The organism is Geomicrobium halophilum, from assembly GCF_014207655.1.
GTDB classification, from domain to species: domain Bacteria; phylum Bacillota; class Bacilli; order Bacillales; family Marinococcaceae; genus Geomicrobium; species Geomicrobium halophilum.
The window spans coordinates 275856-391198 of sequence record NZ_JACHHJ010000002.1 but is presented as its reverse complement, the minus strand read 5'-3'; the positions used below and the strand labels follow the sequence as shown (position 1 = coordinate 391198).

The following is a 115343-nucleotide window of genomic DNA, read 5'->3' as shown; positions in this document are numbered from 1 at the left end:
CAGTGGGTGTCAATGGCTGTGATTTGTCCGGGAGCCGCTGCGGCCACGTGGGTGAACATTGCCATCGAAATATCGAAATGATTATTAGAGTGGGAACCCCAAGTCAACCCCCAGTTATGGCACAGCTGGGCAACTCTTACCGAGCCTTCCAAGGTCCAGAAATGTGGGTCGGCGAGCGGGATGTCCACGGCCTGCAGCTGAATGGCGTGCCCCAGCTGGCGCCAGTCAGTGGCGATCATATTGGTGGCAGTTGGCAGACCGGTTGCTTTTCGAAATTCGTTCATTACTTCACGGGAAGAGAAATCTTCTTCCGCACCACACGGGTCTTCCGCATATGCTAATACATCATGCTGACCCTTACAGAGACGAATGGCTTCATCAAGCGACCATGCGCCGTTTGGATCCAAGGTGATACAGGCTTCAGGGAAACGCATTGATAGGGCAGTTACCGCTTCGATCTCCTCCTCCCCACTTAGCACTCCGCCTTTTAATTTGAAACTATGAAAACCGTATCGCTCATAGGCAGCCTCAGCCAGGCGAACGATAGCTTCCGGAGTGAGAGCCTCTTCATGGCGCAACCGGAACCAATTATCGTCGTTCTCCGAATCACTCCAATAGGGAAGGTCCGTTTTAGTGCGGTTTCCAATATAGAACAAGTAACCGAGTACCTCCACTTCCGAGCGCTGCTGTCCGTCTCCAAGCAATGCTGAAACAGGTACGTTCAAGTACTTGCCTAAAAGATCTAGCATAGCAGCTTCCAATGCAGTTATCGCATGAACGGTGATTCTCAGATCAAATGTCTGCCGGCCGCGGCCTGATGCATCCCATTCGCCGAATGTTTCGTGCACTTTCCTCAGGAGATTTTTATAATTGCCTATCGATTCGCCGACCAGAAGCTCCCTTGCCTGCTCCAATATCTTGCGGATCGATTCTCCACCAGGGACTTCCCCGACACCGATCTGCCCGCTGTTGTCCTTTAAAATCACCACATTTCTTGTAAAATATGGACCATGTGCCCCACTTAAATTCAGAAGCATGCTGTCATTTCCGGCTACCGTATAGACGGAAAGGTCCGTAACTAAAGGTGTTTTCGTTTTCATCTCAGTTTGCATATAACCTCTCCCACTCTTTTACTAATAAATATAAAATCTACACATTTTGTTTATGACGCGTATGTCGCTTCCTCTTTTTTGCCTTTTCGGTAGTCGGCCACCGAAAAAATGATAGAGCCTAGAATTAAGATCCAGAGCACAATTGCAACCGGACCGTTGGTGAAAAAGACGCTCAAATCACCACCGCTCCCTTGAAGTGTATCAATGAAATTCTTTTCCGCTTCTGCTCCCAGGATGAAACCAATCAGAAAGGATGGGATCTGTATTCCAAGCTTCGGGAAAATATAACCTAAAAATCCAAATAACAGGAGGGTCCATACATCGAACATTATGCCATTGTTGATAGCATAGGAACCGATGACACATGCGACAATAATAATTGGAAAGATTAAATATTTCGGTATAAAGACGATTTTGGCGAAATATTTAACAGTTAAAAACATCATGAAAAACATAGCAATATTGGCCACAATCAGCGCGAATACCATTCCACTCCATAAATCCGGATTGCTCGAGATGAACAGTGGCCCAACCTGTATGCCCTGCAAGAGGAAAGCTGCGATCAAGATCGCCGTCGTACTGTCACCAGGAATTCCCAAAGATAGCATTGGAACTAATGCCCCACCAATCAATCCGTTATTTGCGGATTCACTCGCGACCACTCCCTCAGGTGAGCCTTTTCCCAATTCCTTTGGATTTTTAGAGAAATTCTTAGCCTGAGAATAAGCCGTAATCGAAGCTGCACTCCCACCGACACCAGGAAGCATACCTATAAAAGTACCAAGAAGTGAGGAACGGACGACATTTACTTTTTGATTCTTGAACAGCCTAAAACTGAATTTGCTCTTTGTATCCCCCTTCTGCAGTTTAATTTTTTGGTGAGCAGAGGCTTTCATTCCTTTCTCCGCTTCCTCCAGCAACTGCCCCACAGCGAACAAACCAATCAGAACCGGAAGAAGGGTAAAGCCGTATATCAATTCACTTTCAAACCCTGGAGGAATCAACCTTGTTTCATTATTAATCGTGAACGTACCAATCAGACTAATAAGTATTCCTAAAAGGCCACTAAAAATGCCACCAAGCAGACTTCCTTTAGAAATGGAGGCAATGATCGTCATTGCAAATAGGATAATTAGAAACATTTCTACGGAGGAGAAGTCAATCGCAAACGTCGAAAGCATTGGCGCAAAGAAATACAGGACGGCAAGACTGAAGAACCCACCGAACACTGAAGCAGTGACCCCCACCTTAAGCGCCTTTTCCCCTTCCCCTTTTTGTGTCATCGGATATCCATCAAAGGTGGTCGTGAGAGATGAAGGGGTTCCGGGGATATTAATTAGGACGGCCGGGACTAATCCACCACTGATCCCGCCAACATATAGTCCAATTAATAGACCGATGGATTCAATCATGTCCAGGGCATACGTAATAGGTAGGAAGATAGCAATAGCCATCGTCGCGGTCATCCCTGGGATGGCTCCCATGACGATACCGATAAATACACCTAAAGAACAAAGGAGGATAGTCATCGGAGTGAGTATTTCAAAAAACTGCATAATGTCCCTCCTTTACGGTAAAGTGATATCAAATAGCTGACCAAATACATACCAAAAAACGAAAGTAATGGACATAGAATTCACCAGTGAAATAAGAATAGATTTTCTTTTCAAATTCCCGATATACAAAAGGGTGAGTAGGGTCACAAAAATGACGCTAGATAGGAAAAATCCAATCTGTTCCAACGACACCGCATAGGTAATTAATAGAACGATACTTCCGTAAAACTTTGCTTTATCATAATTATCTGTAAATAATTTGAATTTAAATACTTTTGATTGATCCCTCAACCGCTTGAGGAAATTGGTAATCAGCAGGATCGCACCAAGCAAAATAAGCAAGCCTATAATGATTCTTGGGAAAATGAGATGACTCGTGCTGTATGAAAAATCGATTGTAAAGACTTCCGACATCCCCCTCACCTTCCTTCTTAGAATTAGGAATCTTCCGACTAGATCCCCTATTAACGTTTACCTTGCGATATCATCCAGGTTTGGAGCGTTCTCGATGATATACCGGAAGTTATCCCTTTTATCCAGCAGATACTCCTCTGCTTCTGCAGCGGACATGTGATTGACAGTATACCTATTGGTAACTAAATCCTCTTCGTATGAGGGATCTTCTACCACCTGTTCAACAGCATTATCGACGGCCTGTACATAACTTTCGTCAATATCTTCCGGCATTAGCAGAAAGAATTCTTTATCAAAGATGAATTCATCACCATTAACGGTAACCCCTTGTTCAGCAAATGTTGGGATTTCAATTTCTTCCATTCTTTCCCCAGCAGTGATACCTAAGAATTTCATCTTGATTCTGTCTTCTACCTCATCTTGAGTGTACTGTTCATTGGCACCGATGGAGCCGTGAATAATATCAGCATTACCGTCCCATAGTGCCTGATTTTTATCCTCTTGAGAACCGGTGACGTAAGCATGGATTCGATCCGATACGTCCGTTCCAAATTCCTCTTCCACCCACAGGTAGAAACCGTCAAATCCAATTTGCGATACCCCACCGGACTCCACAGCGACAGTAATGGTTTCATCTGGGTTCTCCGACAGCCACTCGGCAGACTCGACCATAGTGTCATATGGGGCATCTGCATTGGTCAGGAAGGCATTACCCGGATTCGTCGCGACTATCGGCCCGATGGTCCAGTTTTCCAGTTCTGCTTCTTCTCCAAAACTGCCGTACTCCACACCAAGATAGGACATGTCATGAAAAAACATGATTGTACTTCCATCATCCTCTGCCTTCCCTAACTCATCAAATGCCCGGAGCGAACCGACTGCATCCACCTGCATGTTGGTTTCCATAACATCTTCTGCATGCCTGGATAAGGCATCAGCAATCTGGTAAGTGTCGCCTCCTGTCGCAGTAGAACCGATCAACATCCGCACCCGGTCCACATCCACTGCCGCCTCTTCTTCCTGACCTATTGCTTCTGTCTCATCCCCTGTAGTCTCACCCGAGCCTGATTCGCAAGCTACCAACACCGCACTCAGAAAAGCAACCAGCATGATAAACATGAACTTCTTCATGAAAAACACCTCTTTTTTAAAATTGACTATATTATAGAATTTTAATTTTTATATGAATAAAGGCGAATATAAATAATGAAAGTATAGAAGACTCTAGACCACAATTAACCGCTTTCATAAGTTTTTATAACATTTACTGGAAGTTGGCAGGGGGAATCCCCCGCATCACTTCACAAATACGGTCTTGATTGCAGTGAAAAATTCCTTAGCCGCTTCGCCCTGTTCGCGCGAATGGGAACTGGATTGTTTCATTCCACCAAATGGCGCCTGCAGTTCCACCCCAGCACTTTCCGAATTGATTCTCACCAGACCAGCATCCATATCATTAATGAAAGAAAGCATCTTCTGGATATTGGTCGTGAATATGGATGCGCTGAGCCCGTATTCCACGTCATTGGCCAAATCAATCGCTTCTTCCATGTCCTCCACTTTCATGAGTGCAAGTACCGGACCGAATATCTCTTCCTGGGCGATGACTGCATCAGTCGTAATGTCATCAAATACTGTCGGTGCGACAAAATAGCCTTTGTCATATTCCCCACCGCAAAGCCTTTCTCCGCCGCAGAGAAGAGTACCCTCTTCTTTGCCTTTTTCAATATAGGACAGCACGGTATTCAGTTGAGATTCGCTGACGCTCGGCCCCATCCAGATACCGTCTTTCATTCCGTCACCGATACTAATTTCCTTTACCTTGGAAACCAGTTTATCTTTGAACTTCTCATACACTTCGCTATGGACGATCACCCGACTGGTGGCTGTGCATTTCTGTCCGGTGGAACGGAGTCCGCCGCTAATAGTCGCTTCCACAGCCAGATCAAGATCGGCATCATCCGCGACAATGACCGGGTTCTTACCGCCCATCTCCAACTGATATTTAGCACCACGCTCAAGTGCTGTCTGTCCGATGCTTTTTCCAACGATGTTAGATCCAGTAAAGGTAATACCGTTCACCTCCGGATGTTCTGCCAACCCCTGGCCGATAATTGACCCTGGACCAGTGACCATATTGACAACACCTGCAGGTAATCCCGCTTCTTCGAAGCATTCAAATACTTTTGCACAAGTGACTGCTGCTTCCGTTGCCGGTTTTAGGACAACGGTATTTCCATAGATCAGAGCCGGAGCGGTTTTCCAGACTGGAATAGCCACCGGGAAATTCCATGGCGTAATTACGCCGACAACCCCGAGCGGTGCCCTTGTAGTAAACATGAGTGCTTCACTGTCCGAGGACGGGATCACATCCCCCACTTTTCGCATGCCTTCTCCTGCATAATAACGCAAGATAGCTACGCCCCGAGCCGTTTCACCTTTTGCTTCCGGGAAAGTCTTCCCCATTTCTCTTGTCATACATTCGGCAATTTCCTCCAGCCGACTTTCAAGGATATCAGCTGCTTTAAAGAGATACTGGCCTCTTTGGGCACCGGCGAGGTTCCTCCAACTGTTTCTAGCGGTATTGGCTGCAGACACCGCTTTATTAAGGTCATCACGCGAAGACTTCTGAACCTGTCCAACTACATCCTCAGTGTTGGCAGGATTTTTATTGATGATAGTTTCATTCGTATCTGATCCGACCCACTCTCCGTTTACGTAATTCAGAAAATTATTCTCTGTTTGTGTTTGAACTGCCATGATGACTTCCCTCCAAATTAAGATTCATAGATTTTCTGCGCTTATTAAATAGTCACTTTCCAATTTGGTGGATATTTATCCAATGCTTTTTTCAGGACCTTTTTCAATTCTTCATAATGATCCTGCTCAACCGGCGTGACCGGCGGACGAACCGTGTTTGTTACCGGAAGACCAACAATCTCCATACCAGCTTTGATTAGCGCGACTGCATACCCTTTCCGTTTATTCCGGATCCTATTGATCGGCAAGATGACTGTGTCATAAATTTCATTGACGGTTTGCTGATCACCATCCTGAAGAGCTTGATAGAATTTTCTGGATATATGTGGAATATAATTGGAAATCGCGGACGAGTAGCAGTTGAAGCCAAGCGGCGCATAAGCCGGCATGGTTACTTCCGCCAGTGGCATCCCGTTCAACCAGCCAACCCGACTGCCGAAACGCTGTGTAAGTTCCACATTTAATTCCATGTTACCTATGCCATCTTTTACCCCGACAACTTGCGGGAAATTCAGCAGCCTTTCCAATGTGTCCGCTTTCAATACTGCGTTTGCCCGCTGGTATAATATGGAATTCAAATCGGTGCTAGTGATGACCGCTTTATAATATTCATAGATTCCCTCCTGCTCCCCATCAATCAGATATGGCGGAAGGATCAAATACCCGTCGGCACCGTGTTTCTCTGAGACTTGCGCCTTTTTAACAGCCTCGGTGATGTTGCCTCCGACACCAGTATAGAGCGGCACTTTTTCGTGAACCACCGATTTGGCTAACTTGACCATGGACTCAAATTCTTCTGTGCTCAGATTATGGAACTCCCCTGCCCCGCAGGCGATAAAAATAGATTCCAACCCCTCTGCAAGCAGAAATTCGATATTGGCGATCAACGCCTTTTCATCAATGGTACCGTTTTCATTTAACGGTGTAACAGGGAAGCCTGAAATCCCTGTCGGGGCATATCTGTTCATCATTCTAACGAACCCCCTTGTTCATATTGAGTTCTTCCTTTTCCAAAGGACGGATCACCCTATTTCTTGCGTGGTCCAGATGCCGGTACATGCTAGCATAAGCCTCAATCGGATCCCTCTTTTCCAGCGCATGATAGATAGCTTTATGCTGCTGGACGGTTTTCTCTTTATTCCGTTTCTTCAGCGGGATATTTTCCATTGTCTTATCGTACATATTTAAAATGGGATCGATCATTCCTTCGGTAATGGAGTTGCTCGCACTGAAAGCGATAATTCGGTGAAATTCCCGGTCTATATCCAGATAATCCCCATCAACTGCTTCCATTTGGTCGATGTTCTCCTTTAATTTCTTCAATTCCATCTCCGAAATTCTCTCCGCAGCCAGACCAACGAGTCCTAATTCATTACTAAGCCTCGTCTCAATAATGGTATCAATGTTACCAACTGACAGTGCCAACATCAGACGAAATGGCTCACTACCAACCTTCTCGGAAAAGAAAGTGCCTTCCTTCGTCTTCCGGTGAATGACCCCGAGCGTTTCCAACGAACCTAATGCTTCCCTTAGCACCGGCCTGCTGATACGTAGAATATCCATTAGCTCCATCTCTGATGGAAGCTTATCCCCAGCTTTCAGTTGTTCACTCATCAAAAGATCAATAATTTGATCAATCGCCTGATTCGCCAACGTATTACGCTTCACCGATTTCATCTTCACAGATTCCATCTTCCCTCCCACGGCGTTCACCCTCCTTCCCATTTCATTGTAAATTCTTTTTTGTCTGACAAATGAATTATAAGATACTCATTAAAGGAGGTCAATGATTTTTGCCATATTATTTTTTTGTAAGACAAATATACAATTCTCCAAGTGTTATTTAACAGGTGGCTGACACCTTTGATCGCACTCGCGAATGGAACGTTATACTCACCAATAAAAAACGCATAAACTGCTTAGGATAGCAATTCATGCGCCAGCTGCAATAATAATAACAGTAACTAGAATACCAACTATTTTATAACCCTCATCATAAAACTCCTCATATAGCAAAAGATTAAGCTTAAAGTTCCCTATACAAAGAATCTTTATGAGATAGATACTCACCAAACAAGAAAGAAACGAGCAAAAAGAATCAAGTTCCTTTTACTCGTTTCACGTATTACTCCTCTGCTTTTCGATCTAAAAAAAACTTCAATAAGAACAGCAGGACATAGATCCCAAAAATGATAATCGAAAACCAATTCATCGCGGTCATATTATTGAAATCCATAGTAATTAAGAGAAAGACGAATAGCACAAAAACAACAATATCGACCCACGAAAACCTTTTATTTTTATCCGCCATACCGTTCCCCTTCCAAATGCTCTACTCGCTTCATTATAAAACGTGCACGTGTATTTGCAAATAGAAAGGAAAGACGACGATGCGTACGAATCGAAACTTTTTCTATGAACAGCAAAAGTTAAGTGCATGGAGCTTCTCCGGGGTATACGTGATCGATTGAGTTATACAGAGGTGTATTTAATTACTCCATACTTTAATAAATATAACCTTATTTACAGGGTAAACTTTTAAAATGAAAATTCAAAAAAGGGGTTTACAAATAAATGTTGTCATGTTGTATACTTGTATAACAAATTTTGATATCGCTTACATATAGGGGGCTTTTGATTGTCTATATTCGACTTAACCATTGATCTAGGATTGATTTCTGCTTTATTACTCATTGGTGTTTTTCTTCGAGCCAGATTCAGATTCATTCAAAAGTTTTTTATTCCAGCAAGTATGATCGCTGGTTTCATTGGATTGGCTCTTGGTCCCAATGGTTTTGGGTGGCTACCCTTCTCGGAAGCGATTGCTGATTATCCTACCATATTGATCGCAGTGATCTTTGGAGCTATCCCCATCGGAGCTGCACAAGTTAATTGGAAAAAAACATTTCAACGCGTACGAAACATGTGGGTATACTCCATGCTTTTAACTCTCCTAATGTGGGGTGGCGGAGCGATGATCACCCTGTTGGTATTGATGCAAATTTGGGACATTCCTTCCGGATTTGGCCTTATCCTAGGAGCCGGTTTTCTAGGAGGGCATGGAACAGCTGCTGCAATTGGAGAAGCATTGGGAAATATGGGTTGGGAGCAAGCCACAGCCCTGGGCTATACTTCTGCTACAATTGGTTTACTTTGCGCAATTGTGGGCGGACTGTTCATCGTCAAACGGTATGCAAGGAAAAATCAAACAAATTTTATTTCTGACTTCAAAGATCTTCCCGATGATCTAAGAACCGGCCTGGTAAAAACTGAGGATCGAGAATCAACAGGAAGTGGTACCGTTTCTCCAAATACTGTGGATCCTCTTTTCTTTCATTTAGCGCTCATTGGCGTTGTCGTAGTCATTAGTTATTATCTCCAGGACACTTTACAGAATCTTTTCCCTCAGGTAAGCGTCCCATTGCTTTCTCTTGCATTTATTGTCGGGCTATTCATTCAAATATTTTTAAGAAAATCCAAAGCAAATAGATATGTCGATAAGACTACCATCAATCGCATTAGTGGTACAGCTACTGATTTAACTGTAGCTTTTGGGATAGCTTCTATCAACTTAGCTGTTGTAGCCAGTTATATTGGTCCTCTCATCGCTCTTTTTATTTTTGGTGTTCTATGGGCCTATGCAATTTTTCATTTTATCTCTCCACGGGTTTTTCACCAACATTGGTTTGAAAACGGAATCTTTGGGTGGGGATGGAGTACAGGTACCGTTGCAATGGGGATTGCTCTATTGAAAGTAGTGGATCCAAAAAATGAGGCTACTACCCTAGATGATTATGCTTTAGGCTATATAGCTATGGTTCCGATTGAAGTACTCATTATCACCTTCGGACCACTATTATTAATGACCGGGCTCGGCTTCATTTATGTCCTGGTGCTATTAGGTGTTGCAGTAATGTTACTAATCATTGCGGCCAAGGCAGGCTGGCTCGTTAACGAGGCCCAAGTAACAAAACGACGTAAAGCATCTTAGGCTGAGGAGAAGTGTTATGAAGATAGAGAGGAAGAAAGTCTCAATACAAGTGTTTGACCATATAAAGAAAATGATCAAAGATCATGAGTTTAAGCCAGGAGATAAACTCCCATCAGAAAACTATTTCACTGAATTATTTGGGGTAAGCAGAACCCCTATACGTGAAGCTCTTAGCATACTAGAGGCAAGTGGATTGATTACCTCAAAACAAGGCGGCGGGAGCGTTATTCAATCCATTTCTGTTTCTAATTTAATGGAAGAGACTAGTTTTGAATTTATACATCCTCAAGAGGTTGTACATTTACTGGAAACCCGAATGATCACTGAAGCTGGAGCAGCCTACTTTGCTGCTAAACGCAGAACTCAAACAGATGCCGATACCATGCATAAAGCACTTCTGCTTATTCGAGATTCACAACTTGAAGAAAAAATTGGTCATCAAGAAGATATTCATTTTCATAAAGTCATTGTCAAAGCTTCCCATAATCCTGTTTTAATTCAGACCATGAAAGGGCTCTCTACTTTATATGACAAAGCGGTAAAATATTCTTTATCGAAAAACTTTGGGTGGGAAGAAAAAAAAGATCAAGTTTTTCAGGAGCATGAAGAGATTTACCAAGCTATTGAAAGGCAAGATCCAGAGAGTGCTCAGAGGGCTATGATTAACCATTTGGGGAACGCGAAAATGAAGCTTGTTCAGGATTTACCTGATTAAAAAACTTCTAAGGGAGAGACAAATAAATGATCGAAAAACAGGTTCATTTTTATAGCGAAGGATTCAAATTAATGGGAACCCTTTATTATCCGAGTGACATTTCCCGTAAACAACCTAGGCCGGCGATCATCCCTAATTCCGGTTATCAAGGATTTAATGAGTTTTATCCTAAGATGTTTGCTAAAAAAATGACCGAAGCTGGATATATTTGTCTGGGGTTTGATTATCGCGGATTTGCAGACAGTGAAGGAGAACACGGGAAAATTGTCATTGATCAGCAGGTAGAAGATGTTCACAATGCGATTACTTTTTTGCAATTTCAAGAGGAAGTCGACCATGAGAGAATTGGATTAATCGGATGGGGGATGGGAGCAGCAAATGTTATTCTTACAACCGAGAAAAATGAAAACGTTTCTGCAGTGGCTGCTGTAAACGGCTTCTATAACGGAGAGCGTTGGCTAAAGTCTATCCACCCCTATAAAGAATGGATACAAATTCTTGAGTCCGTCAAGGCCGACCGTATACGCCGAGTTGTACAAGGGGAATCACAACTAGCGGATCCCTTTATCCACTACCCATTAGACCCGGACACCAAAGACTATGTAGAAAAAGAACTCACATCAGTTTACGGATTTGGGCGTCAAACAACATTACAGTTAACAGAATCGATTATAGATTTGGATGTAGAAAAAATTGTACAAGAAATTGCACCAACGCCATTATTTATCGGACATGGGGAAGGAAATTTATTGCATCCTTATGAAGAAGCTCTTTCATTATATAAAGTGGCCGATTCCCCAAAGACCCTTTACACGATCAATGGAAAACACAATGATTTCATGTACAGTGACCACCCAGAATTTGAAAGGCTTTGCAACCATTTATGTGAATTTTTTGGTGATGCTTTTGAAGGAAGTCGATCTCCGATTCGAAAGGAAAATCTATAATGGAACAAACATGGCACCCTCTACTAGAAGGAGCAATGGAACTACATGCCCACTCATCCCCAAGTATTTTTCCAAGAAAACAAACAGACTGGGAATTATTAGAAGATGTATATCAAGCGAACATGAGCGGAATTGTGTTAAAAGCCCATGAAGGCGCAACCTATGATCGAGCTTCTCTCCTCCAGGAGCAATATCCACAACTGACCATTGCTGGTGGGCTAGTTTGTAATTTATTTACAGGAGGCGTTTCAACACATGCCGTAGATATGGCGTTACGAATGGGAGCAAAAATCATTTGGATGCCTACTCTTTCTGCAGCACAGCACCAACGTTACTTTGCTCACCATAGTAAAGCAAATATTTTTAATAGCGAAGAAACTCTGGATGATTCTTACGCTGGGTTAACTGTAACCAAAAACGGGGTTGTAAAAGATGAAGTCAAAAGAGTATTAGCTCTGATTGCAAGCAAGGATGCCGTTTTAGCTACTGGTCATCTTGAGGCTGAAGAGGTAATGGTTCTTGTTGAAGAAGCTAGATATCAAGGAATAAATCGAATCTTAATCCAGCATGCAGATCTAGGTATCGCTCCTCTCTCCTTCGAGCAACAAAAGCAACTAGCCGGGAGGGGCTGTTTGATTGAAAAATGTTACCTCGCATGTGGCTATGATTTTCAAGATATATCGATTACGGATATGGCTAGCTCGATTCAAGCTATTGGGGCAAAACACTGTGCGTTAGTCACCGATTATGGGCAAGCCCATAATATTCCGGTGGTTGAGGCGTTAGGAGAATTTATTGGAGAACTTTTACAGAAAGGAATAACTGAAGCAGATGTTCGCCAAATGGTTGTTCGTAATCCCCAGTCACTTATAAAGAAAAAGAAAGGACCATTGTAATGTTGTCAGCAAAGTGGATGGAAGAGTTGGTAGAAAAAATCGGAGAGCCATATGTACAAACGGATGTAGACGATCGGCATATTTATAGATACAACTCTTACCCGGGAGAATACCTTCCGCAAACAATAGTGTTTGTAACGAATACAGAAGCAGTGTCACAAGTATTAAAAATCGCCAATAAATACAAAGTGCCGGTAACTCCGAGAGGGCAGGGAACAGGATTAAGTGGAGGAGATCTACCCGTTCATGGAGGGATTTTGCTCGATATGAGCCAGTGGCCTGCTTCAATAGAAGTCTTTCCAGACGATTTAGTCGCTCGTGTATCTCCAGGGACAATGACCTCAACGATTCATGCGGAAGTAGAAAAATATGGATTAATGTACCCACCAGACCCAAGCAGCTCTGGCATTTCTACAATCGGCGGTAACTTAGCTGAAAATGCAGGTGGTCCACGTGGATTAAAGTATGGGGTCACAAAAGATTATGTATTAGGTTTAGAAGTTGTAACCCCTGAAGGTGAAGTAATGCAGACAGGTGGACGTACGATTAAGAACGTCACAGGATTAAATGTAACAAATCTTATTGTGGGCTCTGAGGGAATTCTTGGCGTTATCACAAGGGCTACTTTAAAACTTATTCCAAAACCACTCTCCACCCAAACCGTAATGGCAGCTTTCAATGCCATGGAAACGGCAGGCCAAGCGATCTCAAAAACGCTGACGTCTGGTATTCTCCCAGGCAAAATGGAATTTATTGATCAGGCTTGTGCTCAAGCTGTAGAAGATTACGAGCCTAATGGACTACTTCCAACTGATAAAGAAGCAATTATTATCATCGAATTGGATGGACACCCGAAAGCTGTTAGAGAAGAAGCCAATGATGTAAGTCAAATTATGAGAGAACTGGGAGCAACAACGATCTCCATACCTGAGACAAAGGAAGAAGCCTCAAGAATATGGGAAGCCCGGAGAATGGTATCACCAGCGATTACAAAAATGAAACCCTCTAAAGCATCCGAAGATGCCACAGTTCCGAGGAGTCAAATCCCAGCTATGATGGCACGATTAGCAGATATCCGGGAAAAATACAATTTAACTCTTGTCGTTTTCGGTCATGCCGGGGATGGCAATCTGCATCCTAACATCTTATGTGATGATACGGATAAAGAAGAACGTGAAATGGTAGAACGGGCTATTGAGGAAATATTCCGTACCGCTATCGAACTGGGTGGGACTCTTTCCGGAGAGCATGGCATTGGTACAATGAAATCTCCATTTATTGAAGACGAATTGGGATCTTTAGCCGTATCTATGATGAAACGTTTAAAGAAAAGTTGGGATCCAAACAACATTATGAATCCCGGAAAAGTATTTCCCGACAAAGGGCAAAGACTGATATTAAGTCGTCAAATTGAGAAATAAATGAGAAGACCTATAAAACAGCAACATTACACACCCTGAGCTCTTATGATTGTATAGTTCAGGGTGCATTTACATAAAGGTATCCGTGTGCGATTGTATTCATTATCGATATAGATAAACATATCATTTAATGAATACCCTTACTACTTTTCTGTAACCCTACTATAAACAGGCAGCAAAAGATGCTGCCTGTCAGTTATACATGCTTCCCCCTTATCCTTTCGTTCCACCTTGCGCTAATCCTGAGATTAAATAACGCTGTAAGAACAAGTAAACCAGCGCAATCGGGATTGCAATTAAGATTGCTCCCGCTGCAAAGCGGGTAAAGTAATTATCAAATTGACCGCTTACCATGTTAAAAAGTCCAAGCGCTAATGTGAAATTGTCTGCACTCCTTAAAACAATCCGCGGTAATAAGAAATCCATGAAGGGAGCCATAAATTCAAATAGGGCAACAACGGCCAAAATTGGTTTTGCTAAAGGAAGCATAATTGTAAAAAACACCCGAAAATGCCCGGCACCATCGATCCTTGCTGCATCATCCATATCTTTTGATATCGTATCGAAGTACCCTTTTACAAGCCACACCTGAATCGGAATACTTCCACCAATGTAAATCAATGTCAGCCCCACGAGGGAATCGAGCATATCAACGAAATTCAAGAGCGTAAATAGAGCTACCATCCCCATAAGAACAGGGAACATTTGAAAGATAAGCAGAATGTAAAGTCCATTCTTCCTACCTACAAACTTGTAGCGTGAGAAAGCATAGGCTACTAAGGCAGCTGCAAGAACAGAGAAAAAGGAATTGGCTGTCGCGACCATAAGGCTGTTTTTATACCAAGTTAAATAATCGCTGTTGGGATCAAAAAACAACCATTCATAGTGTGTGAAACTCCAATCTTCCGGAATCATTGAAGCCCCGAATAAACTGGCCCCGGGATTTAATGACATGCCAAACGTCCAAAGGAGGGGATAGAATATAATCACGAACATAATGAGCACGATGAGATAGATGGTGGAAACTTCAATTCGACTTTTCCAATGTTTATTCAAAATACTTTCCCCTCCTCTTTATAGGATCTCGATTGGCGAAATTGCCAAAAAGCGACGGTGCAAATAATCAACCCGATGATCAACGAGATCGCAGCAGCCATATTATAATTTTGCGTTTCAAAGGTGAGGCTGTACACCCAAGAAATCAAAATATCAGACCCGCCTGCATTTTGACCTCGGACCGGAGGCCCTCCCTCGTTGAATAAATAAATAATATTAAAGTTATTAAAATTCATCGCATACTGCATAATCAAAAGTGGAGCTGTTGCAAACAAAACGTGCGGCAATGTAATCTTTCTAAATTTCGCAAACCTTGATGCACCATCAACGTCTGCGGCCTCGTACCAATCTTTCGAGACACTTTGTAATACTCCGGTAAAAAGGGCGAAGACAAAGGGAAAACCAAGCCACGTCTGAATCATAATCAGTGCTGTACGTGTCCAAAAAGGATCCGATTGCCAAGGAATTTCAACTCCCAGAAAAGGAATCAAAATATCGCGGTTGATCGCCCCAAAACCATCATTAAACATCGCCGCAAAGATGAGAATGGTAACGAATGCCGGCACTGCCCACGGCAAAATGAAAACTGTCCGAATTAAACGTTTAAAACGAATCCTAGGATCGTTAATGATCACCGCTAGGAATAAACCTAAAGCGATTTGCAGCGTTGTGGCCACAAAAGTCCAAACAATCGTCCAAGTAAGTACACTAAAGAGTGTTTCTTGCCAAATGTCTACCGTTACAAGATCTACGAAATTCTCAAACCCTACCCAGTTTAAAAGGTTAGCCGGTGGGGCATTGTACAAACTGTAATCAGTAAAAGCAAGCAACACCATGAACACAAGCGGCAGAATAACGATGAACGCCATCAACACCATGGGGATCGCTAACAAAAAATACGGGAAACCTTTATCGTATGTATTTTGAAATGACTCTTTGATCGTATATATACGGAAACCTTCTTGAATTTTCTCTGCTTCTCGATATGCATCTACAATATTAGCTATATAAAAAATCCCGAATACCACTATGATTCCTAACGACATCAACCCTTGGATCAACAGCATGATCGAGTGATCGGCACCTTCCAAAGTCCCTAATGTAAAAATCCCCCATAATCCAACACCAACGAAATTCCCCAATACACTTATAAAAGAAACCATTAAAATGATAAAAAGGATGCCTTTCCCCCATCTTCGGTTGTAAAGCTGGCCTAACCCGGCAAAGAGAATTGATAATGCCATCGCCAACCTGGGTTTATGAGTAGTATATGGTTGGTTTGTTTCAGGTTCTGGCATGTTTAGCACTCCGTTCACCCCCAACTTTGTAGAAATGCCCTTGAGCGGAGGTGATGCCCCGCCCAAGTTTTTCTCTTAATTTCCCATCATTTCAATATTTTCATAAATCTGATCTACAGCTTCATCGAACACTTCTTCTGGATCTTCACCTTCAGAGATAAACTGTAACGCATCTTCTGAAGCTTCCCAAACTTGGTCTATTTCAGGAATGTTAGGCATTGGCTCCCCATTCAATGTTTGTTCCGCAAAACCCTGCATCAATTCATCGTCTGCGATTTCCGGATCTTCAAGCAGTTCTTCCACAGCAGGCATTTCTCCAGCTTCCCGATAATAATGCATATTGTTCTCATCTTCTGTCATAAAGAGCATCAAATCTTGTGCCCAATATTGATGTTCCGAATATGGGGACATAACCCACGATTTAAAGCCAATCAGGGACGGAGCAACTTCTCCATTGGAAAGCTCAGGCAAAGCTGCGGAGCTCAAATTCTCTTCACCAATCCCTGCAGCATAGCTAGGAATGTTCCAAGGTCCTGTCAATGAAACGCCCACATTCCCCTCTGTAAAGAGCCCATCCTGGATTTCAGGATCAATCGTAGAGGGAATCCAGTCGTTATCATGCCAATTTTTAATTTTCTCTGCACCTTCAATCGCGCCCTCATTATTCAACCCAATATCGTCGGGATTATAGCCATCTTCTGTTTCACCAAAAATATAGCCTCCGTAACCCGCAATGAATGGATATGAAAAGTACATTTCACTCGTTTCTGCCAGAAAACCGTATTCATCATTGGCTGTATCCGTCAACTCTTCAGCAATTTTTTCTAACTCTTCCATTGTTTTAGGAGCTTCTGGCACGAGTTCTTCGTTGTAGAGCAAGCCATATGTTTCAGAAACAAAGGGTACCCCGTATAATTCACCTTCATATGTCATCCCTTGCAAGCTCTCATCTGTAAAACGGTCCTCATCTTCCGGATCAAGCTCAATAGGCTCTATCAAGTTTTGCACGGCCAAATTACCAGTATGATCATGGGGCACGAAGTAAATATCTGGTCCTGAGCCCGCCGGGCCATCCAACGCCATATTCTCTCCTTGTTCAAACATACTCATCGTCGTTAATTCGACCTCAATACCTGTTTCTTCCGTATATCTTTCCGCAATCGTTTCGATTGCAGCAATTTGATCATCGTCATCATTGATCCACATGTGTAAAGATTCAGGCTGTTCTGGCTCTCCTCCCCCGTTTTCGCCATCAATACTTTCAGAATCTACTTGTTCCTCATCACGATCCGGCGCACATGCGACAAGTAACATTGAAAATGTAAACACTGCAGCAGGCATCAAAAATCGTCTCTGTTTGAGCATATCAAATCCCCCTCGTTATTCAATTATTCTAAGCAACCGATTGCATAAAAAATTAAGAAATCGCTTTCAATATATTTAAGCATACAATAAAGCGTTTGCAAAGTGTTTTTTAAAAATTTTTCTAATTTGATTGCAGGATTTAGTAAGAACAAATATAATAATGTCAATAAGAAGACAGCATTAGAAATATGGTAAGTTCGATTCATGGAAGCGATTGCATTACATTGGAGGGGATCGTATGCAGTTAGAATCAATCAGCCACTTCCCCAAGTCCCATATGGCCTACGCACGGGACAGGGAAACCATACATATCCGCTTGCGTGCCAAGAAAGGAGACGTCACTCATGTTGATCTCGTATACGGTGATAAATATGATTGGAACCGTTCCTACAAGCGGGTAGAAATGAATCAATTTGCCAGTGACCAGTTGTACGATTATTATCAGGTTGAAGTTAAGCCGCCAAATCTTCGGCTCAGTTATGCCTTTTATTTAATGTCAGATTTCTTTTCGATCTACTATACAGAAAAGGGACTTACACACGAACTTGCTCCACATGCCACTGGTTGTTTTCATTACCCATTTCTCAATGCCGCTGATGTCAATCAACCGCCCCAATGGGTTAAAGACGCAGTATTTTATCAAATTTTCCCTGAGAGGTTCGCGAATGGCGACCCTTCACTCAACCCGGAAAATGTTGAGCACTGGGATGCAAAGCCAAAACAGGACAACTTTTTCGGTGGAGATATTCAAGGCGTGATGAATCACATTGATTATTTGCATTCACTGGGAATTACAGCTATCTATTTTACACCTTTGTTCCAAGCAACCACCAATCACAAATACGATACGATCGATTATATGCAAGTAGATCCGCAATTTGGAAACAACGACACATTAAAGAAGCTCGTAAGACGGTGTCATGAAAGGGGCATTCGCGTGATCCTCGATGCTGTTTTCAATCATTCCGGCTATTATTTTCAACCGTTTCAAGATGTATTAACTCATCAAGAAAATTCTGCGTATACGGATTGGTTTTATCTAAGTGAATTTCCTGTTAAAAAAGATCCTTCTCCTAATTACGGTACGTTTGCTTTTGAATATAAAATGCCGAAACTTAACACTGAGCAACCTGAGCTTAAAGCTTACTTACTCGACGTCGCCCGTTACTGGATTGAAGAGGTCGGCATTGACGGCTGGCGACTCGATGTGGCTAATGAAGTCGATCATCAATTTTGGAGGGAATTCCGTGCCACCGTAAAATCGATCAAACCGGACGCATATATATTAGGGGAAATCTGGCATAATGCTCACCCTTGGTTACAAGGAGATCAGTTTGATGCGGTGATGAATTATCCGGTGACTGATTCCATCCTCAACTTTTTCTGCTATCGTAAAACGAACGCTTCAACGTTTATGCAAGAAATTAATCATATTCAGGCGATATATTCTGAACCAGTTAATGAAGCAGCCTTTAATTTGCTAGATTCCCATGACACGGCCCGTTTGTTAACGACTTGCCAAGAAGATAAACGAAAAATGAAAGCCGCAGCCACTTTTCAGCTGACCTATCAAGGAACCCCATGTATCTTTTATGGCGATGAAGTGGGGTTAACCGGAGGAGATGACCCTGATTGCAGAAAAACGATGATTTGGGATGAGGAAAAACAAGATCAAGACTTGCTTTCATTTTATAAAAAGATGATTCATTTAAGGAATGAACATGCTGCACTTCGAGATGGATCTTTCCGTTTTTTAATGACACAATCCAATGATCCCGTCATTGCCTATGAACGAAAAAATGACTCGGAAACGTTCGTCGTTTTCATTAATGCCGGTGACGTCTCTTCGTATGTGTTAACTTCATTGGAACCTGGAAAATACGATGAAGTATTCTCTAACGAATCATACGACGCCTCAGGAGGATCCCTTCACATAAACGTCCCGGCCTTTAGCAGTTTAATCTTACAACGTATTCAGGAATCCTTTAGGAGCCCATGAATAATTCTTCATGAATCCAAATAAAACAACGGCATTCCTTTATAGGAAGCCGTTGTTTTTTAGTTCACCTGGTAAACCCTAAATTCATAAGGCTCTAACGCAATCGTTTTTGCATTCAAGTGTTCTTCAATTTTGTAATTATTTAAGAGTAAGCCATCGTAAGATAATATAATATTCTCTGTGTGACATGTTGCGGGTTTTCCCGTTAAATTTGCCATAACAACCATTTTTTCATAACCTGAAGTCCTTGTGTATGCATACACTTGTTTATTACTGGAATCAAGTAGATCATAGAGACCGTAGATAAAGATCGGATAATCTTTCTTTATTTGAATCATGCTTTTATAAAATGCAAGAATGGACTGTTGTTCTTGCAGCTGTTTTTCAACATTTATATGACTGTAGTTTGGATTCACTTTCATCCAGGGAGTCCCAGTGGTAAATCCTGCGTTCGGTTCTTCAGACCATTGCATGGGTGTTCTGCTGTTGTCGCGGGAAGGTGCCCAGATGTACTCCATAGCCTTTGCATGGGATAATCCTGCTTCACGTTTAGCAGAATATAGATTTTTGGTAGAAACATCGTCATAATCTTCAATTGAGGGGTACTGTACGTTCGTCATCCCAATTTCTTGCCCTTGATAGATAAAAGGCGTTCCTTGCATTAGAAAATACATACCTCCAAGTGCCGTCGCGCTTTCACGCCAAAACTCTTCGTCATTTCCCCAGGTAGAAACTACGCGTGGTTGGTCATGGTTCTCGAGAAATAAGGCATTCCATCCATTATTTTCTAAGCCCTTTTGCCAGCGGGTGAGGACATTTTTTAATTCAAGAACATCCAATTCTTGATTTGGTTCTGCATCCCATAGACCCAAATGTTCAAATTGAAAAATCATGTCCATTTTTCCTTGTTCTTCCCCCACCCACAAATGTGCTTCATCGATCGTTACACCGTTTGCTTCCCCGACTGTCATAACATCGTACTTCCCATAGGTTTCTTCTTTGAACTCCTCAAGAAAATCATGAATTCCTTCCTGATTCAAGTGCATATCAAAAGATGGGACATAAGCTTTGTCTTTTTGGTTTGGCATATTAGGTAAATGCGGTCGCTTTTTAATGTGGCTGATGGCATCAATGCGAAAACCATCGATTCCTTTTTCCAACCATCCATTGACTGTTTTATACAATGCATTTCTCACTTCTTCATTTTCCCAATTTAAATCAGGCTGTTTCGGTGAAAATAAATGTAAATAATACTCTTCTGTCACGGCATCATACTGCCAAGCCGATCCTCCAAAAATACTTTCCCAATTGTTGGGTTCCTGCCCTTGTTTCCCATCTCTCCAAATATACCAATCTCTTTTGGAGTTATTCTGAGAAGAGCGTGATTCAATAAACCAAGGATGTTCATCACTCGTATGATTTAATACCAAGTCCATGATTAATTTCATTCCTCTTTGATGAACCTCATTTAAGAGCTCATCAAAGTCTTCCATCGTGCCAAACTCTTCCATAATTGATTCATAATCGGATATATCATAACCGTTATCATCATTTGGGGATTGATATACCGGGCAGATCCAAATGACATCGATCCCTAATTCTTTCACGTAATCCAAACGTTGAATAATCCCCTTTAAGTCTCCAATTCCATCTCCATTTGAATCCTGAAAACTTCTCGGGTATATTTGGTATCCAACCGCTTCCTTCCACCAATGTCTTTTATACAATCGAACAACCTCCTGCATTTTTGATCGACCTGATCAACCCTTTACAGCACCTGTCGTTAACGCACCCTCAATATAACGTTGGAACAAAAGAAAGAGGATAATTACAGACACAATAGATAAAATGCTTGGTGACTCATCAGTTGTTGTAACCCGGTAATGGTCGTATCCTCATCCGCTGCAGCATCAGCACATCCGGTTAAAACAAGCAATGCTCCGACGGAAAAAGTTATAGTGTGGAATCGATTCCATATTAGCCCTCCTATTACAGTGAATCAAACACTCGCGATTGCGGGTGTTCTTCATCCCTTTATTCTTTTTCTAAAATGGTTTCTAGTGGCTCGACATTGCCGTATTGCTGCCAAGCGGTATGCACTGGCGCGGCCCAAGACACCCCATTTTCAATTACTTTTTGAATATCAGGATGATAGTAGCTTGGATACGTTTCGTGACCAGGTCGAAAATAAAAAATTTTCCCGCGGCCACGTTGATAGGTACAACCACTTCTGAATACCTCTCCACCTTCGAACCAACTAACAAACAGGAGACGATCAGGCTCTGGAATATCGAAGTGTTCCCCGTACATTTCTTCACGTTCCAATTCAATGTACTGACCAATACCTGAACAAATCGGATGGCTTGGATCAATGACCCACAATCGTTCCTTTTCATCGGCTTCCCGCCATTTTAAATTACAAGTTGTCCCCATCAATTTTCTGAATATCTTAGAATGGTGACCAGAATGAAGCACAATCAGTCCCATTCCTTTAAGTACTCGTTCGGCCACTCGATCAACAACCTCGTCATCAACCTCATCGTGAGCGATATGGCCCCACCATAGCAAAACGTCTGTTGAATCTAATACATCTTTACTTAATCCATGTTCAGGTTCATCCAAAGTCGCGGTTTTCACATCTGTATATCCTGACTCTATCAAAACCGCTGCTAACTGCCCGTGAATACCCTCGGGATAAATATTTGCCGCTTTAGGATTTTGTTGTTCGTGACAGTTCTCATTCCAAATAGTAATATTCATAGAAATCATCCTTACTGTAATATGTTTCAAAGAAAATGTAAGCCTGGAGAACTCGGAGCGTATGATATGGTGGTTTTTGGTTTTATCCAAGTCCCTTAAAATCAAAAGCTTATTTTTCCCGGACTTTTTGCACACTCTATTATAATTTGACGCTCTGTTTTGTTTCACTACTCTTATAAATCGCATCAATCAATTGATTGGTCATCAAAGCATTTTCCAATGTTACAAGTGGCTTGGTCTCTGGGAATGTACATAAATCGATAAAATGCTCCGCTTGGGACAATGATTCCTCTTCTTCACCCTCAATCCACGAGGCATAGCTATTGATTAACATGCCGTTACGGGCATGATTCATTTGCAGTGGAAATAACGAGAGGCCCCCTTCAGATCCGGAAATCTCAAGCACCTGTTTATCTTCTGAAATATTGGCTGCCCATGAGGTCTCGAATAAAAGAGAAATGTCCCATGAAAATCGTATGTAGGCGGTGACATGATCATCTACCTCAAATCGGGACGCATCAAAAGATCCCCACTCATTCACCTGCTCAGCCCCTGTAGACACACGGTTATATGCCGTTCCTATCACTTCTACAGGATTAGGATGATCAAGCAGCCACAACGCGATATCTAACAAATGGGAGCCATAATCAATCAGACTGCCACCACCTTGAAGCTCCTTATTTGTAAAAACCCCCCATCCTGGAACCTTCCTTCGACGCAAAGCCTGAACCCGAATTACTAAAGGATCACCAATTTCCTTTTGTTGCAGTAACCTTTTTGCCCCTTGGACATCTTTCATAAAACGATAATGATGGGCCACCATTAACGTCTTCCCATTTTCTTTTGCAGCTTCGATCATTTCTTTTCCGTCGTCATAAGAAATTGCCATCGGCTTTTCACACAATACATGAACACCTGCTTCTAATGCATCTACCGCAATTTCTTTGTGAAATTTATTAGGCGTACAAATAACGACGGCATCCACGAATGGAAGGAGTTCTTGATAATCCGTAAACGCATGTGGGATCTGAAAGCGCTCAGCAACAGCTTTCATGACGTTTTCCTGTGTATCGCAAACAGCGACAAATTCAACCCTATCTGCAAATATCTGAAACGTTGGTAAATGTCGATCTTGAGCAATACCTCCTACCCCAATAAACCCCATTTTCAACTTAACCATAAACGATACTCCTTTGTGTGAAATCGATCCCATGTTCATTTATGTCGATGACCTTTGTACCAACTCCATCTGCAAGTGTTCCATTGTTCGTTTCACTTCAACTTCCCCCTTAAGCATCGCGATCATTGTATTCATCGCTCTATCACCTATGAATCCAATCGGTTGCCGAATGGTCGTCAACTGAGGATCAATAATTGTCGCTACCGGATGATCATCGAACCCTACAACAGCCAGGTTATCCGGGATTTTCCAGTTATATGTTTTCGCTTCTATTACAAACCCTGCCGCCAATTCATCACCACCGCTAAGTTGGCTAAAAAAAGGATTTGTTATCCGGGAAATCAAAATAGCAATCGTCTTGGTTTGGTTATTCCTCAAACTACGGGCAGACGAATTCAGCGTATACCCTAACTCTTTTACAGCCTGCAAAACGGCTTCTCTTTTCTCATCACTGACATAAGGGTGATCATTTAACACCCTAGATATCGTCGTTCGCGATAATCCCGTCAATCTAGCAACATCTTTAATGGTTGGCATATTCTCCTTACACCTTATGCAATCGTTTTCATATATTCTAAGTAGAAACGTTCTGAATGTCAACGAAGAATGTAGAATAAACCAACCAGTATATTTGAGTAGTTCCGTTTAAGGCAACGACGATGGCTGGATGTGATTCGAACGTGACTATCGTTTCCAGCGCAAGAATTCATTTTTTCAGCTCACCACCATATAGCGCAACCAAGGTATTTCTTTTACAGCAGAGTCTGCGATCCATCAATATACATTTCCGTACCACTCACATGGCTTGAGGCATCCGATGCTAAGAATAGAACGGTTTCAGCTACCTGTTCAGGTGTTCCAGTATTATTGGGCGATACTTTTTTACCAGTAGGAATACGGATGTTCTTGAGCTGTTCTTCATCGGGATAAGTACGATCACCGATATTTGTGTCAATAGCCCCCGGGCAAATGACGTTTACCCGAATATTGTAATTGGAAAGCTCCAGGGCAGCCATTTTTCCGAAAGCCATCTGCCCAGCTTTGGATGCACTATAAGCTGTCATACCGAAATTGGAAAACACACGATTTCCATTGACGGAACTGGTAATGATGATGCTTCCGCCACCTTGTTTCATGTAAGGGATTGCGTGTTTCACAGTCAAAAAAGTCCCTTTCATGTTAACAGAAAGCGTCTTGTCCCATTCATCCGGATCAAAATCTTCAATCGGTGCGACCGCTCCATTTATACCAGCATTTGCAAACACAATATCTACCTTCCCGAAAGTCCTCGCTGCTTCCTTTAAAGCAGAATGCATCTGGATTGAGGAGCTGACATCTGCTTCAATGGCCATACCCTCCGTTTCAAGTTCTGATTGGAGGGTATCGACCTCTTCTTTATTGTTATCGATAAGTACTACTTTCGACCGATTTTCAGCAAAAAGATAAGCTGTACTTCTGCCAATCCCTGAACCAGCACCCGTTATCACTGCTACTTTATTTGCCAACATCACATTCACTCGCTTTCAACCCTTTATTTTTTAAAATTATAAATGATATTGACATTTCAAACAAAGGAGGTCAAAATTAAATAAATGCAACCGTTTTCATAAATTTGTAGAAAGGATGATTCAATTGACAACGATTCATATTGGTGTCATCGGTTGCGGGAGCATCGCTACCCACCGCCACTTACCCGAATACGCCCAGCACCCCAATGTTAATATCGCTGCGGTTACAGACCCAGTTTTTACAAGAGCTAAAGAAAGGGCTGAAAAATACAACGCAACCGCTTACAAAACGACCGAGGAGCTTCTAGCAGCCGATTTGGATGCTGTAAGTATTTGCACACCTAATGTTGCACATGCACCCCTGTCGATCCAAGCATTAAGTAGTGGCAAGCACGTGCTATGTGAAAAACCAATGGCTGCTACTACATCGGAAGCTCTAGAGATGATTGAAGCAGAAAAAGCATCTGGAAAAACGCTGATGATTGCCCATAACCAACGTTTCGTTCCTTCCCATCAAGAAGCGAAGAAGCTGATTGCCAACGGTACAATTGGCGAGGTGTATAGCGTTCGCACCACGTTCGGTCATGGAGGACCTGAAGGTTGGAGCATTGATGGGGCGGATAGCTGGTTTTTCGACCAAACACGCGCCATCGTGGGTGCTCTTGGGGACCTTGGGATTCATAAAGCTGACGTCATACGTTATATCCTTGATGAGGATATCGACGAAATCGCAGCATTTACAACCAACCTATCAAAGCCGCATGGAAACGTTGAAGACAATGCCCAATGCGTATTGAAAACAGAAAACGGAAAGCTCGTATCACTAATCGCTAGCTGGTCGTATCATGCATCTGAAGAAAATTCAACGATCATTTTCGGGGAAAAAGGCACGATCCGTTGTGAGGATGATCCTACATATTCATTAATCATCGAGTATGCGAACGGCAATCGCTCCTTGCATGAGCTAGGAGAAATTCAAACGAACGACGCGCAAACTAACTCCGGAGTCATCGATGCATTTATCGATACGATCCAATATGGAAGCATCCCGCCAGTCACCGGTTACGATGGGAAGAAATCCTTGGAAATCATTTTAGCCGCACAGACGGCAGCCGAGACGAAAAGAACCATTAAAATCTCTGATGTAAGTTCTAAAGCTATTCAAGGAGGTCACCAACGATGAAATTAGGCGTTTTTACCGTTTTATTTGGGGATTTATCCTTTGAAGAAATGCTCGATCGCGTCAAAGCAACAGGGTTAGAAACCGTCGAGGTCGGCACGGGTGGATATCCGGGTAATGCCCATTGTCCCCTCGATGAACTATTGGAAGATGAGGGTAAGCGAAAACGTTATTTAGAAGAAATTGTAAAAAGAGGGCTGGAAATTAGTGCTCTCAGCTGTCACGGCAACCCGCTAAGCCCGAACCAAGATGAAGCAGCCAATGCCCATGAGCAATTTACGAAAACATTGAGGCTCGCAAACTTACTCGATGTACCTGTCGTCAACGGTTTCTCCGGAACTCCGGGAAGTGGTGAAAATAGCCGTGAAACGAACTGGCCTGTCGTTCCATGGCCAAGTCAGTACAGTGATATTTATGAATGGCAATGGGAAAAGAAAATTATTCCTTATTGGAAAGAAACAGGAAAAATTGCTGAAGACTATGGCGTAAAGATTGGGCTCGAATTACATGGAGGTTTTTCTGTCCACACGCCGCACACAATGCTAAAATTATCTGAAGAAGCTGGTACTGTCGTTGGCGCCAATTTAGACCCAAGCCATATGTGGTGGCAAGGTATTGATCCTGTTGCCGCGATCCGTATTCTCGGTGAAGCTGGCGTCCTCCATCACTTCCATGCCAAAGACACCTATTTAAATCAAGAAAACATCAACCGTTACGGTCTCCTCGATATGCAGCCGTATGCAAAAGTAGGCGACAGAGCATGGACATTCCGTACCGTAGGCTATGGACATTCCGTGTACGAGTGGGCAGAAATGATCAGTGCCCTAAGAACCTATGGATATGATCACGCCATTAGTATTGAGCATGAAGATCCAATCATGTCAATTGAAGAAGGCTTTACTAATGCAGTAAAAAATCTGCAGTCCATTATTATTCGTGAGCCAGCTTCTGAAATGTGGTGGGCTTAACCAGAAGAAAGGGGGCACGTAGCATGGCCGTAACGATTAAAGACGTTGCGATCGCAGCAAATGTTGCCACATCCACTGTCTCTCGCGTGCTCGCCAATAGTTCGAAGATCAGTCCGGAAACAGCCAGGCGTGTTCGAAAAGCCATCGATGACCTCAATTATCACCCCAATCACCATGCCCGCAGCTTGGCTAACAATTCGACGAAGACCATTGGACTTATCATGCCAAGCTCAGCCCATGTCTCTTTTCAAAACCCTTTTTTTCCTGAAGTGATACGTGGGATTAGTACGGAAGCACACAAAAAAAATTATGGTCTTTATTTATCTACCGGACAAACTGATGAGGAAGTGTATGAAGAGGTCAAGCAGATGGTGGTTGAGAAACGGGTAGATGGCATCATCCTTCTTTTCTCACTACAAAACGATCAGTTGATTCCGTTTCTCATGGAGGAAGACTTTCCATTTGTACTGCTTGGAAGACCCGCGGTCGATCACCCTGAACAAGTTTGGTACGTGAACAACGATAACGTTCGAACCGGACGGCTGGTCACCGAATATTTAACACTGCTCAAACACGAACGTATCGGTCTAATTTTAAATCGCAGTGATGCGATCGTCACTCATGATCGTATGCAGGGATACAGGGAAGCTTTGGAACGGTCGAATCTTCCGATTAACGACGATTATATCGTTCATTATGCCGATCATGAGAACGGCGGTAAAGATGCTTTTATCGAAATCATGTCAGTTCCTGATCCACCCACCGCACTTATTGCTGAAGATTTGGTCGTCTTCGATGTCCTTCGAACCGTACAAGATTTAGGCATACGCGTACCTGAGGAGCTATCCATCGTTGGATTTAACAACTATATGATTTCTGAATTAGCTTCCCCTCCTATGACAAGCATTGACATCAATATTTTCGAACTCGGCGTACAATCCATGGCACTCCTCTTTGACCGCCTGGAGAACCCAAACCAGGATGCAAAACAGCGGATTGTCCCCCATGAGCTGATTCGCAGAAGTTCATGTTCGCGCTTGAAATAAGTGGCCCCCTTGCACCAACCCCTCTATTGAGAGAGTTAAAAGGTTGGATTTCGGGGGCTAATCTCCAGCCCAATACGATTAAGGAAAATTCTCCCATTTTATTTTACATAACAAAGGGATTGCATGTCCAACCCCCGAATGAGTTGTTCCCTGATATCCCTTTCCTTTATACTAACCTTAATGATTACATGAAGGAGTTGGCAGTATTCATCCCCAATTTCGCAACGGCATGATCCTCATCTTCATCGGTTTGCTTTTATTAATGTTTATCCTATTGGTCCACGTAAACCTGATCCTCTGGGCAATGATTCTGGCCGCAAGCATTGTAGCCAATATTACAGGGACGATAAAATTATTAAAATATGTAAGGGACGCTTAGCTATTTTAACAAAAAAAGCGCTAACTGGAGATGTATAAGGGTATTTCGGTTATAGGACGGAAAATAAAACCATATAGTTCTTTCAAAGGGCTTATCGCTCTTAATAAATGACCGCTGAGGGGGCAAAAGAATTTTTCGTTTTAATCTTTCGGAATACAAAAAAAGGGTTCATAAGACCAAACAAAGCATGCAAGACAACGGAATCGATGTATTGCTCATTACCGACCCAGCCAATATGTATTACCTCTCCGGGTATGACGCATGGACGTTTTACGTAGGTCAAATATTAGTGGTCATTATAGATGAAGAGGAACCGATGTGGATCGGAAGAGATCAGGATGCCAATGGTGCTCATTTGACCACCTGGTTAGATGAAAAAAATATTATCCCTTGCCCAGAGCATTATTATCATTCAGAAATGAAACATCCGATGGGTTTTATTGCCCGGCTTGTACATCTGCTTAGCAAATCGAATCGACCTATTGGTGTGGAAATGGATATGTATTATTTTACGGCTACAACGTATGCCTCGTTAAAAAAAGAATTGCCAAATGCAACCTTTAAAGATGCGAGTACGCTCGTCAATTGGGTTCGTCTCATCAAATCTGATCAAGAAATCGAATATATGAAGCGTGCAGCTCAACTGGTCGAAAATGCCATGACTACTGGCTTGGAAAAGATCAACCCCGGTGTTCGTGAGTGTGACGTCATTGCTGAAGTCTATCACGAGCTTATATCCGGAACAATAGATTATGGAGGCGATTATCCAGCAGTTGCGCCGTTGATCCCTTCAGGAAAAGAGACAACTGCACTACATTTGACGTGGACAGACCGCAAATTTAATTCAAATGATTTTGCTATTTTAAAGCTAGCGGGGTGCTATCATCGTTATCACGCTCCCCTCTCCCGGACCGTATCCATCGGAGAAACCTCCGCTCAAATCAAAGACCTAGCCAAACTTTGTGTGGAAGGCCTGCATGCTGCTCTCGAGACAGCTAAGCCGGGGGTAACCTGTGAGGAGGTTGAAGCTGCCTGGCGTAAAGCGATTGAACCTCGCGGGGTTGTGAAAGATTCATACCTTGGCTATTCCATAGGGGCGAACTACCCACCTGATTGGGGAGGGCACACCGCCAATCTTCGCAAAGGGGATCCGACCGTTTTGCAGCCCAACATGACCTTTCATATGATCCCACGGCTTTGGTATGGACAGCTAGGGATTGAAGTAAGCGAAACATTCAGGGTCACGGAAACGGGCTGCGAAACTTTTGCAGATTACGAACGAAAGTTGTTTTTAAAATAAAAATGCTGTCCTTTGACAGTAGTAAAAGATCCGTTGCGATGGCTTCTCATCGCAACGGATCTTTTGTCCAGTAAACACAACGCCTCAAAAAGTGGGGGTTAACCGCTCCCTTTTCGGCGGCCGGGGTAAATCTTTCAGCGCAATACTTCGTGGGGCGAAAGCAACAAGAAATTCGTCGCTACGGCCAAAAGAATTCGCCGAAGATACCTTCCTACGTGCAAACGACAAATCTCTACAAAGCTATTGGAACATCTCTTTTTTTGAGTATTACCGGATATTCATTTCATTCGGGAGTGGACCTTGACGTTCATTGCGATCCAGTTCATTAATGGCTTTCATATCTTCGGCGGTTAACTCAAAATCAAATGCATTAAAGTTTTCCTCAATGCGGGAGGGTGTTTCAGATTTTGGAATGATAATCGTATCATTTTGCAAATGCCAGCGAAGCATCACTTGTGCAGGTGTTTTCCCATGAGAATCAGCAATTCTTGTAATCACTTCATTTTGCAAAGCATCACCGCCTTGATTGAGCGGGCTCCAAGCTTCAACAAAAATGTCATTTCCCGCACAGAATTGCTTTAGTTCATTTTGCGGCAAATATGGATGGCATTCAACTTGATTTAAAACAGGGGTTACATCACACTCATCAAGCAAACGCTGCAAATGTTCAATATCAAAATTACAAACACCAATGGCCTTTACCCGGCCCTCATGGTAGAGCTTTTCCATCGCTTTGTATGTGTCTACATAATCATCGTAATCGGGCGTTGGCCAATGAATTAAGTATAAATCCACGTAATCAAGCCCAAGTTTGTTGAGACTTTCTTCATATGCCTGAATCGTATTTTCATATCCTTGATCAGCATTCCAAACCTTCGTGGTAATAAACAACTCGTCACGGGGGATTCCGGAATCTTTGATTGCTTTGCCGACCCCATGCTCATTTTGATAAATCATCGCCGTGTCCAGAGAGCGATAACCTGTTTCAAGTGCTTTTGCAACAGCAGGTGTCGCTTCTTCATCTTTTACTTTCCAAACGCCAAACCCAAGTTGAGGCATTTGTAAACCATTGTTTAATGTAACATAATCCATGGAAACTACCTCTCCTTCCTAATGACATTATAGCACGTTTTTAGCTACTACAGTCTAGAGGATGTATGACCCCTTCCCAAAGATCAGATTGTTCTAGTTGGGCGGCAAGTTGCAACAAAACATGTTCGTTTCCTTTCGACGCCATGGCTTGAACTCCTATGGGTAAGCCGTTTTTACACCTATGAACGGGTATTGACGCCGCCGGTTGGCCAGTGAGGTTCGCCAGTTGTGAAAATGGGGAATACGTCAAGCTCGGTAAAAACATATCATAGAGAACCGATAGAGGATCTTCATTTTCTATCCTTTTGATGAGTTGTTGACGTTCTTCCTCGTTAGGAGTGAGCTCTCCGACCTTTGGGGCAGGATAAGCGGTTGCTGGTGTCACATAGAGATCGTACGTATCGTGAAGTTTTGCCATCTTCGCCGCTGCTGTGTCCCAGGCAGCTAAGCTACGTAAACGTTGCCGCACTCACGGTTTGACCAGCTTCACTGAGTACCCACGTCTCTATTTCTACGTCTTCCGGTGTAAGGCCATGCCCAAGGGACTCCTCCAGCCCCATCCGCAACGCAGCCATCTCCCCACTATTCATCAGATAATATTGTTCCATCAAAGCGACACCATTCACGTCATTGTCGACTTCCTCGACCTCATGCCCTTCAGAAATCAAGTGATTCAACACCTTGTTCAGCGCTTCTTTCGCATCTTCTGAAACCGTTGTTCCTACAGGGGATTCACTGGCATATGCGATCCGTAGCGGCCGTTTGAAGTTCTCGTTCATGACCTTCGCATAAACCCCCTCATACAAAGGCCATTGAAACGCAGCTTCAGGTTGAATCACCTGTAATCCATCGAGCAAGGCCGCGCTATCCCGCACCGATCGCGATAACACAAAATCAATCGCCGCCCCCTGCCATTGACGCCCTGTTCCCGGACCAATGGGCATTCGTCCACGCGTGGGCTTCAATCCAAATAACCCTGTAAATGACGCCGGAATCCGGATCGATCCACCACCATCGCTCGCTCCTGCAACAGGCACAATCCCCGAAGCCACAGCAGCTGCTGCTCCCCCGCTGGACCCCCCAGGAGAATGATCAAGATTCCATGGGTTTCGCGAAGGACCATATAACCCAGGTTCCGTAATATTTTTCAGACCAAACTCCGGGGTATTCGTATTTCCAGTAAAAATAAATCCCTGCTGACGTAACTTCTTAACAAAAAAACTATCCTGTTGCGCCCTATGATTCTTCATTAACCGAGCGCCCGCCGTCATTGGTTCCCCTTTGAGCGATTGGGAGATATTTTTTAACACCATTGGCACACCGGAAAAAGGTCCTTCCGGTGACTTTTGCTTTGCTGCTGAATGTGCATCGGTGCTGAAATCATGAACGATTGCATTCAACCGTTTATTTACGTTATCTTTCCGCTCTATGCTTGCTTTAATGAGCTCAGCTGCAGTCACATCACCTTTAGCCACCATTTCCGCCATCGCTGTCGCATCCAGCGATAGGTAGTCGTTTAGCGTGAGCATGTTCGCTCTCATGATAAACTCCTTTCTTGAAGACGATTTTTTCTTCGAATCAGAAAAGTGGATCTTGAACGAACCGTTGTAAATAAAACCAGCCCGACCCAAATAAGGCAAAACGACAATAATTGAATACTGCCAAACGGCTCATGAAAAACAAAAACACCCAAAATCAGCATCATAGTCGGTGCGATATATTGCAGTATCCCAATCAATGAAAAAGTAATCCGCCTTGCCCCCGTTGCGAATAATAATAAAGGTACGGCCGTCGCGATGCCTCCACCGATCAAGATTAAAGAGATATCAAGATTTGTAAGCGCAAAGGAACCGCCTACCCCCGAAAATGAATGTATCCATATCAAGAACAGGAGCGCAAAAGGGGTCATCAATAACGTTTCGATCGTCAAACCCGCCCAAGCCCCAATCGGAACGATCTTCTTAATTAATCCATAGCTTGCAAAACTAATCGCCAATGTGAATGAGGCCCACGGGAAACTTCCATAATAAACCGTCATTATCATCACCCCGATAAACGCGAGCAGCACGGCAACTTTCTCAAGGGTTAATAATCGTTCTTTCAAAAATACCATGGCCAACAATACGTTCACTAATGGGTTAATATAATAGCCAAGGCTTGCCTCTATGACACGATCACTATTAACGGCGAAAATAAACACAAACCAGTTGATACTAATAAATACCGAAGCTGCAATAATGGCAAAAAAGGTTTTTTTATTAAAACAAGCCTGTTTTATTTCTGTTATAATTATTCGTATTTTTCCAAACAAAATTAAAATAAGTACCATGAAAATAAGGGACCAGATCACACGATGGGCAAGCACTTCAGCAGAGGGAACCTCACCGGCGAGTTTCCAATATAATGGTAACATCCCCCATACTAAATACGCCAAAACCGCCGCGACAACCCCTGCACCTGCTGTATTCTGTTCATTCATGCTGTTTCACTCCGCTTCTACACTTCGATTCCATCGTCAATGTTAATAGCCGAATAATGATCCTGGAGAAAAACCATTCGTTGTAACCCTACATTGTAGCAGAGACCTATCGTTTGGTTGCTTTCATTATAACAGATCAAAAACCGAGAGCCTGGAACTTTTTAACCTTCACTCACATCGTTGCTTGTCCCTAGATAGCGTCATGAAAAGTAAAACTATACCAAGTAAATCCTCTAGCATCAGCCTTTTTGACGGTGGTAAGATAGAATAAAAGAAAGAATGTAGGACAATGATCGGAGGCTATAGATTGAAGTTTAACTATTATATACAAGCATATATGAAATGGATGTTTGGGGTATTTTTCGGAGCCATACTTTTAATCGGCATCAATTGGTTATTAGACGTAAACGTAGAGGGAATTTTGCTAACGATCATCTTATTTGCGCTTGTTGGGCTTCTCTACCCTTTTATTCAGCAATATATTGATAAAAGAAAGAATCAAAACTAGAACAGAGCATCTGAAATAAAAGGTCACCATTGGAAGTGGGCCCCTTGTAGATTCAATGAATGGCTTAACGAGTAATGAAAATTTTCACAATAAAAATATTCATGACACCACAAATATCGAAAATGGGGCAATATGAGGTGTCATGGAGAGATATTTTACCAAATGATGACGTCCAGAATCGTCGATGTAACCATCATTGGCGTGAGTGTCTGACACCGTGCACTAGCGTAGGCTCTTCTTCAGGGGCGAGAGAAAGACTTGAAATCTTTGTTTCCCACTTTAAAAAGAAACCGTTCCCAAAACCATTGACATTTCTTTCATATGTTTTATCATATACGTAAACGGTTACGTAATCGTTTACGTTCCTCATGAAAGTGTGATCTTGGTGTCGACAAGCATCCGCGAAGTTGCGAGAAAGGCAGGGGTTTCAACAGCCACAGTCTCCCACGTGATTAATGAGACTAGGTTTGTCGCTGAGAAGACACGTCAGCGGGTCATTGATGTCATGACCGAGTTAGACTACACCCCTAATTTTGCTGCCAAAACACTTCGAAGTCAAAAAACCTTTACGATCGGGCTCGTGCTTCCAGACATCTCGAACCATTTTTTCACCTCTGTAGTCAAAGGGATCGAACAGCACCTGGATCAAAAAGGTTATCAACTATTAGTTGGGAATACAGATGAAAATGTTGATGTGGAGATTGAAAAAATCAAAACCTTTCAGGCCCAGCAGGTGAGCGGGATCATCCTTGCATCGAGCGCGGAAAACTATGAAGAGATCGAGCCCTATCTCAATCAGGAAACCCCAACTGTTTTTATAGATCGAATCCCTCATGGGGCAAATGTTGATTATATCGCTGTTGAGAATGAGAAAGCCGTTTATGGAGCAGTTCAACGCTTCATCGATCTAGGACACCAACAAATTGGAATGATTACTGGGATAAGTAAATTAAGTTCCACACAAGAGAGAATGAATGGCTATCGCCGAGCCATTGAACATTCCCAACTTCAACTTGATGAAAGCCTCATTTATACTGGAGATTCGAAATTCGAAGGCGGCTATAAAGCAGCTCAGCAATTATTAAAAAACACTGGCATCACAGCCATGTTTGTTGCCAATAATTTGATGACCATCGGGGCCATCACTTATTTAAAAGAACAAAAGGTTAAAATTCCTGAGGATATCGCAATCATTGGCTTCGATGATTATGAATGGGCGAAAATTACAGATCCTCCCCTTTCAGTCATTAAACAGCCAACGGAAGAAATTGGGGAAAAAGCAGCTGAAATTTTATTAAGCAGGAGCCATGTACCAGCTCTGGAAACCGAATCATTTCTTCTTCCAACCAAATTGATTCAACGAAGCTCATGTTAACAAGCAAGGAGTGGAATAATTGAACAGGATTATCTCTTTAGGCGAATTACTCATCGACATGTCGCCGCTGGCGTTTACTGAAAAACCAAGCTTTCAAGCAAACATTGGCGGTGCACCCTTAAATATGTTGTCTGCCCTTGCTAAATGGGGGAAGAACACTACATTTATAGGAAAAGTGGGCGACGATGTTTTTGGCAAGCAAATCAAACAAGAACTTCATACTTTAAACATTGATACACATGCCATTCAAGTAGCTGAACGTGAAAAAACGACACTTACTTTTGTCACTTTACAGGCTGACGGAGAACGCTCCTTTGATTTTTATCGATCACCTGGTGCAGATCAACTGTTACAACCGTCTGAATTAAATCCGGACATGTTCACACAGAACACCGTTTTTCATCACGGCTCTTTGTCGCTCTCCCATGAACCGTCCAGAGGAGCGACCTTTCAAGCTCTTGCGCTAGCGGAAAAAAATGAAATGCTGATCAGTTATGATCCCAATATTCGCCTGGGTTTATGGGAGAGCAGTGATGAAGCCCGGCAAATCATCCTGGAAGCGATGTCCTATACGGACATATTAAAAGTTTCAGAGGAAGAGCTTTTATTTTTAACAGAAGAAACAACGGTTTCCCAAGCCATTCAACACTTACGAGCGATCCATAACATTCCGCTCATTTTTGTCACCTTTGGTGCAAAGGGGTGTTATTACTACGGTACCCACGGAAACGGGTATGTTTCTGCCTTCAAGGTCAACGCGATTGATTCGACTGGAGCCGGTGATGCATTCATGGCAGGTATTCTTTATGGAATCTTGGAGAATTCTAAGAGCATCCATTATATTCAAGATGAGGAACTCCAAAAAATCGCCGCATTCGCCAACTACGTAGCTGGGCAAACGACTACACAGAGCGGAGGCTTTAATGTCGTTCCGTCTTTAGAAGAAATCCCAGCTGTTTACCAAACGAAATCAATAGAAAGTGAGTGATGATGAAATGTTTAAGAAACTATTTAAAAAGACGCCATCAGAAGAAGCTATAGTAGCACCTATTAGTGGAAAGGTCGTTAAGTTAGAAGAAGTTCCTGACCCAACATTCTCAGAAAAAATGATGGGAGAGGGACTAGCCATTGAACCCACAAGCGGAAAAGTTGTTTCGCCGGTAAAAGGGAAAATTGTACAAGTGTTTCCTACCAAACATGCAGTAGGCATTGAAACCGAACAGGGCACCGAGCTTTTAATCCATATAGGCCTTGAAACGGTGGGCATGGAAGGCGATGGATTCGAAGGTCATGTTGAGGTAAATGACAAAGTGGGCATCGGGGATCCACTGGTTTCTTTCGATTTGGAGAAGGTTCAAGAAAAGGCAGCGAGTACGGTTAGTCCTATTGTGGTCACAAACGGACAAGCGGACGATCGAATTGAACATACGGAAGAAACAGATGTGGAGGCAGGGGAAACGCCTGTTTTTACCTACTACCCCAGTTAAGGACAAAAAACTGTAGTATGCTAGTAACCATCCCTCGAAAAAATTTCGGGGGAGTTTTCCTGGTTTTAAACATCCTCTAAAAGCACAACTTAGAAAAAAGGGGCCTTCAAAATGGCTAAAAACCGCAAAATCGCAGAGCAATTGATTGAATCTGTCGGTGGAAAAGAAAATATAAACTCCGTTTCACACTGTGCTACACGATTGCGAATTATGGTCCATGACAAAGAAAAAATTAACCAGGAAAAAGCCGAGGAGATCGATAAAGTAAAAGGTGCTTACTATAATTCAGGTCAATACCAGGTCATCTTTGGAACCGGTACAGTGAATCAAATTTATGAGGAATTTAGTAACTTAGGAATCTCTGGTTCTTCGAAATCAAAGCAAGCAGGAGAAACTACGAAAAAAGGAAATTGGTTCCAACGTGCGATCCGAACATTTGGGGACGTGTTTGTTCCTATTATCCCAGTACTCGTAGCGACGGGATTGTTCATGGGTTTACAAGGACTCATCATGCAAGAAAGTGTCCTGGAATTGTTTGGATTAACTGAAGATTCCATACCAGACAACTTCCTTATTTTTTCTGAGGTGCTGACGGATACTGCGTTTGCGTTTTTACCGGTACTCATAGCTTGGTCTGCATTCAGAGTATTTGGAGGCAGCCCCGTCATCGGAATTGTCCTCGGTTTAATGCTCGTAAACCCGGCCTTGCCAAATGCCTGGGATGTTGCCGAAGGGGCCGCCGATCCATTAGTGTTTTTTGGATTTATTGAAGTTTCTGGTTATCAGGCATCGGTTTTACCGGCCTTCATCGCGGGTTTTATCGGGGCAAAACTGGAAAAGGGCCTTCGCAAACGAATTCCTGATGCGTTAGACCTTATTATAACACCATTTTTAACGTTACTTATTATGATTTTTTTAGCCTTGTTTTTGATCGGACCGCTCTTTAATACTGTTGAGGAAGCTGTTATGTCAGCAGTTATTTTCCTCTTGGATCTACCGTTTGGGATTAGCGGTTTAGTCATTGGCTTTTTCCATCAAATCATCGTTATTACTGGCGTTCATCACATTTTTAACTTTCTCGAAGTCCAATTGCTACAACAGTTTGGTGAGAATCCGTTTAACGCGATTATCACTGCTTCGACCGCCGCGCAAGGGGCTGCCGCACTTGCTGTTGGATTGAAAACAAAAGCTGCTAAGTTGAAGGCTTTAGCATTACCATCCTCATTTTCTGCTTTCTTGGGGGTGACAGAACCAGCCATCTTCGGCGTCAACTTACGATATGTTCGACCGTTCATCATGGGGCTGATCGGCGGGGCAGTCGGTGCAGCTTTTGCATCAATGGTTGGGCTTGCAGGAACAGGCATGGCCATTACTGTCATTCCAGGAACACTACTGTATCTTGATGGCCAGATCCTTCTCTATATAGCAACGAACCTTATATCAATTGGAGTAGCCTTTGCATTAACATGGATGTTTGGGTTTAGTGACAAAATGAAAGATGAGATCGATCAAAGATAAATGATTCCAAAAAGGATGATAAACATGGAATGGACAAGGGGACAACGCTATCGTCGGCTTTCTGAAATGACACTACAAGAACAAAGAAATTTACAACACACCGTGGAACATTCCCCCTGGCGCCAAACCTTTCATGTGCAGCCGCCGATGGGGCTTCTTAACGACCCCAATGGGTTTTGTTTTTACAATGGGAAATTTCATTTGTTTTATCAGTGGTTCCCATTTGGTGCTGTTCATGGAATGAAACATTGGTATCATACAACCTCAGACGATCTTGTACATTGGGAAAACCAAGGCCTCGCTATTGAACCACGAGAGTGGTTTGAAAGCCACGGCGCCTTTTCGGGAAGCGGCATTGTTCATGAAGAAAGCTTACACCTTTTATACACTGGAAATACGAGAAATAAACATTGGGAACGCCATGCCTATCAGTGTTTAGCCGTTATGAACAGTCATCACCAGATCCAAAAGCATGCCGATCCTATCATCGAGGGGCCTCCCAAAGGCTATACCCATCATTTTCGAGATCCTAAAGTTTGGCAAGATGAAGATTCCTATCACCTTGTGATTGGTGCCCAGCGGGAAAATCGAACCGGGTGTGTACTCCTCTATCATTCTCCCGACCTCTATCATTGGGAATTGATAGGGGAAGTGAAAACACGCTACAACGATTTTGGATTTATGTGGGAGTGCCCGGATTACTTTGAACTGGGAGGGAAAGGCCTTCTACTCTTCTCCCCGCAGGGATTAGAACCTGAAGGTTATCACTATCAGAATATCTACCAGTCCGGATACTTTATAGGAAACCCTTTGAACCTCACAGACGGCTCATTTGAACATGAGGATTTCGAGGAACTCGATGCAGGGTTTGAATTTTATGCTCAACAAACCACACTTACGCCCGACGGACGTCGAATTTTAATCGGCTGGATGGGGCTGCCCGAAATCCATTACCCAACAGACCGTTATCAGTGGGCCCATTGTTTAACGATTCCACGAGAGTTAGCCATAAAGAATGGGAAGCTTTATCAGCAACCCGTTCATGAAATGGAAAAGCTTAGGAAGACGAAAAAATCTGTTGCCGATACAATTGAAAGTACAACGAAAGCGTATGAAGAAATCAAGGGTGTTTGTTATGAACTGAAAATCGAAATGAACATCCAAACGGCTTCAACTTGCGGTGTTAAACTGCGCAGCGGAGACGAAGAAGAAACCGTCCTTTATTATGATCATAAAAATAAAGAAATCGTTCTAGACCGTGAAAAATCCGGCGAGCGATTTGCTGAAGAATATGGAACAAAACGAATAAAGCCTCTGAATTGCACATGCCTTACGCTGCATATATTCGTGGACGTTTCATCTATAGAGATATTTGTGAACCACGGTCTATATGTATTTACCACGCGAATCTTTCCATCTAAAGAGAGTCAAGGCATTGAGTTCTTTGCTGAAAATGGGGGCGTTGATCTAGAAGCTGTACAGTGGGATTATGAATGATAATGACCCGACTGCGAGGCGTGAGGTGAAATCCCCTTACTTAACGATGCACCGGCTTCGTTCGCTTACAATGATAGCGTCTGCGCAACTCGATTATTCGTTCTGGGAAATGTCTTATGAGCAGGAGAAGTGACCAGTGGTATAAAAACAAGATCGAACGAGCGCATACAGCGCTTCGTTCGATTCTTTACAAAGTATATGATTCGTTATACTTCAAATACATTACATGTGTTGAGAGAAAATCATTCACCCCATTTTTGCCATCTGTGCCACCAATTCCGGATTTGCGCATGCCTGCGTGATAGCCTTGTGTTGCTTCATCTGTAATGCGGTTAACATACGTTTCCCCGAACTGAAGGTCCCTTGATGCTTGCATGACTTCATTGTAGTCGTTTGTGTAGAGTGCTGAAGATAGTCCATAAATGGAATCATTCGCTCTTTCGATCGCTTCATTAAAGTCTTTGTACGTCGTAATCGGCAGGACGGGACCGAAGATTTCCTCTTTCATGATCTCTAGTTCATCAGAAATATTCGTCAGGACGGTCGGCTTATAATAATAGCCTTTGCCAAGGTTGAGACGTTCACCCCCTACTTTCACTTCTGCGCCTTGCTTTTTCGCGTTTTCCACGAGCTTCTCAATCTTGTCGAGATGATGGGCGCTGGACACTGGACCCATATCGACTTCATTATCTTCTAGTGAATAACCCACTTTTATCTCTTTCATTGCACGAATCATCTTATCAATGAATTGTTCCGCAACGTCTTCCTGGACATAAACACGTTCTGCGGAAATACAAGCTTGTCCAGCATTTTCAATTCGAGATGCTTTGATATTTTCAACGGCAAGATCTAAATCTGCATGCTTGGAAACGATCATAGGTGCTTTGCCGCCAAGCTCGAGATTTACTTTCGTAATGTTCTGTGCTGCAGCTTCCATCACTTTCGTTCCTGCTGGAACGCTTCCCGTCATGCTGATCATCGCTACTCTAGCGTCACTGGAGAGACGGTTACCTACGGTATCTCCTTTTCCTGTGACCAAATTATAGACACCTTTAGGAAGATCAGATTGATGAATGATTTCGCTCAGCGCTGCTGCTGTATTTGGTGTTTCTTCCGATGATTTAACCACAATAGAACAGCCTGTGATTAATGCTGTTGCTACTTTCCGTGCGAAAATAAAAACTGGGTAGTTCCACGGAATAATTCCTGCTATAACGCCGATCGGCTTTCTTTGAATAAGGATCTGTTCGTTCGAATCATCGCTAGGGACAATCTCTCCCCCAATCTTTCGATTCCATTCTGACATATAAAAGAAAAAGTCGATGGCACCATCTAGTTCTCCGGAGGCTTCATGGATTGGCTTGCCTTGCTCTTCACTGAGTAGTTGCGCAAGCCTTTCTTTGTCAGCATGAATGGCCTCAGCAATACGTCGAACAATTAGTCCTCGGTCAACTTGAGGTGTCTTTTCCCATTTTTTTTGAGCTACATAAGCAGCTTCAACCGCTTGATCTACTTCCTCATCTTTCGCATCAACAACCTTTGATATGACTTCTTCTGTTCCTGGATTTACAATATGAATTATTTCGGTTGACTTTGAGGTCACAAACTGACCATTAATGTAGAGTTCATGTGGTTTCATGTATGATCTTTCCTCCAATCCTGGACCGATGCTGTGATGTAGGTTCCCACAATGGGCTATGCTTAAACATGGCAACCTTGTTGATCTTGCTATTATGTAACTAACGAAAGAAGGAACAAATTCAGACTACATTGCTGATGGAACATGCCTAACGCAGGCAGCTTTGATCTAATGAATAATAGACATAGATAACTCTCCCATATACATCTCAGTGCTCCTCACGTACCAAAAACGTATCCTAGAAAAAGAAAACCGCTTTTTCATCGTGCGAAGGAACGCTTACGAAGCAGCCAGCTTCGCTCCTCGGAAAAGTAAAAATGCTTTCGTGGTGCAAGCATGATGGTCGAGATGGGCTTCCTTGTACTCCAATCATAAGAAAACCGCGCACTTCATTCATGTATCCATACTATAGAAGTATCAATTTTACCTTTGGCGTTATGATGGTCCATTCACTCTATGCAGGTTTGCATAAGATAAATGGAGTATTATGGAAAGCGAGGAGATTTGGATGAAAGTAGGGGTTATAGGTGCTGGTAATATGGGAGAAAACCATGTGCGTACGTATCTCTCTTTACCTAACCTCTGTGAATTGGTTGGGGTTTTTGATGTCGATCAAAACAAAAGCAAACAAATCGCAAGTAACTATCAAATAAAATCTTTTTCATCCATAGAAGATTTATTACAACAAGTTGAGGCTGTCAGTATTACAGTACCGACACCGTTTCACTATAACGTCGGCATCACGTGCATTCACCACAACGTACATCTTCTTATGGAGAAACCCATTACAACAACGGTTCAAGAAGCCAAGGCCTTGGTTCAAAAAGCTTCAGATCAAGGTATCATCCTTCAAGTTGGCCATATCGAGCTCTTTAATCCGCTCGTTCAAGAATTAAAGAAAGCATTAGAAAAAGAAAAAATTATAGCTATTGAAACGCATCGTATGTCTCCATTTGGAGGAAACCGAAAAGGGGCCGACGTCGTATACGAGTTAATGATTCACGACTTATATTTAATACACTATTTCATTCAAGAAGAGTTCCAAGAAGTGTATACCGCAGGAAAGCTTCAAGCACAACACCCCATGCACGCAAGGGTGCTTGCAACATCAGCAACAGGCATGATCGCCCAGCTCACCGCTAGCTATAAATCCAATAAAAAAGTAAGGTCTATCGAATTTTTAACAGAAGATGCATATATCTCTGCAGACTTTCTAGGCAATGAGTTAACGATAACTCAATCTGTATCACAAACTAAAGGAGAGTTCCCCAGATCAATGACCAAAAGCACTCATACTCCTACGTTTCTACAACCATTAACGCTTCAACTTACTGACTTTCTTACCAGTGTGCAAGATATAAGTACACCGACGGTGACAGGGGAACAAGGGATAAAAGCTCTAGAGCTATCAAGCAAGATTAGCGATTCCATTAAGATCCATTCTTAGTTCCGTTTGCGCTGAATTCTCAGTTGCTTTCGCTGAATAACGAAATATTGCACCGGATGAGCATTAGACTAAAGTCATCGTTGGGTTTAGCTTAGCGGCCAACGCCCCCTAACTTCTTGAAGCAGGTGGAGCTATTTCCCAGCTTACTTTGAATAAAAACTCCGTTTCGATGGTATCCCAACGGAGTTTTTTCGTATGAGATACCCCCTTAAGGGCGATGAAAGAATTTGGATACGGCATCTACGATCTTATCTTGGAGGGGTTCCGATAATTCGGGAAAAATCGGTAATGCCAAGATTTGCTTAGAAACCTTTTCAGAAATGGGAAAGTCTCCTTCTTGATAAGAAAGATATTGAAAAGCTTCTTGTAAATGCAGCGGTACCGGATAGTAAATCGCCGATGATATCCCTTTCTCGTCAAGTGCCTCGGCAAGATGATCTCTCTCCTGGAGTTCGATACAATATTGATGGTAAGTGTGAACTCTCCCCCTACCCTCCGCTGGAGTCTTCACATAGCTGGAGAGCATTTCAGTATATCTCTTCGCGATCTCCTTACGCTTATACAGAAATCGATCTAAATAATTGAGCTTAACGAGGAGAATGGCTGCTTGTAATTCGTCTAAACGACTATTAATGCCAATGGAACGATGATAGTATTTCGTTTTGCTTCCATGATTTCTTAATTCATACACTTTCTCATACAGTACATCATCATTGGTTACGATCATTCCAGCGTCACCGAAGGCTCCAAGACTTTTGGAAGGAAAAAAAGAAAAACAGCCAATATCCCCAATGGCTCCTGCCCTTCTTCCATCCACTTCTGTCCCGATAGCCTGGCAAGCATCCTCAATGACCCGAAGCTGATAGTTCTTGGCTAGTTTCATTATTTCTTTCATATCCGCCCCCTTTCCAAATAAGTGCACGACAATAATTGCTTTCGTCTTTGGTGTAATCGCTTCTTCGATTTTGTTTGGATCGATATTATACGAGTCTGCATTGATATCGACAAACACAGGCTTAGCACCAACTTCTGCAATTGTTTCACCGCTAGCGAAAAAAGTAAAAGGTGTTGTAATGACTTCATCTTCAGGTCCAATATCCAACGCTCTAAGTGCAAGATAAAGGGCATCTGTTCCGTTTGCGACCCCAACCGCATGTTTCGTACCGACGTATTCAGTTACTTTCTTCTCGAAAGCCAGACACTTAGGTCCTAGGATGTAGCGGCCACTTTCTAAAACCTCTTCCATTTCTTGCATCATCTGCGGTTTCAAGAAATTGAGCTCTTTTTGCAAATCAACCATCGGAATCCTGCTGTCATCGACCATTTTCATTCCCCCTCATGTTCTTCCAATTCCTTCGTAAGTGATACCGTTTTCCGTAATGAATGCTTGATTGAGCGCATTTCCTCCATCGAATACAAGTGTACAACGACGAAATGTTGCAAATTTTGCCAATTTGTTTATTCGTATGCTTGATGATAAGCCTGCACGATGACGACATCGACATTTTTAACTTCATCATGTTCAAGGAGGAGTGGTTGTAGCCCATACCGTTCCATTTCTTCTTTACTGTAAAGAGAATCATTTTGACATAGACGTTCACGTGTTTTTTCTTTAGTAGGTAAACAAGTAATCATGTCGTGGGTGTTTCTCATCAAACTTCATTCGTCATTATATGTATGCTTCCTCATTTTGCGTGGACATTTATGAACGAAGACTTTGGAAAAAGGGAATTTTGATTATCCCTTTTTCCAAAGTCTCCGATAAATTTTATATATTCGTTGTTCCATGTGCTCCCAACTATAGTAATCTTCCATAACCTTTCGACCAGCCATACTCCAGGATCGTAACGTTTGTCTCTGTTGATCAATCATACGTAAACTTTCAGCATAATCGCGAGCTGAAGCTTGCTCCTTATCTATGACTGTCCCGCATTGATGGGCATCTATGAAGCGCTTCATATCATCACATTGATTCACAATGACTGGAATACCATTATTCAAATAACTGAAGAACTTGTTCGGCATCGCATACCTTCGATTTAGCGATGTTTTTACATTTAGATCAATCCAACCGATATCTACTTCTTGCAAAGCTTTGGGAAGGGATGAATAGTCCATCCAACCTGTAATTTCGACTTTAGACTTTAAACGCTCTGGAATCGAAAGCGCTTCTGTTGTCGTTGTTGTCCCTCCAATAATTTTTAATCGTGTATCAAATGCTTCATTACACAGCTCTAAAATCTTTAATAATTTTTTCCAGTTTCCTTTATCACGAGTTACTGTTCCGACATAACCGAGGGTCAACCATGGATGCTTATAAGTTTTCGCAGTAAATGGATGAAGAAGGGGCGGAGAGTTATAAATCACTTCGACAGGCACTTTCGAAGCCATCACTTTGTATTTGCTTTGAATTGATTCAGAAACCGTTATAATTGCATCGGATTCTCTAAACATTTGCTCTAACATCCGTTGTTGTCGTTGAAAGACAGATCGACCGATGGGTTCTAATGGATCAGGAACGAGCTCATGACTATCATAGATAATTTTTGTCTGCTTCCCTTTCTTGGCAAGCTTTCGCTTCACTCCGATTGCAGCATAAAGCGAAAAGAATTCATGAGCATGATAGAAGTCACATTCTTGGTTTACTCCAAGTTGCGTAAGAGGATCCGTAAATCGCTCCGCTCCTTTTTGCTGAAGATTATAGGCCAATAATTTGACGTTATTTTCTACGTTGATAGGGGGATCATAGCTAATAACCTTTATGCCATCATATGTGAATGAAGGTGCTTGAAAGCGATAAGTGAATGGCGTTCCATCAATATCAAACAGCTGACCATTACGACGAGGGACGATCATCGTAACCTCATATCCATGTTTACGAAGACTTTTCGCTTCTTTATGAAAAATACGCGCATCCAGAAATGGATGCTCAGAAACTAACATGCAAACTGTTTTTCTCATACTTTTCCTCCACCTGATTTCATCAGTTATTTTTTATGGTCAAGTAAGAGTAGCAAAATCACAAATTCTTCATATGTTTGTATTGAATGATGGAAGAATCAAATTGCGCACTCCTAAGGAGGAAATTGGATGAAAATCCTAACCGTAATCGGGGCTAGACCACAGTTTATAAAAGCGTGCATGTTATCGCGATGGTTGAAAAAAGATCATGAAATGAAAGAGGTCATCGTTCATACCGGGCAACATTATGATTCGAATATGTCCGATGTTTTCTTCTCGCAATTACACTTGGCAAAACCGGATTATCAACTTTCCATTGGCTCCTCCCCTCATGGTGAACAAACGGGAAAAATGCTCATCGAGCTTGAGAAAGTAATGATGAGAGAGAAACCAGAGCTCGTTCTTGTATATGGAGATACGAATTCCACCATTGCTGGAGGCCTGGCCGCTTCGAAACTTGATATTCCCATCGCTCACGTGGAAGCCGGTTTACGAAGTTTCAATCGGACAATGCCTGAAGAAATTAATCGGATCGTCACCGATCACCTATCATCTCTTCTCTTCTGTCCGTCCCAAACAGCTGTTGAACACTTGTATGACGAAGGAATCAAAGAAAATGTTTATATTACAGGAGACATTATGTATGACGCTGTTTTAGATTTTAAAGAAAGCGCACTTGAACATTCGAATCTCCTCTCACAATTACCACTGACAGCGAATAACTATTATCTCGCTACAATTCATCGTGGTGAAAACACGGATGATCCGAAACGACTTTCGGTAATTATTGACGGATTAAAACAACTCGACCACCCTGTCCTCTTCCCTTTACATCCGCGTACGAAAAAACAATTAAATAAGTGGAACATTACCGATACAAATCAAGTGAACAATATTATGTTCATCGAACCGATCAGTTACTTTGATATGCTTACCGTAGCAAGCCAGGCAAAGTACATTTTGACTGATTCCGGAGGATTACAAAAAGAAGCTTATATGTTAAAAGTTCCGTGTTTAACATTGCGCACCGAAACAGAATGGACGGAAACCATTGATAGTGGGTGGAACCAATTAGTTGATTTATCAACATCGAAAACCATCGTAGATGCTGTTTTAAAAACAAAAAAACCAAAGGGTTATCCATCATTATTTGGAAACGGAGACGCATCAGACCTTATGTATCAGCAGATTAAGTCATGGTTGAAGTAAGGACTTTATTTGGTTAGTTTTACAGATGCTAAGCCTCCAATAAAGATAAAACAGATGGACGGAGAAAAAGAACCCCCATTAACTGATCTATATGGGGGAGTTACTTCCGGAATTGGCGGCATTTATGGAAACAATGGCGTAAACGATTTCCTCTCAACACCTGTGATAAATTTGACGTATAACGAATCATATACTCTGGAACGCATCGAACGAAGTCTGCTTGTACGGCTCGATGCTTATGAATTACGATCTATAAAGGGGAAGGCTTTCTTATTCGATATAAAAAATTTTTGGTTTATTCAGCAATGAATCATATACACGGAGCAGGCGATCCTCCATCTTCTCCCAGTTATAGAGTTCTTCCATCACTCTTCTAGCATTCGCACGCATTTTTTGTAATACATCACGGTTTTCGTGCAAATATAAAATCGCTTGGGCATAATCCTTTCCTGTAGCTTTCGTTTTATTGAGCACAATACCGCAATGGTGAGTGCGAATAAACTGCTCCATATCATGACATTTGTTCACAATGACCGGAATACCGTTATTCAGATAGCTGAAGAATTTATTCGGTAAGGCATATGAGCGATTTAAAGAATGATTTAAATCATCAAAATCAATCCAACCAATATCCACATCTACCATCTGTTTAGAGATATCATGAAAATCTACCCAGCCACTCAACGTAATATTCTGTCTCAGAGAATTAGGAATCGGTAGTGTATGACCGTGCAAAACCCCTCCAATAATTTTAAACTTGAAATTTTCAATGGTCCTCTTACTCTCCTTAGTTATATCGAAAATTTTATCGCTACTGCCTTTTTTTTGCTTAGAAACATGCCCCTCATAGCCAACAGTGAGTGCATTTGCTTTCGGAGGTTTTCGTTTATACGATCGATTTAACGGCGGGGAATTATATATAATTTCTATGGGTAACGTAGGTTTTTTCGTAATATACCAAGCTTTAATCGAAGGAGAAACCGTAATCATCTGATCAATTTCTTCTAACATATCATCTAACAGCTTGCCCATTTCCACAAACTTTGGATTCTGATCAAAGGGGTCTGGAATAAGGTCGTGACTATCAAAGATTAATTTCGTTTTCTTCCCTTGGTTCGCAAGCGCCCGTTTAATCCCAATCCCAAAGAACAATGACGTGATCTCATGGGCGTGATAAACATCTGCATCCTCAGCAAGTCCCAGTTTGGTAACCGGGTTATTAAAAATCATTTCTGATGATCGGACTTTCGACTGCATATAGCTAACAGTGGGCTTAAACTGCTCATAATGATACGTAACAATCTTAACTCCTTCATGGACAAAACGTCTTTGGAGAAATTGATGATTAAACGGTTTCTTGTTTACACTGAATAGTTTCCCCTTCATTCTCGGAACGATCATCGTGACATCATAGCCATTTTGCTGCAAAGACTTCGCTTCTTTTTGAAAGATCCTTGAGTCAAGAAAAGAATGTGTATGAACAAGCATACATACCTTTTTCTTCCTGGTCATTGTCCTCTCTCCTTCTTTAATACGGTTCATTTTCCAAGCCATTGTAAAGGGGTATTTGCGGCCATTGCTTCACATAGTTTTTCCATTTATTCATATAGGTTAGGAGGCGTTCATCTCCGGTAATCTCATAGAATTCTTGCAAACGGTTGATGTGGATAAAGTGATACACGTTGTGCCACTTAGAACCAAAACGTTTAAAAGTTGTAGCTTGACCGACATCTTCAAGTCCTTCCCAATCCATTTTAACGACGATATCGTTCAATCCTTTCTTAATCTTCACGGTCTTTAGCAGATGTTGTGTGTTCTTCCTCATCTTCGGCGTAGGTGAGTAGACGGGTGTAACAATAAAAAGCTCCATCGTTGTGTTTCTCGGACTCCTCAGTTTCAGATGCAATTCATTTTCTTTCGGCAACGAATATCGGCTAAGCAATGTTTTTAAAAGGAGATTGTGATTCTTCGTAAATATTTTGTCCCCGATGACAGCCGTGCTCTTGTCTACAATAATATGGTCATAATTCGTATATCCCGGAGCCATGGAGAATGTATACGACCCTTCATCAGGGACATGTAATTTCACTTGCTGCAATTCAATGTCTGTTTTTGCAAATCTCGCTTTAATGGTCGCCATTCCATTCAATGTATAGCGAGAGTTGGCCAAATGGGGGGAGTCATAAAGGGGCAATAACTCAATAATCGTGTTTAAATTAGCCCGCCAGAATTGGTTAGCATCAGGATCCTTAAACGTTTCTGCATATTTTTTTACTGATGAGAGTGCCGTAAACCAACCATTCAACACATACCCATTAGGTGCCATCGGATACTCCTGGATACTGGGTCCTTTCGAAGAATGATGGTAAACCCCTCCTTCAGCTACTGGTACCTTCAAACTTTGGTATACTTGCCTTGCCGCTTGTTTGTATTTAGGATCGTTCGTTACTTCGTACATTTCAGCGAATACTGCTGTATAATAAGCTTGCGTTAGTGCTGAATAATAGTCTTTACTATGAGAGTTAAAAGGGGAGTTTTCTTTATACCAAAATACTAATGTCTGTTTAAATGGCTTCATACGGTTAATCGCTGCATCCGCTACCATAACTGCAGCTTTATAAAACTTCTCCTCATTCGTTCGCTTATACTGAAATAAATAATCCCGTATAACATAAATTCCATAAATCGGATGGGGTACTACTTCCCCATTCAATTTTTTACCTGGATAACCATCTTCCAAAAATTTGATTCGATATCGATGTTTACTTACCTTAACCAAACGTGGCGTAAAATCTGGCATATCAATACTCACTCAGCCTCGTTCCCTTCCTTTAAAACTTTTGCCGGAACACCGGTTACAATGACGCCATTCTCTGTATCCTTCGTCACTACCGCCCCAGCTCCAACAATTGTTTTTTCCCCAATCGTGACGTCTGGAAGGAGCGACGCATTATTACCTATTTTCGCTTCGGTTCGAATATGAGGACCTTTCATTGAATAATTTTTCGCCCCCATATACTTATCATTAGACATCGAAACGCATGGACCGATAAAAACGCGGTCTTCAATGGTCGTATCACCAGTAACATAAACCAATGTTTGTATTGTACAGCGATCTCCGATCGTCGTGTTTAGCTCAACAAGCGCTGCCCGGCCAATGACAGTCTCTTTACCAATCCTAACGTTTTCACGGATGCTTGCATGATCACCAATAAAGTTATAGCTTTCTAGAGTCGTACCAGAATATATTGACACTAAGTGCCCAATTTTTGTCCCATTCCCGATACGGAGCGGAGCCCTATCCGTTCCCGTTTTACGCATGCGCTGATTGCCTCCAGGAATAATACCTAGTACACAATTTGCGCCAATTTCTACTTCATTGCCAATTTCAGTTCCCGAATATATGACGGTGTTATCTCCAATCGTGACATTGTCTCCCATCCTTACATCAGCATGGATCACAACATTTTTACCTACCTGTAAATTTTTCGGTTGATTCGACACCTTCTCATCTCCTTACTTCCGAAATCGTCTGTAAATCTCGTATGAGTTGTTTTGCCCTTACGGCAGTTGAATGATGCTTTCGAACAAAGTTGTACCCTTGCTCGCTAATGTGGCGTCGTACCTCCTCATTTTTCAAGTAATATTCTGCTTGTTCCTTGAAATTATCTTCGTTCACTGCGATAAAATGCACACCAGGAATGAAGCCAAGATCTTCTAACTCAGGAAAAGTTGGAGCAAGCAGCAGAGTTTTACATGCCAAAACTTCAAAATATTTCTTCACAGGATAGTGTAGGATCGAAGGTGAAGTGAAGAAGATCTTTGCCCGATTAATCTCTTGAACATATTTTCGTCCGATAAAAAAACGTTCTTGCTCACTTTCTTTGTAATTTCGATAACCCGGATGAGGATGATAAACAAAACGATGATCATCGGCAAAGGTTTCCAGTATTTTTCGCCTTAGTGGATAATAATCATTCACTGCACCCATCATGAGGAAATCAATGGTCTTTTCCATTTGCTCCTCTCGGAAAACACTCGTTTCCACATAATGTGGAAACCATCTCATATTCGCTACATATTCTGGATATATATCAGAAAAAGGGTCACGGACCACCGAGAACAGATGTTGGATCTGATTTTTTTCGATGTAGCTTTTTCTTAGTTTTGAAAAGCGATGTACATCGTTGACACCCATCGCTACTGGAATATTCGTATTCGCTAGGCCCTTTACAAGCGGCTCCATCCGACTGCCGATATCGTTCACAATGAATATCGCTGACGGCTCTGTATCTATTTTTCTTAGAATCGATGAAATGTGTTCAGGGCTGCGCCAAATCGTCAGCTCACAATGATTCGCTAATTCTTGTTCCAAATATGAATAATTTAGATCAATAAATGAGCGAGTATCCTTTGCAAGATAAAGAAGCTTCACATTAACCCCCCTTCTCCTCCCCTGTTTCATCCTATGTAAGTGGTAACCTGAAAGACTAGATTGAAATGGAAATTCTTAGCCTATTGTATGTAATTAGACCTCGCTGATAATTGATTTAATTCCGTTTCTCATGAAAAAGTGGAGAAAGCTAGGAAGCTTCCTCCACCCACCTATCCAATTATACAATTCCAAAAATCAGGTCGATGCTTTCCTTTCATGATCCTTCCTTTGTCATAAGATTAATTTAACGATGAATGGATCTATACCTCAATTTGTTTAATGATTTTTGCAGGATTTCCACCCACCACAACATGATCTGGGATATCTTTTGTTACGACGGCTCCAGAAGCGATTACGGCATTATTACCTATATTTACTCCAGGGATTATAAAGGCTCTACCTCCAACCCAGACATTGTGACCGATATTGACTGGAATTCAAAATTTGCGTAAAAATCCTCACCAACATGTATGTTATAACCATAATCACACTGAAATGTTGGTTCTATGTATAAATTCCCCCCCCCCCCCCCGTTGAACCGAACAGTCTTTTAAACGTTCAATTTCCTTGGCAGAAAAGAAAGTATAAATCAACTTTCTTTTCTGCATAAGTGCAACTAAGGCTTTCGCCAAAAAGCTTGGCGAAAAGCCAAGTTTTCTAATTATCATCTGTTTCAATTGTTTTGATAATCTAATCTCGTTCGTCTTCGAGCGTTTAATCTATCCTTAAGTAATTCTGCATCATCTGGCTAATACATTTCACCATTCAACATTTTCTCTTTTTCCGTTTTCATCTTTCGATTCTCCTTAACTCTATTGAAAATGAACATCCTAAAAAAACGAGCAAAGGGGCCTGCCCTCGCTCGTTTTAATCCCCTATCCTTAACAATGTCTCATATAAATCGGCCTTTGCCTCAAAGCCAATGCCCGGGACTTCCGGGAGTCTTACATATCCGTTTTCAACGGCATAATCATCGGCAAACCCACCAAATGGTTTGAATACACCCGGGTAAGATTCGTTGCCAGCTAGTCCTAAACCTGCAGCAATGTTAAGCGAAAGTTGGTGTCCACCATGTGGAATGCAGTTTCGAGGTGACCACCCGTTTTCTTGTAACATCTCGAGAATTTTCATATATTCCACGAGTCCATAGCTAAGAGCGCAGTCAAATTGCAGGTAGTCTCGTTTTGGATTCATGCCACCGTATCGAATCAGGTTTCTCGCATCCTGAAATGAAAAGAGATTCTCCCCTGTCGCCGTTGGGTGCGGGTATTGCCTGGACAATTCTGCTTGCAGCTCATAGTCAAGAGGATTGCCAGCTTCTTCATACCAAAACAAGCCATAATCTTTTATATTCTCACCGAAAGTAAGTGCTTCATCCAATGTAAAGCGGCCATTTGCGTCAACCATCAATCGATCCCCGGCTGGTAAGACCCCAAGCACAGCTTCGATTCGTTTTAAGTCTTCTGTGAGCGATGCTCCACCAACTTTCATTTTCACATGGGTATATCCTTGATCCAAATAGCCTTTCATCTCATCTTGCAATGCAGAAAGACCTTTGCCTGGATGGTAATAGCCGCCCGCTGCGTAAACAAAAACTTTATCATCCACTGTGCCATTCCCATATTGTTCTGCCAAAACACGATACAAAGGTTTTTCCTCAATTTTTGCTAACGCGTCCCAAACAGCCATATCAAGGGTACCAACGGCAACCGTTCGTTCTCCATGACCGCCTGGCTTTTCATTTTTCATAAGTACATCGAAAATTTTCTCAGGATCCAAATTGGTTGCCTTATCGTTCATGATTTCCTCCGGCCGGGCTTCCAATAACCTTGGAATAAAACGCTCCCTCAAGAGTCCCGTCGGTGCGTAACGTCCATTTGAATTAAATCCATAACCCACTACCGGCTTTCCATCTTTTATTACATCCGTCGTTATCGCCACAATCGAGGCAGTCATCTTGCTGAAATCAATGTAAGAATTACGGATATTACTACTAATCGGCACAGGTTTTTCTTCTATTTTTGTAATCCTCATGCTGTTCACCTCTTTACAATCATCGTAACACATAAAGATGATGTTGCGAATTGTACAAATACTTCTATACGGTGCTGTGAAAAAGTGTTACGATGAAAACATTCTTAATCACATCAAGAGGTGAATAAAATGTTAGAAAAAGAAAAATTACCACTCGAAGACGTTCGCGTCCTGGAGCTAGGTACATTGTTAGCAGGACCGTTTTCCGGACGGTTATTTGCCGATTTTGGCGCTGAAGTAATTAAAATTGAACCTCCGGATAAACCAGATCCCATGCGCAAATGGGGGAAAAGCAAAGACGGCATCGGTCTTTGGTGGCCAGTTCAATCCCGCAATAAAAAATCCATTACTTTGAATTTACGCACAGAAAAAGGTCAGGAACTTTTCAAAGACCTCGTACGTGAAGCTGATATCGTTATCGAAAATTTCCGTCCTGGAACGATGGAAAAGTGGGGACTTTCCTATGCAGAACTATCCGCAGAAAACCCTCGTCTCATCATGATGCGAACATCAGGCTTTGGACAAACCGGTCCTTACAAAGAACGTGCCGGCTTTGGAAGCATCGGTGAGGCAATGGGCGGGTTACGTCACGTCACCGGCTTTCCCGATCGCGAGCCAACAAGAGCGGGGATTTCTATTGGCGATACCTTGGCTGCTCTTTTTGCTACGATTGGCTGTTTAACGGCCTTGCACGAACGTAAATCATCCGGTCGCGGACAAGTCATTGATACAGCCATCTACGAATCAGTTTTTTCTGTCATGGAAAGTCTGGTACCCGATTACCTGCTCGCTGATTACATCCGTGAACGAACGGGCAATATTTTACCCGGGGTCGCACCTTCTAATATATACCGAACGGCTGATGACACATATATTGTGATTGGTGCTAATGCTGATGCGGTATTTCGCCGCCTTTGCGAAGCAATGGGAGAACCAGAACTCGCCGAGCACCCAGATTACGCTACCCACGAAGCCCGCGGCAAAAACCAAAAAGTCCTTGATGTACGGATTGAAGAATGGACAAGCTCCCTCAACGCCAATGTTGCGCTCCAACGATTAGAAAAACACGGCGTCCCGTCAGGAATGATTTATACAGTGAAAGATATTGTTGAGGACCGCCATTATCAAGAAAGAGACATGATCATCCCTATTGAACACCCTGAGCTGGGAGAATTTCCAATGCCTGGGGTGGTACCCAAATTAAGCCGAACCCCTGGTCAAATCAAACAACCTGGCGCTAGCATCCTCGGTGAACATAACAAAGATGTATACGAAAAATTGCTCGGTCTCAGCGAGAATTATTTGACTGAATTGAATGAAGACAATGTTATTTAGGAGGTGAGGTTTTAATGAAAGAACCGATCAAAAAACCATGGATCTGGATCATATTAGTCCTACTCGGCCTCTTTAATGCCCCATGGTATTTACCGGAGGGAAGCATCGAGCCCTTTATTTTCGGCATTCCTTATTGGGCGTTGATCACTATTATTTTAACACTTTTCCTTTCGGCCTATTTAAGCTGGCTCTGCCTAACGCAATGGAACATTGTTGAGGATGAGGAGGAAGCGGAAAAAGACCAGAAAGGAGATTAAGCATGGAAGATCTACGTTTTGCAGGGCTCGATGCCATCATTATTTTATCCACATATGCTGTACTCATGATTGTCATTGGCTGGCTTGCCGGCCGGGGTAAGAAAATAGGGAAAAGTGTCAGCGATTACTATCTTGCAGGGCGCAACCTTGGACTCATCACTCTATTCTTTACCCTCTATGCTACCCAGTATAGCGGGAATACTATCGTCGGTTATGCACCACAAGCCTATCGAGAAGGTTTTTCATGGATGCAATCTGTTCCTTTTTTCACTTTAATCATTGGCGTCTATTTATTATTCGCTCCAAGATTGTATGTAATCGCAAAAAAAGCGAATTTTGTTACACCTACCGATTGGATCAGCTACCGTTTTCAGTCCAAACGTGTAACGATACTCGCCATTATCCTTATGCTTTGGGGACTTGCCAACTACTTATTAGAGCAATTGGTTGCCGTCGGTCACGCCGTTTCCGGTTTAACCGGAGGTACAATTCCTTACGGTGTAGCCGTTATTGCTTTTATTATCGTTATGCTGACATATGAATGGCTCGGAGGAATGAAAGCTGTTGCGGTCACCGACGCCTTACAAGGGATTATCTTATTACTAGGAATTATCATCATGCTGATTGGAGCCCTAACTCTTTCCGGAGGCGGCATTGCTAACATAACGGAAAATATTGCAGCCACCGCACCCGAGCGAATTGGGGTTCCCGACATGATTACGAACGTTAACTGGATCAGTATGCTGGTTTTGACCGCGTTCGGGGCTGCTGTTTATCCCCACGCTGTACAAAGGATCTATTCAGCGAAAAGTGAACGAACGCTCAAGCATTCATTGGCACGCATGGCCTGGATGCCACCGATTACATCAGGACTCGTCTTTATTGTCGGAATCATTTGCATTCAGTTATACCCGGGACTGGATGTTCCCGCCTCTGAAGAACTCGTAGGGATATTGGCCAATGACATCGCCGGTCTTAACACCTTCTTCTATTGGGCCATGGTGATCTTCTTTGGAGGCATCGTCGGCGCAATCATCTCCACAGCTGACTCTGTTTTGCTTAGTTTCTCTTCGATGATTTCCAATGATGTTTACGGAAAATACATCAATCCATCGGCATCTGAAGAACGAAAAATCAAAATAGGAAAATTCGCTGGCATTCTACTTATCGGGCTTTTACTTTGGGTTGCCTGGAATCCACCAGGCACATTAGTACAAATTTTTGTCTTGAAATTTGAAATACTTGTTCAGGTAGCACCAGCCTTTGTCCTAGGTCTTTATTGGAAGCGTCTTTCGTCAAGAGCATTATTTTGGGGTATGTTATCTGGAGCAACACTCGCTGGAGGAATGACCCTCACAGGATATGCAACCGTATTCGGCATCCACGGCGGGATCTATGGACTTGCCCTTAACTTTATCATTTGTGTTGTCGGTTCATACTTCATGCCTATGGGCACCGATCAAAAAAATCAAGTGGAAGAAATGACAGCGATGAAAAATCAAAATGTTTCTACGGCTACAGATTAGAAGACAAGGGGGTTACGGAGGAGGATCTCTCTGTTTCATCGAATTCCCGGCTAAGGAACCGAATTAAATCCTACTGCCCACCGAACCCCCGTAGATTTGGTTTAAGGATGTTGTGCTTTAACCTTATGGATCTACGCCGCGTCTCCAATCACGTGCATTTCGCCGAATTCCTTAGCCGTAGTGCCGAATAATCGTGCCGTGTACTGAATCCTCAGGTGATTGCGCCGAAATGCGGATCCTCCCGCTGAAAAGGAGTAAAGATGCACCGATTGAAGGAGCTGCCCTTTTGGGACAGCCCCTCATTCCCTGCTATTCAAGGTTCGTATGTCGCTTGCCCATATCTTCATAAGATCCCTCACCTATATGAACGATCACGGCATCGAGCAAGATGTGCACACTTTGGTCAAATTGATTGCCCAGAGGCTGAATCGTTTCGGGCTCATGGGGTTTACGGTATTTCGTAGCAGCGGGGAGGACAAACAAATGGTTGCTGATTTCCCCTACAGGTGCGTCTCTATTCGTTGTAACAATTGCCACACTAGCGTCTTTTTCACGAGTTTTTTCCACAAAATCATATGCCGACGCCGATGAACCAGAGCCAGAAATCAACACAAGTAAGTCGCCACTATCAATGCTTGGCGTGATCGTTTCCCCTGTAACGTAAACGTTATAGCCCGCGTGCATTAACCGCATTGCGAATGCTTTTCCCATTAAGCCTGAACGTCCGTCGCCACTAACGAATATCCGATTCGCCTCCGTTAATGCTATAGCGAATGCTTTCATTTCTTCTTCTGAAACACCATCTAATACCGCCTGCACTTCATCCATGCACATCTGAGCTGTCTCTTTGAATGAACTCACGTTTCCTTCACCATCCTTTGAAATCGAGCAGCCATTTTTCCAGGCGCCTTGGAACCTGTAATCGCACTCCCAATGATCACGGTTTCCGGTTGGTGCTTTACCACACCTGGTAATGTTTTTTCATTTATGCCCCCGGCCACCGCTACGTGTAATTGCGGTGTTTCCCGTAATAAATCGAAGGCGCTTCTCTCCATCTGCCCTTTCTTTTGCATATCTTTTCCAAAATGAAGCGAAACAAGTTCCGCGCCAAGAGCCTCTACATGCTTAACATCCGCTTTCTTGATTACTCCTAATAAATCGATCATCACCCGTTTCCCGTACTTCTCGGCAACCGCCAATGCATCAGTAATCGTCTGATCCGCCGCAAAAGCCATTACCGTCGTGATATCCGCTCCTCCTTTAAGCGCTTGTTCCGTCTCATGCTTTCCAGCATCACACGTTTTCATATCGGCAACAATCACTTTATGCGGATAACGGGCTTTCATTTCTGAGACGATCTGCACGCCATATTCCTTAATCACTCCCGTGCCGATCTCGATCCAGTCGATATAATCGACTGCTTCAGCTGTGACTTCAAAAGCTTTTTCCTCTGTCAAACGATCCAATGCGAGCTGAATTTTCATTTCTTTTCACTTCCCTTAACGTTCAACTTCTGATCTTTCACCCAATTGTACGAGCACATCTTCCAAATGGGGTAACCCTTCGTTATCCCCACGTACGCTCACCACCATTGAGCCGACAAGCGTGGCAAAATGAGCAATTCTTTCCAACGGCCATTCACGAAGCAGACCGTATATAAACGCTGCATCAAAGCCATCGCCGGCACCGACGGTGTCAACGACTTCCTTAGCCGGAACAGCTTCGGCTTCAATAATTTCACTGTCTTGGGCCACGACGGCACCTTTGCCGCCTTTCTTGATCGCAATCGATGATATACCATACGATTCAGCCACTTTCACGATCTCTTTTTCGTCACCCACACCGAACAACAACTCCGCTTCATCCTCGCCAGTGAGTAAAATATCGATATCCGGTAAAAAAGAAAGAAGGACTTCTCGTGCCCGCTCGCTACTCCACATCTTTAGACGAATATTCGGATCAAGGCTGATCCTTAAGCCTTCTTTCTTGGCCAAGGCAATGGCCCGACGGACAATCGCAATATTTTTTTCTTCAATTGAAGGGAAAACACCGGTGACATGCAATATACGTGCCCCAGCGAACATCTCCGGATTTAGGTCTTCCGGCCGTAACGTAGACATGGGAGAATTCGCCCGGTAGTAAAAAGTCCGGCCTTGGCCGCCGTCCATCACTTCTTTAAAATTTACCGAAGTGGAATAGCCTTCAACCATTTCCACATTAGAAACATCAACGCCTTCACCGCGCATAAAATGCAAGATATGCCGACCAAACTCATCTTTTCCGAGCCGGCTAATCCAACCCGTCCGTAACCCAAGCCGGGCTGAACCAACTGCAAAATTCAACTCCGCTCCACCAACCTTTCGCTCAAATTCATGCACAAAACGAAGGGGACCGCTCGATTTCGGATCCATTGTAACCATCCCATCGCCTATCGTAATGACATCCAACATTTAAACCCCACCTCTCTTCTTATTCTAAAAATCCTGGCAACCATAGCGTGATCTCAGGAACATAAGCAACAATCAAAATTGCGATAACGATCACAATCACAAATGGCAGCAAAGCAACTATGGAACGCATCACCGACAATTCCGCAATCTTACTCGCTAAAAGCATACTAAGGCCGTAAGGCGGCGTGATTAATCCAACAGCCAAGCACATGACAACGACAATTCCAAAGTGGATAGGGTCTATCCCGAATGCTTCCGCTGCTGGTAAAACAATCGGCACAAACAATATAATAGCTGGAATTGTATCCAAGATCATGCCAACAAAAAGAAACAGCACAATTACCGCTAATATAAACATCCACTCATATGGAAAAGACGCTTCGAAAAAGACCGAGACCTGCTCTGGTAAACGAAAATAACTAAATAAACGTCCAAGAGCGCTTGCAGTTGCCAACGCAAATAACGTCAAGGAACTTAATTTAATCGTGTCATAGATCACTTCCGGCAAGTCTCTGAATCTGAGCGTTTTATACGCAAACACTGCTAAAATAGTAGCATAGATACAGGCAAGAATTGCCGCTTCCGTCGGGGTAACATATCCGCCGATAATTCCTACTAATATAATCACCGGGGTCAAAAGTGGCGGAATGGACTTCAAAAACTGACGACCCACCTCTTTCGCTTGCACACGCTCGTGACGAGGATAAGCGTGGCGATGGGAGATGTAGCCAACAAACGCCATCATTGAGGCACCCATCAATAACCCAGGAAGAATTCCTCCTACGAACATTTGTCCAACCGAAACATTCGTGACGCTTCCATAAACGATCATCGGGATACTCGGTGGAATCAACATCCCCATCGTGGATGATGCCGCTGTAACCCCCACAGACGTTTCTTTACTATAACTTTCCTTAATCATACTTGGGATCAGGACTTTCCCAACTCCAGCGGTATCCGCTGTTGCCGCACCAGATATTCCTCCAAAAAACATCGAAACGACAATATTGGCTTGCGCCAAACCACCGCGAATATGTCCAACCATAGCTACTGCAAGGGAAATAAGGCGATCCGAGATCTGACCCGAGTTCATAATATTAGCAGCTAAAATAAATAGAGGAACAGCAAGCAAAACGAACGACTCTAATCCTGAAAACATACCTTCCACGATGACTTGTAATGGAACGTCCCCAAGCATGAAGAAACCGGCATAGGCAACAATCCCAATGACAAAGGCAATTGGTACACCTAGGAGGAGTAGTCCGAGAAAGAGCAATACTAAAATAAGACCTGTCATTGACGACTCCCTCCTTTATACATTTGAACATCTTCCATGATGTTCCCAGCAGCAAATACAATAATCGCTACTCCTGAAACGGGAAGTGCCATCCAAACAAATCCTTGTTGCAATTGAGGAAGCGTATTCACGGTCCATGTCCAAAACTGTGCGGTGAGTGCTGTCCCATGGAAAACCATGACCAACCCAAAACCGAGAACCAACACATGGGAAACGATTTGAACCATTAACAACCGAAACCCTTGCAGACGCTCGAATAAAAAATCAATGCTAAAGTGTTCCCGCAAGCGAACCATTACAGCCCCTCCAAGGAAAATCGTCCAAATAAATGCATACGTCGCAACTTCAGCTGCCCATAGAAACGAAATGCCAGGAACGTACCGCGATACCACTTGTAAAATAATACAAAATACAAATACAAGGAAAAAAAGAGCAGCCACTCGTAAAAACACATATTCAACACCATTCATAAACACTTTCATCAACGTCAGGCCACCTTCCTTCATTCTTCATCGCGGATATCCGCTATTTTTTCATACAATTCTTCAACACCTAGTTCTTCTGCAGCCCGTTCACGTACTTCTTCTGTTTCTTCAATAAATGGTACGATATCAACATCATGGATCTCTGCTCCCTCTTCGATCAAAAGCTCTTTGGATTCTTCCGCCATTTCCATATCCGTCTCTCTAGCCATTTCCGTCGCTTCTTCTACCGCCTCCCAAAAAATCGCTTCTTGTTCATCATCGAGCTGTTCGAATACCCGATCACTCGTTAAAAACATCCGGGTTGTAAAATCATGCTCCGTTAACGTAATATGCGGGGCAATTTCGTGGTGACTCGCCTGATAAATATTAGTAAGATCATTTTCCGAAGCATCTACCACACGATTTTGCAAGCCTTGATACATCTCATCCCAAGCCACACTCGTTGGCAATGCCCCTAACGATTCCCAAGCATCCTGAACCGCTGGAGAGTCCTGAGCACGAATCGATACATTCCGTAAATCTTCAGGTTCTTCAATCGGCTCAAAACCGTAATAGTGACGAACCCCGGCACTCCAGTAATCCAGAACTCTTAAATTGGAATCATCCTCTACCCGCTCACGCGTCTCTTCACCAACTTCCCCATCCATCGCTTGCTCCCAATGCTCTTCACTCGTAAAAAGATAAGGAAGAGAAAAGAGGTCTACCTCTTCAACGGCCTGCGTCATGAAGCCCGGAGATACCACGGTCATATCAACCGCACCTGTTTCCAAACTTCGAACGAGTTCATCCTCATTGCCCCCAAGCGCGCCATCTGTATGAATTTCCGCTGTCATTTCTCCATTGCTCTTCTCTTCCAATACGTCTTGAAACTTTTCAAATCCAGCAGCAAAGGGACTATTCGCATCCAACTGCGTTGCCATAATCAAATGTATGGAGTTGTCTCCATCAGCTTCTTCAGCAGCGTTACAAGCGGTTAACAATCCTACCACCGAAAGCAATACCAAGAACCGAAAGTCTTTTTTAATCATTGCTCTTCCTCCTCATCTTTGGCTCCCGCAAGATTCCCGAACTTTAAGCTCTGTATGAAAATAAACATCCTTGTCACATGTATCCCCCTGAGCGGTCGCAATACTAATTAAGCATTCTGCTGCTTTTTTCCCCATCGCAAACCCTGGCTGGGCAATGGTTGTAAGCGCAGGCTCATACACATCGGCAAACGAAACATCATCAAATGTGATCAGTGCGAGATCATCAGGTAAGCGCATACCTTCGTTTTTAAAATAAGAAAGCGCCTCCATTAAAATCAGATCATTTCCTACCAATAGCGCTGTCGGCGGGAACTCCGAAGCAAATACGTACTGGAGCGTCGTTTTAACATCTGTAACCGGGACATGATAGAGATGAATAGGTTCCTTGGAAAGGCCAAAGTCACGCAACCCATCCTGAAATCCATACACCCTTTCTTGCCGTGTACTAATACTTAGCGGAGGCGTAATCATCCCTATGGCTTGGTGTCCAAGATTTGCAAAATGAGCCACTGCTTTATAAGCTCCTTGATAGTTGTTTAATACAATGGTGGGAATGGAAACCCTTTCAATCTTTCGATCTAAAAAGACAACCGGAATCTTTCGGTCGACAAGGTCCTGATATAATTCAAGATTTTCACCCGTAGGAATCATAATTAACCCGTCCGTTTGTTTGGCAATAAGCATATGAATATATGTTTGCTCTTTAAACAGATCATCATCCGAATTACACACAACGACATGATAACCGTTCTCATGACAATAATCTTCAATCGCTCGAATCACCATCGTTGAGTACCGATGCATAATATTTGAGACGATCACGCCAATCGTAAATGTCCGTTTTTGTTTTAAACTTCGTGCCACAACATTCGGCTCATAATTTAAAGCCGTTATGGCCTGCTCAATCTTTTCTTTCGTCTTTGAACCCATATATTCATAACGGTGATTCAAATATTGAGAGACCGTACTCTTAGAAACTCCCGCTAATGCTGCTACGTCTTTCATCGTTACTTTTTTAATTGTCATCACCCATTAGCCATAAATCGTTTTAGTAAATCGGTTTATACCTTCATTTTATTGAAAGCGGATACATAATTCAATAGGAAAATTCCTCTTGAATTATAGAAAATTGCGCTGGGCTACAAAAAACAAAATATCGTATATTTTTGAACATTGTTTTTTTTAATCATTCATTTTAAGATAGAAACACAAGATATAGATTTACAAATTAGGGGGATTGTATGAAACAAAAAAAATGGATTTCCTCGCTCAGTGCAATTGGGTTAATGTCAGTACTAACCGTCGGATGCAATGATGGTGAGAGTCCCGATAACGATGAAAGCGAGGAGTCAGACGAGGATATAAATGAAAATATAGATGAAACCAATGGTGAAGGCGGCGAATCGTTTAGTATGAACATCTACCATACGAACGACCTTCACAGCCAGACAGCGATGTTTCCACAAATGATCACCACATTAAATGAAGCAAAGGATGAACATGGGGAAGGTCTCCTGCTTGATGCTGGTGATGTGTTCTCCGGCACGCTTTACTTTAATGAATTCCATGGCCAAGATGCCATAGAGTTTATGAACATGATGGAATACGATGGATTTGTGCCGGGTAACCACGAATTTGACCTCGGAGATGAGGAAGAGGGACACCCAGAATTGGTCGAATTCTTCGAAGCTGCTGAATTTCCCATTCTCGCAGCAAATATGGATTTTTCTGCAGATGACGGTTTAGACGAGTTGACTGAGGAAGGGATTAGTGATGAAGCTGAAGAAGGCATGATCTACGATGGAAAAGTCCTAGAACATGACGGCGAACAAATAGGTATCTTCGGACTCAACACTGAAGATACGGCAAATATCTCCAGCCCTGCCGATGTAGAATTTAACGACTACGTTGACACCGCACAGAACATGGTTGACCAATTTGAAGCCGAAGGCATCAACAAAGTTATCGCCTTAACACACCTTGGCTATGACAGTGATCCGAGCGTTGGCAATGACCTTCTACTCGCCGAACAAGTAGAAGGAATTGATGTGATTATTGGCGGTCACAGTCACACCGAAATCGATCCGCCAACCGTTGTTACAGAGAATGAAGATGGTGAAGAAATGAATCCTACCGTTGTGGGTCAAGCCGGGGAGTATGGACAAAATATTGGGTGGATGAATGTAACCTTTGATGCAAACGGCGTTGTCGTTGATTCCGACGGTGAACTTCTTGCAACGGAAGACCGGGAACCAGACCCTGATGCCCAAGAAATGCTTGAGCCTTATACGGAAGAGATTGAGGAGCTACAAAACGAAGAAGTCGGTGCGAATGTTATCAATGAGCTACCTAACCCACGTCACGGTGACGGCGATGAGGAGAGCGTTCGTGCCAATGAAACAGCACTTGGAAATTTAATCACTGACGCCCAACTAGAGGCCGCGCAGGAAACTGATGAAGACACAATTATGGCATTGCAAAACGGCGGAGGGATTCGTGAATCGATTGAACCGGGTGAAGCGACGGTTGGAGAACTCATCGAAGTGCAGCCATTCGGGAACCGCCTCACGCTTCTTGAATTATCTGGTGAAGAATTGATCGAAGCCTTTGAAACAAGTGTGTACAACAGCCCAGAAGAAAACGGCGGCTTTCTTCATATCTCCTCCGGGACCCGTCTAACATACGACAGCAGTGAAGATCCCGGGGAACGTGTTGTATCTCTTGAAGTCGAAGATAACGGGGAATATGAGAGCATTCAAGAAGATGAAATGTACACAGTAGCCACAAACCACTTTACGGCTACCGGCGGCGATGATCTCCAAGTGTTTGCCAATGCTTACGATGACGGCCGCGGAACAATCGTCGGCTCTACAGATTGGGAAATGCTTCGCGACTATATGGTGGACCTTGAGGAAGTTGATTACGAAGTCGAAGGCCGCATTGAGGACTTAGACTCTGACAATGAAGAATAAAACGATGATAACCCCGGTACCGCTTGGCGAGACCGGGGTTATTTTAATTACTTTAAAGTTTAGAACATATGAGTGCTGTGACCGGGTTGCAGGCGAGCATTTGGATCTATATGAGCTTTCGCATTACTTACAGCTATAGGGGCTTCCCCAAAACCCGTCGCAATCAGTTTTATTTTGCCATCATAAGAATTAATATCTCCTACCGCATAGATGCCTTTGATATTTGTTTCCATACGGGAATTCACGAGAATAGAATTCCTTGTCGTATCGAGCCCCCAAGTCTTAATAGGGCCCAAAGAGGATATAAAACCATAATTGACAATAACGTTGTCTACGTTCACAATTTTTTGGTCAGTGCCTTTCACTTCTTGGAGTACGGCTTGTTCAATTTTTTCACCGTTCCCGCGTAGTTCGCTCACTTCAAATGGAGTGTGCATCTTGACCGGTGATGACTGCAATTCTGAAATGCTGTGTTCATGGGCACGAAATTTATCGCGGCGATGCGTAAGCGTAACATTCGCGTCGTTAGCGAGCATCAGCGTCCAATCAACCGCTGAGTCTCCACCTCCGCAAATAAGCACGTTTTTATTTTTGAAAGCCCCAAGATCATCGACAAAGTAATGAAGGTTTTTACCTTCATATTGAGCCGCTTCTTCAATTTTTAGCTTTCGCGGCTGAAAAGCCCCCACACCGGCAGCGATGATAATCGTTCGAGAGTAATGAGTTTCTTTATCGGTCTCGATCCGAAATGTTTCATCGTTTCGTTTATGAACCTTTTCGACAGACTGATCGAGTACAACGGTTTGTTCAAACATCTGCATTTGCTCTACAAGATTGTCTACAAGTTCTTGTGCCCGAACTTTTGGGTACCCGGCAACATCGTAAATATGTTTCTCGGGATAGAGGGCAGAAAGTTGGCCACCCAGCTGCGGCATGCTCTCTATTATTTTCACTTTCGCCTGGCGCATTCCACCGTAAAAAGCGGTGAACAACCCAGCCGGCCCTCCGCCGATAATGGTTATATCATAAAGATCAATGGAACTATCCTCCACTAACCTTCACCTCCAATCCTAGATTCTTAATTACAATAAAATGGCTAAGTACAAACAGTATTCTATAGATCTGATTAGCAGGTTAAGCCATCGGTTATCCCATTAGTTTAAACGTTCAAGCTTGTACCGAGATCTCATTCGTTTGATTTCATATTTATGCTATTGATCCCAGTGATAGCTAATACTTTATCCGGAGATCCGGGTAGCCTCCTGTAACAGGTGTAGCGTGGAGATGTGCCCAGAGTATTCAGGTATTAACTATTAGAAGTAAGTAGCCTAAACTTTATGATTCGTCTTCTTCGTGCAGATCCTCAATGGAATCAATATCCATATATTCCGGAACGACAATACCGGTTTGTGTTTCTGTTGAATTCGGACCGAGGTCTTCAAACTCCCCATCGTATTCATCGTAAATCGGTTGTTGATTCGGCAGCCATGAAGCAAACATGGCGTCTGCGCTATCGGAAGCCAAGCCGGCATACATAGCGTTAATGGTCACCTCGTTTAAGGTTGGCTCATATCCGAGATCTTGGAGCATAACACGAACCATATTGGTGGCTGCTTCGGCATCTGCCCAATTTTCAAGAATAAGTTCAACCTCTTCTCCATTTCCTTCGTCAACACCTTCTGTCCATTCTTCTACCCGTTCGGGATGTTCTCCAAGCCACTCACGCGCTGCATCTTCAGCTTCCATCCCTTCCAGTTCCATTAATTCCATCACTTGCTGTTGTTCTTCTAATTCAAATTGAAACTGGTCGAACAACTGATAAGGTCCGGGGAGATCCTCGGAAAGGCCATTACGTACTAACGTATGAACATCGTTCTCTGCTGTACTGATTTCATCAGGATCTTCAAGAAATTTGAGGTTATATGAAGTGAATTTCCAATGCGGTTCCCAGCCGGCCACAATAACTGGCTCTTCATTCTCAACGGCTTGATCTAATTCCTGGACCATTGCCCCCTCCGAACTGCTGACTAAATCCCATTCATCCAAGTCATAATGGTTCAATGCATCTTCTATATCTGTCATCATGACTGAACCAGGATCGATGCCGATGATCTCATAATCTACTTGTTCTCCGATACTTTCTTCGCTGTTAGCATCCGCGCTTTCATCTCCTGAGCTCTCACTGCAAGCCGTGAGTCCAGACATTAATCCGATCGATACAAAACCAATCATTACATTATTTTTAGTCATGAAAAAAACCTCCATTAGATAGCATGATCTGGGTGTGGGTTAGGTGCATGCATAGAAAATTTCAGGAAAAAGATCAAGATTATTTATACAGCGTAATGTTTCCATCTTCAATGAATAATTTATATTCTCGGAGTTTTTGCTTATCATTTGCCAGCATACGTCCGTGATTCTTAATATCGAATTCTCTTCCATGCCAGGGGCAGCGTAAGATGTTTCCTTCGTTTTTGTAGTTGTATTCCCCAACATAATCCGTCGGCTCAGGAGCACCGCATAACTTGCCTTTGCTTAAGGGAGCCCCTTGATGAGGACAGAGATTGGTAAATGCATGAAACTCCCCATCTGCAGCGCGGCAGATGACGATAGGACGGCCATCAAACTCTGCTTCCATCATCTCACCCGGCGGGATATCTTCTGTTTGTGCGATTACTTTCTGCATTGTAGGACTCTCTCTCCTTGTCTATCGAAGTTTTGGGTAAAACTGACGAGCATTTTCGGAAAAGATTTTCGTTTTGAGATCCTCATCGAGTCGTGGCGGCAATGCTCGTTCAGGAGAATCGTAATCCCAATGAGGGTAGTCGGTTGAAAAAGAGATGAGCTCATCGCTGCCCATTTGATCAATCATTTGCATAAGTTCCCATTTTTTAAGCTCTTCCAGGGGTTGTGTTGTAAAACATAGATGGTCCCGGATAATATCGCTTGGCATTCGTTTAACCCATGGCACTTCGTGACGCAAATCTTTGTATTGTTGATCCATCTTTTTCATGAGAAACGGGGCGTACGTAAACCCTCCTTCGATCATCATGAGCTTCAACCCAGGAAACTTGTCAAAAACTCCTGAAAAAACCATATTCGTCACTTGATTCATATGGGCCGTTGGAATTAATGTGTGCCACTCGATAAAATATTTCGGCCATTTCCCAAAATGAACGGGAGGTTCGTTATGATGCATACCGATCATAAGTTGATGTTTTTCGGCTGCTTCAAAAATAGGATGGTAATAGGGGTCTCCCCAAAGAATATCATCGATGGGTAAAAGAACCTGAACCATCTTTGGATGGCTTCCCACTCGTTCAATCTCACGAGCAGCAGCGGCTGGTTCCTGTGCGGCGATGTGTACAGACCCGTAAAGACGAGAATCTTTTTCCAGCCAGTGATCCAGTTGCCAATCGTTATATGCACTCGCGAGTGCTGTTGCCATCTCATACCACCCATGCATGGATGATGGGGAAGGATCAAGGGCTCCAGTTAGAATGCCGTACTCGTGGCCATGACTGTCAAGAAGCTGTTCTTGCATGAACCCTAAATCTGAACCGGCCGGTCTACCATCTGGGACACGGGCATCAGCACGGTCCACACCGGCAACTGCCGGCTGGGTATACGGCATATGCTTCTCTTGGATCCAATGACAATCGGTGATATACCTTTTCCAAGGTTGCTCGAGGTAGGGTAATAGCTCCTGATAACTTACTCGTTCATGTATATCGGTGTCTATGAGACTCATATGATTATGACACTCCCCTTTCAATTGCTAACCTCCATAACCTATCATAGGTTGTTATATATGAACAAATGGACTGAGAGATAAAAGAATGAGATCAGCTCCGTCAGTGACGTTCAGTGAGCTTCAGTGAACTTCAGTGATAGAATTTCATATTATATATATAAAATAATTTAAACATATAAAATTCATTATATAAAATTGCATTTGTGCGTGTTCAAAAAGAAGGACAAAAAGAGCCGAAAAGATCGAGAAGACGTAGCTTCGATCACCGGAGCATATGTTTTAATAGGTGAGGAGCGTAGAAGCAAGACGACAAAGAGATACGAAAGCTATTTTTCCCGGACTTTTTGAACAAGGGTGTTTTTACCCAACTCCTCGAAAAGGGGTATTTCAGAATTTTCCGATTATAGACATCGGCCATTATACCTCATAGAACGGGTGCTACTTATTTTATTTAAGCACCCCTTACTCACCTTTCCAATAACTTTTCTATGCTTTAAAGGTTCGCTTCATATTCTTTGACCCTTCGGAAACAAGGCCCGTCATGCGGTCACGGTTTCGAGTAAACCAATATTTATCTTTCGTGAAATCATGAATTATTTATCCGAACATCGCATCGTGGTCCCGGGATACAGTTTTATACAGGATGATGCGCTAAAACCTATGGATATTGGCAGTGTGTTGCATTATGTAAATCATCATTGTTCATTTATTGAAGCATTTGATCACATTTTAGGGCGTTATGCGAAACAAACGAGGGAAGATCGGGTTCTTGTTGCCTGCCTTATTGCTTGGGGACCAACATGGGACTGGGAAGAATGGGCGAATTTCTGATGTTGGTTACTCTTTGCTGGCGGCTACGTCCGATAACTTTATTCGTTTAGAAACCCTTAAAGAAGCAGAAGCAAATGACCGCATCAGTAATGCGAGCACCAATTTGCCGATCTTTCACCATTATGATATCTTCGACGAATTCATTCATTCCAGTAGCGATGGGCAGAAATGTGAAACACAAATTAATACGATTAATGCACGTTACTCACCCAAATATTAAGGAATTGACTCAGGTTATTCCGGTTGAATAATTCGCAACTCTTCTTATCATTAGATATACTTTAATACTTGGCGGAATATTTTTTAACCGAGGTTTTATATTAAGAAAAAATTTAGCACCACAACGGGTTTTGATGGAGCTATTGCTGCACTTTTAGTTGTATTTATTTATGCAATTATTAGCTTAATTTAAACAGTAATGTTCCCTATATTATATACAAAGATATAGAGACAATCGTTAAATTTTACCAATTAAACAAAGGAAGGTTTTGCATGAAATGGACTGAGTGCTAAATTGCATATTATACCTTTTAGATATTAGTCCCTTTTATATAGAATCAATGTATGTACTGCTTATCGCAGGGATAGGGGGGGTGTGAAAAAAATAACCAACTTTTCACTGTCCAGTAATTATGAGATTATACATTTAAGAGCAATAATAAAGGGAGGGGTTTCATGAAATGGTTTGTGTTGGGTTTTTTTATATTTTTTGGTGTAGTAATTTTAGATAGTATATTATACTTCTTAGGTATTGGACCTCAATATTTCGAAACAAATTATGTCTTTTTGATTATTGGGGTAGGTCATATAGTACATGGTATAATATTGTTCCGAGTCGATAGAGAATATAAAAGTGCCATAATTATGTCTTTTAGCTTGGGTCTTTTGATCCTTGGTTTGATGATATTGACTTTCATATCATAATCAAAGACATGTACCCCCAAAGGAGTTGGGAGAACATATCTCCTTCGGGGATAAGATCAATGATATTTTCACCTTTATTCCTTTATTGAGAGGATACCCAATAAGACCACGAACGGTTAACGTCGCCGGCTATCGTCTCGACAAACATGCTCATGATAATACCCGTATCGCCAACATTAGCATTGTTAACGGCTGCTGCTCCGAGAGCCATCGCTCCTTCTGCTACACCAGTAGCAATTGTTGCTGGCCATCCTGCACGAGCTACTATGGTTGCTAGAAAGCCACTTCCACCAATATATGCCCCGGTTGAAAGCAAATTCCCAAATCTTTCAGCATCACAGCTGTCGAGGTAAACATGAATCCTGGAATAGCCAGTTCCTGTGAATTCGTTTGTATTGAGCCACCACTATCGCTCAGTTTTAATAAACCACTGGTAGATGTTGAAAAAGATTCAATAGACGTTTTTGGACACTTATCTAAGGGACCGTATCATATACAAGCGACAGTATTTTTCTCGTAAAACTTTTGTATATCTCAATAGATGGTACTTCTCTACTGCCACAACCAGTTTCTTACACAGGGTATCCCCTAGGATCCACCAAAGTATTTTAGATCTGGTCGTATTGTTATTAGAGGTATTCCCGGAAATGAATAAGGGGTATACGCTCCATTAGGCTAGGAACCCATTTTCATGATAGATGGTGGCGGCATGGTCTTGGCCGCCGTGGGTGTTTCTTATCTTTTAACAATAACTCCACCGATAATATAGATTACCGGTGGAGTTTTACAATGAACATGTATTTTGTGACGTGTTGACGTCCTCCAATGACTCACTATACTTAATTCAAAGTATACGCTCTTGCGTATTTGAGTTGTTAAGGATATGTCCAATTCGATTTCAGCTGCTCATCAGCTCTACATTCGCCCATATCACGACTAGGCGGTTTCTAAAATTCCAAGTACAAAAAATACAATTACACCAATTAGATACCACTTTAGATTCTTTTTTTCTTGATGTTCAGTAGTATTTCGTTGGATAAACCAATGCAAAAATAAAATTATTCCCCCGATAAAATAACCAGTCCCTAATGATATTAAAGGTTTTTGTGTTAAGTTCGAAAAAGCTATTATAGCGGAATGTAAGCAGATAATGATATACAGTACTAGGGATATATTTCTAATTAATTTTAAAGTTTTCAATCTCAGAACCCTTTCTACCCGAAATGTTATTTTAAAAGCGTTTATCATATTTATGTATATACTACCTCAAAAGAGGTAGCATAAAACCCATCAAAATTCCTTAGCATTGAGAAGAAACGGCATAGGGATAGTACCGTACTGGATTGGTTGGTGTGGGAAGGTTTTCAAAAAGGCTAATTACTACCCCACAATCATGACGACCAACGTGATCTAAATACCACCTTCCTAATGAAGCAAGTGCGAAAACAGGAATTGAAACATAAGCTGGTATAAGACGTGCAAGAACTCTAGAAAGCATAGCCGTAAGACCACTGCCTTGAGCAATCCTACCGGCACCATCTAGCCAACTTTGAATGTCGGTCCAGGTACAACTATTTAGATATACTTGATTGTTATCTTCATCAAAATATTCTGAGCCAGTACATGATTGTTGTACGTTAATAGATGCATTAGCAATAAGACTATTTCCTTCATCAATTATTTCTTGGTATTTATTAATTAGATCTTCTGAAACACCATCTGCTCTAGCTGCATCACTATCAAAAGTAAAATCAGCTTCAACTGGTGATTCATCCAATCCAGAAATATATTGAGCCATCTCATCTGCTTCATCCAATTGTTGATTCCAGTCTTTTGTTTCACTATCAGTCATTAATGACAATGAGCTTTGGAGGTAAATGAGTAGAAGTGTTGCCTCCCCAGCGATCCCATCAACCTGAATATTGTTGTTAGATTGGAACTCACGAACCCCATCTTCTGTTCCATCACCAAAAATACCATCGATGGAGACATCAATATCATTCTCAACTAATCCTTGTTGGACTGCACGAACAACGCTAGCAAAGATTGTTCCACTGTCACCGTTTTGAACTTGGGATATATTTAGCGCTTTATCTAATGTGTCAAAAGTGACAGGACCTGCTATACCATCGACTTGAATACTATTGTGTGTTTGAAATGTCTCAATAGCATTTTGACTCTCCGCCCCAAATTCTCCATCTGCCCCATATTCTGGAAGAGAAATGGTAAATTGCATAAGAGCTCGTTGCAACATTTCAACACCACGACCGGATTCTCCTATTCGATAATCATTTACACTAATTAGCCGAGCATTTGTATTAGGGCCTGCGATTCCATCCACCACTAGATCACTATGCTTACTTTGGAAGTCAATTACTGCTTCTTCGGTCTCTTCTCCAAACATTCCGTCTGCGCCATAACCATCAAGCTGACTTCCATCATCTCTAATTAGTTGGCGTTGAAGCGTTTGAACGTCATTTCCAGTATCACCTAAACGTAATGTTGGCATTTTACATCCATCCTTTTCATTTATTTATAGATGCAAGACTAGAAAAGTATTTTTTCTCTGCATCTACCTCTTAAAGAAAAATAAACGGACTTTTTACAACCACTTTGATTAGATTTTTTTATTTTTGATATCTTCTTCTAACCGTTTCTTAAATGTCCAAAAGGATATGGGCTCCATTTCATTTGTGATTTTGATCAAACGAGTACTGATATCCTGCCTAAGATCTTCGCGTTCCTGTGGAGGTGTAGCCTTTAACCCAAGACGAATGCGTGGCTCCATATCTTTTAGTACCTCCAGAATTAAAGCGTTTTTATCCATATTGCTTTCGCCTTCTCGAAGTAGCCCTTCTTTTTGTCTTGGAAACATTTTGAGGTGCACAGCTAAACTTTTCGGAAATTTGATGATCATTGAATTGAAAAAAGGTATATAAGTGCATCACATTTTTTCGTATATCACTAAAAGATTGATACGTCTGGTTCATACTTTTGGTTGGTAAAAGGTCAGGGACCTCTTGAACAATGGCATCATCCAATGAAATCTCTGCTGAAGGAATGAGATCCCCCCGCATGGATGATTCGTCGTCTTCGGCATTTATCGATTGATCCAAGGTAAGCATCCATCGATGATTTCGTTTGGATTGGTCATAAGTGTTGGCGTAAAAACAGGTCAACGTATTGATATAGTGCATCATGTGAACTTTTAAATAGTAAACCTCGAATTTTTCGATCTAATACCTCCGATGCCCATAAATCGTTCTGTTCAATGGCGAGTCTTAATCCGATATGCGATTTCGTTATACGATATAACAATTACGCTTATAACCCCCGTTTAACGGAGATTTATGTAATGATCAAAGAAAACTCCGAGAAATGTGGGGAAGTATAGTGTTTATTTTATTGTTTTTGTTGGGCTTTTTAGCCAGTGTTTACGGAATAATTGTTGGGGCCGGAGGCGGCTTTATCTTTGTACCGATGCTGTTATTTTTCTTTGATATTTCTCCACAAGTAGCTGCTGGAACCGGTTTAGCCATTGTTTTTCTAAATAGTGTTTCCGCGCTATATGTATATTTTAAGCAACAAAGAGTCCTCGTTCACAAAGGTACACAGTTTGCCATAGCAGCGATTCCAGGAACCTTCGTGGGCAGCTGGCTTGTCAATCATGTGTCCGAGGAGGTTTTTCATTACGGTTTGGCCACTCTGCTTGTAGGGCTTGGATTATTTTTAGCAATGAAAAAGCCTTCAGTGGGTACAGAAAAAGAAGCGGCGGCAATAATAGAAGGAAATAGAGTATTCGTTACGTTCATCATTGGATTGCTGCTCGGAATTGTTTCCTCCTTCTTCGGGATCGGTGGCGGCTGGCTGCTTGTACCAATCATGATTTACCTTTTTCGTATCGACCCTTACAAAGCGACTGCAACGTCTATCTTTGCTTTATCGATTTACTCTTTTGCAGGTGTAATCCCCCCGATGTTAAATGGCGACATTGCTTGGAATATCTTGGTTTGGAGTGGGATCGGAGTGTGCGTCGGGGCACAGGTAGGTGCCTTGATTTCAAAAAAATTAAAGGCATCATCTATCACAAGGATGTTAGCGTTACTTGTCATCGTCATTGCTGTATTATTAGTAGTATGAGAAAGTGGACTCCACTGGAGGAACAGACATGAACATTAAACTCTTAGAATTGTTTTGTTTAATTGTAGAAGAGGGAAGTATCAGCGGCGCAGCCAGACGTGCATATCAATCACAACCATCAGTGACAAAAAGCATCCGTTACTTAGAGGATGAATATGGCGCGCTCCTTTTTCATCGTGAAAAAGGGCAGATTTCTTTGACCGAAGTAGGGCATACACTCTACCCACACGCGAAAGCGATTTTATCGGAATATAAGAATTCAGTAGAAGCCGTTCGGTATCAAAACGAGAAAATACAATCGCAATTAAAAATTGGAGCTTCATTTACAATCGGAGAATATTTGCTTCCATCCGTGATTAGTAAATATAAGAAGCAAAAAGATGATCAATTACAATTATTCATTAATAATACTCCCCGTATTTTAGAGATGTTGGAAGAGAATGTGATTGACCTCGCCTTCGTTGAAGGCGAAGTAACGGGTGAGGCGTTCAATCAGCGTGCAATTGCCAATGACGAGATTGTTTTGTTTGTAAGCCCTTCGGATCCTTGGGCCGATCGAACCCATATACTTACAAGTGATCTTAAAAATCATAAACTTATTTCCAGAGAAAAAGATTCTGGAACGAGAAAGATTATTCAAGAGCACCTCGCTAACCATCGAATCAGCCCTATCTCACCTTACCTTGAGTTAAGCACGACACAAGCGGTAAAAAGTGCTGTACAATCTGGATTAGGATACGGATTTGCTTCTCGATTCGCAGTTGAGCAAGAAATCAAGAATCATCTTTTAGTGCATGTACCAGTTGCTGATCTAAAAATAAGCAGACCCCTTTGGAGTGTCACGAAACCTTTACGTTTTGAAAAACCAGCGATCGAGACGTTTTTACGCATGACGAAGGATATGCTCGGAAGGGACGAAAGATCATAAAAAACAATGGGGAGGTTACACACCCATCTGGTTGTTCCAACTATTTATGCCTAAAAGCCAAACTACCGTGAAAAAACAAGCTCCAGTTGTCCAACGTCAACTGGAGTATCTTTCAACAATTCCTAAGAACAACTTCCCGATATTCAACAATGCCTCTTCATCAAAGTTAAACCGCGGATGATGGTGTGGGAAATGTGTATTTTTATCATCCGTTCGACCACCGACATGGAAGAAAACGCCTGGACGTTCTTCCAAATAAAAGGCAAAGTCTTCTCCACCAAGAGTTGCCGGCATCGAAACTGGGGCCTTCTCTCCTAACGCATCGACTGCAATTTCTCCTAGCACATTCGTTTCCTCTACATGATTCACAAGCGGAGGATAACCATTCAAATAATCAACGGTGCAGCTTACGTGGGTGGATTCCTCTACGCCTTTTACAATCGCACGGATTTCATCCTCGATTTGTTGGCGGGTTCCCTTGTTAAATGTACGAACGGTCCCTTCGATTTTCGCAGAGTCCGCTATTACATTAAACGCTGTCCCTGCCTGGAAAACACCCACGGTAACTACCGCAGTATCCATCGGATCAACCCGCCTTGACACAATCTGTTGCAGTTCTGTAACCAATTGTGTACCAGCCACGACCGCATCCTTCGTATTGTGCGGCCGTGCCCCGTGGCCGCCCTTGCCTTGAACGTGAATCGTAAACGCATCCACGGCTGCCATGATAGGACCATCCGTCACATTAACTTGCCCGAGCGGAATATCGGAAGCCACATGAGCACCGAAAATATGATCTACCCCTTCCAGACAGCCATCTTTAATCATTTCTTGTGCACCGCCGGGCGGCAGCTCTTCAGCATGTTGGAAAAGAAAAACAATCGTCCCGTGAATTTCGCTTTCCTTTTCTGCCAAGGTCGTCGCTACGCCGAGCAATGCCGCGGCATGTCCATCATGGCCGCAAGCATGCATAACACCAGGGTTTTGAGATTTATAGGAGATATCATTTTCTTCTTCAATCGGAAGTGCATCAAAATCGGCACGTAAAGCGATCTTTTTGCCGGGCTTTTCCCCGTGCAAGTATGCTGCAACGCCTCGGCCTCCGACATTTCGCTTCACTTCCAGCCCTAACCTTTCCAGCTTCTCCGCGATAAAAACCGGTGTATCCACTTCTTGAAAAGAAAGCTCCGGATACGTATGCAAATGACGTCTCCACTGCACGATGTCTGAATATACAGCTTCAAGCTTACTCGTATCAGCAACTGTCATGTAAATTCTCTCCCTTTATGATTCCTGGTTTCAGCTACATAAAATATATTCATAAAATGTTTCTCTATCTTCGTTATGTTAAACCCTGCTTGCTGCACTCGTTGTAGCGTATGTCGATTCAAATGGCAGCCATCAAACAAGCGCTTCCATACAGGAGTAGCCAAATCCTGTATTCGGCCGAGCAGTGATCGATCCACTCGAACATGCTCAAAAAATAACACTCTTCCGTTCCGCTTACAAACTCGTCGAACCTCTTGTAAGGCCCGATCAGGATCAGCAATGGTACAAAAAACGAGCGTTGCCACAACCGTATCGAATTGGTCATCGGCAAAAGGCAACCGTTCTCCATCAGCTATAATGACTTCAATAGGAACATTCACTTTTTTTGCTTTTTCCATCGATTTTTCCCTCATCATCGGATCAGCTTCGATAGCCATCACTTGATCGGCCTGGTCATAATAGGAAAAGTTAACGCCCGTTCCTGAACCAATTTCAAGCACATGTCCCTCTGCCTTCTCCAATAAATTTCGGCGAATATTCCCAAACTTTAATTTTTCCATTGGTTTCATCAATGAATCGTAGACTTTAGGAAATCGGTTCAACGCCACCTTTCACCACCCTATTTTCTTTCTTACCCGTTCCAGATCAAAACGAATCGCATCTTTTTCTACGCATCATTTGGTGATAGAATTCTCTTTATAATAATTGGAGGTCTTTTTTGTGCAAATTTATCGTCGGGATCATGTTATATTTTTAGCTTCTGTCTTTTGTTTCTGGCTTGCCACATATATTTACGTTCCCATTTTTAGCTTATATCTAGAACACATTCAGTTCCCTTACGGAACCATTGGAGTGATCCTTGGCAGCTACGGCGTGATGCAGATCCTTCTTCGTTTTCCGTTGGGGATTTTATCCGATCGCCTCAAACACTTACGGAAAAGCTTCTACGTTAGCGGATTTGTGATTGCCGCCATTAGCGGCCTTATTCTTGTCTTTTTTGAATCCTTTACAATGGTCTTGATTGGGCGCCTGCTTTCGGGTATAACTGCGGCCATGTGGGTAATGGCAACCATTATGTACACGCAATACTTTAATTCCGAAAATTCCGGAAGAGCCATGGGCGGTATGCAGTTCCTCACTGTCATGCCTCAATTTGCCAGTATGATCACCGCAGGATTCCTTGTAGAATCCTTGGGTTGGTTGTTTCCATTCTGGGTTGGTATAATGGTATCAATCATTGGCCTGTTATTATCCCTCTGCATAAAAGTCGTTCCAAGTAATGACAGTGAAGATGAAAGGCTGTCGTTCAAACAGTATATTATTGAAACGCTGAAAATCAAAGGCTTAATTCCGGTCAGTATGATCTCCTTACTTACTCATTCGCTCCTATTTATGTCCATCTTTGGCTTTACTCCTAACCTGGCAGCATCCTTAGGGATTGGTGAACAAGAAATGATATGGCTCATGACAGCGTTTTTCATCCCTCATGCTGCAGCGTCCTTATTCGTTGCTTTTTATAAATTGGCACACAAGAGCCAACTTCGCATCATGTTTTTAAGTCTATTGATCGCCGGGACCGGTCTTATTAGCTTAAGCCTATTACATGCAATCATCGGATTGGCACTAGGTTTTGTATTGCCGATCTGTCTTTCTCAAGCGGCCACACTTTCGCCAACATCTCTTAAAACTTCAGTCATGGGATTTTTTCAATCATTTTATGCACTTGGAATCTTCATCAGCCCTCTCATCGCAGGAAGGATCGCTGACTGGTTCTACTTAACAACTGTGTTCATCCTGGCTGGCGTTACTTCTTTGTTCGCATTATTGATTGTTTTCTTTACACTTGTTGCAAAGCAAGGAAAATATCACGAACATTCGACTCATCATGTTTCACAGTAAAGTTACAAGGATAAACCATTTTTAATTAAACGTTTGATTAATCGTTAATGACAGAATCTCGAAAATTTGTTACCGTTTTTGAAACATTAACATGAAAGAAGGGATCATCATGACAGAACTTCAACGGCCTCCTTTTCGTGCTGACCACGTGGGCAGTTTATTGCGTTCCGAACGGATCAAAGAGGCGCGTTCACAATATGAAAATGACGAGATAACCGCAGACAAACTGCGTAGCATTGAAGACGAAGAAATCACCCGTATTGTGGAAAAGCAAAAAGAAGTCGGGCTTGAAGCCGTTACAGATGGGGAGTTTCGCCGAGGCTGGTGGCATTTTGATTTTCTGGAAAACCTTAATGGTGTCGAAGGTTACGATACAGACAGCGGAATTCAATTTCAGGAAAAACAAACGAAATCCCGTGCGATAAAAGTGACAGACAAACTTAGCTTTTCCGACCATCCCATGTTGAAGGATTTTGCGTTCCTTAAAAAAGTAGCAGGAAATCACACGGCGAAAATGACGATTCCAAGCCCAAGTATGCTGCATTTCCGAGGTGAAATTGAACCAAGCGTATATAGCGAGAACGAAACTTTTTTTCATGACTTGGCTGCTACGTACAAAAAAGCGATCCAAGCTTTTTATGATGCTGGATGCCGTTACCTGCAGCTCGATGACACTTCCTGGGCTTATTTTTGTTCAGATGAACAGCTGGAACAAATTCGGGGACGTGGACAGGATCCAGAAGAACTGAAATCATGGTACGCGAAAACCATTAATGAAGCCATTGCTGATTGCCCGGCGGATATGAACATTACAATGCACATTTGCCGCGGTAACTTTCGCTCGACCTGGATTTCTTCTGGCGGCTATGAGCCTGTAGCGGAAATATTGTTTAATGGATTGAACGTGGATGGATTTTTCCTCGAATATGATAGCGATCGTGCTGGCGGCTTTGAACCACTTCGATTCGTAAAACGGAAAGATCTACAAATTGTGCTCGGCTTGATTACCTCAAAATTTGGGGAATTAGAAGATCCAGACGATGTAAAAAATCGTATTGAAGAAGCCTCTCAATTTGTTAACCTCAACCAGTTAAATATAAGTCCGCAGTGTGGATTTGCTTCTACAGAAGAAGGAAACTTACTGACCGAAGAACAGCAATGGGCAAAGCTGCAACATGTAACGACCATTGCTGGAGACATTTGGTAATCATAGTGAAAAAAGGAGCACTTCAAAAATATTTGCCCCGGTGAAAGTATTTTCGCCAAATTCCTAGCCGTAGCACCGAATCGTCGTGCCGTGCGCTGAATTCTCGGGTGATGGCGCCGAAATACTAGGTCCTCCCACCGAAAAGAAGGAAAGACGCATCGAATGCAGAAGCTGCCCTTTTGAGGCAGCCCCTTTTTTCCTTACAATATATGCTCTTAAGTTGTTCTGATCGTTTCTTTATTAGCGGGGAAGGTACCAACGCCTTGGCGGCAACAATAGCTGCCTTCACCAACCTACATTAAATGATACGCTAACATCTTTTTGTTTTTCTTTCGGAATCACCATCATAACGCTTTTATGGATGATCTGTAGGACTTTTTGCATCGCTTCTGCCTGAGAGTATGCCCTTCGGTGATTCAAAATGTCTGTCATCATGCCCTTCCAAATCAAAAGAGTCACTTCTGAAAGATATAGCACATCATCTTCGTGTAACATCCCTTCATCAACCGCTTGCTGCACATATATCGAACTTCGTTTTGAAGGGATTTAGAAGGATACCTATATAAAAAAACCGTTACCAAAAACAAATCAGTTTTCGGCAACGGTTTTTTCAATCGATTAATCTTCCGGTCGTGGGCCTGGATCCACATCAGAGTTCGTTACTGTCATCACTGGTTTTACTGTAAGATCAGAATACACTCGGTTCTGACATGAAAGTCGAGCACCTGAATCTTTTAATCCTTTTTTATCAAGTATAGCGGCCTCTGGTTCTTCCATAGTGCCTAAATCTCCCTCGATAACCTCACAGCGGCAAGTCGTGCACTTCGCGTTACCGCCACAGCGGTGGAGAATATCCACATCGTTATCTTCTAAGGCGAGAACTAGTTTTTTTCCTTCATCAACTTCGAACGAACCTTTTCCTTCAACAGTAACTGTTGGCATTTTCATAACTCCCTTTTTATATGAGATTTGTTTTGAAAGATTATGTAAATCTTAACATTTTTAATGCAAAATCACTAGTAATGCAGGATTTTTGAATGATACGTAGAATATAATTCTCTGATAAACCCTAACAATAGTGGAAGGATGAAATCGTTGATCATTACTAAAAAACGTACGGCTCCTTTGCAATTGACGGTGCTTGAAGCCCTTTTACCTAGAATTCCTGATAATCACCCTCTCCATGAGCAGATCCGGAATGATAAGGGAAAGTGGTAGGCTGGATATGCCGGAGAACGAAATCTGGATTATTTTTTAACTTACTTGCCTGACAATAGGCAATACTGGATTCTTCATAACCTTCGCCTTCTTGGAAGGAATCGTCTCTGTTTCCAAATCGATACAGTTATTTTGACTTCCTATTACGTGCTCATTCTTGAAATAAAAAATTACGCCGGCAAGGTTCATTTTGATGATATGGGACAAGTCACCCGCACGTATGAGGGTTATACAGAGGGGTTCCCCAATCCACTTGAACAAGCAAGGCGTCAAAACCTTCAGTTAAAACGCTTCCTCTTCGATTATAATCTCCCCGCCGTTCCCATCCTTGACCTTGTCATTTTTAGCAAACCGACAACAATCATTTCTACTTCTGACAAAATAAAAAAACATAAAATATTACGGGCCGAAAACCTTCCTCAACATATCAGGCATTTAAATGAACATTTTACCACGAATCATCTTACCCATGTAGAAATGTCCAGGCTCGCAGATACCCTTAAGCGCAACCACACTCCCTTTTATCGTCCCCTTCTCGAAACATACGATCTCAAATTAAGCGAACTAAAAACAGGTGTCCATTGCCCCAAATGCAAAGCGCTTCCTATGAGACGGCCTCTCCACTCGCAATCTTGGATATGTCCACGTTGCTATCATAAAGACAGACACGCTCACCTTAAAAGTTTACGGGACTATGCTCTTATAGCCAGACCTTCCCAACTTGGGCCGAGAACTCCCCAACTCCGCACGGGGATCCCTCTGCGGCCAGAAATTCCCAGCTTCGCACTCACTCCCCTCCTTGGGCCGCAAAAACAAATTCGAACTCCTCAACATTTTTTGAAAAGGCCCCTCATAATCCTTCTTCCTCTCCAGCACAGAAAACCCCTCACCTGCCAAGTAAGGGGCATCATTCATTCTATTCTTCTGCAACAAATTCACGTTTTGCAAGCTCCTGCTCATAGACATACAGCGCATTTGCATCATCTTTTATGCGGTTCAGATAATCAATATGAGTATCGAACATCGCTTCTTCTTCCACTTGCTCATCGAGGAACCAGTTCAAGAACGACAGGGTTTGGTGCTCCCTTTCATCCCAAGCTAAATCAGACAAGTGATAGAAGTTTTTCGTCACCTGTCTTTCTTGAGCCAGCCCGGCTTCGAAAGTATCTAATAATGATTCAAAATCTTTTCTAGGTTCTTTAATGGCAGCAAAAACAGCTCTCTGTCCACGGTCATTTAAGAAGTTATAGATTTTCATTCCATGATAACGTTCTTCTTTTGCCTGTTGAAAATAAAAGTTTGCAAATCCATCGTAGCTTTTGTAATTGCAATAGGCAGCCATCGCCATGTATTCATGGGCAGCCTGAAACTCATTATTCATTTGGTCGTTCAATGCTTTACTGATTTTATCTGATAGCATCTGCAACATCCTTTCACTATGTTTAATAACCCATACCCTGATTTAATTAGAAATACTCTGCTTTTTTTGCTAAAATAACTTTGAAGGGAGCTGGCTATAAAAAATGTACTTAGACGCAATTCTTGACCACAACCAAAATTTTGTCACTTCTAATCACTATGAACCTTATAAAACATCGAAGCTGCCCAATCAAAAATCTGTCATATTGACTTGCATGGATACCCGGTTGGTTGAGTTATTACCAGCTGCTATGAACATCAAAAACGGCGATGTCAAGATGGTAAAAAATGCCGGCGGCGTCATTACAAGCCCCTATGACAGTGTTGTCCGCAGTTTATTAGTAGCCATATACGTCCTACAGGCGGATGAAGTGATAATCATCGGTCATGAAGATTGTGGGATGAGGACACTTTACGACTCTTCCATCATTATTGAGCAAATGAAAGCGCACGGGGTTACCGAAGATCAATTTCAAGCAGCCAAAGAAGATGGAGTCGATGTAAGCCAATGGCTGAAAGGTTTTGAAACCGTCGAAGGTGCTGTCGAAAACAGTGTTAACATTCTCAACAACCACCCTCTTTTACCGACTAACACCCCTGTTCATGGACTTGTCATACATCCGGAAACAGGAGAACTAACAGTCGTTCAACGAGGATATGACAATTGAAAAACCCATCTACACGACGTACCTAAGTCCGGAAAATGGCTTAGGTACATACCTCTTGCTGCTGTTTTGTTATTCATCCTCCACAAGCCGCGCCACATCTTCACCGCATGTTTTGCATTTTCCTTTGAGTAAAACCCCCTGTGTATCATCATGCAATGTATATCCCTTGATGGTGGTCACACCGCATGATGAACAGAACACATTGCGGAGGAGTCTCTCCCGTATATCTTTCGGAAGCTGCTTCCATTTTTGAGCAGCTTTAAAATCTGTTACTGACATTTTTACGAACCTCTTTTCAATAAACGTTTATTTAAAGACCCTGTGTCTACTATTTCCCGCTGACGCATAGCAACGAAACCTCCAACATAGGCCGAGAACGACCGCGGCTTCCTCCATCCCATCACGCCTTCGTTTCTTCCCTATAGAAGTGGCGTACCGGGAATTTCTCCGGGTCGTAATTTCATAACATTCCTCACTCGTCACTTTAAACTCAACAGATATTTTATATAAACCATCCACTTGATCTTCTTCGTAATGCTGTTTCATTTAAAGTGATTTTAGTAACCAAAAAATTCCCTTCCTTTCTTTTTGTGCATAAGTAAACAAATTCAGGAAACTATAAACAAAGAAGGGGGTGGGAAAATGGCTAGAATTGGTGTGGAACAATCACTTTCGAATGTAGAGTCAGCCCTGCAAGAAAGAGGACATGAAGTGGTTTCTCTCCATCAGGAACAAGATGCCCAGGGGTGTGACTGCTGTGTCACAACTGGGTTAGATAATAATGTGATGGGGATGAGTGATACCGCCACCCAAGGTCTTGTCGTAGAAGCTGAAGGATTAAGCGCTGAAGAAGTTTGTAATGAAGTAGAAGATCGCTTACATCGCAAAGAGTAAGGAACCTAAGCAAGGTTCCTTTTTTATAATCCCTCTACCTTATACTTGATCAATGGATTCTACATACGATTTTAACACGTGAACCCCTTGTACGCAGTCATTTAATGACGACCATTCGGCTGGATTGTGGCTGATTCCGTCCTTACTTTTTACAAAAAGCATGGCTACTGGCAGGTGGTGACCTACGATCATGGCATCATGACCGGCACCGCTCGGAAGTTCATGAGCTGTAATGTTATGCTTTTCCATGGCCTGGCGAAGTTGATTTTTGGCCTCCTCAGGAATCGGTACGGGCGCTACCTTCAACGTCTGTTGATAGGAGCATGTAACCCCTAGATTTGTGGCAATGTTTTGAGCTTCATCGATTACGAGACGGACGACCTCGTCTCTAGTATTTTCGTAAATATCTCGGATATCAACGATTAGCTTAACTTTACCCGGGATGACATTGGAACCATTGGGGTAAACTTGCAGCTTTCCGACCGTTGCTACTGCCGAATTACTTACACCGCCAGGGATATCGTGAACCTGTCTCACGAACTCCCCTGCTGCAACTAAAGCATCTTGTCTTTCTGTCATCGGTGTATTTCCAGCATGTCCGGCAGTCCCGTGAAACTCTATTTCAAGCCAACTGGGACCTGCGATACCTGAGACGATGCCAACCGGCAAGTTCTGTTTTTCCAATGTTTTTCCTTGTTCAATATGGACCTCTACGAATGAAGCAATTTCTTCTAAACGTCGACCCTCGTTGGCGAACCCGTCCTTTGTTAACCCCACAGCTTCAAGAGCCTGTCCGAATGGAAGCCCATTGTCATCCACTAGTTCTTCCTCTACATCCATGTCGATATCATCGACCATCGCTCTGCTTCCCGTTAGCCCATTATTAAACCTGGCGCCTTCCTCATCGGAAAAGATAACCACTTCGAACGGCCGTTGGGGTCGGTAGCCCTTGGCTTTCCATGCTTCGACAACTTCCAGGGCCGAAAGCACACCAAGGAGTCCATCAAAATGCCCCCCATTTGGCACGCTGTCCACGTGGGACCCACTTAAAATACAGGGCAAAGAAGAATCCTGCCCTTCTAATCGGCCAAAAACATTTCCCGCGCCATCCTCGGTAATGGCCAAACCAGCTTCTTTCATCCAGCCTATGACGAGATCTTTCGTTTGTCGTTCTTCATGAGAAAAGCCTAAACGGTAACTGCCCCCTTCTTCGGTGAGTCCGATCTCAGAAATCGCATGCAAACGTTTGGCTAAACGATCCCCATCTATCCCATCGTAAGACAAATCCGCTTCATACTCATGGATTAATCTTGTATACAAATCCCAATTATCCATACTCAGATACTCCTCTACTTTATATCATCTTTGTATATCTCTCCATTTTTCATCACGAACACGATATGATCCCTATTTTCTAAGGCACGAATCTCCTCTAGTGGATCTGTATCAGCTATGATGAGATCTGCAAATTTTCCAGCCTCCACTGTTCCAAGTTCTTCGTCCCAACCGAGGCATTCAGCAGCTGTTTTTGTCGTAGCTACAAGTGACTCCATTGCCGACATACCAAGATCACACATTAAGCCAAGCTCCCGTAAGTTTGTACCGTGGGGCATAACTCCGGCATCCGTCCCCATCGCAATTTTTACCCCTGATTTGTATGCTCTTGCTATACTTTCTTTATGGGCCTCAATTACTTCCTTTGATTTTTCAATCGCGTATGGTGCCATTGTATTTGAATGTTCAGCTGCCTCCAAAACTGATAAAGGCGCCAATAACGTAGGTACGAGGAACGTATTATGTTCAAGCATGAGCTCAATGGCTTCATCATCGATATAAATCCCATGCTCAATTGAATAAATGCCGGCTCGGATAGCGTTTTTGATCCCTTCTGCACCTTGTGCGTGAGCCATTACCTTGATTCCCTTACGAAAATTTGCCTCCTCTACCATCACTTCTAGTTCTTCCCTTGAAAACTGGGTGAACTCCGGATGGTCTGTTGGACTTGAAACCCCGCCAGTCGCATGTACTTTAATGACTTCTGCTCCGGCTCGAAGCATTTTGCGAACCGTTTTACGAACTTCTTCTTTCCCATCACAATTTCCATCCGGCATCCCAGGGTATGACTGGAGAGAGGTGTCGACCCCTGAGTGATTCCAGTGATCGCCATGCCCTCCAGTGGTTGTTAAAGGGTTAATGCTCACTTGCATACGCGGCCCTTCTACGAGACCGTTTTCTACTGCTTTTTTCATTCCAATATCCGAAAAACCAGCATCGCGAACAGAAGTAATTCCGGTTTGCAGTGTACGTTTCAGGAAGGAGACACTTTCATAAAAACGATAAGAAAATGGTGTTAATATCGCATCCTGAACGTTTCTCAACTCCATGGCCATATGGACATGCGTATCAATAAGTCCTGGTAAGATATATTTTCCCGTGGCGTCAACAACAGTGGTGCCCTCTGGGATCGTGATATTATCGGTGCTTCCTACTTGTTCTATTTTTTCATCTTTTATCAAGACTGCGGCTTCTTTCATCGGGTTGTTTCCTGTTCCATCGATAAGTGTCCCGTTTTTTATAAACGTATATGTCATGTTCAAAACTCCCCTTTATCAAATGGTTCCAATCAATATACTTGCAATTACGACAGACCCGACCGTTACTGATGTAAAACCGCCGATTAACATCGGAGCCACTAATTCATTCATAATTCGCTTTTGCTCTGCTTCATTGCGTCCAATACTTCTGCTGACTTCTTCTACGATTAAATAATCCCCAGGAAATCCGTAAAGAGCTGTTAAGGCCACTGGAATAGCCTTCGTCGCTTTCCATTTAAAAATCTTCCCGCCAACCATTGCTCCAATAATAATACCTGCCGTTCCAATGATAATAATACCAAAAACAGGCAGCAGTGAGGCGACCACCTGATCCCATGTAATACCCACAAGCGAGTGCACGACGACAATAATCAGCGTAACCATCGTAATGCCTGAACTATTGGCCCTCTCCATCGTTCGTTCTGGATAAATACGAAATACAGCACCTGTTATTCCAATCGCAAGTGCCCAGATGCTTTCATTGATCCCTGTAAGACCATCCAGCCAAACAGCGAGCGCACCACCGATAAATAGAAGAAATAAGAGGACAAAATTACTTTCCATGAAACGAGCAGGCAGTAAATACCTCTTTCCTCTCTTCTTTCCATTCTCTTCCAACGTTGATCCATCATTTGAAACATATTCTTCGTTATTCACATCCTCCCGTATCGTGAGGGCATATTTACTTAGCAGCATGGAGGATAGTGGCATCCCTACGAGATTTTGCAATGTAAATACAACAACCGGAATGGCTGCGAGCGTGGTGAGACCTGCTTCTGTTAACCCTTCTGATGTAATGATGTAGGAGATAATGCCTCCTGTTAATGGCCCTGCCCCAGCGACAGCTGTCCCATAGTCGAAAATAAGGGGAATAATGGTAAGCATCATGCCTAAAGATAGGACTAACCCAGTTAAAGTAATAATAACAGCCTTATACTGCTTCATAATAACTGGTAGTGGGATCATCGTACCTAAATGTACGATTAACACCGGTACGAGCATTCCTCCAAACGCAACAAGCGGTGACTCTTCTATATACGATTCAGGCAAAAGGCCTGTCTGAAACAACACAAACGCAATCATGACTACGACGAGTAATGTTGGAATCTTTGCCCTTGTAGATATTGATAAAACTTCCCCGAGAGCGATAATAGCAATAAGTATAAGTGCGATAAAAATAGGTTCCATCCGATACTTCCTTTGTGTGAATTCTTAAAATCTATGATTAAAACGATACGACAAGTCTAACAGGTAAAATACATCGGATCACCAACAAATATAATCATTTTTATTTGATACTGCAGTCGAACCGTCAAACACGTTTAACGTCTCTTCAATTAATTGATGCAAAACATCAGACAAGTCACGTATCGATTTTAAGGCTTTCAAATGGATTATACTCATTAAACGCTTGTTCGCAAGGGCTGCTATAAGATTTCCTTATCCATGACCATCTTACGAAACGAAAAAGCCACGCCTTCTACTTAGTTTAACCCTAATGAAATATAAAAATCCTTTTATACAATAGGCCGAAAAATTGATATAATATTTTTATAGTTTTTAATCAATGGAAATCTTAAATGGAAGGGTGAGGAAATGTTTAGAAGAAGCCTGAAGCCATCGTTGTACGGTGTGTGTATGGTTGCGCTATTATTAAGTGTCTTGTCAATCACGGGGATTCAGGCTAACGCCAGTGACACGAATGATGATGTCCGGACGATTGATGAAGCAATTGCTGACAACGAGGGATCGGCAACCATCGAGGGCTATATTGTCGGACATACGGTCGCTCCAAGCAGCTATAATTTCGAGCCGCCGTTTGGAAATGATTATAACGTTGCCCTCGCCGATTCGAGTTCAGAAACAGACCCAAAACGTATATTGCCAGTGCAAATTACCTCTGATTTTCGAAGCGACTATGGATTACAAACCAACCCTGATTTGATTGGAGAAAAAATCCAGATCACTGGCAGTCTGGAGCCCTACTTTGGAGTCCCCGGATTACAGAATCCACAGGATATCCACCGTGAAAATGGGGATGGCAAAGACCCAGAACCCATTGATGATCTGCGGATTCATGATATTCAAGGCGCTGATCACCGCTCCCCTTATGAGGGAGAACACGTGGCAAATGTCGAGGGGATTGTGACTAATATTGATGCAAATGGCTTCTACATGCAGGACCCAGAGCCGGATGAGGACATCCGGACCTCGGAAGGCATCTATGTGTATGAGCCGGACGCTCATGTAGAGGTTGGGGATCTTGTTTATATCGATGGGGTCATTGACGAATATGGCTACGATGATGATTTAACAACAACGGAAATCGAGGCCTCTAACATTGACATTGAATCTTCCGGAAATGAATTACCGGAGCCAGTTTTAATCGGTAAAGACGGTTATGTACAGCCAACAGAACAGATCGCTTCTGAAGGATTGACCGATTTTGATCCGGAAACGTATGGGATTGATTTTTACGAGAGTTTGGAAGGGATGCGGATTCAACTTGACGATCCTGAAGTTGTTGGTCCGCCCGCATACGGTGAAATCCCAGTCGTCGTGGACAATGGGGTCGATCAACGACGTACACCAGCAGGCGGGCTCTTGATCAATGAGGATAATTATAATCCGGAACGAATATTCATCGATGCCGAAGATGTGAATGCAAAAGTTGGGGATCAATTTGATGGTACGATCATCGGTGTTGTTGATTATGACTATAGCAATTTCAAGTTAAGACCTACGGAAACACTTCCTGAGGTCCAAGATGGCGGCACAGAGCAAGAAGTTACGTCGATTAATCCAAATGAAGAAGATCTTACCATCGCTTCGTATAATGTTGAGAATTTTTCCGCTGAAACCGATCCTGAACGCACGAGCGATCTGGCTCAATCCATCAACGAAAATTTACAAAGCCCAGATATTATCGGACTCGTCGAAGTTCAAGACAATAATGGGCCTGTCGATGACGGAACGACAGACGCCAGTGAAAGCTATCAAACGCTTATTGATGCCATTAAGACAGATGGCGGACCAACCTATGACTTTACGGATATTGCTCCAGAAAATAATCAGGACGGCGGGCAGCCAGGCGGTAACATTCGTGTCGGCTTCTTATACAATCCTGAACGTGTCTCGTTAACAGATAAGCCGGACGGGGACGCAACAACTGCGGTTGGCGTTGATGATGATGGATTAACGCTGAATCCGGGACGTGTAGATCCTTCAAACGAGGCATTTGAGAATTCTCGTAAACCGCTGGCAGCCGAATTTGAATTTAACGACGAGGAAATCGTGTTGATCAATAACCATTTCAACGCAAAAAGCCCTGATGATCCACTTTTTGGAGAGAACCAACCTCCGGAACTAGTTAGCGAACCACAAAGAATCGAACAAGCAGAAGCAGTAAATGACTTCGTCGGAGACATCATGTCTATGGACGATGAATCTAATGTCGTGGTCATGGGGGATCTGAATGATTTCGAATTTTCACCGCCTCTAGATATTCTTACAAATGATCACTTAACGAACATGGTGACTGAACTCCCTGAAAACGAACGTTATACCTATATTTTTGAGGGTAACTCACAAGTGCTTGATCACATTCTCGTCAGCAATCACCTTACAGAAAACGCTGAGGCCGATATTGTTAATATGAACGCTGATTTTTCAGAGGAAGATGGAAGAGTGAGTGACCATGATCCCGTACTCACCCAGATCAGTTTTGGGGAAACCAAGATATCCTTACCAGAAGCTGGTCTCTCCGATGGCAGTTATTTGCATGAGGTCACTTTTGAACTTTCAGGAAGTGATAAAATTGAATACAGCCTAGATCAGGGTGAATCCTGGAAAACTTACAAAGAACCTGTCACGATTACGCAAGACGGGGAGACTGACATCTGGTACCGACCGGTTGATGGCACAGAAGAAGTCACCAAAACTTCTGTTACAGTCACGAAAGCCAGTATCGAAAATGCAAGGGAATTAACAGAAGGAATGGATGCACATATAGGTGTGAAGGTCTCAACAGATGCGCAGCTTCGCGTCGCTGATCACCTGCTTAATCAAGGACTCGATCGTCAAGGATATCAAAGACTTGATCAACTCAGCCAAAAAATAAGTGAATACACTCATGAAGAAATTAATGAGGTTGATCAAGAAGATTTGGTCACAATGTTGGATGATATTGTTGAGCACCAAAGGTAATGATTATAGATAGGAGGCTGCCCCAAAAGGGCAGCTTCCTTTTCGGCGGGAGGATCCAATACTTCGGCCCTTTGTTTTTCGGCGCAATCACCCGATAATTGAGCGCGCGGAATGATTATCAGCGCTACGGCTAAGGCATTCCACGATAATGCTTTCATCGGCTTAAAATTTTTTAAGACAACCCCTTTTTAGTGAGTCAAGGTCTGGTCTATTGAAACATCTATCCTATTACAATATACTCTATATGCGAAAAACTTTCCGTTGTTTTCCCGCATATTTCCTTCATCCTTCTTTAATCCAACCATCTGTAGCTTCTGAGAGGAGAAACGATGAAATATAAACAGATTCGCTCTAAAAAAATCTATGAAGAGGTAGCCGAAGCATTAAAATCGTTGATAGAAAGCGGAGAATTACAGCCAGGTGATCGCTTAGATTCAGTTGAACGATTGGCTCAGCAATTTGATGTTGGCCGTTCAGCGATCCGCGAAGCATTGAGTGCGTTGCGTGCGATGGGACTTGTTGATATTCGGCATGGAGAAGGAACCTTTGTTAAAACGTTTAACCGCGTTTCACTTACCATACCTGTATCTTCCCCTCTCCTTAAAAATCCAAAAGATATTCAGGAATTACTAGAAGTGAGGAAAATACTTGAGGTCGGTTCTGCGAGATCAGCAGCCACCGGCTGGGAAGTTAAAGACCTAAAGGAAATGGAAAAAGCTTTAAAACAGATGAACATTAACATGGACGACGAAAAACTTGGAGAAGAAGCCGATTGGCAATTCCATTTAGCAATCGCGCGCGCTACCCATAACGAGATGCTACAAAACTTGCTCAATGGCGCCAAAGACCTTACCATACAAACGATGCTAGAAACACGGAGAATCTGGCTTTATTCAGAGAAAGTCCGGGCAGAGCGTCTATACGAAGAACACTATCGTATTTTTGAAGCCATTCAAGAGAGAGACGCATCGCTCGCTAGCCAGTTAATGTTTGAACACTTAGAGAGTGTTGAGCGAATAATAACGGACTTTTACCAGAATCAACAAAAATAAGAGTCCTCCACGCTGTCTATGACAGTGTTTTTTTATATAAATCAAAAATAAGGTATTGCATTTTGAAAGCGATTACGACTATAATAAAACTCATCATCCGGTCATCTGATGACTAGATCTTCTAAAGAATGGATGTGGTGGTTTGCTTAGCTCAACTCTACTCGCTTTTGTTGCAATGATCCCAATTATTACTGTTTTCATTCTGCTCGTTGTCTTGCGTTGGTCTGCTAAACAAGCCATGCCAGTGGCTTTTGTTATTACTGTCATCATTTCAATGACCCTTTGGCAAGTCCCTTTTCAACAAATTGCTGCTGCATCCATCGACGGACTTGTAACCGCTCTCGAGGTAGCCGTTATTGTCTTTGGTGCCATATTGTTATTAAACACGCTCAAAGAAAGCGGTGCGCTTCATACTATCCGGCAAGGCTTTTCTGGCATAACACCCGATCGTCGGATTCAAGTCATCCTCATTTGTTGGCTATTCGGAACGTTTCTGGAAGGCGCAGCAGGATGGGGAGCCCCTGCCACGATTATTGGCCCCTTACTGATTGCCGTCGGTTTCCCAGCATTGGCTGCGGTCATGGTTGCGCTTATGTTACAATCAGCCCCTGTCTCATTCGGTGCTGTTGGCACGCCGATTATTACTGGAGTTGGATCGGGGCTGGAAGGCTCAACCATTGTTGAACAATTTGTAAATGCACAAGGAATCCCCTTCTCTTCATTTATTGCTGAAATTGGTGCCCAAGTAGCCATTTTTCATGGGATCATTGGGACATTTATTCCATTATTTATGGTCGCGATGCTCACTTATTTTTTTGGAGAGAATCGGTCTTTCTCAGAAGGCCTTTCCGTGTGGAGATTTGCCCTTTTTGGAGGGTTGGCCTATACAATACCCTCTGCCGTGGTTGCCATTATTTTAGGTCCAGAATTCCCGGCTTTACTAGGTGGATTAATAGGACTTGCCATTGTCATCCCTGCTGCCAAAAAAGGCTTGTTTATGCCGAAACATGAATGGGATTTTCCAGATGAAAAGAACTGGAATCCTGAATGGCTCAGTCATATCTCGTTTCATATGGATGATCCATCTAAAAATTCAGTATCCAATATAAAAGCATGGATTCCTTATACGCTCGTTGCCTTTCTTCTGATTGCCATTAAGGTTGATTTTTTACCATTTGCGAATTGGATCCAAGCATCTGAAGTCACCTTAGAACATATCTTTAACACTGACATCTCTGCCAGTTCAGTCGTTCTTGATATTCCAGGCGTTATTTTTATCGCTGTTTCACTTTTTGCAATACTACTGTATCGCATGAAATTAAGCAGCTACACGCGTGCTGTGAAACAATCATTCAAAACCGTATCAGGAGCAATGGTTGCCCTCTTATTTTCAGTCCCTATGGTCCAAGTATTCATTAATACGAATGATAATTTTTCCGGATTAGAAAGCATGCCTCTCCTTCTTGCTGAGGAACTTGCAAACGGCGTTGGAGCGCAGTGGCCATTCGTATCCCCGGCTATCGGTGCCATTGGAGCTTTTGTTGCTGGGAGTAATACGGTAAGTAACATGATGTTTTCCTTATTCCAATTCGGTGTAGCTGATCAGCTTCTCATGAGTCCGTTGATTATTGTGGCCTTACAAGCTATAGGCGGAGCAGCAGGGAATCTCATCTGCGTACATAATGTAGTCGCTGCTTCTGCTTCATCCGGGGTTTTTGGTAAAGAAGGGATTCTCATGCGCAGAATGCTTATCCCGCTTACCTTCTATCTTACTTTTGCAGGAGCTATGGGCATCATAACTATACATGGTTTTCATCTGAACACTGGGACCATCTCACTCTCGATTCTAACTATAATCATAATTTCTGCCATTATTATTGGTGAAAGAAAACGGCGTGAACTCGAAGGAGAGCACAAAACAACGCTAGCTCCTCCTTCTTATTAACCAAAGGGGGCTCTGATAATGAAAGTCTCGTTTTTTATTACTTGTTTAGGAGATATGTTCTACCCTAATGCTGGGAAAGCTTCCGTGCAATTACTTGAAAAATTCGGCTGTACCGTGGATTTCCCTACTTCACAAACGTGTTGTGGCCAACCGGCTTTTAATAGCGGATATCACCAAGACGCCAAAAAAGCAGCAAAACAAACGATCACGGCATTTGCAGATTCCCAATATGTTGTTACACCTTCAGGATCTTGCGCAGCCATGCTGCATGAATATCCACAGCTTTTACAAGACGAACCCGAATGGTCGTCAGATGCAGAGCTCTTAACTCAAAAATCTTATGAACTTACCCAATTTCTCGTCGAAGTACTTGGTGTGGAAAATACCGGTGCTTCCTTTAAGGCAAAAGCAACCTATCACACATCTTGTCATATGATCCGATTACTAGGAGTCACCTCCGCCCCACAAACATTATTGGACAATGTTGAAGGTTTGGAAATGATTGACTTACCCAACAAACATGATTGCTGTGGATTTGGAGGCACATTTGCGGTCAAGATGCCTAAGATTTCTAAAGAAATGGTGGATGAAAAAGTTTCATGCATTCAAGAAACCGAAGCCGATATTTTAATCGGAGCAGACGCCGGTTGTCTCATGAATATCGGAGGACGGCTTACACGTAAGAATGATGCGATAAAAGTGATGCACATTGCTGAAGTCCTTAATCATTCAGAATAGGAGTGATCCCATGCCTTTGAGAGTTGGAGAAAAGAATTTTGAAAATCGCATTCATACAGGTTTGGAAGATGCGTTCATGCGTGGGGCCGTTCGTTCTGCGCAAGAAAGGTTAAGAACAAGAAAGCAGGAGTCTTCGGAAGAATTGGGGGATTGGGAAGCGTGGCGTGACTTAGGTGAAGAAATTCGCACGCATACGCTGAATCATCTTGACTACTATCTTGAGCAACTAAGTGATAAAGTCGCCGAACTTGGTGGCCATGTTTTTTTCGCTCAAACAGCGGAGGAAGCCAATGACTATGTTCGCAAGGTCGCGGAGGAAAAAGAGGCCCAAAAGATTGTCAAATCAAAATCGATGGTAACCGAAGAAATCGGTCTTAACGATGTCCTAGAGGATGACGGTCGTGAAGTCGTGGAAACGGATTTAGGGGAATACATCTTACAAATTGATGATCACGACCCCCCCTCTCATATTGTAGCCCCTGCTCTCCATAAAAATCGCGAACAAATCAGGGACGTTTTTCGAGATAAAAAAGGCTACGAAAATAGTGAATCCACTGAAGAGCTCACGCGTTTTGCCCGTGAACAACTGCGACAAGAGTTCCTAGAGGCCGATTTAGGGATTACCGGCTGTAACTTTGCCGTTGCTGAGTCTGGTTCCATTTCACTGGTCACGAACGAAGGAAATGCCCGACTTGTTACTGCTTTACCGAAAACTCAAGTCACAGTGATGAGCATGGAAAGAATCGTCCCCACTTGGGAAGAGCTTGATGTCCTTGTCAGTCTACTCTGCCGCTCGGCTGTTGGTCAGAAATTAACGTCGTATATCACCGGACTCACAGGCCCAAAAGGTGAAGAAGATGTAGATGGACCGGAAGAATTTCATCTTGTCATCGTTGATAACGGTCGCTCTGAAATTCTTGGTACTCAATTTCAATCCGCCCTGCACTGTATTCGTTGTGCAGCTTGCGTGAATGTATGCCCCGTTTATCGTCATGTTGGCGGTCACGCGTATGGCTCGATTTACAACGGCCCCATCGGGGCAGTACTGACACCGCTCCTTGATGGTTACGAAGATAACAAAGACTTACCCTATGCTTCTTCTCTATGTGCGGCTTGTACAGAGGCTTGCCCTGTGAAGATTCCACTTCATGAGCACTTGATTGCCCATCGGCAAATCATCACCGAGAAGGAAAACCTTGGTCCTCTTCCGGAAAAATGGGCGATGAAAATGTTTGGATCGGGTACTTCATCTCCACGTCTGTATCGCCTGGCTTCGAAGCAAGCACATCGTGCAATGCGACCTTGGACAAAAGGCTCGAACATCCCCAATGGGCCGGGACCACTAAAAGCATGGACAAATATAAGAGATTTACCAGCACCGGCAAGCCAACGATTCCGTGATTGGTTTGCCAATCGAGACCGGGAGGATAAATCGTGATGCCAAGAGGAAACATTCAACATAGAGAAAATTTCTTAAACCATATCGCCGAACAATCTGGGCGTCCCCGTAGTCAACACGTGGAGCGCCCTGCTTGGAAACAACAGCCTCAATGGCAAGTATTTAAACATGAAAGCTCAGACAAATGGGTAGAGAGATTTAAAAAGCAGTGTGAGCATATTCACACCGATGTCATTGAAACAGAGACAGCTGGCGTCGGTGAAACAGTGGCAGAAACCATCGGACGCTATCAAGCAGCATCACTCATGATGTGGGAAGATCCACGGTTAGAAGAAGCCGGACTGAATAAACACTTCCGTGAACAAATGGCTAACCTTGGTGTAGAAACCCATATCTGGGATAAATCCAAAGGTCGCGAAAACATCAACATCGCTGAACAGACCCACGTGGGAATTACGTATAGCGATATCACATTAGCAGAATCAGGTACGGTGGTCTTGTTCAGTTCGGCTGATAAGGGGCGAGCCGTCAGCCTCTTACCTGAAACCTATATTGCCATCATTCCGCAAAGCTCAATCGTCCCGCGCATGTCTCAGGCCACTCAGCAAATCCATCAAAGAGTACAAAATGGCGAAACAATCCCCTCCTGCATCAATTTCATATCAGGTCCCTCCAACAGCGCCGATATCGAAATGAGCCTCGTTGTGGGCGTCCACGGCCCCGTAAAAGCGACCTATATTTTAATTAATGATCAGTAGCCCTAAAGGGTAGCGCCCGTCTTAAACAAACGTTTGATAAGCCACACTTATGGATTGATGGGGCGTTTGAATCTTTTACCAACCGATAATGAAAGTATGCTAGCTTTCCGCCCATGGAAAGCTAGCATCTCATTTACAGACAAAGCCGAATACCTAATAATTGCGCCGAAACCCACGCAACACGAGTCATTCACCTCATCACTCCCTCTTTCCCAATACCCGGCCGACCGACCGAATAATATTCCACGCCAGCTTCGCGCATATCATCCAAATCAAAGCAGTTTCGCCCGTCAAACACCACTGGCTTCGTCAACCGCTCCTTAAACGTCCCCGTATCTAATTCCTTAATCTCATCCCAATCCGTCACCACAAATGTCGCATCTGCACCATCTAAAGCTGCCTCCGTACTGCCCGCGTAATCCACCGCTTCCGGTAGCACCTGCTTCGCATTCTCTATCGCAATCGGATCATAAGCTACCACGTGCGCTCCGGCAAGCACTAACTCCTCTGCCAGTACCACCGACGCCGCTTCCCGCATATCATCCGTATTCGCTTTAAACGACAGCCCAAGTATAGCAATCGTCATCCCGCGCAACGAGCCAAAGCGCTCCTTCGCCTTCTCGACCAACAACCGCTGTTGCCGTTCATTCACTTCCATCACGGCTTTAAGCAGCGTAAAATCATGGCCCGCTTCGCCAGAAATCTGGACCAACGCGCTCGTATCCTTCGGAAAGCAGGAACCTCCGTAACCAATCCCCGCATTCAAGAACTTTTTCCCGATCCGCTTATCCTGCCCCATACCTTTGGCCACATCTTCCACATTAGCTCCCAATTTTTCACAGAGCGTTGCAACCTCATTCACAAAACTGATCTTCGTAGCTAGAAATGCATTGGACGCATACTTAATCATTTCCGCACTGCGGATATCTGTCTTAAAAACCGGTAATCCAAAAGGCCGATTGATCTTTTCAACAACCGACGCGGCCTCTGCACGATCCGACCCGATCACCACCCGATCTCCGTTAAACGTATCATAAACCGCTGAACCTTCCCGAAGAAACTCCGGATTAGAAACCACATCAAAAGAAACATCCGTATACTTCGCAATATACGACTGAATATAATCATTCGTCCCTACCGGCACCGTACTCTTCGTAACAACCACCGCATAACCCGTTAAATGCTCAGCAATATTACCCGCTACCGACTCAATAAAACGCAAATCAGCCGTACCATCTTCCTTTTGCGGCGTCCCTACCGCAATATAAATCGCATCGGCATCCACAAACGCATCCCTATGCTCAGTCGTAAAGGACAAACGCCCCGCTTCAATATTACTCTCCATCATCTCAGACAAGCCCGGCTCATAAATCGGTGAAACCCCCGCCTGCATACGAGCCACCTTCGACTCATCAACATCCACACACATCACCGTATGACCAATCTCTGACAACGAAACCCCTGTCACAAGTCCTACATAACCTGTCCCCACAACTGCTATCTTCATCTCAATCATCCTTACAATCTCTTTTAGAAAATAAACCGGTATTCACAGCCCATAGACCTTCTTTAATCAAACGTTTGATGAAACCATCACACACGTTCAAACACTTCTTCTTTCAAATAAGCTTCCACCTGCTCCTTCAAATCATCTCTCTCCAAAGCAAATTCAATGGTCGCCTTAATAAAACCGAACTTGTCACCAACATCATAACGGTCCCCTTTGAAATCATACGCATACACCGATTGCTCGACGTTCAATTGCTTAATCGCGTCCGTAAGCTGGATTTCGTTCCCTGCCCCTGGCGGCAGCGTTTCCAGAATCGGGAAAATTTCCGGGGTTAAAATATAGCGGCCCATAATCGCGAAATTCGATGGTGCATCTTCTAAGGATGGTTTCTCAATCAGATCCCCCACCTCAATTGCATTCGCTGACGTCTGTTTAGGGGCTACAACCCCGTATTTGGAAATCTCGCTGTCGGGTACGGTCTGCACACCGACGACCGATCCTTTATGTTCTTCATGGACTTCCATCAGTTGCTGCAGGCATGGTTTTCCATTGGAGCGCACAATATCATCGCCAAGCATTACCGCAAATGGTTCGTTGCCAACGAATTGGCTGGCGCATGATACAGCGTGCCCAAGACCTTTTGCTTCTTTTTGACGTATGTAATGGATATTCGGAAATTCAGAAATCGTTCTCGTCTCAGCGAGCAATTCCCATTTTTCTTTTTTGCGTAACGTTTCTTCTAATTCATAGGATACATCAAAATGGTCCTCGATCGCACGCTTTCCGCGCCCGGAAACAATGAGAATGTCCTCAATGCCGGAGGCAACCGCTTCCTCAACAATATATTGAATCGTTGGCTTATCGACAATCGGCAACATTTCTTTCGGCTGTGCCTTCGTCGCCGGTAAAAATCTTGTTCCCAACCCCGCAGCTGGGATAATCGCTTTTTTTACTTGCATCATTCTTCCTCCTATTTCCTGTGACTATCCTTCTATCATACGAATAATTTCCATAAGTTTCACTAGTCATTAGTGCCTAATATTATAGACGGAAACCAATATGTAAATATATTTATAGTATGTATTTGTTTATAAAAATATAGGATTATTTTCATATTACCACCTCCTTTTTTTACATTTCTTGCTATATTTAAAATAACCGGTAAATAAACAGATGGACGGCGCCGCTTCAAGAAAGGACCCTGCGTGAATCATCACCCATTGGCCCGTCAGCCATTTACATTCAACGAGATTTATCAACAGTACACACCGTTAGTACTAGGTATGCTCAAGAAACTCAACATCCATAGTAATCATCAAGAATTTATACAAGCAGGGTATTTAGGCCTATGGATTGCCTATAAACACCACGATGATGAAAAAGACCGTTTCCATCCTATGCTGTCATTCGTGTCAGAGGTGAAATGTTGACGATGCTAAAAAAAGAAGCCCATTACCAAGAGCACCATTTTCTAAGCTCCGATTACTCGAAATTGATGAAAGACCCTCAAATAGATGATGCATGGCAATCAGACATCGACAGCCTATCTCCATATTTAGAAAGATTAACCATGCGTGAACAACGTTGGCTCATTGGACACGCCATTCACGACCAACCTCCACACAACATCGCAGCCAAATATGGCGTATCCACCGAGACCGTCAAAGGTTGGCGGAAAAACGCGATCAAGAAACTGCGAAATATGTAACATAAAGTTCGAGAACTTCTCATTCATACACCCTTTTATACTCATATAGCTGTAAAAACCCTCATTCTGCAATGGTAATAAATTCCTTTTTTAATAAAAGCCTGACACTCTACTACCCGAAAGTAGCTAGTAAAAAGTCACATTGGCATTTATAAATTGTAAATTCCAGTAATTAATTCTTATTGTTGGAAAATAAGAGCAATGATATATTACTACTTGAAAGCGATAAAGCTTTAAACCGTTTTACGCTTTCACCCTAGGAATCCTCTACTGGTAAGAGAGGTAAAGAGTAGCATTCCGCTACTCTTTTTTTCATATAAAGCAGTTTAAGAGAGAACGAATATGTAAATGATTTCATTTCTATTACTGATTTTATGGAAGTAAATTAATTGTAAAATATTTATTAAATTCATATTAAATATATTGACCAAATTATGGTAACTATAGTGTGATTATATATAGCACCAATAACTTTTGGAAGGTGACTCTCAATGTTGTACATCATTTCTATCTGCATCATACTATTATTCACTTTTGGCGTGTTGGAACGTCGGAAACACAGCCAGAACATCGAGGCGATCCCGATTCGTATTAACATTAACGGAATTCGCGGAAAATCGACGGTCACAAGGTTAGTCACTGGAATTTTAACAGAGGGTGATTATCGAACCGTCGGAAAGACCACGGGCACGCAGGCCCGGATGCTTTATTGGTTTGATGCTAAAGAAGAACCCATCGAACGTCGAGCGGAAGGCCCTAATATTGGGGAACAAAAAGATGTTGTTAAGAAAGCCTCTTCCCTCAAGGCCGAGGCCTTAGTCAGTGAATGTATGGCCGTCACTCCCGACTACCAGGAGGTCTTTCAGGAGAAAATGCTGCAAGCCAATATCGGAGTCATTGTCAATGTTTTAGAAGATCATATGGACGTCATGGGGCCCACCCTTGATGAAGTGGCCCAAGCTTTTACATCCACCATTCCCTATAACGGGCATCTGATTGTCAACGAAAGTCCCTATGTCCCCATGTTTCAGGAAATCGCCGAGAAAAGAAAGACCGAGGTGATCGTATGTGATACCTCTCGTATTCCCGAAGACTTTTTGCTGAAGTTTAACTATATGGTGTTTCCCGAAAATGCAGCCCTGGCATTAGCCGTAGCAGAAGCTGTAGGGATTGATCAAGAAACCGCCTTTAAAGGGATGTTAAACGCGTGGCCCGATCCAGGCTCTCTACAGATCACCCCCATAAGCACCGATAGCGGTTCTCCCTCTTATCTCGTTAATGGGTTTGCTGCCAATGATGCGACATCAACACTTAGCATTTGGAATCGGGTACAAAAGCTAGGATACCCGACAACTCAAGCCCTCGTTGTCATGAACTGCCGAGATGACCGTGTAGATCGAACCGAACAATTCGCCCATGATGTCCTGCCGTATATTCCTTGTGAGACGCTCGTCCTGATTGGCGAAACGACAAGCCCTATTATCGATCGATATAACGCCGGAAACATACCAGCTAGCCATCTATTAAATTTAGAACATTATACAGCCGAAGAAATTTTACAAGAAATTCACCCGCACGTAACGAACACCGTCATCTATGGGGTAGGCAATATCCATGGGGCAGCGGAACCGTTCGTAGATGAAATGCAGAAAATCAAGGTGAAAGAAGAACCATTGGGACGCGAATTACATTCAATCACTTAAAAAGGAGCCATCAACAGTGGGACTAACAGAAATTACTATTGCACTCGTAGCAGGCGTTACACTTAGTCTATTTTTTGCTGAGAAAACCGGGATTTTACCCGCAGGGCTTGTTGTTCCAGGATACATTGCTCTTGTCATTGATACCCCTTTATATGCGATTTCGATTCTGTTTGTGAGCTTTGCAACCTATCTCGTTGTCATGCATATTATTAATCATTTTACAATTTTATATGGAAGAAGGAAATTTACAGCCATGCTTCTCACAGGTATTCTCTTAAAGCTTGGTTTTGACACTGCATACGGCTTTATCCCTATGGATGTGGCCGATTTACAAGCCATCGGTTTGATCGTTCCCGGTTTAATTGCGAATACGATTCAAAGACAAGGGTTCATACCTACAGTCTCAAGTACGATCGCCTTGAGTTTCGTGACTTTTGGTATTCTTTCCGTTTACCATCTATTTGTGGTATAGAATTGGAGGATAAACATGGAAACGTCCACAAACAAACTCACTTTTAAAGAGAAATATTTAAAAGCCGTGAAGCAGCAAAAACCGAAAACAACCTCACATACGGTGATCGGGTTTATCATCACTTTAGGGATTCTTATTGTATTTCTATAATAAAGGTCGTGAATAGTATTGCGTCTCAATAAAGACAGCATGCTTGTACTTAATTTATTGGCGATCGCTGTTGTCTTACTTTCCCTTCAGAACCTTCTTCATACCCCTACAAATCATGATCCCAACTATGAACCTAGAGAGGCAAATGAAATCAAAAGTCCTGGCATTGGGGTGGCAACGGATCACCCTGCTGCCACTGAGGTAGGGATGGAAGTATTAAGACGCGGAGGGAACGCTGTAGATGCAGCTATAGCCATCTCTTATTCTTTAGGAGTCGTGGAACCTTTTGCTTCTGGAATCGGAGGCGGAGGAATAATGCTTGTTCACCCCGCAGAAGATGTGGACCCTATTATTTATGATTACAGGGAAAAAGCTCCAGACCAAAAATCAAAGCCAGAATCAGGGATTGGCGTCCCTGGTTTTGTTATGGGGATGGATGAAATCCATGAGGATTTTGGCAGTCGATCCATGGAACGCTTATTAGCGCCGGCGATCCATCAAGCTGAAAATGGCCTCCAAGTATCAAGCACCCTTCACTCCCAATTGCTTGATGCTAATCACCGCATCCCGCCAAACGAAGCCTCGTTGTTTTACCCCGATAACAGAGCTATTGAAGAAGGAAAGACTCTTAAACAAGAAGAATTAGCCAAAACGATGACGGCTATTCGTGAAGAAGGTCCGGATATCTTTTATGAAGGGGAAATCGCAAGTCAGCTCGTAAGGAAAGTGGACGGAATCGAACAGAAAGACCTCGAAAACTATGAAGTCGAAAAAACAGAACCTATAAAAGGAGAATTTGCAGGTTTCGATGTGTATACCCCTCCACCACCTGCTGGTGGTACCATGCTCATTCAATCTTTGCAGATGGCCGAGCAATTACATGTAGATCAATTAGAGGATCGACCCACTAATTTTATTCAAATGATTGGAGAAATTAATCGTGAAACCTATGAAGACCGACTGGAAACCATCGGTGACCCAGAATTTGTCGATATGCCTTTAGATGAAATATCAAGTCAAGAGTATACAGAAAATCTGGCTTCTAATATCTCCTCCGTGGGTTCTGTAAATGAGGAACCATTAGAAGATTACGAGGGAGATAAAGACGGAAACACAACTCACTTCGTCGTTGTCGATCAAGACGGAATGATCGTCTCGGTGACGAATACCCTCAGCAGTTTTTTTGGTTCTGGTATTTTCACCAATGGGTTTTTCTTAAATAATCAGTTGGATAATTTTTCGTCAGACTCCTCTTCTCCCAATGCGTACGAACCAGGCAAACGTCCCTTTAGCTATATAAGCCCTACGGTGCTTTCCAAAAATGGGACCCCGCTTATCGGGATTGGAAGTGCTGGCGGTAGACGAATAACATCCACATTAACTCAAGTATTGAGTAGACATCTTCTCTTTGAGGAGCCCATTAACGAAGCCATCGACGAAAACCGATCATATCGCGATTTGCATGAAGAAAAAATCTATTTAGAAGGAAGAATCCCTCCTCCCCTCCAACAACAATTAGAAGAAAACGGGTATTCGGTCGATAACTCTAGATCACCTTTCTACTTTGGAAGCATTCAAAGTCTTACGATCGACTATAATGAAGAAAATGTATATGGCGGAACGGACCCCCGAAGAAACGGTAAGTGGATGAGTCGATAGGTAAGGATGGTTATCCCTTTCAAGAAGAGAGAGCGGAGCATCCCGCTCTCCTTTTGCTCTTATTGAAGCAACTGAAGGACGTTTTGCGGCAATTGATTAGCTTGGGCAAGCATGGACTGAGAAGCTTGAGAAAGGATGTTACTCTGTGTAAATTCCATCATTTCTTGAGCCATATCAACGTCCCGGATACGTGATTCAGCTGCTTGAAGATTTTCGGAGGCGTTATCTAGGTTAGCAATGGTATGCTCTAGCCTATTTTGAACGGCTCCTAAATTTGAGCGTTCCGTTGATACTTCATTGATTGCAGTGTTGATGGTATCAATCGCAGCACTCGCCGTTTCTTGGCTGGAAACGTCAATGCCTGCATGGTCAGAAGCTAAGGTCATTACATAGCCGCTGTCTGTATCACCGCTGATGTTATCAAGTTCCTCACCAATACCTGTAAGATTCCCTTCTCCATCATCTTCAGCCTCTGAGTACCAAGAGCCTTCGACATCAATAGCTACCACGTCATCACCATCTCTTAGAACATCTACATCTTCATGATCACCAATGGTTGTGGTTCCTGCTTCAAGCTCCGTTTCAATATCTCCTCCAGCTACACGTAAAGATTCAGCATCCATTTCCCGAATGTTGATATTAATATCTTCTTCGCTATTTGCACCGATATGGAAGGTTAACGTATTCTCTTCAAAATCGCCATTCAGTAATTTTTGACCATTAAACGTTGTTTGCTTAGAAATCCGGCCAATTTCTTCAGCCAATGCATCTACTTCTGCTTGAATCGCTTCACGGTCTACACTATCCTGGTTTGTATCATTTGCAGATTGAGTCGCAAGCTCGCGCATTCTCTGCAAGATTTGATGCGTCTCATCCAACGCTCCCTCAGCCGTCTGAATCATAGAAATCCCATCTTGGGCGTTATTACTTGCTTGATCCAAACCGCGAATTTGCGCACGCATTTTTTCAGAGATCGCAAGACCGGCCGCATCATCACCGGCGCGGTTGATTTGTTCCCCCGAAGACAGCTTCTCCATCGAATTTTGCATGTTGTTCTGGTTGATCCCGAGTTGACGGTGTGCATTCATGGCTGACATGTTGTTGTTAATAATCATTCCGATCATCCTCCGTAGATTTAGTTTTTATACAACCCCTGAGTTTCCAGGAGAAGGTACCTGTTTTTGATGCTACATGTCCATCTACTTTATGTATCGGCAGAAAGAAAGAAAAATTAACGGATCAATGAAAAAATTCTCAGGAACCTCGCCCCAACACAGACCATCAGCCTGCTTTCTGATAAAATAAAAATATCAAACCATCCTGATGGCGGTGAAAACATGTACGCTTTTCCCAAATGGATCTGGTGGATCACCATAGGTATTTTCTTTATCGGGGCTATGGTTGCGTTGCTGTATTTTTTCCAACATCGGATCATTTTTCACCCTACATCGATATCAGACGATGAAACTGATGAGATTCGGACACAATACCCTGAGGTTGAAGAGATTAACGTCCCCGTTACCGATGAGGTAACCGTGCACGGTTGGCTGGTTTCCAATGCAGAGGAAGAGCCTTCACCTTTGCTGATTTACTATGGCGGGAACGCGGAAGAAGTATCGAAGTTGATTCCTGAACAAACGGAACTGGAGGACTGGTCCGTATTATTGATGAATTATCGTGGGTATGGATTAAGCGAAGGAGAGCCGGATGAAGAGGCGCTATTGGGGGACGCATTGATGATTTATGACGAAATGGTTGAGCGAGAAGATATTGACGCTGATAACATCGCCACGATGGGAAGAAGTATCGGTTCTGCGGTAGCTACGCATGTCAGTGTAGAACGGGAGGTGCAGGGAACGATCCTCGTCTCTCCGTTTGATGATCTAGCACAAGTCGCTCAATCGCAATTCCCGTTTCTCCCTATAGAGTGGTTATTACAGTATTCCTTCGACTCTACGGAGACCGCTCCGGAGATGCAGCACCCGCTGCTCGCTCTCATTGCCGAAGATGATGAAATTATTGATCCGGAATTCTCTAAATCCTTCGTAGAACACTGGGGAGGTCCTGAGGATAGCTATGTTATTGAAGAAAAAGGGCACAACACGATTCATTTAAGTGATGAATACCGGTCCCGTATTCAACAATTTTTACAAGAAATTCAAGAGCAGTAATCTAGAGCGACCACATCCCCTTCTCCTGCTCTTGTGCCTCTTCCTGAACCTCATAAAATTCCTCTCTATAACGCACATCCGGCTCAAACACAACAACCTCAGCTAACCCTTCTTCTAACAACATTTCCTGAAACATCTGATCTTCTTCTACATACACGTAGAATAACAGCCGATCATATGGATCACGTTCGGACACATCTGGCTCTAGATAGACGGTCTCTCCGAGAAGTACATCCACCGCAAATTCGGTGGCTTCCTCCCCAAAAGGTTCCGGCTCGCACTCCGGAGGATCATGTTGATGACAGATTTCCGGAGCGTCCACCATAATCGGACGCACCCGTTCATCGCCCACCCCCCGAATATTTACGTCAAACGTATCCCCGTCCACGATATTCACCACCGTGCCTTGAAGCTTGTCACCGTCAGAGGGGCTTTGGCATCCCATCAGTATCATAAACATTGAAAAAAAGATCGTAAAAAACCGAAACATAAATGTCACTCCACTCCTTAGGACCTCTCCCATAAGCTAATGTTTTGCTCATCCATCTCCTCAGTATTATACTAGATAAAGTGTCTGCACCAAGAAAGAAGGAAATGGTTATGCAGTACGTGATCTATTTTGTTCTATGTGGATTGGGCGGGTTTGTGTTTTCTTTTACCGATCTATCCATTGCTTGGATGATTGGTGCTTTATTTATCGGCAGTCTGATTACATTTTTCCAGCCTACGTTCTGGAGATTGAACCATGCAGTCAATCATATTCCGAAAAGTTGGATTTGGATTGGCCAAGGAATTCTCGGTGTGCAACTTGGCTTGTACGTCAATATCACCCTTATTGAAACGCTGAGCAGCTACTGGCTGATCATTATTGCCGTCCTGATTCTTTCCATTCTTTTTGCTTTTTTAACTGGACTACTCCTTTTTTATTTTACCGAAACCGACCTGTTATCCAGTTTTATCGCTACAGCACCCGGCGGCGTTGTTGCCATGCCTGCTTACGCACAAGAGACCGGAGCCAATGTGGGTACAGTAAGCCTTACCCAGGTGCTCCGCATCGTCCTCGTTATTAGTACCGTTCCTGTTTTATTATCGTTTAATGGAGACAGTGAAGCCTCTGCTGCTGCCATCCAAAGTATCACATACGAAGCCTCCAGCTTGCCGATGGCCTTCCCTCAATTGGGGTGGACGATCACCTTGATTGCCCTTGCACTGCTCGGGATTTTTCTAGCAAAAAAACTGAAGATCCCTACCCCCTGGTTACTCGGGGCGATGATCACCGTCGGTATTTTCAACCTGATCTCCAGTCCTGCTGACCCATCAGCCGTTCTTTGGTGGCCGGATTGGGCCTTGAATATCGCGCAGTTATTTATCGGAGCAAGCATCGGGGCCTGGATGCAACGATCGTTATTTCGAGACGCAAAAGCAGTGATTATTTTTGGAGGTATCGGTTCCTTGACGTTAATTATTGCTCTCGCCGCTTGCTCCGTACTCGTTGCATCGCTAACAAAGTTGGACATGGTCACAGCGATATTGGCCTTTTCCCCAGGCGGAGTTGCAGAAATGGCCGCTACTGCAGTTGAACTCGGTGCCGATTCTACCTTCGTCGTCACCGTGCAAGTGATTCGAATTATGGCCGTACTACTCATCCTCCCCCCGTTGTTTCAAATCCTTCGCAAACATTTTATAAAGGAAGAAAAAATGAAGGCAGAGACGTGATCCATCTGCCTTCTATAATGATATAAATGTTAGGATGATCGTAGCCTAGTCGTTGGAAAGGATTATGAAACGATTACAAACCATCATTTCCGATCATAAACTCATCATTTACCACCGATTAACTATCGTTTTCAGAACCTGAAATGGTACGTCCTTCGATCAATCTATTTATCCAATGCTCTCCGTCATTGATCGTTCGAGACACGATTTCACCATTAATCACAGTGATGAATGTACCAGCTCCGGTGTAAATACCAGCCATAACAGGAACCGTTCCATCTTCTATATCGGAAAAAAACATGAGATCTCCCGGCTGAAGCTCCTCAATATGAAGTTCATCTCCATACTTACGCAAATTTTCCACATCAGATGGAAGATTAATACCGGAGGCTTCTGCAAAGATCTGCTTAATAAACATCGTTGACGTCTCGTCAAACGATTCGCCGACATATTGTTCAGCCAGCTGTATTTCCTCACTCTCTTCCACTTCCGTATCATACGTTCTGACACCTATATAGCGAGGGGGCCAATAGGTACTTGTTGTTAAATCAATAACTGAAACACCGCTGGAAGCTGTCACGACAATCATTTGATTATTGCCGATATTGATCGCCGGAATAATACTTGTACCTTGGAAAAAGAAAATGTCTCCTGGCTCAGCCTCGTCCCTTGGAACCTCTGTCCCCTCTTCCCATTGCTGTCTCCCATAACGTGGCAGGTCATACTGCCATGCTTTATCGTATACATATTGTACAAAACCACCTGTATCAAACCCCTCGCCAGGTGTAGAGCCTCCTTGATTGTACTCGGTGCCCAACAGTTGATAAGCTTCATAAACTGCATCATTATCATATTGAATGGCAAGATCTTCGAAACGCTTCGCACCAGTAAAGTGATCCCGCCAGTATTCGCTCATGTACGAAATCGTCGTCTGCCCCTCTTCCCCCGTCGCATGAACAATATAATCTTCCCCTAAATAAATCGCTGTGTGGGAAATACCTTCCTGCCATGTCCCTGAGAAATACAAGACATCTCCCGGCTGAAGTTCTTCATCGAGATCAATAACATCTATATCTGTTCCTTCTGGAAGTAAAGTCTCACCAACTTCCCACTGCCGATAACTGATACGAGGCAAATAGACATCCAACGCCTCACGAAAGACGGTTTGTACGAAAAATGAACAATCAAAGGCATCCAAGGTACTACCGGTCATTAAATACGGTGTTCCTAAATAATTCATTGCTTCCCTTACAACAGAACTATCATGATTCTCATACGTTTCCGGGTTTGACTTTTCCAAAATATCATCTGTATAACGTGCTGCCCCGATATAACGTTCTGCATAGTAGTTATGATAATCTAAATGCCTTTCCTGTACCCCGGAAGAAGTGGCAATCACAAATTGGTCATCTTCTGAATAAATTCCTGTAATTATTTCCTGTTCGTCGTTTTCAAAAAAGATAAGATCCCCGGGCTGCAATTCGTCCCTGGTGATGTCCATACCAGCTTCCAGCTGGGGTGATGAACGTTTGGAGAGCCAGCTACCTGTCACATTTTTATACACATAGTAAACGAAAGAGCCTGAGTTAAACCCTTCTTCTGGGCTGTCGCCTTTTCGATTATACGGCGTCCCGATTAAGTCTCGAGCTAGTTCGACGATTTCATTCTCCGAAGGAGGAGGTGTATCTTCCTCGTTATAACGTTTGGCACCCTGATAAACATCTGACCAATAGTCGCTTGTTATCATATTCCGCTCGGAGATCCCTTCGCTCGTCACTATTACAAAACGCCCATTGTTGATATAAATCCCTGACATCAAATGCGTCCCTTGGAAAAAGACAACATCTCCTGACTGCAGCTCATCAACATCCTCTCCCTGGATCCATTGATCGGCGGCTGATTGGGGAAGAGAAATTCCTTTTGCCTTCTCGTACACATATTGAACAAATTCGGAAGTAATCCATCCTTCATCATTTCCCCCCAATTCCTCAAGGGCTAACTCAGCAGCCGGATCATCAATATCCTCTTCTGTAAATTGAGCGGCACCGGCATAGGCGCCTGACCAATATTCACTTGTTTCCATATTTCGTTCAGAAATTCCATCACTCGTCACGACTACGAAACGTCCCTCGTTAATATAGATCCCTGACATCAAATTGGTTCCTTGAAAAAAGACAACATCTCCTGGTTGTAACTCACTACGTTCTATTTCATTACCAATCTGTCGCTGATCCAAAGCATATCTTGGTAAAGAAATTGATTTTGATTGCTCATAAACATACTGCACAAATTCAGACGTTAAAAATTCTTGATCATTACTGCCGACCATATCCAATGCAAGTTGAGCAGCCGGATCATTCCATTGCTCGGCTTTGGTGAAACCAGGGATAAATGCAAAAAATAAAAAAAATAGAAATAAATAACGCTTCATTCACATCCCCTCCTGTTAACCATAATTGAATCCAGTATAACTTGTAAATATTACCATTACAACCAAATTTTAAACATCAATACTCAACGCCACATGGGATTCTATATAAATGGTTCGATGCTTTTTCCTACCGGTGTTAATCAATAACTAATTTAATATTATTACTTTTTTTAAGAGGAATGATTTTTATTCTCTCTATGTTAGTATTTCGTTTAGATTTATTTTAATTGGGGGAATTTAATTGAAAAATTCAAAGTTATTACGTTCCTTTACCGCTTTAGGTGTAACTGTCACCATATTAGCGGCGTGTTCAAATGGCGAGGAGCAAACGGAAGCTGAAAAAACGGATGCAGATGTAAACGCAGAAAATGAAACCGGTGAGCAGGAAAATGATAGCGATTCCACCGCTGAACAACCTAAAAATGTAATTATGATGATCGGTGACGGTCTTGGTTTAGGTCAAATGGAAATCGCTCGTTTACTTGAATATGGTAAAGAAGGCAACTTACATATGGAGTCACTAGATCATGCAGCACTTATGCGCACTTATTCTGCAGATAACTGGGTGACGGATTCTGCAGCTGCAGGCACAGCCATTGCAACATCAACGAGAACGAACAATGGAATGATTGGTGTTGACCCTGATAATCAAAATGCAGAAAGCATATTAGATATATTTAGTGACGAGGGCAAGAAAGTAGGTCTCATTTCTAATAATACGATTACAGATGCAACGCCCGCTGCTTTCGCTGCCAGTGTTGAAACCCGATCAGGAGAAGAAGAAATCGCAAGACAACTATACGAGAATGAACCAGACGTTATGCTAGGTGGAGGCGCAGACAACTTCACACCAGAACGTCAAGATGGTGATGACTTACTGCAAATGTTCGAAGAAGATAAAGACTATACCGTCGTTACTGACCGTGATGAACTGCTTGAAGCTGAATCGCCTGAAAGACTATTAGGTTTATTTCATTCTTCATACATGAACTATAAAACAGATATCAATTTATATGATTCGAACGAACCAAGTTTAAATGAAATGTCTGAAGCAGCCATCGATTTATTATCTGAAAATGATGAAGGCTTCTTTTTAATGATCGAAGGTGCTCGTATTGATCACGCCGCACACGCAGCTGATTTCACAAATGTATGGAAAGAAACCATTGAGTTCGATCATACAGTAGCTGATGTGCTTGAATGGATGGAAGACCTTGATGATACACTCTTAGTCGTTTTATCCGACCACGAAACGATGGGAATGTCAGCATCTGAAGTGATGGATAAAGAAGCGTTACGTGAAGTTGAAGCTTCTCCAGAGTATATGGTTCAAGAATTCACTTTTGATGAAGAGAGCGGAACATACGAAGAAGAAACCGTGAAAGATGTTGTAGAGAAATATTCAAATGTAGAACTTACAGATGAAGAAGTTGAGAAATTCAATGAGTATATCTACGACGAAGATGGTGAGTTAAGACCATTACACCAACAAGCCTGGGAAATTGGCAGTTTCATTGCTGATCATTACGATGCAGGTGTTATGAATCGAGATATCCGGGCATATAGTGATACCGGCGGACACTCCGGAAATATGGTACCTGTGTTTGCTGAAGGAGCAGGTGCAGATCAATTTGACGGTGTCCTTGATATTACAGACATCTCACAAATCATCGCAGAAATTTCAGATTTATCCTCCGAGCCCGGAACCGCCAACTAATGGTTTCGAAAGGGGGCTGGAAAGCATTCGATATTTCTTTCCTCCTTTTCGGCGGGAGAACCTAATATTTCGGCGCAATCCTTTGTTTTTCGGCGGAATCACCCGATAATTCAGCGCACGGAACGATTATTCGGCGCTACGGTGAAGGAATTCGGCGAAAATGCTTTCTCGGTGCAAATATTTTTGAAACACCCCCTACCTAAATATAAGGAGTGAAAACATGAGGATTCCGTTAATAACACAAATATTTATTGCTTTTGTGCTCGCGATTATTTTCGGCGCAATTTTCGGGCCGGATATCGCGGTTGTGGAACCACTAGGTGATCTCTTTTTACGCCTCATTCAATTTGTAATTGCTCCCCTTGTCCTCGCGTCTCTGATCGTCGGGGTTACAAGCCTAGGTTCTGGAAAACAGATGTTAAGACTTGGCGGGAAAACAGTCGCTTTTTTCCTTGTGACCACATTCATTGCTGTATCTATTGGGTTAGCAATGGGCTACACGTTTAATCCAGGAGAACATGCAGATATTGCTGAGCCCACTCCTGAAGAAGTTGAAGAAGAAACTGCAGCACACGATGAAGATGTTGTTGACACCATTCTAAACATTGTTCCTGAAAACCCGTTTGCTGGGTTGGCGCAGACGGAAATGCTGCAAATCATCTTTTTTGCCTTAGCATTAGGGGTCGGAATATTGCTTGTCGGAGAACGTGCTGAGCCTGTTAAAAATTTCTTTGACGGTCTTGCCGAGGTCATGTTTAAGATTACCGGAGGTATTATGAAAGTGGCTCCGATCGGTGTATTTGGCATTTTAGCACCGGTTGTCGGCGAACACGGCTTATCCGTTTTATTACCGTTATTAATGGTCATTATTGCCGTAGCTGTCGGTTGCTTGATTCATATTTTACTCGTTTACGGGAGTGCCGTTAAACTATTGGGTAGAATTTCACCGTGGAAGTTTCTCAAAGGTATGTCACCGGCTTTCTTATTTGGTTTTACAAGCGCAAGCAGCGCAGCCACACTGCCGCTGTCGATGAAAAACGTCCAAGAAAACGTGGGGGTTTCCAACAAAACGAGCAGTTTTGTTTTACCGCTGGGTGCTACCATTAACATGGATGGAACCGCCCTATACAATGGGGTCGCGGTCTTATTTATCGCTCAGTTTTATGGGATCGAACTCGCGTTTTTAGAAATTGTTACCGTCATGCTTATAGCGACACTTGCGGCTATCGGTACTGCAGGAGTACCTGGAGCAGGCCTCATTATGCTCACGATTACCCTCACAGCGATCGGCTTACCTCTTGAAGGTATCGCGCTTGTGGCTGCTGTCGACCGAACTCTTGATATGTTACGAACGGCCACAAATATCCTTGGCGACAGTACATGTGCTGTTTGGATAGAACGTTCCGAGCACAAAGAAAAAGCTTTCCAACCTCATGCCACGGATGAAATTTCCTCGTGAGAGAAAAATGAGATTGGGAGATAACCAGCCCAGAATAACTTAAAAATGGTTCCAATCATCAAAAACCGATGATTGGAACCATTTGGTTTGGATGATTGACATCATCCATAGTTGGATTTGTGTTATAAAGAAAGACCCAGAGGTGAGGGGCTGCTGGGTTCGATTCTTTCCTATCACTCGTCCGGTTATGCTTTTCCGTTTTATGGCGGGCTTATTTTTCGTTTCTATCCCAACTCAGGATAAAATAAAACTTTTACAAAATTACCTTCACGATTTAGTATTTTACTAAATATCTTCGGGCCTTCTTCCAATTGTAGACGGTGAGAAATCATAGGTTTTATATTAAGTTGTCCTGTACTCATATAGTGAATGGTACTGGTCCATTCTTTGCCAGGGAATGGTGAGGAAATAGCATTCCATGATCCTAATACTGTTAATTCGTTACGCACTATTTTTTCAAAATAGAATCGTTCAATATTGATATCTGCATACGGTATGCCCATAAATACAACTTCTCCACCTTTTTTCGGCAGAGCTAGCACCTGTGCAGAAGTAACTGGTGAGCCTGCTGACTCTATGACTAGTTCAACACCAAGCCCATTTGTATATTCCTCAATGAGAGGTTGGGGATCTTTTTCCTTTGAATTGATTAATACATCCGCTCCAATTTCTTTTGCAACTTGAAGCTTGGAGTCATCAATATCAATGGCATAAACTTTCTTTGCCCCAAAAATTTTAGCCCACTGAATAGCGAGCAGCCCAATGCTTCCGCATCCCGTTATCGCCACTTCAGCGCCAGGCTGGATACTGGTTCGGTAAAAACCATGAGCAACAACAGCTGATGGTTCGACTAAAGCTGCCGTATCATAATCAACGTTGGCTGGGATAGGTAGTATATTTTCTGCTGGAAGCTTCACATATTCTGCGTAAGACCCGGGGTGACGCGCACCTATTACCGTAAGCTTTTCACAACGTGAAAGCTCACCTTTCTTACAGTTTTCGCATTTGCCACAATAAAATGTAGGGCAGACAGCAACACGATCTCCTACTTTTACATGACCTACAGTGGTACCAACTTCTACAACCTCCCCTGCAAATTCGTGACCGAAGGTCATCCCTTCCACATAGGGGCCCAGTTTATTAAACCTGGAAATATCGGAACCGCAAATACCAACAGCTTTTACTTTAATAATGACATCTTCTGATTGTTCTAGAACCGGTACAGATGATTGTTCAAAACGGATATCTTGTTTGCCGTAAAGATTCAGGGACTTCATCATCTTTATCCCCCTTGCACTATATTCATTTATCAATTGGCTGCTTCCTCCTGCGGCTGTTTTCGCTTACCAATCATTTTATACAACGCGAATCCTACGATCATCGTATTGAAAATCATTTGGTTTTCGAAATAAAAATCACTAATTGTTCTCAAGGGCCCCAACATTATATCCAGAAATGTATCAACCATTTTTAAATACCTCCGTTTCTAAGACTAAATAATAGGAACGACTCGTATCCATTATTCATCGCTCGATTTAGTCGTTAGCACATCGGATGTTTGATCCGAATGGTGGCAACAACTCCACTTTTACCGAATCGATAGGCTCTGAACTTTTACGATGTTAACTGTATCTTTCATAGCTTCTTATACTACACCACCGTTAAATCTTGTAGCCGTTTTCACAAAATCCGCACCGGCGATGTCATCTTTTGCAACATTGACGCCACGCCTCAATTGATGAAATGAGCATGTCAATTTCTTCAGTCCCGTTTTGGATTACTTCTTTAGTTTCTTCCACTTTCGTTCAAGTGAAAAGCCAATGGGTGCTCTGATTTACTTTCAGTAGGAGGTGTGTAATCAAACATGGACACTAAAGCTTGTTTGTCCACTTTTTGTCACTTCATTTCAACACTACTCCACA

Annotated in this window: 103 protein-coding genes and 4 pseudogenes (2 of these 107 cut by a window edge); 46 read left to right on the top strand and 61 right to left on the bottom strand. The window is 42.9% G+C overall.

The window, feature by feature from the left end:
* From gudD to HNR44_RS09870, 8 genes are all read right to left on the bottom strand, one after another.
* Positions 1-1112 carry the 5' portion of a glucarate dehydratase gene (gene gudD, locus HNR44_RS09905; protein ID WP_184403967.1) on the bottom strand. It extends 232 nt beyond the left edge of the window, so the window shows 1112 of its 1344 coding nt (coding positions 1-1112); the start codon lies at positions 1110-1112; the stop codon falls past the left edge of the window.
* 50 nt (positions 1113-1162) lie between these two features.
* On the bottom strand, positions 1163-2668 hold the full coding sequence (locus tag HNR44_RS09900; RefSeq protein ID WP_184403966.1) for a tripartite tricarboxylate transporter permease: 1506 nt from the start codon (positions 2666-2668) through the stop codon (positions 1163-1165).
* Between the two features lie 12 nt (positions 2669-2680).
* Positions 2681-3082 carry a tripartite tricarboxylate transporter TctB family protein gene (locus HNR44_RS09895; protein ID WP_184403965.1) on the bottom strand — a complete coding sequence of 134 codons (402 nt, stop codon included), beginning with the start codon at positions 3080-3082 and terminating at the stop codon, positions 2681-2683.
* Positions 3083-3139: 57 nt separating this feature from the next.
* The gene (locus HNR44_RS09890) at positions 3140-4213 is read right to left on the bottom strand and encodes a type 2 periplasmic-binding domain-containing protein (protein ID WP_184403964.1); all 1074 of its coding nucleotides are present in this window, start codon (positions 4211-4213) and stop codon (positions 3140-3142) included.
* 165 nt (positions 4214-4378) lie between these two features.
* A complete protein-coding gene (gene gucD / locus HNR44_RS09885; RefSeq protein ID WP_184403963.1) occupies positions 4379-5842 on the bottom strand; it encodes an alpha-ketoglutaric semialdehyde dehydrogenase GucD in 1464 nt (487 codons plus the stop codon).
* A gap of 44 nt (positions 5843-5886) precedes the next feature.
* Positions 5887-6810: a 5-dehydro-4-deoxyglucarate dehydratase gene (gene kdgD / locus HNR44_RS09880; RefSeq protein WP_184404165.1), complete on the bottom strand. Its 924-nt coding sequence runs from the start codon at positions 6808-6810 to the stop codon at positions 5887-5889.
* A gap of 4 nt (positions 6811-6814) precedes the next feature.
* Entirely contained in the window at positions 6815-7534 is a 720-nt protein-coding gene (locus HNR44_RS09875; protein WP_246407311.1) for a FadR/GntR family transcriptional regulator, read from the bottom strand.
* A 433-nt stretch (positions 7535-7967) separates the two neighbouring features.
* Positions 7968-8153 carry a hypothetical protein gene (locus tag HNR44_RS09870; protein WP_184403961.1) on the bottom strand — a complete coding sequence of 62 codons (186 nt, stop codon included), beginning with the start codon at positions 8151-8153 and terminating at the stop codon, positions 7968-7970.
* A 327-nt stretch (positions 8154-8480) separates the two neighbouring features.
* On the opposite strand from HNR44_RS09870, the gene HNR44_RS09865 reads away from it, so the two are divergent.
* The 5 genes from HNR44_RS09865 to HNR44_RS09845 are packed head-to-tail and all read left to right on the top strand — an operon-like array spanning position 8481 to position 13812.
* A complete protein-coding gene (locus tag HNR44_RS09865) occupies positions 8481-9833 on the top strand; it encodes a sodium/glutamate symporter (RefSeq protein WP_184403960.1) in 1353 nt (450 codons plus the stop codon).
* A 16-nt stretch (positions 9834-9849) separates the two neighbouring features.
* Entirely contained in the window at positions 9850-10548 is a 699-nt protein-coding gene (locus HNR44_RS09860; RefSeq protein WP_281381397.1) for a FadR/GntR family transcriptional regulator, read from the top strand.
* A gap of 26 nt (positions 10549-10574) precedes the next feature.
* The gene (locus HNR44_RS09855; RefSeq protein ID WP_184403958.1) at positions 10575-11495 is read left to right on the top strand and encodes an alpha/beta hydrolase; all 921 of its coding nucleotides are present in this window, start codon (positions 10575-10577) and stop codon (positions 11493-11495) included.
* A complete protein-coding gene (locus HNR44_RS09850) occupies positions 11495-12391 on the top strand; it encodes a DUF6282 family protein (RefSeq protein WP_184403957.1) in 897 nt (298 codons plus the stop codon). The genes HNR44_RS09855 and HNR44_RS09850 overlap by 1 nt, the downstream gene beginning before the upstream one ends.
* The gene (locus HNR44_RS09845; RefSeq protein WP_184403956.1) at positions 12391-13812 is read left to right on the top strand and encodes an FAD-binding oxidoreductase; all 1422 of its coding nucleotides are present in this window, start codon (positions 12391-12393) and stop codon (positions 13810-13812) included. The genes HNR44_RS09850 and HNR44_RS09845 overlap by 1 nt, the downstream gene beginning before the upstream one ends.
* A gap of 213 nt (positions 13813-14025) precedes the next feature.
* On the opposite strand, the gene HNR44_RS09840 is transcribed toward HNR44_RS09845, so the two are convergent.
* The 3 genes from HNR44_RS09840 to HNR44_RS09830 form a co-directional block, all read right to left on the bottom strand.
* Positions 14026-14868, bottom strand: coding sequence for a sugar ABC transporter permease (locus HNR44_RS09840; RefSeq protein ID WP_281381396.1), 843 nt, complete (start codon positions 14866-14868; stop codon positions 14026-14028).
* A complete protein-coding gene (locus tag HNR44_RS09835; protein WP_184403955.1) occupies positions 14865-16166 on the bottom strand; it encodes a carbohydrate ABC transporter permease in 1302 nt (433 codons plus the stop codon). The genes HNR44_RS09840 and HNR44_RS09835 overlap by 4 nt, the downstream gene beginning before the upstream one ends.
* Positions 16167-16241: 75 nt before the next feature.
* Positions 16242-17531: a sugar ABC transporter substrate-binding protein gene (locus HNR44_RS09830; RefSeq protein WP_184403954.1), complete on the bottom strand. Its 1290-nt coding sequence runs from the start codon at positions 17529-17531 to the stop codon at positions 16242-16244.
* 238 nt (positions 17532-17769) lie between these two features.
* Between HNR44_RS09830 and HNR44_RS09825 the strand changes: the two genes are divergently transcribed.
* A complete protein-coding gene (locus HNR44_RS09825) occupies positions 17770-19530 on the top strand; it encodes an alpha-glycosidase (RefSeq protein WP_184403953.1) in 1761 nt (586 codons plus the stop codon).
* Positions 19531-19589: 59 nt separating this feature from the next.
* Here the strand turns inward: HNR44_RS09825 and HNR44_RS09820 are convergent, their stop codons facing one another.
* From HNR44_RS09820 to HNR44_RS09800, 5 genes are all read right to left on the bottom strand, one after another.
* A complete protein-coding gene (locus tag HNR44_RS09820) occupies positions 19590-21275 on the bottom strand; it encodes a glycoside hydrolase family 13 protein (protein WP_184403952.1) in 1686 nt (561 codons plus the stop codon).
* Positions 21276-21564: 289 nt separating this feature from the next.
* The gene (locus tag HNR44_RS09815; protein ID WP_184403951.1) at positions 21565-22290 is read right to left on the bottom strand and encodes a ThuA domain-containing protein; all 726 of its coding nucleotides are present in this window, start codon (positions 22288-22290) and stop codon (positions 21565-21567) included.
* A 139-nt stretch (positions 22291-22429) separates the two neighbouring features.
* A complete protein-coding gene (locus HNR44_RS09810; protein WP_184403950.1) occupies positions 22430-23470 on the bottom strand; it encodes a Gfo/Idh/MocA family protein in 1041 nt (346 codons plus the stop codon).
* A gap of 39 nt (positions 23471-23509) precedes the next feature.
* Positions 23510-24007, bottom strand: a complete 498-nt coding sequence (locus HNR44_RS09805) for a LacI family DNA-binding transcriptional regulator (protein ID WP_184403949.1) — start codon at positions 24005-24007, stop codon at positions 23510-23512.
* A gap of 215 nt (positions 24008-24222) precedes the next feature.
* The gene (locus HNR44_RS09800; protein ID WP_184404162.1) at positions 24223-24978 is read right to left on the bottom strand and encodes an SDR family oxidoreductase; all 756 of its coding nucleotides are present in this window, start codon (positions 24976-24978) and stop codon (positions 24223-24225) included.
* A gap of 124 nt (positions 24979-25102) precedes the next feature.
* Between HNR44_RS09800 and HNR44_RS09795 the strand changes: the two genes are divergently transcribed.
* From HNR44_RS09795 to HNR44_RS09780, 4 genes are all read left to right on the top strand, one after another.
* The gene (locus HNR44_RS09795) at positions 25103-26161 is read left to right on the top strand and encodes a Gfo/Idh/MocA family protein (RefSeq protein ID WP_184403948.1); all 1059 of its coding nucleotides are present in this window, start codon (positions 25103-25105) and stop codon (positions 26159-26161) included.
* On the top strand, positions 26158-27126 hold the full coding sequence (locus HNR44_RS09790) for a sugar phosphate isomerase/epimerase family protein (RefSeq protein WP_184403947.1): 969 nt from the start codon (positions 26158-26160) through the stop codon (positions 27124-27126). Before HNR44_RS09795 ends, HNR44_RS09790 begins: the two co-directional genes overlap by 4 nt.
* Before the next feature lie 23 nt (positions 27127-27149).
* Positions 27150-28172, top strand: coding sequence for a LacI family DNA-binding transcriptional regulator (locus HNR44_RS09785; protein ID WP_184403946.1), 1023 nt, complete (start codon positions 27150-27152; stop codon positions 28170-28172).
* Positions 28173-28681: 509 nt separating this feature from the next.
* Positions 28682-29851 (top strand): M24 family metallopeptidase, encoded by a 1170-nt coding sequence (locus HNR44_RS09780; RefSeq protein WP_184404160.1) that lies wholly within the window; start codon positions 28682-28684, stop codon positions 29849-29851.
* Positions 29852-30118: 267 nt separating this feature from the next.
* Here the strand turns inward: HNR44_RS09780 and HNR44_RS09775 are convergent, their stop codons facing one another.
* The 3 genes and pseudogenes from HNR44_RS09775 to rarD form a co-directional block, all read right to left on the bottom strand.
* Positions 30119-30943, bottom strand: coding sequence for an aldo/keto reductase (locus HNR44_RS09775; protein WP_184403945.1), 825 nt, complete (start codon positions 30941-30943; stop codon positions 30119-30121).
* A gap of 40 nt (positions 30944-30983) precedes the next feature.
* A pseudogene (locus HNR44_RS09770) lies at positions 30984-32472 on the bottom strand (amidase).
* 8 nt (positions 32473-32480) lie between these two features.
* Positions 32481-33422 (bottom strand): EamA family transporter RarD, encoded by a 942-nt coding sequence (gene rarD, locus HNR44_RS09765; RefSeq protein ID WP_184403944.1) that lies wholly within the window; start codon positions 33420-33422, stop codon positions 32481-32483.
* 307 nt (positions 33423-33729) lie between these two features.
* On the opposite strand from rarD, the gene HNR44_RS09760 reads away from it, so the two are divergent.
* The 6 genes from HNR44_RS09760 to HNR44_RS09735 all read left to right on the top strand — a co-directional run bounded on the left by HNR44_RS09760 (position 33730) and on the right by HNR44_RS09735 (position 39807).
* Positions 33730-33930, top strand: a complete 201-nt coding sequence (locus tag HNR44_RS09760; RefSeq protein ID WP_184403943.1) for a hypothetical protein — start codon at positions 33730-33732, stop codon at positions 33928-33930.
* 385 nt (positions 33931-34315) lie between these two features.
* Positions 34316-35305, top strand: a complete 990-nt coding sequence (locus HNR44_RS09755; protein WP_184403942.1) for a substrate-binding domain-containing protein — start codon at positions 34316-34318, stop codon at positions 35303-35305.
* 19 nt (positions 35306-35324) lie between these two features.
* Positions 35325-36293, top strand: a complete 969-nt coding sequence (locus HNR44_RS09750) for a carbohydrate kinase family protein (protein ID WP_184403941.1) — start codon at positions 35325-35327, stop codon at positions 36291-36293.
* A gap of 7 nt (positions 36294-36300) precedes the next feature.
* Positions 36301-36792 carry a PTS sugar transporter subunit IIA gene (locus HNR44_RS09745; RefSeq protein ID WP_184403940.1) on the top strand — a complete coding sequence of 164 codons (492 nt, stop codon included), beginning with the start codon at positions 36301-36303 and terminating at the stop codon, positions 36790-36792.
* Positions 36793-36903: 111 nt separating this feature from the next.
* On the top strand, positions 36904-38310 hold the full coding sequence (locus HNR44_RS09740; protein ID WP_184403939.1) for a sucrose-specific PTS transporter subunit IIBC: 1407 nt from the start codon (positions 36904-36906) through the stop codon (positions 38308-38310).
* 24 nt (positions 38311-38334) lie between these two features.
* Positions 38335-39807, top strand: coding sequence for a glycoside hydrolase family 32 protein (locus HNR44_RS09735; RefSeq protein WP_184403938.1), 1473 nt, complete (start codon positions 38335-38337; stop codon positions 39805-39807).
* A gap of 187 nt (positions 39808-39994) precedes the next feature.
* On the opposite strand, the gene aldA is transcribed toward HNR44_RS09735, so the two are convergent.
* Positions 39995-41446 carry an aldehyde dehydrogenase gene (gene aldA, locus HNR44_RS09730; protein WP_184403937.1) on the bottom strand — a complete coding sequence of 484 codons (1452 nt, stop codon included), beginning with the start codon at positions 41444-41446 and terminating at the stop codon, positions 39995-39997.
* Positions 41447-41954: 508 nt separating this feature from the next.
* Between aldA and HNR44_RS09725 the strand changes: the two genes are divergently transcribed.
* The gene (locus HNR44_RS09725) at positions 41955-42893 is read left to right on the top strand and encodes a Gfo/Idh/MocA family protein (protein WP_184403936.1); all 939 of its coding nucleotides are present in this window, start codon (positions 41955-41957) and stop codon (positions 42891-42893) included.
* 208 nt (positions 42894-43101) lie between these two features.
* Here the strand turns inward: HNR44_RS09725 and HNR44_RS09720 are convergent, their stop codons facing one another.
* The 3 genes from HNR44_RS09720 to HNR44_RS09710 all read right to left on the bottom strand — a co-directional run bounded on the left by HNR44_RS09720 (position 43102) and on the right by HNR44_RS09710 (position 45854).
* Entirely contained in the window at positions 43102-44217 is a 1116-nt protein-coding gene (locus HNR44_RS09720; protein WP_184403935.1) for a DegT/DnrJ/EryC1/StrS family aminotransferase, read from the bottom strand.
* Positions 44218-44351: 134 nt separating this feature from the next.
* Positions 44352-44549 (bottom strand): hypothetical protein, encoded by a 198-nt coding sequence (locus tag HNR44_RS09715; RefSeq protein WP_184403934.1) that lies wholly within the window; start codon positions 44547-44549, stop codon positions 44352-44354.
* A gap of 81 nt (positions 44550-44630) precedes the next feature.
* The gene (locus tag HNR44_RS09710; RefSeq protein WP_184403933.1) at positions 44631-45854 is read right to left on the bottom strand and encodes a glycosyltransferase; all 1224 of its coding nucleotides are present in this window, start codon (positions 45852-45854) and stop codon (positions 44631-44633) included.
* Positions 45855-45983: 129 nt separating this feature from the next.
* Here HNR44_RS09710 and wecB point away from each other — a divergent pair, with 129 nt between their 5' ends.
* The gene (gene wecB, locus HNR44_RS09705; RefSeq protein WP_184403932.1) at positions 45984-47063 is read left to right on the top strand and encodes a non-hydrolyzing UDP-N-acetylglucosamine 2-epimerase; all 1080 of its coding nucleotides are present in this window, start codon (positions 45984-45986) and stop codon (positions 47061-47063) included.
* A gap of 270 nt (positions 47064-47333) precedes the next feature.
* Here wecB and HNR44_RS09700 read toward each other — a convergent pair whose 3' ends face one another.
* The 6 genes and pseudogenes from HNR44_RS09700 to HNR44_RS09675 all read right to left on the bottom strand — a co-directional run bounded on the left by HNR44_RS09700 (position 47334) and on the right by HNR44_RS09675 (position 53532).
* Complete coding sequence (locus HNR44_RS09700) at positions 47334-48575, bottom strand: glycosyltransferase (RefSeq protein WP_184403931.1); 1242 nt, start codon at positions 48573-48575, stop codon at positions 47334-47336.
* 16 nt (positions 48576-48591) lie between these two features.
* Entirely contained in the window at positions 48592-49875 is a 1284-nt protein-coding gene (locus HNR44_RS09695) for a D-glucuronyl C5-epimerase family protein (protein WP_184403930.1), read from the bottom strand.
* Positions 49872-50567: an acyltransferase gene (locus HNR44_RS09690; protein ID WP_343069452.1), complete on the bottom strand. Its 696-nt coding sequence runs from the start codon at positions 50565-50567 to the stop codon at positions 49872-49874. Before HNR44_RS09690 ends, HNR44_RS09695 begins: the two co-directional genes overlap by 4 nt.
* 4 nt (positions 50568-50571) lie before the next feature.
* On the bottom strand, positions 50572-51498 hold the full coding sequence (locus tag HNR44_RS09685) for a glycosyltransferase (RefSeq protein ID WP_343069450.1): 927 nt from the start codon (positions 51496-51498) through the stop codon (positions 50572-50574).
* Between the two features lie 275 nt (positions 51499-51773).
* A pseudogene (locus tag HNR44_RS18075) lies at positions 51774-51923 on the bottom strand (DapH/DapD/GlmU-related protein); the annotation flags it as partial.
* A 442-nt stretch (positions 51924-52365) separates the two neighbouring features.
* Complete coding sequence (locus tag HNR44_RS09675; RefSeq protein ID WP_184403928.1) at positions 52366-53532, bottom strand: mandelate racemase/muconate lactonizing enzyme family protein; 1167 nt, start codon at positions 53530-53532, stop codon at positions 52366-52368.
* Between the two features lie 129 nt (positions 53533-53661).
* On the opposite strand from HNR44_RS09675, the gene HNR44_RS09670 reads away from it, so the two are divergent.
* From HNR44_RS09670 to HNR44_RS09660, 3 genes are read left to right on the top strand one after another with little or no spacing between them, the layout of a single operon-like run.
* Positions 53662-54867: a CaiB/BaiF CoA transferase family protein gene (locus HNR44_RS09670; RefSeq protein WP_184403927.1), complete on the top strand. Its 1206-nt coding sequence runs from the start codon at positions 53662-53664 to the stop codon at positions 54865-54867.
* A gap of 14 nt (positions 54868-54881) precedes the next feature.
* Positions 54882-55124, top strand: coding sequence for a hypothetical protein (locus HNR44_RS09665; protein ID WP_184403926.1), 243 nt, complete (start codon positions 54882-54884; stop codon positions 55122-55124).
* Between the two features lie 2 nt (positions 55125-55126).
* Positions 55127-56650, top strand: a complete 1524-nt coding sequence (locus HNR44_RS09660) for a sodium:solute symporter family protein (protein WP_184403925.1) — start codon at positions 55127-55129, stop codon at positions 56648-56650.
* Between the two features lie 309 nt (positions 56651-56959).
* Here the strand turns inward: HNR44_RS09660 and hxlB are convergent, their stop codons facing one another.
* The 7 genes from hxlB to HNR44_RS09625 are packed head-to-tail and all read right to left on the bottom strand — an operon-like array spanning position 56960 to position 62936.
* Positions 56960-57511, bottom strand: coding sequence for a 6-phospho-3-hexuloisomerase (gene hxlB, locus HNR44_RS09655; RefSeq protein ID WP_343069449.1), 552 nt, complete (start codon positions 57509-57511; stop codon positions 56960-56962).
* Positions 57508-58134, bottom strand: coding sequence for a 3-hexulose-6-phosphate synthase (hxlA, locus tag HNR44_RS09650; RefSeq protein WP_184403924.1), 627 nt, complete (start codon positions 58132-58134; stop codon positions 57508-57510). The genes hxlB and hxlA overlap by 4 nt, the downstream gene beginning before the upstream one ends.
* Before the next feature lie 15 nt (positions 58135-58149).
* Positions 58150-59100, bottom strand: a complete 951-nt coding sequence (locus tag HNR44_RS09645) for a sugar kinase (RefSeq protein WP_184403923.1) — start codon at positions 59098-59100, stop codon at positions 58150-58152.
* A gap of 19 nt (positions 59101-59119) precedes the next feature.
* The gene (locus HNR44_RS09640) at positions 59120-60397 is read right to left on the bottom strand and encodes a TRAP transporter large permease (RefSeq protein WP_184403922.1); all 1278 of its coding nucleotides are present in this window, start codon (positions 60395-60397) and stop codon (positions 59120-59122) included.
* A complete protein-coding gene (locus tag HNR44_RS09635) occupies positions 60394-60879 on the bottom strand; it encodes a TRAP transporter small permease (protein ID WP_246407298.1) in 486 nt (161 codons plus the stop codon). Before HNR44_RS09635 ends, HNR44_RS09640 begins: the two co-directional genes overlap by 4 nt.
* A 20-nt stretch (positions 60880-60899) precedes the next feature.
* On the bottom strand, positions 60900-61910 hold the full coding sequence (locus HNR44_RS09630; RefSeq protein ID WP_184403920.1) for a TRAP transporter substrate-binding protein: 1011 nt from the start codon (positions 61908-61910) through the stop codon (positions 60900-60902).
* A gap of 12 nt (positions 61911-61922) precedes the next feature.
* A complete protein-coding gene (locus tag HNR44_RS09625) occupies positions 61923-62936 on the bottom strand; it encodes a LacI family DNA-binding transcriptional regulator (protein WP_184403919.1) in 1014 nt (337 codons plus the stop codon).
* A 215-nt stretch (positions 62937-63151) separates the two neighbouring features.
* On the opposite strand from HNR44_RS09625, the gene HNR44_RS09620 reads away from it, so the two are divergent.
* A complete protein-coding gene (locus HNR44_RS09620; protein WP_221434265.1) occupies positions 63152-64882 on the top strand; it encodes a bifunctional metallophosphatase/5'-nucleotidase in 1731 nt (576 codons plus the stop codon).
* A 59-nt stretch (positions 64883-64941) separates the two neighbouring features.
* On the opposite strand, the gene HNR44_RS09615 is transcribed toward HNR44_RS09620, so the two are convergent.
* The 4 genes from HNR44_RS09615 to HNR44_RS09600 all read right to left on the bottom strand — a co-directional run bounded on the left by HNR44_RS09615 (position 64942) and on the right by HNR44_RS09600 (position 68633).
* Complete coding sequence (locus tag HNR44_RS09615; protein WP_184403918.1) at positions 64942-65934, bottom strand: FAD-dependent oxidoreductase; 993 nt, start codon at positions 65932-65934, stop codon at positions 64942-64944.
* 283 nt (positions 65935-66217) lie between these two features.
* Positions 66218-67132: a glycine betaine ABC transporter substrate-binding protein gene (locus HNR44_RS09610; RefSeq protein ID WP_184403917.1), complete on the bottom strand. Its 915-nt coding sequence runs from the start codon at positions 67130-67132 to the stop codon at positions 66218-66220.
* 79 nt (positions 67133-67211) lie between these two features.
* A complete protein-coding gene (locus HNR44_RS09605; RefSeq protein ID WP_184403916.1) occupies positions 67212-67568 on the bottom strand; it encodes a Rieske (2Fe-2S) protein in 357 nt (118 codons plus the stop codon).
* Positions 67569-67589: 21 nt separating this feature from the next.
* Positions 67590-68633 (bottom strand): amidohydrolase family protein, encoded by a 1044-nt coding sequence (locus tag HNR44_RS09600; protein ID WP_184403915.1) that lies wholly within the window; start codon positions 68631-68633, stop codon positions 67590-67592.
* 648 nt (positions 68634-69281) lie between these two features.
* On the opposite strand from HNR44_RS09600, the pseudogene HNR44_RS09590 reads away from it, so the two are divergent.
* Both HNR44_RS09590 and HNR44_RS09585 read left to right on the top strand, forming a co-directional pair.
* Positions 69282-69684: pseudogene (locus HNR44_RS09590) on the top strand (Tn3 family transposase); the annotation flags it as partial.
* A 458-nt stretch (positions 69685-70142) separates the two neighbouring features.
* Positions 70143-70391 carry a hypothetical protein gene (locus HNR44_RS09585; protein WP_184403914.1) on the top strand — a complete coding sequence of 83 codons (249 nt, stop codon included), beginning with the start codon at positions 70143-70145 and terminating at the stop codon, positions 70389-70391.
* An 82-nt stretch (positions 70392-70473) separates the two neighbouring features.
* Here the strand turns inward: HNR44_RS09585 and HNR44_RS09580 are convergent, their stop codons facing one another.
* From HNR44_RS09580 to HNR44_RS09565, 4 genes are all read right to left on the bottom strand, one after another.
* Positions 70474-70707, bottom strand: a complete 234-nt coding sequence (locus HNR44_RS09580; protein WP_184403913.1) for a hypothetical protein — start codon at positions 70705-70707, stop codon at positions 70474-70476.
* A 984-nt stretch (positions 70708-71691) separates the two neighbouring features.
* Positions 71692-72900 (bottom strand): peptidoglycan-binding domain-containing protein, encoded by a 1209-nt coding sequence (locus HNR44_RS09575; RefSeq protein ID WP_184403912.1) that lies wholly within the window; start codon positions 72898-72900, stop codon positions 71692-71694.
* 108 nt (positions 72901-73008) lie between these two features.
* Positions 73009-73218 (bottom strand): hypothetical protein, encoded by a 210-nt coding sequence (locus HNR44_RS09570; protein ID WP_184403911.1) that lies wholly within the window; start codon positions 73216-73218, stop codon positions 73009-73011.
* Positions 73211-73507 carry a hypothetical protein gene (locus HNR44_RS09565; RefSeq protein ID WP_184403910.1) on the bottom strand — a complete coding sequence of 99 codons (297 nt, stop codon included), beginning with the start codon at positions 73505-73507 and terminating at the stop codon, positions 73211-73213. Before HNR44_RS09565 ends, HNR44_RS09570 begins: the two co-directional genes overlap by 8 nt.
* 277 nt (positions 73508-73784) lie before the next feature.
* Between HNR44_RS09565 and HNR44_RS09560 the strand changes: the two genes are divergently transcribed.
* Both HNR44_RS09560 and HNR44_RS09555 read left to right on the top strand, forming a co-directional pair.
* Positions 73785-74531 (top strand): TSUP family transporter, encoded by a 747-nt coding sequence (locus HNR44_RS09560; protein WP_184403909.1) that lies wholly within the window; start codon positions 73785-73787, stop codon positions 74529-74531.
* Between the two features lie 28 nt (positions 74532-74559).
* A complete protein-coding gene (locus HNR44_RS09555) occupies positions 74560-75459 on the top strand; it encodes a LysR substrate-binding domain-containing protein (protein WP_184403908.1) in 900 nt (299 codons plus the stop codon).
* Between the two features lie 96 nt (positions 75460-75555).
* On the opposite strand, the gene HNR44_RS09550 is transcribed toward HNR44_RS09555, so the two are convergent.
* Both HNR44_RS09550 and HNR44_RS09545 read right to left on the bottom strand, forming a co-directional pair.
* The gene (locus HNR44_RS09550; protein ID WP_184403907.1) at positions 75556-76728 is read right to left on the bottom strand and encodes an amidohydrolase; all 1173 of its coding nucleotides are present in this window, start codon (positions 76726-76728) and stop codon (positions 75556-75558) included.
* Positions 76725-77336: a class I SAM-dependent methyltransferase gene (locus HNR44_RS09545; RefSeq protein WP_343069447.1), complete on the bottom strand. Its 612-nt coding sequence runs from the start codon at positions 77334-77336 to the stop codon at positions 76725-76727. Before HNR44_RS09545 ends, HNR44_RS09550 begins: the two co-directional genes overlap by 4 nt.
* A gap of 112 nt (positions 77337-77448) precedes the next feature.
* Here HNR44_RS09545 and HNR44_RS09540 point away from each other — a divergent pair, with 112 nt between their 5' ends.
* Both HNR44_RS09540 and HNR44_RS09535 read left to right on the top strand, forming a co-directional pair.
* A complete protein-coding gene (locus HNR44_RS09540) occupies positions 77449-78627 on the top strand; it encodes an MFS transporter (RefSeq protein ID WP_184403906.1) in 1179 nt (392 codons plus the stop codon).
* Between the two features lie 109 nt (positions 78628-78736).
* Entirely contained in the window at positions 78737-79834 is a 1098-nt protein-coding gene (locus HNR44_RS09535; protein ID WP_246407228.1) for a 5-methyltetrahydropteroyltriglutamate--homocysteine S-methyltransferase, read from the top strand.
* Between the two features lie 285 nt (positions 79835-80119).
* Here HNR44_RS09535 and HNR44_RS09530 read toward each other — a convergent pair whose 3' ends face one another.
* Entirely contained in the window at positions 80120-80353 is a 234-nt protein-coding gene (locus tag HNR44_RS09530; protein ID WP_184403904.1) for a hypothetical protein, read from the bottom strand.
* Positions 80354-80452: 99 nt separating this feature from the next.
* On the bottom strand, positions 80453-80776 hold the full coding sequence (locus tag HNR44_RS09525) for a 2Fe-2S iron-sulfur cluster-binding protein (protein ID WP_184403903.1): 324 nt from the start codon (positions 80774-80776) through the stop codon (positions 80453-80455).
* 288 nt (positions 80777-81064) lie between these two features.
* Between HNR44_RS09525 and HNR44_RS18070 the strand changes: the two are divergent.
* Positions 81065-81388, top strand: a pseudogene (locus HNR44_RS18070) (nuclease-related domain-containing protein); the annotation flags it as partial.
* A gap of 580 nt (positions 81389-81968) precedes the next feature.
* On the opposite strand, the gene HNR44_RS09515 reads toward HNR44_RS18070, so the two are convergent.
* Positions 81969-82472, bottom strand: coding sequence for a ferritin (locus HNR44_RS09515; RefSeq protein WP_184403902.1), 504 nt, complete (start codon positions 82470-82472; stop codon positions 81969-81971).
* Between the two features lie 103 nt (positions 82473-82575).
* Between HNR44_RS09515 and HNR44_RS09510 the strand changes: the two genes are divergently transcribed.
* Entirely contained in the window at positions 82576-83139 is a 564-nt protein-coding gene (locus HNR44_RS09510; RefSeq protein WP_184403901.1) for a beta-class carbonic anhydrase, read from the top strand.
* A 69-nt stretch (positions 83140-83208) separates the two neighbouring features.
* Here HNR44_RS09510 and HNR44_RS09505 read toward each other — a convergent pair whose 3' ends face one another.
* Positions 83209-83418: a hypothetical protein gene (locus tag HNR44_RS09505; RefSeq protein WP_184403900.1), complete on the bottom strand. Its 210-nt coding sequence runs from the start codon at positions 83416-83418 to the stop codon at positions 83209-83211.
* Positions 83419-83781: 363 nt separating this feature from the next.
* On the opposite strand from HNR44_RS09505, the gene HNR44_RS09500 reads away from it, so the two are divergent.
* The gene (locus tag HNR44_RS09500) at positions 83782-84033 is read left to right on the top strand and encodes a YkuS family protein (protein WP_184403899.1); all 252 of its coding nucleotides are present in this window, start codon (positions 83782-83784) and stop codon (positions 84031-84033) included.
* 39 nt (positions 84034-84072) lie between these two features.
* Here HNR44_RS09500 and HNR44_RS09495 read toward each other — a convergent pair whose 3' ends face one another.
* From HNR44_RS09495 to HNR44_RS09485, 3 genes are read right to left on the bottom strand one after another with little or no spacing between them, the layout of a single operon-like run.
* The gene (locus tag HNR44_RS09495) at positions 84073-85368 is read right to left on the bottom strand and encodes a M20 family metallo-hydrolase (RefSeq protein WP_184403898.1); all 1296 of its coding nucleotides are present in this window, start codon (positions 85366-85368) and stop codon (positions 84073-84075) included.
* A 14-nt stretch (positions 85369-85382) separates the two neighbouring features.
* Positions 85383-86624 (bottom strand): metal-dependent hydrolase family protein, encoded by a 1242-nt coding sequence (locus HNR44_RS09490; RefSeq protein WP_184403897.1) that lies wholly within the window; start codon positions 86622-86624, stop codon positions 85383-85385.
* 18 nt (positions 86625-86642) lie between these two features.
* Positions 86643-87815, bottom strand: a complete 1173-nt coding sequence (locus tag HNR44_RS09485; protein ID WP_184403896.1) for a hypothetical protein — start codon at positions 87813-87815, stop codon at positions 86643-86645.
* A gap of 408 nt (positions 87816-88223) precedes the next feature.
* On the opposite strand from HNR44_RS09485, the gene HNR44_RS09480 reads away from it, so the two are divergent.
* The 6 genes from HNR44_RS09480 (at position 88224) to HNR44_RS09455 (ending at position 96725) form a co-directional block, all read left to right on the top strand.
* The gene (locus HNR44_RS09480; protein ID WP_184403895.1) at positions 88224-90833 is read left to right on the top strand and encodes a DUF6359 domain-containing protein; all 2610 of its coding nucleotides are present in this window, start codon (positions 88224-88226) and stop codon (positions 90831-90833) included.
* Positions 90834-91162: 329 nt separating this feature from the next.
* Positions 91163-91885 (top strand): FadR/GntR family transcriptional regulator, encoded by a 723-nt coding sequence (locus HNR44_RS09475; RefSeq protein ID WP_184403894.1) that lies wholly within the window; start codon positions 91163-91165, stop codon positions 91883-91885.
* Between the two features lie 142 nt (positions 91886-92027).
* On the top strand, positions 92028-93830 hold the full coding sequence (locus HNR44_RS09470; protein ID WP_343069446.1) for an L-lactate permease: 1803 nt from the start codon (positions 92028-92030) through the stop codon (positions 93828-93830).
* 18 nt (positions 93831-93848) lie between these two features.
* Positions 93849-94568, top strand: coding sequence for a (Fe-S)-binding protein (locus HNR44_RS09465; protein ID WP_184403893.1), 720 nt, complete (start codon positions 93849-93851; stop codon positions 94566-94568).
* Between the two features lie 10 nt (positions 94569-94578).
* Positions 94579-96006, top strand: a complete 1428-nt coding sequence (locus tag HNR44_RS09460; RefSeq protein WP_184403892.1) for a LutB/LldF family L-lactate oxidation iron-sulfur protein — start codon at positions 94579-94581, stop codon at positions 96004-96006.
* Positions 96006-96725 carry a LutC/YkgG family protein gene (locus tag HNR44_RS09455; protein WP_184404151.1) on the top strand — a complete coding sequence of 240 codons (720 nt, stop codon included), beginning with the start codon at positions 96006-96008 and terminating at the stop codon, positions 96723-96725. Before HNR44_RS09460 ends, HNR44_RS09455 begins: the two co-directional genes overlap by 1 nt.
* A gap of 190 nt (positions 96726-96915) precedes the next feature.
* Here the strand turns inward: HNR44_RS09455 and HNR44_RS09450 are convergent, their stop codons facing one another.
* Together HNR44_RS09450 and galU are read right to left on the bottom strand one after the other, a co-directional pair.
* A complete protein-coding gene (locus HNR44_RS09450; RefSeq protein WP_184403891.1) occupies positions 96916-98232 on the bottom strand; it encodes a UDP-glucose dehydrogenase family protein in 1317 nt (438 codons plus the stop codon).
* Between the two features lie 86 nt (positions 98233-98318).
* On the bottom strand, positions 98319-99194 hold the full coding sequence (galU, locus tag HNR44_RS09445; protein WP_281381406.1) for a UTP--glucose-1-phosphate uridylyltransferase GalU: 876 nt from the start codon (positions 99192-99194) through the stop codon (positions 98319-98321).
* Positions 99195-99667: 473 nt separating this feature from the next.
* On the opposite strand from galU, the gene HNR44_RS09435 reads away from it, so the two are divergent.
* The 5 genes from HNR44_RS09435 (at position 99668) to ggt (ending at position 103927) form a co-directional block, all read left to right on the top strand.
* A complete protein-coding gene (locus tag HNR44_RS09435; RefSeq protein ID WP_184403888.1) occupies positions 99668-99943 on the top strand; it encodes a sigma factor-like helix-turn-helix DNA-binding protein in 276 nt (91 codons plus the stop codon).
* A gap of 491 nt (positions 99944-100434) precedes the next feature.
* Positions 100435-101646, top strand: a complete 1212-nt coding sequence (gene pgsB / locus HNR44_RS09430; protein WP_184403887.1) for a poly-gamma-glutamate synthase PgsB — start codon at positions 100435-100437, stop codon at positions 101644-101646.
* Positions 101647-101662: 16 nt separating this feature from the next.
* Complete coding sequence (pgsC, locus tag HNR44_RS09425; protein ID WP_184403886.1) at positions 101663-102118, top strand: poly-gamma-glutamate biosynthesis protein PgsC; 456 nt, start codon at positions 101663-101665, stop codon at positions 102116-102118.
* 15 nt (positions 102119-102133) lie between these two features.
* Entirely contained in the window at positions 102134-102268 is a 135-nt protein-coding gene (locus HNR44_RS17845) for a hypothetical protein (protein WP_281381390.1), read from the top strand.
* An 18-nt stretch (positions 102269-102286) separates the two neighbouring features.
* Positions 102287-103927 (top strand): gamma-glutamyltransferase, encoded by a 1641-nt coding sequence (gene ggt / locus HNR44_RS09420; protein ID WP_184403885.1) that lies wholly within the window; start codon positions 102287-102289, stop codon positions 103925-103927.
* Positions 103928-103986: 59 nt separating this feature from the next.
* Here the strand turns inward: ggt and HNR44_RS09415 are convergent, their stop codons facing one another.
* Positions 103987-105042: a flagellin N-terminal helical domain-containing protein gene (locus HNR44_RS09415; RefSeq protein ID WP_184403884.1), complete on the bottom strand. Its 1056-nt coding sequence runs from the start codon at positions 105040-105042 to the stop codon at positions 103987-103989.
* A gap of 222 nt (positions 105043-105264) precedes the next feature.
* On the opposite strand from HNR44_RS09415, the gene HNR44_RS09410 reads away from it, so the two are divergent.
* Positions 105265-106098, top strand: coding sequence for an alpha/beta hydrolase (locus tag HNR44_RS09410; protein ID WP_184403883.1), 834 nt, complete (start codon positions 105265-105267; stop codon positions 106096-106098).
* Between the two features lies 1 nt (position 106099).
* On the opposite strand, the gene HNR44_RS09405 is transcribed toward HNR44_RS09410, so the two are convergent.
* Positions 106100-106588, bottom strand: coding sequence for a thermonuclease family protein (locus HNR44_RS09405; protein WP_184403882.1), 489 nt, complete (start codon positions 106586-106588; stop codon positions 106100-106102).
* A 110-nt stretch (positions 106589-106698) separates the two neighbouring features.
* Between HNR44_RS09405 and HNR44_RS09400 the strand changes: the two genes are divergently transcribed.
* Positions 106699-107814 carry an AbrB family transcriptional regulator gene (locus HNR44_RS09400; protein WP_184403881.1) on the top strand — a complete coding sequence of 372 codons (1116 nt, stop codon included), beginning with the start codon at positions 106699-106701 and terminating at the stop codon, positions 107812-107814.
* 118 nt (positions 107815-107932) lie between these two features.
* On the opposite strand, the gene HNR44_RS09395 is transcribed toward HNR44_RS09400, so the two are convergent.
* Complete coding sequence (locus HNR44_RS09395; protein ID WP_184403880.1) at positions 107933-110245, bottom strand: NlpC/P60 family protein; 2313 nt, start codon at positions 110243-110245, stop codon at positions 107933-107935.
* Positions 110246-110486: 241 nt separating this feature from the next.
* Here HNR44_RS09395 and HNR44_RS09390 point away from each other — a divergent pair, with 241 nt between their 5' ends.
* Positions 110487-111962, top strand: coding sequence for an alkaline phosphatase (locus HNR44_RS09390; RefSeq protein WP_246407225.1), 1476 nt, complete (start codon positions 110487-110489; stop codon positions 111960-111962).
* Positions 111963-112182: 220 nt separating this feature from the next.
* Complete coding sequence (locus HNR44_RS09385; RefSeq protein WP_184403879.1) at positions 112183-113421, top strand: dicarboxylate/amino acid:cation symporter; 1239 nt, start codon at positions 112183-112185, stop codon at positions 113419-113421.
* Between the two features lie 224 nt (positions 113422-113645).
* Here HNR44_RS09385 and HNR44_RS09380 read toward each other — a convergent pair whose 3' ends face one another.
* The 3 genes from HNR44_RS09380 to HNR44_RS09370 all read right to left on the bottom strand — a co-directional run.
* On the bottom strand, positions 113646-114698 hold the full coding sequence (locus HNR44_RS09380; RefSeq protein ID WP_184404147.1) for a galactitol-1-phosphate 5-dehydrogenase: 1053 nt from the start codon (positions 114696-114698) through the stop codon (positions 113646-113648).
* A 32-nt stretch (positions 114699-114730) separates the two neighbouring features.
* A complete protein-coding gene (locus HNR44_RS09375; protein ID WP_184403878.1) occupies positions 114731-114889 on the bottom strand; it encodes a hypothetical protein in 159 nt (52 codons plus the stop codon).
* Positions 114890-115333: 444 nt separating this feature from the next.
* Positions 115334-115343, bottom strand: the 3' portion of a protein-coding gene (locus tag HNR44_RS09370) for a zinc-binding dehydrogenase (protein WP_184403877.1). 1022 nt of this gene lie beyond the right edge of the window; only the last 10 of its 1032 coding nucleotides appear in the window; its start codon lies off the right edge, out of view; it ends in the stop codon at positions 115334-115336.

Bases quoted from the DNA above. Each gene is read 5' to 3' on its own strand.
- galU (WP_281381406.1), bottom strand. From the start codon at position 99,194: ATGCAAGTAAAAAAAGCGATTATCCCAGCTGCGGGGTTGGGAACAAGA.
- HNR44_RS09745 (WP_184403940.1), top strand. From the start codon at position 36,301: ATGTTTAAGAAACTATTTAAAAAGACGCCATCAGAAGAAGCTATAGTA.
- HNR44_RS09555 (WP_184403908.1), top strand. From the start codon at position 74,560: ATGAACATTAAACTCTTAGAATTGTTTTGTTTAATTGTAGAAGAGGGA.
- HNR44_RS09855 (WP_184403958.1), top strand. From the start codon at position 10,575: ATGATCGAAAAACAGGTTCATTTTTATAGCGAAGGATTCAAATTAATG.
- HNR44_RS09405 (WP_184403882.1), bottom strand. From the start codon at position 106,588: ATGTTTCGGTTTTTTACGATCTTTTTTTCAATGTTTATGATACTGATG.
- HNR44_RS09700 (WP_184403931.1), bottom strand. From the start codon at position 48,575: ATGACCAGGAAGAAAAAGGTATGTATGCTTGTTCATACACATTCTTTT.
- HNR44_RS09710 (WP_184403933.1), bottom strand. From the start codon at position 45,854: ATGAGAAAAACAGTTTGCATGTTAGTTTCTGAGCATCCATTTCTGGAT.
- HNR44_RS09890 (WP_184403964.1), bottom strand. From the start codon at position 4,213: ATGAAGAAGTTCATGTTTATCATGCTGGTTGCTTTTCTGAGTGCGGTG.
- HNR44_RS09640 (WP_184403922.1), bottom strand. From the start codon at position 60,397: ATGACAGGTCTTATTTTAGTATTGCTCTTTCTCGGACTACTCCTCCTA.
- HNR44_RS09395 (WP_184403880.1), bottom strand. From the start codon at position 110,245: ATGAAGCGTTATTTATTTCTATTTTTTTTATTTTTTGCATTTATCCCT.
- HNR44_RS09465 (WP_184403893.1), top strand. From the start codon at position 93,849: ATGAAAGTCTCGTTTTTTATTACTTGTTTAGGAGATATGTTCTACCCT.
- HNR44_RS09385 (WP_184403879.1), top strand. From the start codon at position 112,183: ATGAGGATTCCGTTAATAACACAAATATTTATTGCTTTTGTGCTCGCG.
- HNR44_RS09670 (WP_184403927.1), top strand. From the start codon at position 53,662: ATGTTAGAAAAAGAAAAATTACCACTCGAAGACGTTCGCGTCCTGGAG.
- HNR44_RS09860 (WP_281381397.1), top strand. From the start codon at position 9,850: ATGAAGATAGAGAGGAAGAAAGTCTCAATACAAGTGTTTGACCATATA.
- gucD (WP_184403963.1), bottom strand. From the start codon at position 5,842: ATGGCAGTTCAAACACAAACAGAGAATAATTTTCTGAATTACGTAAAC.
- HNR44_RS09620 (WP_221434265.1), top strand. From the start codon at position 63,152: ATGAAACAAAAAAAATGGATTTCCTCGCTCAGTGCAATTGGGTTAATG.
- HNR44_RS09635 (WP_246407298.1), bottom strand. From the start codon at position 60,879: ATGAAAGTGTTTATGAATGGTGTTGAATATGTGTTTTTACGAGTGGCT.
- HNR44_RS09835 (WP_184403955.1), bottom strand. From the start codon at position 16,166: ATGCCAGAACCTGAAACAAACCAACCATATACTACTCATAAACCCAGG.
- HNR44_RS09400 (WP_184403881.1), top strand. From the start codon at position 106,699: ATGCAGTACGTGATCTATTTTGTTCTATGTGGATTGGGCGGGTTTGTG.
- HNR44_RS09535 (WP_246407228.1), top strand. From the start codon at position 78,737: ATGACAGAACTTCAACGGCCTCCTTTTCGTGCTGACCACGTGGGCAGT.
- HNR44_RS09815 (WP_184403951.1), bottom strand. From the start codon at position 22,290: ATGAATATTACTATTTGGAATGAGAACTGTCACGAACAACAAAATCCT.
- HNR44_RS09575 (WP_184403912.1), bottom strand. From the start codon at position 72,900: ATGCCAACATTACGTTTAGGTGATACTGGAAATGACGTTCAAACGCTT.
- HNR44_RS09610 (WP_184403917.1), bottom strand. From the start codon at position 67,132: ATGACTAAAAATAATGTAATGATTGGTTTTGTATCGATCGGATTAATG.
- HNR44_RS09645 (WP_184403923.1), bottom strand. From the start codon at position 59,100: ATGTTGGATGTCATTACGATAGGCGATGGGATGGTTACAATGGATCCG.
- HNR44_RS09495 (WP_184403898.1), bottom strand. From the start codon at position 85,368: ATGGATAATTGGGATTTGTATACAAGATTAATCCATGAGTATGAAGCG.
- HNR44_RS09825 (WP_184403953.1), top strand. From the start codon at position 17,770: ATGCAGTTAGAATCAATCAGCCACTTCCCCAAGTCCCATATGGCCTAC.
- HNR44_RS09660 (WP_184403925.1), top strand. From the start codon at position 55,127: ATGGAAGATCTACGTTTTGCAGGGCTCGATGCCATCATTATTTTATCC.
- HNR44_RS09895 (WP_184403965.1), bottom strand. From the start codon at position 3,082: ATGTCGGAAGTCTTTACAATCGATTTTTCATACAGCACGAGTCATCTC.
- HNR44_RS09725 (WP_184403936.1), top strand. From the start codon at position 41,955: ATGAAAGTAGGGGTTATAGGTGCTGGTAATATGGGAGAAAACCATGTG.
- HNR44_RS09850 (WP_184403957.1), top strand. From the start codon at position 11,495: ATGGAACAAACATGGCACCCTCTACTAGAAGGAGCAATGGAACTACAT.
- HNR44_RS09455 (WP_184404151.1), top strand. From the start codon at position 96,006: ATGCCAAGAGGAAACATTCAACATAGAGAAAATTTCTTAAACCATATC.
- HNR44_RS09525 (WP_184403903.1), bottom strand. From the start codon at position 80,776: ATGCCAACAGTTACTGTTGAAGGAAAAGGTTCGTTCGAAGTTGATGAA.
- HNR44_RS09870 (WP_184403961.1), bottom strand. From the start codon at position 8,153: ATGGCGGATAAAAATAAAAGGTTTTCGTGGGTCGATATTGTTGTTTTT.
- HNR44_RS09740 (WP_184403939.1), top strand. From the start codon at position 36,904: ATGGCTAAAAACCGCAAAATCGCAGAGCAATTGATTGAATCTGTCGGT.
- HNR44_RS09505 (WP_184403900.1), bottom strand. From the start codon at position 83,418: ATGTCAGTAACAGATTTTAAAGCTGCTCAAAAATGGAAGCAGCTTCCG.
- HNR44_RS09380 (WP_184404147.1), bottom strand. From the start codon at position 114,698: ATGAAGTCCCTGAATCTTTACGGCAAACAAGATATCCGTTTTGAACAA.
- HNR44_RS09550 (WP_184403907.1), bottom strand. From the start codon at position 76,728: ATGACAGTTGCTGATACGAGTAAGCTTGAAGCTGTATATTCAGACATC.
- kdgD (WP_184404165.1), bottom strand. From the start codon at position 6,810: ATGAACAGATATGCCCCGACAGGGATTTCAGGCTTCCCTGTTACACCG.
- HNR44_RS09805 (WP_184403949.1), bottom strand. From the start codon at position 24,007: ATGCCAACCATTAAAGATGTTGCTAGATTGACGGGATTATCGCGAACG.
- HNR44_RS09480 (WP_184403895.1), top strand. From the start codon at position 88,224: ATGTTTAGAAGAAGCCTGAAGCCATCGTTGTACGGTGTGTGTATGGTT.
- HNR44_RS09625 (WP_184403919.1), bottom strand. From the start codon at position 62,936: ATGACAATTAAAAAAGTAACGATGAAAGACGTAGCAGCATTAGCGGGA.
- aldA (WP_184403937.1), bottom strand. From the start codon at position 41,446: ATGAAACCACATGAACTCTACATTAATGGTCAGTTTGTGACCTCAAAG.
- wecB (WP_184403932.1), top strand. From the start codon at position 45,984: ATGAAAATCCTAACCGTAATCGGGGCTAGACCACAGTTTATAAAAGCG.
- HNR44_RS09490 (WP_184403897.1), bottom strand. From the start codon at position 86,624: ATGACATATACGTTTATAAAAAACGGGACACTTATCGATGGAACAGGA.
- HNR44_RS09485 (WP_184403896.1), bottom strand. From the start codon at position 87,815: ATGGAACCTATTTTTATCGCACTTATACTTATTGCTATTATCGCTCTC.
- HNR44_RS09845 (WP_184403956.1), top strand. From the start codon at position 12,391: ATGTTGTCAGCAAAGTGGATGGAAGAGTTGGTAGAAAAAATCGGAGAG.
- HNR44_RS09790 (WP_184403947.1), top strand. From the start codon at position 26,158: ATGAAATTAGGCGTTTTTACCGTTTTATTTGGGGATTTATCCTTTGAA.
- pgsB (WP_184403887.1), top strand. From the start codon at position 100,435: ATGTTGTACATCATTTCTATCTGCATCATACTATTATTCACTTTTGGC.
- HNR44_RS09475 (WP_184403894.1), top strand. From the start codon at position 91,163: ATGAAATATAAACAGATTCGCTCTAAAAAAATCTATGAAGAGGTAGCC.
- HNR44_RS09510 (WP_184403901.1), top strand. From the start codon at position 82,576: ATGTACTTAGACGCAATTCTTGACCACAACCAAAATTTTGTCACTTCT.
- HNR44_RS09875 (WP_246407311.1), bottom strand. From the start codon at position 7,534: ATGGAATCTGTGAAGATGAAATCGGTGAAGCGTAATACGTTGGCGAAT.
- HNR44_RS09900 (WP_184403966.1), bottom strand. From the start codon at position 2,668: ATGCAGTTTTTTGAAATACTCACTCCGATGACTATCCTCCTTTGTTCT.
- HNR44_RS09415 (WP_184403884.1), bottom strand. From the start codon at position 105,042: ATGATTATTAACAACAACATGTCAGCCATGAATGCACACCGTCAACTC.
- HNR44_RS09630 (WP_184403920.1), bottom strand. From the start codon at position 61,910: ATGATTAAAAAAGACTTTCGGTTCTTGGTATTGCTTTCGGTGGTAGGA.
- HNR44_RS17845 (WP_281381390.1), top strand. From the start codon at position 102,134: ATGGAAACGTCCACAAACAAACTCACTTTTAAAGAGAAATATTTAAAA.
- HNR44_RS09585 (WP_184403914.1), top strand. From the start codon at position 70,143: ATGAAATGGTTTGTGTTGGGTTTTTTTATATTTTTTGGTGTAGTAATT.
- rarD (WP_184403944.1), bottom strand. From the start codon at position 33,422: ATGAATGAACAGAATACAGCAGGTGCAGGGGTTGTCGCGGCGGTTTTG.
- hxlA (WP_184403924.1), bottom strand. From the start codon at position 58,134: ATGAAAATTCAGCTCGCATTGGATCGTTTGACAGAGGAAAAAGCTTTT.
- HNR44_RS09450 (WP_184403891.1), bottom strand. From the start codon at position 98,232: ATGAAGATAGCAGTTGTGGGGACAGGTTATGTAGGACTTGTGACAGGG.
- HNR44_RS09570 (WP_184403911.1), bottom strand. From the start codon at position 73,218: ATGGATAAAAACGCTTTAATTCTGGAGGTACTAAAAGATATGGAGCCA.
- HNR44_RS09500 (WP_184403899.1), top strand. From the start codon at position 83,782: ATGGCTAGAATTGGTGTGGAACAATCACTTTCGAATGTAGAGTCAGCC.
- HNR44_RS09675 (WP_184403928.1), bottom strand. From the start codon at position 53,532: ATGAGGATTACAAAAATAGAAGAAAAACCTGTGCCGATTAGTAGTAAT.
- HNR44_RS09375 (WP_184403878.1), bottom strand. From the start codon at position 114,889: ATGGTTGATACATTTCTGGATATAATGTTGGGGCCCTTGAGAACAATT.
- HNR44_RS09810 (WP_184403950.1), bottom strand. From the start codon at position 23,470: ATGGTTAAGTTGAAAATGGGGTTTATTGGGGTAGGAGGTATTGCTCAA.
- HNR44_RS09665 (WP_184403926.1), top strand. From the start codon at position 54,882: ATGAAAGAACCGATCAAAAAACCATGGATCTGGATCATATTAGTCCTA.
- HNR44_RS09830 (WP_184403954.1), bottom strand. From the start codon at position 17,531: ATGCTCAAACAGAGACGATTTTTGATGCCTGCTGCAGTGTTTACATTT.
- HNR44_RS09800 (WP_184404162.1), bottom strand. From the start codon at position 24,978: ATGTTGGCAAATAAAGTAGCAGTGATAACGGGTGCTGGTTCAGGGATT.
- HNR44_RS09600 (WP_184403915.1), bottom strand. From the start codon at position 68,633: ATGAGTCTCATAGACACCGATATACATGAACGAGTAAGTTATCAGGAG.
- HNR44_RS09735 (WP_184403938.1), top strand. From the start codon at position 38,335: ATGGAATGGACAAGGGGACAACGCTATCGTCGGCTTTCTGAAATGACA.
- HNR44_RS09775 (WP_184403945.1), bottom strand. From the start codon at position 30,943: ATGGATTATGTTACATTAAACAATGGTTTACAAATGCCTCAACTTGGG.
- HNR44_RS09820 (WP_184403952.1), bottom strand. From the start codon at position 21,275: ATGCAGGAGGTTGTTCGATTGTATAAAAGACATTGGTGGAAGGAAGCG.
- HNR44_RS09435 (WP_184403888.1), top strand. From the start codon at position 99,668: ATGCTAAAAAAAGAAGCCCATTACCAAGAGCACCATTTTCTAAGCTCC.
- HNR44_RS09720 (WP_184403935.1), bottom strand. From the start codon at position 44,217: ATGGTCGATGACAGCAGGATTCCGATGGTTGATTTGCAAAAAGAGCTC.
- HNR44_RS09410 (WP_184403883.1), top strand. From the start codon at position 105,265: ATGTACGCTTTTCCCAAATGGATCTGGTGGATCACCATAGGTATTTTC.
- HNR44_RS09785 (WP_184403946.1), top strand. From the start codon at position 27,150: ATGGCCGTAACGATTAAAGACGTTGCGATCGCAGCAAATGTTGCCACA.
- HNR44_RS09460 (WP_184403892.1), top strand. From the start codon at position 94,579: ATGCCTTTGAGAGTTGGAGAAAAGAATTTTGAAAATCGCATTCATACA.
- HNR44_RS09515 (WP_184403902.1), bottom strand. From the start codon at position 82,472: ATGCTATCAGATAAAATCAGTAAAGCATTGAACGACCAAATGAATAAT.
- HNR44_RS09605 (WP_184403916.1), bottom strand. From the start codon at position 67,568: ATGCAGAAAGTAATCGCACAAACAGAAGATATCCCGCCGGGTGAGATG.